Consider the following 113054-nt stretch of genomic DNA (forward strand, 5'->3'; position numbering starts at 1 on the left):
GCGATGCTGCCCAGGATGCTGGTCAGCACGATCGAGCCGGCCACCAGGCGCACCTGACGCTCGAGGTCCCAGCGCTGCGTCCCGCGGTTGACGGCGAAGCCCTTGGCCTCCCACGCGGTGATGCCGCCGTCGAGGATGTGCACGTTGCACAGCCCGGCCTCGCGCAGCGTGGCCTCGGCCTGGCCGGCGCGCTGACCGGACCTGCAGACCAGGACGACCTGCTGGTCGAGGTGCTTGACGATCTCGTCGCGGTGCTCACGCAGCAGATCCAGCGGCACGTTATAGGAGCCGGCGATATGGGCGGTCTCGAACTCGCCGGGCGTCCGCACGTCGATCACGCGCAGCGCAGCGTCGGAGTTCAGCAATTGGTCGAGGTCGTGGCAGTTGACGGTGGTGGGGATCGAGGGGGCAGACGTCATGTTCGGGGTCCTTTCGGGGTGGGGAGGCGGTTGCCGGTAGATACCGCCGGGGGTATGTTGGCTGTCATGTTACACATACCCCAGGGGGTACCCGCAAGTTGGAATATGCATACCCCCTAGGGTACTTGACATACCCATAGGGGTATCGGCAGTCTGAGACGCAGACGGCTTAACCGATCTACCGAATGAGAGGGCCACCACCATGAAGTTCATCCAGTACTACCTGGACTGCCTGTCGCACGCGTCCTACCTGGTCGCCGACGAAACCACCGGCCGCGCAGTCGTTGTCGACCCGCAGCGCGACATCGCCGAGTACCTGGCCGATGCCGAAGCAAACGGTTACACCATCGAGTTGGTGATCGAGACGCACTTCCATGCCGACTTCTTGTCCGGCCATCTGGAGCTGGCCGAGGCCACCGGCGCCAAGATCGTGTACTCCTCGGTCGCCGAGACCGAGTTCGAGTCCATGGGCGTCGCCGATGGTGAGCGCTACTCGCTGGGTGACGTGACGCTGGAGTTCCGCCACACCCCCGGCCATACCCCGGAGTCGATGAGCATCGTGGTCTACGAGCACGTCGGCGACGAGGTGCCCTACGGGGTGCTGACCGGTGACGCGCTGTTCATCGGCGACGTCGGCCGCCCGGATCTGCTGGCCTCCATCGGATTCACCCGCGAGGAACTGGCCGAGAAGCTCTACGACTCGCTGCACGACAAGCTGATGACGCTGCCCGATGCGACCCGGGTGTTCCCAGCACACGGCGCGGGCTCGGCGTGCGGCAAGAACCTGTCGACCGAGCTGTCGTCGACCATGGGCGAGCAGAAGGCGACCAACTACGCCCTGCGCGCACCGGACAAGGCCACCTTCATGGCGCTGGTCACGGAGGGTCAGCCGCCCGCGCCCGCCTACTTCGTTTACAACGCGGTCCTCAACCGCAAGGGCCGCGAACTGCTGGACGAGACCAAGATGCCCGAGGCGATGACCTACGAGCAGGTGCGTGACGCGATGGCCGGCGGCGCGATCCTGGTCGACGGGCGTGGACCCGAGGAGTTCGCGCTGGGTCACCTGCGCGGCGCGATCAACATCGGGCTGGAGGGCCGCTACGCCGAGTTCGCCGGTTCGGTCGTGCCGACCGACGTCGACATCGTGCTGTTCACCGAGCCCGGAGCCGAGCTCGAAGCCAAGACCAGGCTGGCCCGGATCGGGTTCGACCGGGTGATCGGCTACCTGGAGAATCCGTTCGAGGCGATGTTCGACCACCGCGACGACGTCCAGATGGCGTCCCGGCTGACAGCCCAGGCCTTCGATGAGCGTGCCGCCGCGCTGTCCGACCTGCAGATCGTCGACGTGCGCAACCCCGGCGAGGTCGAGGCCGGTGCCATTCCGCATGCGGTGTCGATTCCGGTGGGGCAGTTGCCTTCCCGGCTGGACGAACTCGACCCGGCCAAGCCGACCGTCGTGTACTGCGCCGGCGGCTACCGGTCCTCGGTCGCGGCCAGTCTGTTGCGACACAACGGATTCGCCGACGTCAGCGACATCCTCGGCGGCTACGGCGCCTGGGACGACGCGCGCCAGAGCGCCTGAGCATCGGGAGGAACAACTGATATGACAACTGCGAAACACACGATCGTCATCGTCGGCGGTGGCACCGCCGGCATCTCGGTGGCCGCCCGGCTGCTGCGCAACGGGCATTCCGACGTCGCGGTCATCGAGCCGTCGGACGTGCACTTCTACCAACCGCTCTGGACATTGGTCGGGGGTGGTCAGGCCAAGGCCTCGACCACTGCCCGGCCGGAGTCCTCGGTGATGCCCAAGGGCGCGACCTGGATCAAGAAGGCCGCCGCATCGGTTGACCCGGATAACAATACGGTCACCTGCACCGACGGCGCGGTTTACGGGTACCACGTACTCGTGGTCTGCCCTGGAATCCAGCTGGACTGGGACCGCACCGAGGGCCTGGCAGAGGCCCTCGGCAAGGACGGGGTGTCGTCGAACTACCGGTTCGACCTGGCGCCGAAGACGTGGCAGTTCATCCGCGGGCTGCGTTCGGGCACAGCGGTCTTCGGGATGCCCTCGGGACCGATCAAATGTGCCGGGGCGCCGCAGAAGATCGCCTACCTGGCCGCCGACTACTGGCGCTCCCAGGGCGTGCTCGACGACATCGACGTTCACCTGGTGGTGCCCACACCACGGTTGTTCGGGATCCCGGCGATCGCCGACAGCCTCGATGAGATCGCGGCCGACTACGGCATCACCGTGCACACGAACTCCGAGGTGACCTCCGTCGACGCCGCTGCCCACAAGGTGGGAGTCACCTCCGGTGCGGACGGTGGATCAGAGGCCATGCTGCCCTACGACGTGCTCCATATGGCGCCGCGGCAATCGGCGCCGGACTGGATCAAGGCGAGCCCGCTGTCGACCGGTGACGCGAACGGCTATGTCGACATCGACAAGCACACGATGCAGCATGTGCGCTATCCCAACGTGTTCAGCCTCGGTGACGCCGGGTCCTCGCCGAACTCCAAGACCGGTGCCGCGATCCGCAAGCAGGCGCCGGTGGTGGTCGACAACATCGAGTCACACCTGGCCGGCCGGCCGCTGACCGCCCGCTACGACGGGTACGGGTCGTGCCCGATCGTCACGTCCTCACACGACATGCTGCTCGCGGAGTTCGACTACGACCTCAACATCACGCCGTCGTTCCCGCTGCTCGACCCTGTCAAGCCGCACCGCGCCTACTGGTATCTCAAGAAGCACGGGCTGCCGTTCATGTACTGGAATCTGATGCTGAAAGGACTGGCCTGACCATGGCCACACAGAACCTGGACTACGACACCTTCGAGTCCACCATCACCGCCAATTCGATTGTGCTGGTCGACTTCTGGGCGTCCTGGTGCGGGCCGTGCCGCGCTTTCGCCCCGGTGTACGAGCGGTCGTCGCAAGCGCATCCGGACGTCGTGCACGCCAAGGTCGACACACAGCACGAACGCGACCTTGCCGCCACGCTGGAGATCACGTCTATCCCGACGGTGATGGCGTTCCGAGACGGTGTGCTCGTCTACCGGCAGGCCGGTGCGATGCATCCGGCCGCGCTGGAGGACCTCATCGGCCGGGTCAAGGCGCTCGACATGGACGACGTGCGGCGGCGGACCGCCGCGCGGAAGGCGGGGTAGCGGCGGCGAGCGGGCACGATGGACCCATGGTTGAACGTGCCCGCGACGAGACCGGCCGGCCCCGCAACACGCGTCCCCGCGATGATCTGGGCCGGCCGCTCCCGCCGGGCAGCGAGGGTGTGCCCCGTATCCCGGACGACCTTTCCCTGACGCCGGCCGGTTTCTTGAACTACGCACAGCAACTGCTCGATGACGGGCGGGCCTTCCACGCCCACGAGGTGCTGGAGGCCGCGTGGAAGAACCGACCGGCCCAGGAGAGACCGCTCTGGCAGGGTCTGGCCCAGCTGGCCGTCGGCGTCACCCACGTTCAGCGCGGTAACCCGGCGGGGGCGGCCGCTCTGCTGCGCCGGGGCGCCGAGCGACTGCGCGAGGTCGACGACCCGGTGCCACACGGTGTGGACACCGCCGGGCTGATCGCCTGGGCGACGGAGCTGGTCGGCGGCCTCGGCGCAGGCGACGGTATCCCTCCGGAGCGGCTCCGGCCGGTCCTGGTCCGGCCGGGCGGCGGTGAAAGTGACTGGCCCGCTTGATCCCCGGCGATGCCACACCCGGTGTGGCAGTGTGGCGGTATGAAGAAGCGCACCGTCGCCGCGCTGGCACCGGCCGCCGCGCTGGCCGGAGTCGCACTGCAGGATCTGCTGCAGAAAGAGCACGCGCTGCGGCACAACTTTCCGGTCCTGGCGCGGGCGAGATACCTGCTGGAGGCCATCGGCCCGGAATTGCGCCAGTACATCATCACCAGCAACGACGCCGAGCGGCCGTTCAGCCGCGATCAGCGCCGCTGGGTGTACACGTCGGCGAAGAAGGAGAACAACTACTTCGCGTTCGGCACCGACAACGACATCGAGAACAACACCTACCCGATCATCAAGCACGCGACGTTCTCCGACGTCGCCGCCGCGTCGCCGATCCACGGCAGCGATATCGAGGTACCCGGCGCCAAGATCCTCGGTGGCCCGCGCGGCCGCAGGTACGCGTTTCGGCCGGCGTCGGTGGTCAACGTGTCGGCGATGTCGTTCGGCTCGTTGAGCCCGCAGGCGATCGAGGCGATGAACAAGGGCGCCAAAATCGGCGGCTTCTGGCACAACACCGGTGAGGGTGGGCTGTCCGATCACCACCGGCACGGCGGCGACCTGGTGTTCCAGATCGGCACCGGCTACTTCGGCTGCCGTGACGAGCACGGCCGATTCGACCTGGACCGGCTCGTCGACGTCGTCGGCTCGGCCCCGGTGCGCGCGATCGAGATCAAACTGAGCCAAGGCGCGAAACCTGGTCTCGGCGGCCATCTTCCGGGGGCGAAAGTGAACGCCGAGATTGCCCGGATCCGCGGGGTGCAGCAGGGCAGGGACGTGGTGAGCCCGTCGCGGCATACCGCGTTCCGCGACGTCGACGAGATGCTCGACGTCGTGGAGAAGATCGCGGACGCCACCGGGCTGCCGGTCGGGATCAAGTCCGCGGTGGGGGAGATGGGCTTCTGGGAGACCCTGGCCGACCGGATGGACGACGCGCAGCGCGGCGTCGACTTCGTCACGATCGACGGCGGCGAGGGTGGCACGGGTGCCGCGCCGCTGGTGTTCGAAGACAACGTGTCGTTCCCGTTCCGGACCGGCTTCGCGCAGGTGTACGGGTTGTTCGCCCAGCGTGAGCTGACCGACCGGATCACGTGGATCGGGGCGGGCAAGCTCGGTCTGCCCGCCAATGCGATCGTCGCGTTCGCACTCGGGGTCGACCTGATCAACGTCGCCCGGGAGGCGATGCTGGCCATCGGCTGCATCCAGGCGCAGAAATGCCACACCGACCACTGTCCGACCGGCGTCGCCACCCAGAATCCCTGGCTGGCACGAGGTCTGGATCCCGAACAGAAGTCGCACCGGATGGCCAACTATGTCCAGACGCTGCGGCGCGACCTGGTGAAGGTCTCGGAGGCGGCCGGCGTGCGCCACCCGGCACTGCTGGGGCCTCAGCACGTGGAGATCCTCGACGGCGATCGGGGGCACCGGCCGCTGGCCGAGGTCTACGGCTACCAGGCCGGCTGGGGTGTCCCCGGCGCGCACATCGTCGCCGACATCAACGAGTGCATGAGCTGTTACGACAACATGCCGGGCACTTTCGAGGTGGTCGAGCACACACCGGTGAAGGTCGCGACCGAGCCGAATCAGGCGACGGAGTAGCGCTCAGCCGGCACCGTGCGGGGCGCGCAGTCCGAGCGTGCGCCTGCCTGCGGCGATCAGCTGGTCACGCAGCGTCGCCTCGTCGATCTCGCCCGCGTAGTCGTCGTAGTCGACGCCGGCGGCCGATGCGATGCCGGACATGACGAGCGCCGCCTTCACCTGACCGCCCAGGCCGGGTTCGACGTCGGCGAAGATGTGCATCTGGCGCTGCACCACCGCGGCCCACTCCTGGCGGGTGCGCAGCAGCGCGACGACACCGGGATCGCCGGTGAGCAGCGCGACGATCTCCCGGTGGGACGCGGCCAACGTCGCGTACCCGACGAGCAGATGATCGGCGCGGGCGCGGGCGCCGCGGCGGGACTCCGCGGCCTCGACCAGTGCCGACACCTCGCCGATGAGCGGTTCCATCACCGCGCTCAACAGTTCGTCGCGAGTCCGGAAGTGGTGGTAGATGGCGGATTTCGTCAGGCCGAGCTCGTCGGAGATCATCTGCAGCGACGTTCCGGCGACGCTGTGGCGCTGGAACAACTCGACGGCCACCTCGATCAGACGTTGCCGGGTGGGTCCCTCCGGCTCCGGTGAGGTCCTGCTCACACGAACACCCTCCCTGTCGACTCGGTGACGTTGCCCACTTTAGCTGACCATTCGTACAGGACGCTGCTGTACGTTTGGTCAGTAAGTAACTGTACGATTGGTCAGCTGCCAGGCTAAAGGAGTGCGCGTGACGACCCTGGAAGCCCCCGACTTCTTCCACGGCGAGGAGATGATCGCGGATCCGTACCCGGTGCTGCGCCGGATGCGGGAGATCAGCCCCGTGCTGCGCGAGCCCGGCCACGACGTCCTGGTGGTCACCGGCTACGACGAGGTGCTGGCCGTCGTCGGGGATCCGGAGACGTTCTCGTCGTGCACCTCGACGACGGGATTCATGGCCGGCTTCCCGGTCCCGCTGCAGGGCCGGGACGACGCCGAGGTCCGCGCGCTGATCGAGGAGCACCGTGACTCGCTGCCGTTCAGTGACCAGCTGCCGTCGTTCGACCCGCCCAAGCACACCGCCCACCGGTCGCTGCTGTCGCGTCTGATCACGCCGAAGCGGCTGAAGGAGAACGAGGAGTTCATGTGGCGCCTGGCCGACCGGGTCCTCGACCCGTATCTGGCCGGTGGCGGTGGGGAATTCATCAGGGCCGTGGCCACGCCGTTCGCACTGCTGGTGATCGCCGATCTACTCGGTGTGCCCGAGGACGACCATGCCGAACTCGCCGCGGAACTGACAGGTGACGTCGCACTGGGCAGCGCCGACGGCCGGACCGCCATGGCGCACTCCCCGCTGGAGTATCTCTATGCGCGGTTCGCCGAGTACATCGGGCAGCGCCGTGAGTCGCCGTGCGGCGATGTGATGACCGAGATGGCGCTCGCCACGTTCCCGGACGGTTCCACGCCCGAGGTCATCGATGTGGTCCGGGTCGCGGCGAACCTCTTCTCCGCGGGTCAGGAGACGACCGTGCGGCTGCTGTCGTCGGGACTGAAGCTGCTGGCCGTGAACCCCGAACTGCAGGACCGGATGCGCCGCACTCCGGGCGACATTCCGAACTTCGTCGAAGAGGCGCTGCGGTTCGAGAGCCCGATCAAAGGCGACTTCCGGCTCGCACGAGCCACCACCACGGTCGGCGGAGTCGACGTTCCGGCCGGGGCGACCCTGATGGTGCACTTCGGTGCCGCAAATCGTGATCCCCGGATCTTCGATGACCCCGACATCTTCGATCCCGACAGGCCGAATGCTCGCCGCCACATCGCATTCGGGCGTGGTGTGCACAGCTGCATCGGTGCGCCGCTGGCCCGTGCCGAGGGCCGGGTCCTGATCCAACGGCTGCTCGAGCGCACCGCCGAGATCGCGATCGACGACGCGGCGCACGGACCCAGCCACGAGCGCCGCTTCGCCTACGTGCCCACCTACATCCTGCGCGGGCTCACCGAACTGCACGTGACGGTGCGCTGATGAGAGTCACCCTCGACGACGACATCTGCCGCGGCCACGGCGTGTGCGCCGCCATCTGCCCGGCGGCGTTCGCCATCACCGACGGCGGCTACGCCGAGGTGACGATCGCCGACGTACCGGCCGATCTGGCGACATCGGTCCGGGATGCGGCCGACAACTGCCCCGAACATGCCATCCACATCACCGACGCTCCGGAGGAGAACCATGTCCACTGACTTCGATCGCAAGGACCGCAGGGCATTCGACCTGACCGGCAAGGTCGTCGTGGTGGTCGGCGCAGGGCAGAGTCCCGGGCCGGGTATGGGTAACGGCCGCGCCATCTCCCTGCTCGCGGCACGACACGGCGCCGAAGTGGTTGCGGTGGACCTGAATCCGGCGGCGGTGAAGGAGACCGTCGAGATGATCCTCGCCGACGGCGGCAAGGCCTACGCCGTCGAGGCCGACGTCGCCGACAAGGACGACTGCCGACGCATCTTCGACACCGCGATGGAGAACAGCGGCCGGATCGACGGCATGGTCTACAGCGTCGCGACGAATCCGCCGTTCGACTTCGAGGCCAATTCGATGACCGTGGAGAACTTCAACCGCGGTATCAACGTCAACATGCTGGGGTGCTACCACTGCAATCTCTTTGCCGCCCAATGCATGGAACGCAACGACGGCGACACCACCGGCAGCATCGTCAACATCTCGTCGATCGCCAGCGTCAAGAACGAACTGGGTCTCAACATCGGCATCATGCCGTACGCGTTGGGCAAGTGTGGTGTCAACCAGATCACCGAACTGACCGCGGTGCAGTATGCCGAAGCCGGAATCCGGGCCAACACGCTGATGCTCGGGCCCATCAACTCCGTGCTGGCGAACCGGGATTCGCAGTCGCTGTTCGGCATGGACGCCGAGGAGGCGGCGGAGAAGCACAAGGACGTGGTCAAGCTCAAGATGGGCCGCGGCACCGTGTGGGAATCCGCCTATGCCGCGCTGTATCTGCTCTCCGACGAGTCCCGGTTCATGACCGGACAGCAGATCCGTCTCGACGGCGGCGCCACGCTGGTGCGCTGACCCTGTCAAGGAGCGGATCGGGCCCTGCCGTCACCGGGCCCGGCGGGCTCCCAGGTGTCCATCGCGCGTTCCAGCCCGTCGCTGTCGAGGGCTTCCACCGGCAACCGGTCCTGGTCGTCGCGGCGGCGGATGCCGTCGAGCAGCAGTGCGACGTAACGGCGCCACAGCGTGGGGTCCACATTCCTGGTGAACTCGCTGACGGTTCCGGACAGCAGCCCGAACAGCGGCATATCGGTGGGTGACAGATCACCGCGTACGTGACCGTCGGCCTGTGCGCGTTCGACCAGTTGCCCGAGCAGAGGTTTCAGCCGGTCGCGCGCCGCGCACACCCGTTCGCCGCCGTAGGCCTTGCTGAACGCGATCTCACGCATCCCGCGGTCGGTCGCCGTCAGCTCGCACATCCGCTCCATGAACCACGCGAACCCTTCCCAGGAATCGGGAAAGCGCAGCGCCTCCTCGGCGTAGTCGGCGAGTTGGTGCATGGCGTCGTCGAACAGCGCCTCGAGGAGTTCCTCCTTGCTGGCGAACCTACGGTAGATGGTGCCGACGCCGACGCCGGCGTGGTGGGCGATGTCGTTGAGATGGGGTTCGAGTCCGCGGGTCGCGAACAGATCGCGGGCCGCGGCCAGGATCCGTTGCCGGTTGCGCTCGGCGTCCTTGCGCAACGGGCGCTCGAACGCGGCCGGGGATTCCACGTGGCCAAGTCTAGCCATGCTCTTCTCGATAAGCGGATCAGGCGTATCCATTCGGATTGAATGTATCCACTTAATTGGTTAGGTTGTCTGACGAGAATTTTTCGGCCGCGCCTGGGGGCCGTTCCCGACGCCGAAAGGCACGTTCATGACCAAGGTGTTGCGGCGCTTCTGGCTGCCCGTCGTGATTGTCTGCGCGATCGCCGCGGGGGCCTTCACGGTCAGCAACCTGCGCCTGGTGTTCGGCTCCAACCCCGTGGTCGTCACCCCGGTCGGGGCGGGTATCGCCGAGGACACCGACCCGAAGGTGGTGGTCTACGAGGTCTTCGGTACCGGCGGCTCCGCCGTCGTCAACTACCTGGACCTCGACGGCAAACCGCAGCGCGCCGTCGACACCGCACTGCCCTGGTCGATCACGCTGACCACCACGGCGGCCGCCGCCAACGTCAACATGCTCGCGCAGGGCGACGGAGACAGCATCACCTGCCGGATCACGGTCGACGGCGAGGTCAAGGACGAAAGGACCGCAACCGGTATGAATGCCGAGACCTACTGCCTGGTGAAGTCCGCATGAGCACCACCGTCGACGAGGACTCCGACTCCCCGGTGGACGAGCCCGCCACCAACCCGATCCCGAAAGCACGGCACCGCGCCGACGGGCGCAGACCGCTGGTGCCGCGGTTCCTGCGGGCCTTCGCGATCCCGATCATCCTGGCCTGGGTCGCCATCATCGCCGTGCTCAACACCGTGGTGCCGCAGCTCGACGAGGTCGGCAAGATGCGCGCGGTCTCGATGAGCCCCGCGGATGCGCCGTCGAAGATCGCGACCAAACGCGTCGGCGAGGTGTTCGGCGAGTACACCACGTCGAGTTCGGTGATGATCGTGCTGGAGGGCGACGAGCCGCTGGGCACCGCGGCGCACGCGTTCTACGACGACATGGTCGCCCGGCTGGCGGCCGACACCGAACACATCGAGCACGTCCAGGACTTCTGGGGTGACTCGCTGACCACCACCGGTGCGCAGAGCGTCGACAACAAGGCCGCCTACGTGCAGGTCTACATCGCCGGCGAGCAAGGCGAGGCGCTGGCCAACGAGTCCGTGCAAAGAGTGCGCGAAATAGCCTCGGACGCCTACGCTCCCGCCGGGTTGCACGTGTACGTGACGGGTCCGTCGGCGCTGAGCGCCGATCAGACCGCCGTCGGCGACGCCAGCATGAAGACCATCGAGGCGGTCACATTCGCGGTGATCATCATCATGCTGCTGATCGTCTACCGGTCGGTGGTGACGACGGGCATCGTGATGGTGCTGGTGGTCGCCGGGCTGCTGTCCTCCCGCGGCATCGTCGCCGTGCTGGGGTACCACCACGTCTTCGGCCTGACCACCTTCGCGATCAACATGCTGGTCACGCTCGCCATCGCCGCGGCAACCGACTACGCGATCTTCCTGATCGGGCGATATCACGAAGCCCGGCGTAAGGGTAAGGACCGCGAAAGCGCCTACTACGACATGTTTCACGGCACCGCGCATGTGGTGCTGGCATCGGGTCTGACCATCGCAGGCGCCGCCTGTTGCCTGTACTTCACCCGATTGCCGTACTTCCAGACCATGGGACTGCCGCTGGCCGTCGGCATGGTGATGGTGATCGCGTCGGCGTTGACGCTCGGCCCGGCGCTGATCTCGGTGTGCACGCGGTTCGGCAACGTGCTGGAGCCGAAACGGACGGGCCGGTCCCGGCTGTGGCACAAGGTCGGTACCACCACCGTGCGCTGGCCGGGTGCGATCCTGGTGTGCGCCACGGTCGCCGCGCTGGTCGGCCTGCTGGCGCTGCCCGGCTACCACACCACCTACAACGACCGGATCTACCTGCCCGACAGTGTCCCGGCCAACGTCGGATACGCCGCGTCAGACCGGCATTTCACGCAGGCCAAGATGAACCCGGACCTGCTGCTGATCGAGACCGATCACGACCTGCGCAATCCGGCCGACTTCCTGGTGATCGACAAGATCGCCAAAGCCCTTGTCCGCGTGCACGGTATCGCCCAGGTACAGACCATCACCCGCCCGGACGGCAAGCCGATCGAGCATTCGACGATCCCGTACACGATCGGCCAGAGCGGCACGCTGCAGATCATGAGCAACGACTACACCCAGAACAATCTGGAGAACATGCTCGCCCAGGCCGACGATCTTCAGGTCAGCATCGACGCGATGACCGAGATGATGAGCATCCAGCAGGATCTGGCCGCGGTGTCGGCGTCGATGGCCGACAAGATGGCCAACACGTCCGACGACATGTCCGAGGTGCGTGATCATCTGGCGGACTTCGACGACATGATGCGCCCGATCCGCAACTACCTGTACTGGGAACCGCACTGCTTCAACATCCCGATCTGCTGGTCGCTGCGGTCGGTGTTCGACGCCCTCGACGGCCTGAACACCATGTCCGACGACTTCCAGGAACTGGTGCCGGAGATGCGCCGGATGGCCGAGTTGATGCCGAAGATGGTGGCGGTGATGCCGGCCCAGATCGACTCGATGAAGCACCAGAAGCAGATCCTGTTGAACCAGTACGCTTCTCAGAAGGCGCAGCAGGACCTCGCGATGTCGCTACAGGAGGACATGACCGCGATGGGCGATGCGTTCGACGCGGCGCTCAACGACGACTCGTTCTACCTGCCGCCGGAGGCGTTCACCAACGCCGACTTCCTCGACGGCATGGACAACTTCATCTCCCCGGACGGTAAGGCGGTCCGTTTCACGATCACCCATCAGGGCGATCCGCTGACCCCCGAAGGTATCGCACGGATCGAGCCGCTCAAGGTCGCCGCCGCCGACGCCATCAAGGGCACCCCGTGGGAGGGCTCGGCGATCTATCTGGGCGGCAGCGCGGCGACCTACGCCGACCTGCAGCAGGGTGCGGACTACGACCTGCTGATCGTCGCGGTCGCAGCGCTGATCCTGATCTTCATCATCATGATGGTGCTCACCCGGGCCGTTGCCGCGGCCGCCGTGATCGTCGGCACCGTGGTGCTGAGCCTGGCCGCGTCGTTCGGTCTGTCAGTTCTGTTGTGGCAGCACATCGTCGGCATCCCGTTGCACTGGATGGTGCTGCCGATGTCGGTGATCGTGTTGCTCGCCGTCGGTGCGGACTACAACCTGCTGCTGGTCTCCCGGATGAAGGAGGAGGTGCATGCCGGTATCAACACCGGCATCCTGCGCTCGATGGTCGGTACCGGCTCGGTGGTGACCGCCGCGGGCCTGGTGTTCGCGTTCACGATGATGTCGATGGCGGTGAGCAAGCTCGTCATCATCGGTCAGGTGGGCACGACGATCGGGCTGGGTCTGTTGTTCGACACGCTGGTGGTGCGCTCGCTGATGACCCCGTCGATCGCCTCGCTGCTGGGCCGCTGGTTCTGGTGGCCGCAACGCGTCCGGCCGCGTCCGGTGCCAAGCCCGTGGCCCACGCCGATCGAGCGCGAGCCGCAGCAGGCTGTGGACTAGCGGCGATGGTCAGGTTCGGCGCGCCGAATCTGCAGTTGTGCGCGACGAATCGCCGAATTCTGGCTACCTTCTTCAGATTCGGCTAGCTTTCGCGGAGTTCGGCCAGTGCCTCGGTGCGCTGGTCGATCCAGCTGTGCATCGCGGCGACCTTGTCCGCGAGCTCGGTTGCGCTGAGCCCGTCGGTGACCGGCACGGTGGCCGCGATCTCGTCGAGCAGCGCGTGCGCGCGCCCGTCCGCGTACATCTGGTCGTAGAGCTGCCAGTACGCGTCGTGATAGAGCTGGGTGAACTGCTCCGACGCCAGGAACCGGTCCTTGAGCGGATTGCCGAATTGGGGCCCCTTGCTGCCGAACATGCCAGACGGCGGTGCCGGCATCCCGGGCGGGGGCGGAGGCAGCCGCACGGCGTCATCGGGCCCGATGGTGGCCTCGCCGGTCATCGCCAGGTTCAGATCCCACGAGATCACGGACAGTTTCCGGGTTTTCAGGTCGAACCAGAGGTAGTAGTTCTGGCCGGGGCCCGCCATATCGTCGGCGTTGACCAGGAGATTCTGGGTGGCCACGTACCGTGCGAACGATTCGACGTCCACCCAGTCGGCCAGATGTGCGTCGAACTCCTCGGTGTCGGCGCGGTCGAGCCACTGCAGAAAGCTGATCACCGGCGCGAGGCTGCCGTTGTCAGACGAGTTGAGCTGCTTGAACTTTTCGGCGTATGCGGACTGGTCGGTGCCGGCGAACTCCATAGCCGAACTGGCGTCGGCCTTGTACAGGTAGCCGTCCGAGTCGAACAGGCTCTGCGCGTATCCCTCGTCGGGATGCTCGAGAAGAAGCCGTGTGGTGGTCTGCCCGTTGATCGTGTACGTCGCATACCCGTATCGCTGGGTGGGCTGGTCCGTGGCCGCCGTCAGCGACAGCGCCAGCGCTTCGTTGAGCACCGGGGTGCCCGGCCGCACCGACAGTTCCGTCATGCCCTGATAGCCGCGCCCGTCGACGTTCTCGTCGAAACTGATCAACAACGGCAGGGTGGTGGGGTTGTCGGCGTCGGCGGCGCCGACCCCGCCCATGAACTGACTGAACGACGGAGCGCCGGGGCCGGGCGCACCGGGCTTGCCGGGCGGGAAGTCCCCGCGCAGCGCCATCAGGGTGGAATTGCCCTTCAGTCGTACCGCCGCGTTGGGGATGGCCGTACCGTCGATGACGAGGTCGGCGTTCACCCACTTCTTGGCGCCGTCCTTCTCGTACGCCGAGATCATGTCCGCGTACTCGGCGGGCGAGATGCCGACCGAGACCGTGTGCGCGACAGTCGAATCGAACAGATCGACGGTGCCGGCGATGTTGTCGGTGATCGCGGAGGTCACCACCGCGATGTCGCCGGTGATGTACGGCCGGATCATGGTCTGCCCGAACGCTGCCGTCAAGCCCACCGCGCCGGCCACCAGCACCGCGAGCAGCTTCCAGTGCTGCCGGAGCCGGACCGGAACACGGTGTGCCAGGCGTCGTCTCGGCGGCGGCGGTGCTGCCGGGCCCGGCATCAGATGTCGGTCTGGTCGTATCCGGTCAGCACGGTGACCCGCTGCCCGGAGTTCACCGCGCTGAGCGCCGAGATCAGCTCGCCGGCCTTTCGGCCCTTCTTCAACCGCGCGGTGTAGTACAGCTCGGTCAGTGCGCCGGATCGGGCGGATTCGGTGGAGACCAGCTCGAACTCGCTGCAATGTGCGATCAGGACGTCCTCGACACGGGCGGTGTACTCCGGCTCCGGCGGCACCTGCACCTTGACCACCTGGCGCTGCACGTCGAGCTTGAACCAGTTGAAGCGGTACATGATCACCAGCACCAGGCAGATCACCACGGTCGCTGCGACGGCCAGCACGTAGAAGCGGGTGCCGGTCGTCATCCCGATCGCCATGGCCAGGAAGATGAAGCCGACGTCGCGCGTCTCCTTGATGGCGTTGCGGAAGCGGATCACCGACAGGGCGCCGACGAGGGCGAACGCACGCGCGATGTTCGAGCCGACGACGAGCATGATCACCGAGATCACCATGCAGACCATCACGAGGGTCTGGACGTAGGACTGGCTGTAGGAGACGTTCTTGTGGGTGTAGCGGTAGACCCAGCCGATGATCGTGGCCAGCACGAATGACAGTGCCAGCGAGGCGATCACGTCGAACACCGTGAAGGTACCGCTGAGGTCTTGCAGGTTGATGGTCATTCTCGATCTTTCGGGGATATCGCGTGAGCGGGCTGAATCAGGAAGGAACTCAGGGGAGAACGGCGACGGGCTCGTGGTCGGCGAGTTCGGGGGCGCCGTAGCGGGAGCGCGGCGCGAGCTCGAACGCCTGAACCGACTGGCAGTACTTGGAGATCCGGACCACCGACATATCGCTGCGCGCCGTGAGATCGGTGACCCAGTAGGGCACCCGCTCGTTGGCCTTGATCTCCACGATCGCCAGGTGCGGCGGGATGATGAACCGGTTCTGGGCGCCGGAGACGAATCCGAAGTCGCGGTCGCGGCCGTGCACCTTGTGGTCGATCGTCACGCGCAGGCCGAGGTCGGCGTCGCGGCCGACGAACGCCTCCCGGAGGTAGCCGGTGGTGACGATCGGGCGCAGATCCAGGTTGCCTACCAACGTGGTGACCTCGTCGACGAACGGGCGTTCGGCCGGTGCGTGGGTGACCGGCTCTCGGTGGTCGAGCCACCGGCGAGCGGGGCCGTACGGCATGGCCAGGCGGCGTTTCTGGGTGACCCGGTTCACCCGCTGCTTGATCTCGACCTGGACCGGCGTGTCGTCGGTGCACTCGGAAGGGTTGCCGTACAGACGCATCCGCAGTTTGCGGCGGAAGCGCAGGCCCTCGATCTTCTCCCAGTAGAAGCGCAGATCGGGGGTGTCGTAGTACAGCGAGGTCACCGGGTAGCCGCCGTGCGGCGAGTACGGATCCGAGTCCATGTGGCCAGTGAGTTCGTCGCGCAGCGCCGGTACCTTGGCCTCGTCGAGCAGGTATTTGATCTCGTAGCGGTTGAACGCGTGGAGCCGGCTCGCAGTCTGCTGGTATCCCGTGGGCCGGGTCGGAACATCTTCGGGTGCGTCGTGCGCGGTATCCGCGGGTCCCCGCCTGAACCTGTCGAATACGCCCATGTGGAGACCCGTCCCCCTTTCGTCGCCGCCGCTGATCGTTACCCAAGCTAAGCATCCGAAGCTATGTGCCGGCTGTGAGGGGGGTGTGCGTGTGAGCGGTTTCTTGTGCAGGGACAAGCTATGGCGGAGGACACATTTCGCGGTCAGGTCACGGGGTGACGGTGATTTTGAAGATCAGTGTGCTGAGCGCGCCGAAGGCGCCGTGCCCACCGAGGTAGAGGCGTTTGGTGTCGTAGCCGGCGACGTCTTTCATGGTCTCGGCGCCGAAGCGGGCCGTGGTGGCGGTCCCGGTGACGGTGACGTCGGCGCCCAGCAGCGCGTGGCGGATCCCGGCCCGCTCGTCCCCGGCGGCGGTGGCGACGACTTCCCCGATGGTGCGGTGATGCCCGGTGGCAGGCACCGCCGCGCAGGCGACGCCGTACTCAGCGAGATACCGGTGCAGGTCGGCGATGGTGGTGTCGGCGCCGACGGCCAGGCTGAGGTTGCCGAGGTTGACCGTGATGTCGGTGTTGTGGCCGGTGGTCAACGCCGCGTCGGGATCCGGGTGCAGGCCGCCGGTCAGTGCGGCGTGTACGGCGGCCCCGAACACCGACGTGTCCGGTTCTTCGGGGCCGGGGTCGGGCAGCATCACGCCGGGGTTGAGGATCCCGGCCGGGTCGAACGCTGTCTTGATGGCGCGTTGCGCGGCGATCTCGACCGGGGTGAAACGCTGGGTCATGAACGCGATCTTCTCGGTCCCGACACCGTGTTCACCGGTGATGGTGCCGCCCAAGGCCAGCGCGGCGGCGATGATCTCGTTGTTCGCCGCTTCCAGCGCCGAGGCGGCCAACGGGTTGTCCTTGTCGTAGAACGTCGTCGGGTGCAGATCGCCGTCGCCGGCGTGCCCGCACACCGCGATGAACAACAGCCCGTCGGCGTGCCGCGCCGCGGTGGCCTGGATCGCTTCCTGCATCTCGGGGATCCGGTCGCGGGGCACGGTGACGTCACCGATGAAGAAACCCTTGCCGCTGGCCACCACCGAGTCCGGGGCGTGCAGGCGCCCGTACCACAGCGCGGCGCGGTCGGTCTCGTCCTCGGCGATGCGCACCTCGGTGGCCCGGGCCCGCAACACCTGTTCCACGATCGCCTGATCGCGAGCCACCTCCTCGGCGTTGCCGTCGACATCGATGAGCACGATGGAGTCGGCGTCGAGCGGATAGCCGGTGTCGTAGAACTGCTGCAACCCGGCGATACCGGCACGGTCGAGCCACTCCACCGCCGAGGGCACCACCCCGGTGGCGATGATCTCGGCGATCGTGTCGGCCGCGCATCGCGCGGTCGCGAACGCCCCCATCAGGCTGTGGGTGACCGGCGCGATCGGGCGCAACGCGACCGTGGCCGCGGTGACGACGCCCAGGGTGCCCTCGGAGCCGATGATCACCCCGAGCAGGTCCGGGCCGTCATCCTCAGCGCCCACGGTGACGGTCTGGCCGCTGGGCAGGGCGACCTCGACGGACAGGATGTGGTTGTAGGTCACGCCGTACTTCAACGCGTGCGGACCGCCGGCGTTTTCGATGATGTTGCCGCCCACGGTGGCCAGATGCGCCGACACCGGATCAGGGGAGAAACACAACCCGTACGGCGCCAACGCCTCTTGTAAATCGGAGTTCACCACCCCCGGCTCGACCCGGGCACACCGGTGTTCGGGATCGATGTCGAGAATGTGGTCCAGCCCCGACAAATCCAGCAACACCCGGCTCGCCGACGGCATCATCCCACCACTGCAGTTAGACGCCCCACCCCGGGGAACCACCGCCACCCCGAACCGCGACGCCAATCCCAGAATCGGTGCCACCTCGTCGCGCGAGTGCGGCCGCACCATCAACTCCGCCACCCCACCCACACCCCAGAAATCATGCCCACGGTCGGTGAGAACTGCGCTGTCGGTGACGATCTCGGCGTATTCGGCGACCGCCGACGCGAACCGCTCGGTGACGGGGGCGGTTTCGGTGACGGGGGCAGTGTGGGAAGTCATGTCGACCACTCCTTCGGGCTGGCGAGGTATCTTGCGGGACATCTGTTGTGAAGTACCTTCGCCGTGCGAGGGGGCGATGTCTGCGATGCTGCCCGCCAACATGGGGGACAGCTACCTGGCGAGCGGCATGGGTGCCAGCCGGAACTCTCTACTGTGGAAAGGGTGTTGCTCTTCTTCGGGTACGGCACCAAGCACAAACATCTCGGCGCGGGCCAGGTGAGAACCTGCCCTCGATGTCACAACACCACGCAGTGGAACCGGATGCGGGAGTTCAAGCAACTGAGCGTGTTCTTCGTCCCGGTCGCACGGTGGGGTCGCCGGCAGTTCGAGGTGTGCGGAATCTGCGGCACCGCGGTCGCTTAGCTAGGCTTGCGCCATGCGACCCAGCACCGCCGAGGCTCTGCGGCCGCTGTCCGTCGCGATCCGGGAAGGCTCCGCGGCCGAGCACGAAGCCGCCGAGCAATCGCCGTTCGTGACCGAGTTGCTCGCCGGCCGCGTCGATGCGCGCGGCTACACCGCATACCTGCTTCGACTGCGGGTGGTCTACCAGGCTCTCGGAGACGCGATCCGGACACATCGCGACGATCCGCTGGTCGCCGCCGTCTACGACCCGCGGCTGGAGCGCGTGCCGGCGATCGACGCGGATCTACGCCACTGGGCGTCCGGTGCCGATCACCACGTCGATTCGCCCGCCGCACAGCGGTATCGGGGGAGGATCGATGGATCCTGTTGGGGCGGCGCGCTACTCGCGCACCACTACACCCGCTACCTCGGTGACCTGTCCGGCGGCCAGGCGATGGGCCGAATCCTGGACCGCGAGTTCGAGCTCGGCGGTGAGGGTCTGGCGTTCTACCGCTTCCCGGTGCGCGTCAAGCCGTACAAGGACGACTACCGCGACCGGCTGGACCGGCTCGGTCTGGACGCCGGCGAGACCGACCGCGTGGTCGCCGAGGTGAAGACGGCCTTCGCCTTGAACCAGGCGGTGTTCGACGAGCTGGGCGCGGCGCTGCCGGATTACCGGCGCTGATCCCTGCTGCCCGGAGGTTCGGGGGCGTTGAGGTTGAAGTGCACGCCGACCATCCGGATCACGAAGCAGGCCGAAGCGGCCAGCAGTGCGGCGGACAGGCCGTAGACGCCGATCCCCATCGCCGCGACGGTCAGCGTCGCCGCCACCAGCGCGGGTATCGCATAAAGCTCACTGCGCAGGACGGTCGGAACCTGGCCGATCATCAGGTCGCGGATGGTGCCGCCGCCGACCGCAGTGATCACCCCGAGCAGCACCGCCGGCCCGACCCCGAGGCCGTACTCGACCGCCTTTCCTGCGCCCATCACCGCGAACACGCTGAGCCCGACCGCGTCGAGCACCGTGATCGGCATCTCCAGACGGTGCAGCTTGCGGCTCAACGCGAACGCGATCAACCCGCCGGCGAGGGCCAGCGCGAAGTAGTACCAGAGCTGGAAGGTCGCGGGCGGCACCGCACCGATCAGGATGTCGCGGATCACGCCGCCGCCGAGTGCCGTCATCATGCCGAGGGTGACCACCCCGACCACGTCCAACCGGGTGGCGCGCACGGCCGTCAGAGCGCCGTTCAGCCCGAACACGAACGTGCCGATCAGATCGAGCGCGAGCAGCAGTGGCGGTTGGGCACTCACCCGTCGTGCCTATCACGTCTGTGCCGCGGGCCGGGACCGTGCTACCAGAACCGCCGTCAGTGCGAGTGCGGTGGCGCCTCCGAGCGCCGCGACCAGGACCGGGGTGGTGTCGTGCAGGCGGACCGCGATGCCGATCAGTGCCCAGATGAGCACCAGAAGATAGGCGATGTCGCCGTGCCGCAGCCCCATCGCCACACCCAGACCGGCGGCCACCAGCACCATGATCACCCCCCAGGTCGGTTCGCTCAGGCCGAAGCCCGACCAGCCCGCGTCGTCGAGGGTGATCGTCGCGTTGGCGATGGTGGCCAACGAGATCCAGCCCAGATACACCCGGAACGGGATGTGCACCGACCACCGTTCCAGCGCCGAGGTCGCCGGCCGGACGGCCTGTATCCGGTAGATGACGATCAGCGCACCCAGTAGCACAGCCATCAGCGCCATGCTCAGCGGGAACAGGTTGTGGTGCCAGGCCAGCAGCCACGTGCAGTTCGCCGCCGCGGTGAGCAGATACCAGGGTGCGACCGCGCGGGCGGCACCGCTGTCGGGCCGGTGCCGGGCCAGGGTCAGGCCCATGTACACGGTGTAGGCGAACAGTCCGAGGTAGATGACGCTCCAGATCGAGAACACGTATCCGGCCGGGACGAAGAACACCTCGAAGCGCCGGGTCACCTCGCCGGTGGTCTGCCCGTTGATCGGCAGGCCGTTGGCCAGATAGTTGACCACCAGCGTGGCCGCGGTGGCGAGGCTGACGGCAGCCGACAGCAGGAACGTCGACGTCGGACGGCTCTGGAGGGTGGATTCGGCCATGTCCTGCTACATGCCCGATCTGGGCGCGGGGGAACCGCGGCACCCTGATTGCTATACGAATGTATAGCGGTTCGGCTATGCTGCCGACACCGAGCCGGAGGTGAAGGTGAGCGAGCTGTACTACGACCCCTGGGATATCGAGATCGACCTCGACCCGTACCCGACGTATCGGCGGCTACGCGACGAAGCGCCGGTGTATTTCAATGAGCGGCACAACTTCTGGGGCATCAGCCGCTACGCCGACGTCGACGCGGCGCTCAAGGACACCGCGCGGCTGAGCTCGGCCAAGGGCGACATCCTCGAGGTGGTGCTGACCGATCCGGTGATCCCGCCGGGTGTTTTCATCAACGAGGACCCGCCGGTACACACCATCCACCGGGCCATCGTCGCGCGGGCCTTCACACCGAAGCGGATGCGCGCGATCGAGGACAAGGTGCGGGCCTTCTGCGTGGCCTGCCTGGATCCGCTGGTCGGCGCGGACCGGTTCGACTTCGTGCGGGACCTCGGCGCCGAACTGCCGATGAAGACCATCGGGATGTTGGCCGGCATCCCGGACTCGGAACAGCCGGCGGTCCGCGCGCATGCCAACGAGGTGCTGCGCAACGAGGCGGGCAAGCCGATGGAGATCGACAAGGACCGCTACTTCACCGGCGAGATGTTCGGCGAGTACATCGCCTGGCGCGCGAAGAACCCGTCCGACGACCTGATCACCGAACTGCTTGCGGTGGAATTCGAGGACGAGACCGGAACCACCCGCAAGCTGACCAAACAGGAGCTGACCATCTTCCTGGCGGTGGTCGCAGGCGCAGGCGTCGAGACCACCGGGCGGCTGTTCGGCTGGATGGGCAAGGTGCTGGCCGAACATCCCGACCAACGCGCCGAACTCGTCGCCGACCGGTCGTTGATCCCCGGTGCGATCGAGGAACTGCTGCGCTTCGAGCCGCCCGGTCCGCACGTCGCACGCTACGTCGCGACCGACGACGTGACGTTCCAGGACCGCGTCATTCCCGCGGGCAGCGCGCTGCTGATGATGCTGGCCTCAGCGAACCGGGACGAACGGCACTTCGACAACCCGGACGAGTTCGACATCCGGCGCAAGCCCGGCGGCCACCTGACCTTCGGGCGCGGCGCGCACTTCTGTGTCGGCGCGCCGCTGGCCCGGTTGGAGGGCCGTATCGCACTGGACGAGGTGCTGACCCGATTCCCGAAGTGGGACATCGACATCGCCGGGATGGTGCGGTCGCGGACCGCGACGGTCCGCGGCTGGGATGCGATGCCGGCCGTGCTGGGTTGACGCCGGCCGGGGTCAGCGGAAGCGCATGTTCACGGTGGCGAGGCCGAAAATCTTCCTGCCCGCCGACTTCGCGCCCACCAGCACGACGCCACTGCGCGTCTCGGGATCGAGCGACTTCACCTTGCCGGTGTACTCGATGTCGGCACCCTCTTTGGCCGACACGATCGCCGGCTGGGACAGCCGGATGGTGTAGCGGGTCACCGCACCCGGGTCGCCCGACCATGAGGAGACGAATCCGGCGCCGAGGCCCATCGTCAGCATTCCGTGCGCGATCACATCGGGCAGTCCGGCGAGTTTCGCAATCTCCTCGTCCCAGTGGATCGGGTTCGCGTCGCCCGCGACGCCCGCGTAGTTGACCAGGTCACCGCGCGAGAGCCGGGTGTGATGGGTGGGCAGCGGGTCGCCGACCGCGACGTCCTCGAACGACGCCGTCCCGGGGGTGCGGGTCAGCCCGCCGTCGGAGATGCGGATCTCACCCTCGGGGCGCTCCTCCCTGCGGTAGGCCGCATCGGATCCGCCGATGTCGAGGATGTTCATGTCGTGCATCATCGCGTTCTGCACGGCGACCTTGACCCCGGCGTCGATGTCCTCGGCGGTCACGCCGACCACGGTGGTGTGCAGGGTGTGCACCCGCTCACCCGTGGAGATGTCGGTGAACGTGTTGGTCACGGTGATGAAGTCACGCCCCGCCGTGCGGCGAACCGAGGTGAGCTCGACGTCGATCACCAGCTCGTCACCGGCCACGATCGGCCGGTGCTGCTCGAAGACCTCCTCGGTCTGCAGGTACGTGTCGTAGCCGACGACGATCTCCTCGAACATCCGCCGGTTGCACTGCATGCCGGGGGCGGAAGTGAAGGTCAGCGGCGCGATCACATCCTGATAGCCCAGCGCGTCGGCCGCGGCGACATCCCAGTGCGCCGGGTGGTAGTCCTGCACCGCGCGGGCGTATTCCCGCAGCTTCTCGCGGCCGACGAGGTAGGTACCGGCCATCTGGTAGTAGTGGCCGACGCGGGCCTCGAGCGGCGACGATTCTGCTGGTGCGGTCACCAAAGCACACTAACGCGCTCGTCGGAGGCCGGACACCACGGTGCGACGATGGGGTCATGACAGCAACGCTCGTCGCGAAGGACGTGGCAGGCGGGTACGCCCACCGCACCCTGTTCGCCGGGGTCGACCTGACGGTCGCGCCCGGTGATGTCGTCGGCGTCGTCGGGGCGAACGGCGCGGGCAAGAGCACGCTGCTGCGCATACTGGCCGGCGACCTCGAGCCGCTTGAGGGCACGGTCAGCGTGGCCCCCGCCGACGCGTTCGTCGGGTGGTTGCCACAGGAACACGAGCGGGTGACCGGCGAGACGGTCGCCGCGTACATCGCGCGTCGCACCGGATGCGCGGCGGCCACCCGGGCGATGGACGCTGCGGCGGCGGCGCTCGCCGAATCCGAACAGGGCGCGGACGACTATTCGGTGGCCCTCGATCACTGGCTGGCCACCGGCGCGGCCGATCTCGACGACCGGATGCCCGCGGTCCTGGCCGACCTCGGGCTCGACCCGGACACGGTGCGGCCGGAGTCGACGATGATGACCGCCCTGTCCGGTGGGCAGGCCGCACGGGTCGGGCTGGCCGCGCTGATGCTGTCGCGCTTCGACGTGGTGCTTCTCGACGAACCCACCAACGACCTCGATCTCGACGGGCTGGACCGGCTCGAGCGACTCATCGGCGAGCTGCGCGGCGGCGTGGTGCTGGTCAGCCATGATCGAGAGTTCTTGGCGCGCACCGTGACCCGGGTGCTGGAACTGGACCTGGCCCAGCACACCACGACGGTCTACGGCGGCGGGTACGAAAGCTACCTGGAAGAGCGCGCCGTCAACCGCCGGCACCGGCGCGAGCAGTACGAGGAATTCGCCGAGAAGAAGGCAGATCTGGTGAACCGGGCGCGGGTTCAGCGTGAATGGTCCACGCACGGTGTACGCAACGCGATCCGCAAGGCGCCCGACAACGACAAGATCCGCCGCCGCGCCGCCACCGAGTCCAGTGAGAAGCAGGCGCAGAAGGTGCGCCAGATGGAGAGCCGGATCGCGCGATTGGAGGAAGTCGAGGAGCCGCGCAAGGAATGGCAGCTGCAGTTCACCATCGGCGCCGCGCCGAGGTCGAGCTCGGTGGTCGCGACGCTGGACCACGCGGTGGTCCGCCGGCACGGCTTCGTCCTCGGCCCGGTCACGCTGCAGGTCGAGGCCGGCGAGCGGATCGGCATCACCGGCCCCAACGGCGCGGGGAAGTCGACGTTGCTGCGGCTGCTGCTGGGTCGGCAGGCGCCGGATGACGGACGGGCGAGTCTGGGTGCCAGCGTCGAGATCGGCGAGATCGACCAGGCCCGAGCGGAATTCGCCGGGCCGCAGCGGCTCGTCGATGCGTTCGAACAGCGGGTTCCGTCCTGGAGCACCGCCGAGGTGCGCACCCTGCTGGCCAAGTTCGGGCTCGGCGCCGATCACGTCGAACGCGCCGTCGACGACCTCTCACCCGGCGAGCGCACCCGCGCCGGGATGGCGCTGCTTCAGGCGCGGGGCACCAATGTGCTGGTCCTCGACGAGCCCACCAACCATCTCGATCTGCCGGCCATCGAGCAACTCGAGCAGGCGCTGGAAAGCTACGACGGCGCCCTGCTGCTGGTGACCCACGACCGGCGGATGCTGCAGAACGTCCGGCTGGACCGCCGCTGGCGGGTGGACGGCGGTCGGGTCAGCGAAACAACGCCGTGATCTCGGCGACCCTGGGGTCGGCTTTGAGCTCTTCGAGGCTCGACGGCAGCGGGAGCCGCCAGTTCGGGTATTCGTCCACGGTGCCGGGAAGGTTCGGCTGCCGCGGCTCGGCGAGGACGTCGTAGGGCGAGATCAACTTGAGCCGGCTGGCGGTCGCAGCCAGCAACCGGTGCATCGCGGTGATGACCGCTGCGTCGTCCACCGGGGTGCCGTCGTCGGGCAGCAGGCCCTCGGACCGCAACAGGGCCAGCCACTCGCCGTGCTCCTTGTCGGCGTTGGCCTGCTCGGCAGCGACATCGTCGAGCAGTCCGAGATCGGCGCGCACCCGGACGTGCTCGCTGCGCAGAAACCCTGCCGCCGTGGGCAGGTCATGGGTGGACAGGCTCGCCGCGGCCCGCTCCGGCCAGCGCCGGGGCGTGAGCAACGGTTCGCCGGGCACGTCCAGATCGCGGGTGAACCAGGCCACCGCGCACCCGAGCATCTCGTTGTCGGCCAGCGCCTGGGTGACCTCCGGTTCGACGGTGCCCAGATCCTCGCCGACGACGGTCGCACCGGCCCGGTGGGCCTCCAAAGCCAGTACGGCGAGCATGGTTTCGGCGTCGTAGTGCACGTAGGTGCCGCGGTCCGGTCCGTCGCCGGGCGGAATCCACCACAGCCGCCACAGCCCGGCGACGTGGTCGATGCGCAGCCCGTCGGCGTGGGCCAGCACGGCCTGCAGCATGTCCCGCAGCGCGGCGTATCCGGTGGCGGCCAACCGGTCCGGGCGCCATGGCGGCAGCCCCCAGTCCTGACCGCGCGGGGTGAAGTTGTCCGGCGGCGCGCCCACGCTCACCCCGGCGGCGAGCACATCGGCCAGCGCCCAGGCGTCCGCGCCGTCGGCGTCGACCCCGACGGCGAGGTCGTGCAGTACGCCCAGCGACATCCCCGCGTCGCGCGCCGCGGTGCGCACCGCGGCGAGCTGGTCGGCGCACTGTGTCTGCACCCATGCGTGAAATGCCGTGCGCGGCACCAACTCTCGGCGTGCATTGGCGACGGCGGGGCCGCCGGCATCACGCAGGGCCTCGGGCCAGCGCGACCATCGGCCGCCGTGCCGCTCGGCGAGTGCGCAGTAGGTGGCCCAATCGCGCAGCGCCGCGGGTGCGCCGGGGTCGTGCAACGGGTCGGGTCTGCCCTCGGAGCGCCAGAGTAGCTCCAGCGCATCCCGTTTGGCGGCCCAGACCAGGTCGTGGTCGATGCGCGGGGTGCTCGCCGACACCCGCAGCGCGTCCACCTCGGCGCGGATGTCCGGGTCGGCGCGACGGTAGGCGTCGATGTCCTCGATGCGCAGCGCCAGCGGGTTGGCGAACCGCCGGCTGGACGGGGTGTAGGGCGACGGCTGCACAGGGTGCGTCGGTCCAGGTGCGTGCAGCGGGTTGAGCAGCACCGCCCCCGCCCCGTGCTCGGTGGCGGTCCACTCGACGAAATCGCGCAGATCGCGCAGGTCGCCGGTGCCCCACGAGTCCGACGAGCGCAGTGCGTAGAGCTGCAACATCCACCCCCACGTCGCGGGGGCGGCGGGCACCGCCGGCGGCGCGGCGACGAGCGTGACCTCCTGCCCGCCGCGGGTGTGCATCCGATACCAGCCCGGGACCAGATCGGCGGGGAGTTCGTCGCGCACCTCGATGCGGCTGCCGTCCTCGCCGACCAGCAGCGCGGCGCCGGGCAGTGGCTGCGGGCGGCCGGTCACCCGGCGCGCGACCGTCGGCGGGAGGACCCCGGCCCGGTCCCGCTCGGCCAGCCGGGCCAGTTCGGCGCGGCGGTCGGCCGCGGTGGCGGCCTCGACCTCCAGCAGTCCGAGCACCTTGATCACCACGTCGGCGTCGACGTCGACGGGTTCGCGGCGTTCGTTGCGGTACGCGGTGGCCACCCCGTGGGCGGCGGCCAGCGTGCGGAGGTCCTCGGGGACCGGTTTCGGAGTCGGGGTCACCGCGCGGCTATACCCGCGCGGAGACGCGTCAACCCGCGGGCTCGACGATGAAGACGGGGATCTGGCGCGACGTCTTGGTCTGGTACTCGGCATAGGGCGGATACGCCGCGACGGCGAGGTCCCACCAGTGCGCGCGCTCGTCGCCCTCGATCTCGCGGGCGGTGCCCTCGAAGACGCGGGTGCCGTCCTGAACCGTCACCGACGGGTTGGCCTTCACATTGTGATACCAGCTCGGATGCTTCGGGTCGCCGCCCTTGGAGGCCACCATCGCGTAGCTTCCGTTCTCCTCGACCCGCATCAACGGCACGTAGCGCTTCTTGCCGGACTTCGCGCCGAGGGTGGTGAACAGCACGACCGGGCGGTCGAGGATCTCGACACCGTCGGTCGTGCCCTGCTCAAGGATTCGCTGGGTCTGCTCGCGTACCCAGTCGGTGGGGCTCAGCTCTGCGTTCTCGCTCATTTCGTCTCCAACTCTGCGCGCCGGTCGCGGTATTCCACTGCTGTGCCCGCTGTGCGGATATTCAACCGCGCCAGTAGCGGGTCGAGCACGGTCAGCTCGGTTCGGCTGACCCAGGACGGGTTGGCCTGCTGCGGCGAGCGGAAGACCTCCATCGCGCGCAATCCGTCCACGGCGGACAACTCCGGGACCGACAGCCGGCCGTCGCCTGCCGACGGGCGACCCGTGATCTGCCCGGCACCCCAGAATCCGCGCTGCGGATGCGCCGCGACCCACAACAGCACGCGCTGGCCCGGGCGGATCAGTTGGGCGCGGTAGTTGCCCGCGATGCACCACCGCGACGTGGCCGTCCCAGCGGTCAGCATCGGGTCGACGGCCGTGCGTCGGGCATTGCACTTGATCACCCAGGCGCCGAGCGTCTCGGGGGTCACCGCGCGTCCGGGAGTTACCTGCGGCGCGTTCCCCGGTGCCGCCACGCGGAAACAGGGCCATCCGAAAACACGAGCGTTTCCGAATCCCGGGGCATCGCGGCGAACTATCTTCAGTTGCCCGACCAATATCCGGCATGCGCTCTATGCTTCGTGGGTCGGATACCGCCACGGCGTTTTGCGGCGCAGAACAGGCACGAGTGGGCTCTCGTAGGGGACGGCGGGTTGCAAGTCGAGATGCGTGTCCCCGGAGGGGCGCCGGGACGGATGACCAGCGCTGCGCCGACCGACGACGAATCCAGCACCGGTGACCGGCAGACGGTGCTGGTCGTCGACGACGACACCCGGCTTCGCGAACTGCTGTGCACTGTCCTCACGCCGCTGGACTGCGAGATCGCCCAGGCGGGGTCCGGCGAAGAGGCGCTCACGATGCTGCTGGAGCGCCAGGTCGCCGTGATCGTGCTCGACATCAACATGCCGGGTATGGACGGTTTCGAGACCGCCCAGCTGATCCGGGACGTCGAGGAGATGGCCTCGACGCCGATCATCTTCCTGACCGGCCAGGCCGAGGCCGGTGACCTGCACCGGGGCTACGATCTGGGCGCGGTCGACTTCCTGGTCAAACCGGTGTCGAGGCAGGTGTTCTACGCCAAGGTGAAGGCGTTGCTCGAGCTCGACCGGTCGTTCGCCCGGCTACGCAGCGAGGCCGCCAGACTGCACGAGCAGCAGCTGCAGACGGCCCGCGCCGCCGAGGTCCGGCAGCGCGACGAACTGGCCATCACACGGCGCCGGGAGCGGCTGACCAACATCTTCGCGGAGGCCAGCATCGATCTGGCGTCGCTCGAGCGCACCATCGTCACCGAACTCAGCCAGATGTTCGACGCCGAATGCGTGCTGCGGCTGCCGACACCGGACCACGGATGGCACGAGTCGTTGTCGCACACCGAATCTCCGAAGGCGGCGGAACTGCTGCGCGCGTTGATGGTGGGATCCGACGCAGCCCGGATCCGGGAGGCGACGGCGTATCAGGCGGTGATGATCGAGGAGTTGACCGCCCGGAGCCAGCGGTTCGGGGTGGTCTGTGTCGGCAGGGCCGACGGGCCGGCCTTCACCGAGACGGAATCCGTGCTGTTCCGCGGCGCTTCCGCCGCCGCGGCGCTGGCGATCTCCAACGCCACCCTGTACCGGGTGCAGGCCGAGTACGCCGCGGTCATGCAGGCCACCGGCGACGCGATCCTGGCCGTCGACGTCGCCGGTGTGATCCGTAGCTGTAACAAGGCCGCCGTCGCGCTGTTCACGGCGGGCACCGACGGCGCCGCCGGCGGCGGCGCGTTGCTCGGCAGGTCCATCTGCGACCTCGCCGTCCCCGCCGAGCGGCAACGCATGCAGGAGCACCTCGACGACGCGTTGACGACGCGGCAGGAGGTCTCGCTGGAGATGACGCTGGCCGCCCACGACGGGCGCCACGTCGAGGTGATGATCACGATGTCGCCGATCGGCGACTCGGTCGATCTGCTGGTGGCCGTCGTGGTCCACGACCTGACGGAGATCAAGCACGCCCAGACCGAGATCCGGCATCTGGCCAGCCACGACCCGCTCACCGACCTGGCGAACCGCCGTCAGCTCAACGATCGCCTGGCCGCGCTCGCGCGCCAGCGCAACGCGACCTCGGACCTGGTCGCGCTGCTGTACCTGGACGTCAACCACTTCAAGGCGGTCAACGACACCTATGGCCATGACACCGGGGACGAGCTGCTGCTCGAGGTGGCGACCCGGCTGCGTTCGGCGGTCAGCGAGGACACCCTGGTGTGCCGCATCGGCGGCGACGAGTTCGTCGTGGTCTTCGAGGAGGTGCGGTCGGCGGCCGCCGCCGTCGCCGCGGGGGACCGGATCCTCGAGCTCGTGCAGTCCCAACCGGTGCACTGTGGCAACGCGGTGCTGCGCCCGTCGATCAGCATGGGCATCGCATGTCTGGGGGCGACCGCACACACCCCCGAGGAGCTGCTGACCCAGGCCGATATGGCGATGTTCGAGGCGAAGAAGAGCCGGTCCCGGGTCTGTGTGCTCTACACCGACGCGATCGGCTCGCGCCAGCAGGGCAAGGTCAACCTGCGCGCGGAGGTGATCGACGCGATCGCCCGGTCGGATCTGCGCATGGTCTACCAGCCGATCGTCAATGCCGCGACCGGTGCGCTGTTCGGGGTCGAGGCGCTGGTGCGCTGGCGGCTGGCGGGTGACGAGATCCCGGCGACCGAGATCGTCTCGCTGGCAGAGGATTCGGGCCAGGCGGCACCGCTGGGCCGCTGGGTGCTGGCCCGCAGCTTCGCGGACTACGCGGCGCTCGGCAGGGACGATCTGAAGCTGCACGTCAACGTGTCCCCGGACCAGGTGCTCGACAGCACCTTCCTGGACCATCTGATCACCGTGCACCGCAGCCACGCGATCGCACCGCAGCGGGTCTGCCTGGAACTGACGGAGCGGGCGTTCAACCGGGATCCGGCGCCCGCACACCTCGCGCTGCGCGGGGCCCGCGAGTACGGATTCAGCCTGGCGATGGACGATTTCGGTGTCGAGCACGCCAGCATGACCAATCTGATGCACGTCCCGGTCGACTGGCTCAAGATCGACCGGTCGTTCATCGCCGAGGTCCACCACAACGAACTGGTGCAGCGGCTGGTGCGCAGCCAGATCGCGGTCGCACAGTGCATGCAGGTCGACGTCATCGCCGAGGGTGTGGAGCGGCAGCAGCAGGCCGACTGGCTGCGCGACGCGGGATGCGTTCTGCAGCAGGGCTTCCTGTACTCACCACCGATCGAGGCGGCCGAACTGGGCGACTATCTGACGAGACTGGGGTGACATGAGGCTCGCGACCCGACTGGCGATCCTGTGCGGCGCGGCGCTGGTGGCGATCATCGCCGCCAATACGCTGTACACGGTTCAGACCAACCGCATCTCGGCGCTGTACGAACAGCGTCAGCTGGTGCGGGAGGCGCAGGTCACCGCGCTCGACGCGGACCGGGACCTGCAGAGCCTGCTCGCCGCCTACAGCCAGCTGCTGGCCACCCCTGACCCCGGGCAGCGGGCCCGGCTGCAGGCCCGGCTGGACGGGCTGGACAGCTCCATCGATACCGATCTGCGCTCGGCCGCGCAGAACACCACCGACGACGGTATCCGCAGGCAGTACCAGCAGGCGGTGACCAGCTGGGAGACGTTCCGGCGCAACTACCGCGACGAGCTGGACGACATCAGGAGCACCGGGGACGCCGCGGCGTCGGCCGCCGACATCGACGCCCAGACCGCGCAGTTGGCAAGCCAACTCGACCAGATCGAACAGGAGACCGCCCGCACCGTCGACGAGGTCAACCAGCGCGCGGCGGCGTCGATCAGCGCCTCCCGGGCCTTCCTGTGGACGTTCGTCAGCGTGATCGTCGTCGCGCTCGGGGTGATGATGGCGGTGACCAGCCGCAACATCCATCGCACGGTCACCGCGTCGGCCGCAGCGAACGAGAAGGCCCGCCGCTCCAAGGAGATTCAGGCCGAGCTGATGACCGAGGTGCAGGGTGTCGAAGACCTCGCCGCGGCCAGCGGGATCATCCTGACCGGCAGCGCGAAGGCCGTCGACGCCAAGCACGCCGCGCTGTATCTGCAGCAGCCCGACGAGCCGGGCCGCTTCGCGCTGACCGCGTCGTATGCGTTCCAGCGCCGCAAGGGCCTGCCCAACTCGTACGGGTTCGGTGAGGGGCTGGTCGGCCAGTGTGCGCTGGAGGGCAACAGGATCGAGGTGACCGGCGCCCCGGCGGACTACGTCGAGATCGTGTCCGGGCTGGGCAAGACCGAGCCGATGTCGCTGATCCTGGTGCCGATCAAATTCGAGCACGAGGTGCTCGGCGTCATCGAGCTCGCGGGCCTGCGGCTGTTCTCCGCCGACGACGTCGAGCTGTTGGAGAGCATCGCGCTGGGCGCGGGCGTCGCGCTCAGCGCGATCGAGTCGGCGCAGAAAACCCGTGACCTGCTGCGCATCTCGCAAGCCCAGACCGAGGAACTGCAGACCCAGGAAGAGGAGTTGCGCGCCGCCAACGAACAACTCACCCAGCGCGAGGATCTGCTCTCGGCGCAGAACGCCGAACTGGAGGAGACCACCGAGGAGTTGCGCACCCAGAAAGAAGAACTGCGCGCGAGCTCGGAACGCCTTGAGGCCCAGGCGCGGGCGCTGGAGGAGAAGAACGAGGAGTTGCAGCACCTCAGTGCGTCACTGGAGGCCAAGGCCGAGGAACTGGCGGTGTCCTCGCGGTACAAATCGGAATTCCTCGCCAACATGTCCCACGAGCTGCGCACCCCGCTGAACAGCATCCTGATCCTGGCCGGTCTGCTGACCGACTCCGACGAACCGCTGCGCCCCAAGCAGCACGAGTTCGCCGAGACGATCCAGCAGTCCGGCAAGGATCTGCTCAACCTGATCGACGAGGTTCTCGACCTGGCGAAGGTCGAATCCGGATCGCTGCACGTGGAGAAGGAGCCGATCGAGGTCGCCGGGCTGGTCACGTTCCTGGAGCGCACCTTCCGGCACATGGCGCAGGACAAGAACATCGAATTCGGTGTCAGCGTGGACCCGGCCGCGCCACCGCGACTCACCAGTGACTACACCAGGGTCAAGCAGATCGCGAAGAACCTGGTCGCCAACGCGATCAAGTTCACCGACGAGGGCTCGGTCACCGTGCGGATCTCCGGTGCCGACGACACCGACGGCCGCCCCGGCGGACGGTATCTGTCGCTCGCGGTCGTCGACACCGGGATCGGTATCGACGAGAAGGACCACCACCTGATCTTCGAGTCCTTCCAGCAGGCGGGCCGCGGCTCGGCGAAACAGTACGGCGGCACCGGGCTCGGTCTGGCGATCAGCCGCGAGCTGGCCCGCCACCTGGGTGGTGACATCGCGCTGCGCAGCACGCTGGGGCAGGGCTCGACGTTCACCTGCTACCTGCCCGTCGAGGCCCCCGACGCACCGGCACCGGAACCGCGCACGACGTCGCCGCGCGGATCCCGGCCGGCCGCCGTGGCCGCCCGGCCCGCCGTCGAGACCGACGGTGAAGCCGATATCGACACCGACTCGGCCGATCGCTTCGGCACCGTCGACATCTCCGATGTGCAGTGGCCGCGGGGCGGCAAGCCCGTGCTGCTGATCGTCGAGGACGATGCCACCTTCGCCCGCATGCTCGCCGAACTCGCGGCCGAGGCCGGGTTCGCGTCCGTGGTGACCGCCAGCGGGCGAAAAGCGTTGGCGCTGGCCAAAGAACACCAACCGGCGGCGATCACCCTCGACATCGGGCTGCCCGACATGGCCGGGTGGGTGGTGCTCGACGTGCTCAAACACGACCTGGCCACCAGGCACATCCCGGTCAACGTGGTGTCCGGCACCGACGACGACGGCCGCGGCCGCCGGATGGGTGCGATCCACACGCTGAACAAGCCCGCCGAGATCGCCGATCTGCGGTCGATGTTCACCTCGACCGCGGATTTCCTGAAGCCGGGCCCGCGGCACGTGCTGGTCGCCGAGGACGACGCCAACCAGCGTCAGGTGGTCAAGCACATGATCGAGAGCGACGACATCGCGATCACCTGTGTCGGCACCGGCGAGCAGGTGCTGGCCGAACTTTCCGGTCCCACCCACTACGACTGTGTGGTACTGGATCTCGGGCTCCCCGACATCGACGGGATCGACCTGATCGAACGGATCAAGGACCAGCTGGAGGCCAAACACCTGCCGGTGATCGTGCACACCGGGCGTGAGTTGACCCCCGCGGAGACCGAACGGCTGGAGGATCTGGCCGCGGCGATCGTGCTGAAGAACGCGCGCTCCCCGGAACGCCTGTTGGACGAGACGGCGTTGTTCCTGCACCGTGTCGCCGACGACATGCCCAACTCGGCGCGCGAGATCCTGGCCAATCCCCGCCGCATCGACGAATCGCTGGAAGGCAACACCGTGCTGCTCGTCGACGACGACGTCCGCAACGTGTTCTCCCTCGGCAGTGCGCTCAAGCGCTACGGGATCACGGTGCTGCCGGCGCGCAACGGGCAGGCGGGCATCGACACCCTCGACGAGCACCCTGAGGTGGGGCTGGTGTTGATGGACATCATGATGCCGGTGATGGACGGTTACGAGGCGATGCGCCGCATCCGTGCCGACCAGCGCTGGCGCAATCTGCCGATCGTCGCGCTGACCGCCAAGGCGATGAAGGGCGATCGCCAGAAGTGCCTGGAGGCAGGCGCTTCCGACTACGTCACCAAGCCGGTCGACATGGACCAGCTGACGTCTGTGCTGCGGGTCTGGCTGGCCAACCGTCCGCGCGGTCAGCGCAAGGCGACGGACTCCTGACCCCGATGGCCGCGCAGATCCCGGAGCCGGCGCGAGCACGTGACCTTGAGGCCATCGAGGCCGACGCGTTCTTCTTCACGGTGTTCGAGCATCTCGGCTACGACTTCCGGCACTACAGCGACGCGTCCCGCAACCGGCGGCTCGCGGCCTTCGTCGGTCGGCACAAGTTCGCCAGCATCTCCGAAGCGCAGGGCAGGGTGCTGCGGGATCCGGCACTGTTGGCCGACCTGCTTTCCACGATGACGGTGAACGTCACCGAGATGTTCCGGGATCCGTTGGTGTTCGCCAAGATTCGCAGTGAGATCGTGCCCAGGCTGGCCACCTATCCGCGGATCAGGGTCTGGGTCGCGGGCTGTGCGACGGGGGAGGAGGCGTACTCGGTGGCGATCCTGCTCGACGAGGCGGGGCTGCTCGAGCGCACCACGATCTACGCCACCGACATCGACAACGAATCGCTGCGGGCGGCCACCTCGGCGATCTACCCGGCCGACGCGATGGTGCGCGCCACCCGCAACTACCAGGCCAGCGGCGGTGAGCGGCCGTTCTCGCAGTGGTACATCGCGAAGTACGACCGGTGCATCCTGAGCCCCGACCTGCGCTCGCGGATCGAGTTCTTCTCGCACAATCTCGCGACCGACAGCGCGTTCGGCGAGTTCAACCTGATCATGTGCCGCAACGTGTTCATCTACTTCGAGCAGATGCTCCAATACCGCGTCGAGAAGATCTTCAGCGACAGTCTCTCGCCCTTCGGCAATCTCGCGATCGGTCCGCGCGAGAGCCTCACCGAGGCCGGGAAGAGGTTGTTCGCCCCGGTGGACCGCAGACTGGGGCTGTTCGTGAAGAGCCAGCATGGCCGCCCCTGACGTGATCGTCCTCGGCGGCAGCGCCGGCGGTATGAACGCGGTGCGCGAGGTGCTCACCACGCTCACCGGCCTGCGCACCAGCGTGCTCTGCGTGGTGTTGCACCGACCGCCCGAGTACTCGCCGCTGGCCGAGGTGCTGCAGACCTACACGCCGCTGCCGGTGCACGAACCGCCCGACAGCCCGTGGCACTGCCCGCTCGGGGCGGTCACCGTCGCACCCGCCGGATACCACCTCCTGCTGGGCCGCGGCCGCGCGCGTTCGACCGACGGGAAGGAGGCCATCGGGCCGTACACCACCGCGCCCGGGGTGCGAGCTCATCTGACCCTGGACGAGCCGGTCGCGTACTCCCGGCCGTCTCTGGACGTGACGTTCACCAGTGCCGCCGAGTTCGGCGCGTCCGTGGTCGCGGTGCTGCTGTCGTGCGCCAACGACGACGGCGCCGCCGGGTGCGCGGCGGTGCAGGCCGCGGGCGGGCGCGTGGTGCTGCAGGCTCCCGCGACGTGTGAGGCGCCGATCGCGGTGAACGCGGCGCTGCGCCGGATCGAACCGGACCACGTCGCCGATCCGGCGGGCATCGGCACGTGGCTCGCGCAGCAACTGGCGCTGGGTGCGAAGCCGCACTAAGTTACCGATTCGTGATGTTCTCCGCTGCCCGGGCAGCCGCACGCTGGATCACCCCGTTCCTGGCCGCCGCGGCCGTCGCCGGCGCCGGCGCCGTCGCAGCACCGCTGGAGGGCACGCCCGCACCGTCGGTGCGTCTGGTCAGCGATGCCAACCCGCTGGCCGGGCTGCCGTTCTACGTCAATCCCCAGTCGAAGGGGATGCGTGCGCTGGCGAGCAACCCCGATCCGCTGCTGGCCGAGGTCGTCAACACCCCGACCGCGTACTGGATGGATCACATCTCCACCCCGGCGGTCGACGCGAAGTACATCCAGACCGCGCAGGCCGCGGGCACCATGCCGGTGCTGGCGCTCTACGGCATCCCGAACCGCGACTGCGGCAGCTACGCCGCCGGCGGCTTCGGCTCGGCCGGCGCCTACCGGGCCTGGATCGACGGTGTGGCCGGCGCGATCGGCGGCGGACCGGCCGCGGTGATCCTGGAACCGGACGCGCTCGCGATGATCGACTGCCTGTCCCCGGCGCAGCAGCAGGAACGGCTGGAGCTGATCGGGTACGCCGTCGACACGCTGACCCGGAACCCGGCCACCGCGGTGTACGTCGACGCCGGACACTCGCGCTGGGTGCCCGCCGACCTGATGGCCAGCCGGCTCAACCAGGTCGGCATCGCGAAGGCACGCGGCTTCAGCCTGAACACCGCGAACTTCTTCACCACCGAGGAATCGATGGGCTACGGCGGTGCGATCTCCGGGATGACCGGCGGCAAGCCCTACGTCATCGACACCTCCCGCAACGGAGTCGGGCCTGTCGAGGGCGACGACCTGTACTGGTGCAATCCGAGTGGCCGGGCCCTGGGTGCCCGCCCCACCACGAACACCGGAAACCCGCAGGTGGATGCGTTCCTGTGGGTGAAGCGGCCCGGTGAGTCGGACGGGGCGTGCCGCGGCGCGCCGAGCGCGGGCACCTTCGTCGCGCAGAACGCGATCGATCTGGCCCGCAACGCGGGTTGGTGAGACCGGTAGTCGGGTAGCTGACAGCGGTGTCGGACGAACCGCTTCTGGTACCCGGTCGGACCTGCTGGCAGGTCGCGACCGCGCAGCGGTTCGCGCCGATCATCGACGGCGCCGACTATCTGGCGCACGTCAAGGCCGCGATGCTGCGCGCCGAACGCCGGATCATGCTGATCGGCTGGGACTTCGACTACCGCACCGCGTTCGAGCCGACCGGCGCCACGCTGTCGGGTCCGGACCACCTCGGCCCGTTCCTGCAGTGGCTGCTGCTGGCCCGCCGGGACCTGAAGGTGTACCTGCTCAAGTCCAACCTGAACCTGCTGCCCGCGCTCGACGGATTCTGGTTCGGCGTCACGCCGGTCGCGCTGCTCAACCAGATCACTTCCCGCCGAATCCATTTCGCGGTGGACGGGGTGCGCCCGACCGGTGCGGTGCACCATCAGAAGATCGTGGTCATCGACGACTCGGTGGCGTTCTGCGGTGGGATCGACCTGACCATCGGGCGCTGGGACACCCGCGAGCACGCGCCTGAGGAGCCCGGCAGGCACACCTCCGGTGAGCCGTACGGCCCCCGTCACGAGGTCGCCGCGGTGATGGACGGTGACGCCGCACGGGTGCTCGGTGAGCAGGCCCGCCTGCGGTGGCGCGATGCGACGGGGCAGAAGCTGCCGCCGGTGACCGCGGAGGAGTCTGCGTGGCCGCACCGGCTGGCGCCGGCGCTGCGCGACGTCGAGGTCGGGGTGGCCCGCACGATGCCCGCACTGCCGGACCGCGACGAGGTGCGCGAGGTCGAGGCGCTGGACCTGGCCGCGATCGCGGCGGCCCGCTCGGTGATCTACCTGGAGAACCAGTACCTCGCGTCGCGGGGGCTGGTGGAGGCACTCGCCGAACGGTTACGCGAGCCCGACGGGCCGCAGGTCGTGATCGTGCTGCCGCGATCCTCGGAGAGCCGGCTGGAGCGCGAGTCGATGGACAGTGCCCGCGAGCGCCTGCTGCGGGTGCTGTGGGACGCCGACGAACACGACAGGCTGGGCGTGTACTGGCCCGCCGTGGCGGGCGGGATCTCGGTGTACGTGCACGCCAAGGTCATGGTCATCGACGACCGGCTGCTGCGGATCGGCTCGTCGAACCTGAACAACCGCTCGCTGGGCTTCGACAGCGAGTGCGACGTCGCGCTGGAGTCGACGGACGGCGGGCGCGACGACGTGCGCCGGCTGATCCTGGCCACCCGTGACGGCCTGGTCGCCGAGCACCTCGGGGTGTCCCGGGAGGCGTTCGAACAGGAGTTGGCGGAACAGGATTCGTTCGTCGCCACCGTCGACGCACTGCGCGGCGCGGGCCGCTCACTGCGCAAGTTCACCGAGTTCATGGTCGAGGCCGATGTCAGCCCGCTCGCGGAGAACGAGCTGATGGACCCCGACCACGTGCCGCCGTCGCTGGCCGAGAGCGCGTGGAAACTCGTCACGGGCGTCACGGCGCGGGTTTTGGGAAAGTGGATACCGGCGGCGGTCACACACGGTATTCGTGCAGGGTGAGCAACCGCACGCTGATCGACATCTCCGTACCGCTGCGCGGCGGGATCGCCTCCGACCCGCCGGGACTGCGTCCGGAGATCGAATACCTGACCCACCGCGACACCGTCGCCGACGTGTTGTCGTTCTTCCCCGGCGCCACCGAGGACGACCTGCCCGACGGGGAGGGCTGGGCGATCGAACGGGTGTCGATGACCACCCATTGCGGCACCCACCTCGACGCGCCGTACCATTTCGCGTCCACGATGAACATGGCCACGAAGAAGGACGGCGAGCGCGCCATCACCATCGACGAGGTCCCGCTGGAATGGTGTTTCCAGCCAGGCGTGAAGCTCGACTTCCGGCATTTCGGCGACGGCTACGTCGTCACCCCGGACGACATCGACGCCGAACTCGACCGCATCGGCCACACGCTGTCCCCACTGGAGATCGTCGTCGTGAACACAAGCGCCGGAACCCGGTACGGCCACGATGATTACGTGCAGCGCGGGTGCGGCATCGGCCGGGACGCGACGCTGCACATGCTCGAACAGGGGGTCAGGCTCACCGGGACCGACGCGTGGAGCTGGGACGCGCCGTTCTCCTACACCGCGCGGCGCTACGCCGAATCCCATGACGCGTCGATCATCTGGGAAGGCCACCGGGCCGGACGCGATATCGGTTACTGCCATCTGGAGAAGCTGCACAACCTGGAGCAGTTGCCCGCCACCGGATTCCAGGTGTCGTGCTTCCCGGTCAAGGTGCACGAGGCGTCGGCGGGGTGGACCCGCGCGGTGGCGATCCTCGACGCTCCCTAGCCTCGGGGCCGACTGCCGAGAACCCCTGTCACGTAGCGTGACGGGGGTGAGTGGCGACGTGGTGTCGAACGTGTCGGACACCGCCCGGTGGGTGGCGGTGTACCGGGCGATCGAGTCGGAGCGGCCGGACGCGGTGTTCCGCGATCCGCACGCCGGCCGGTTGGCCGGTGAGCGGGGCCGCCAGATCGTGGCGACCGTCCCGCGGATGATGCGGTCCGGGTGGTGGATGGTGGCCCGCACGAAGACGATCGACGACCTCGTGCTGGCGGCGATCGCCGACGGCTGCGACCGGGTGCTCAACCTGGCCGCGGGCCTGGACACCCGGCCCTACCGGCTGGACCTGCCCGCCGACTTCGCGTGGGTGGAAGCCGATCTGCCGGGACTGATCGCCGAGAAACAGCAGCTGCTCGCCGGGGAGACGCCGCGGTGCCGGGTGACGCGATTCCCCGTCGACCTGTCCGATCCGGCCGCACGGGACCGGTTCCTCACCGACGCGCTGGCCGGGGCGACGAAGGCGCTGGTGCTGACCGAGGGCCTGCTGATGTACCTCGACCCCTCCGCCGTCGACGACCTCGCGCGGGCGCTGGACCGGCCCGACGTGGCCTGGTGGATGCTCGACCTCGCCGGGCCCGGCCTGAAGAAGTGGATGAACGAGAAGTCCGGCGGGCTGCTCAAGAACGCGCCGTTCAAGTTCGCGCCCGAGCAGGGCGTCGGCTACTTCGAGGAGCGCGGCTGGCGCGTACTCGACATCGAGTCGGTGGTCGTCGTCGCGGCACGGCTGCGCCGGCTGCCATGGTTCATGCGTCTGGTCGCGCGGCTACCCCAGCCCGATCCCCGACGCCCACCGAGGGACCGGCCCTGGAGCGCGGTCGTCCGGCTGACCCGATGACGGCTCACATCCGGTAACGGGCGACCTTCTCCGGGCGCAGGACGACACGCACCCACGTCTCGGCGAGCAGATCGTCGAGATCGCGCACCCGCACCGGATCGTCGAGATCCCAATAGCGTCGCGCGAGCCGCGTCACCAGTTCGGCGGCGCCGTCGGTGTGCACGGTCGTGGACCCGGACACCGACACCCACCGCTCGCGCTCGCCGACCGGGGCGGCGACGACCAGCGATGCGCGCGGATCCTGGCGCAGCCGACGCACCCGCACCGAGTCGGGCAGGGTGAACGACTCGATCGTCCGGTCGGCGGTGACCTCGTACCAGATCGGCCGCGGCTGGGGCGGCGCCGCTGCGGCGGCCGGGGAGAAGAACCCGTACAGCGGGCGGCGGAGCAGGTCGAGGTCATCCCGGGTCAGCGGATTGTCGGTCAGGGGATCGGCGTCAGCGCTCATGGGTAGCGCAACCACGGACGCCGTGCCCGTCTTCCCGGCGGGTCAGGCGGGTACGGCCGACTCATCGGCGGTCGCCACCGCGACCGCCTCGTGCAGCAGCCCGGTGACCGCCGAAACCAGATTGTTGGCCTGCTTGCCGCGCGAATAGCTGCGCAGCACGATGCGGCGGGTGCCGAGGCCGGGCACGTCGAGGGTCTCCACCCCGTCCTGCTGGGCACCCTGCAGCGCCAGCATCGGGATAAGCGCCATCCCCTCGCCGGCGGCGACCAGGGCCAGCGCGGTCTGCGTCGCGAAGTAGCGGTGCACGGTCGGCTGGTTCATACCGCTGGCCCGGCGCAGCCGCGCCACCGCGCGCGCACTCGCACCGGAGAAGCCCATCCCGAGCCACGGCAACGTCAGCCTGCCCAGCTCGGCGACGTCGGAGGCCAGCGTGCCCGCCGGGACCACCAGCTTCCACGGCTCGTCGAGCAGCGGCACCTCGACCATCCCCGACGGCAGCCGCTTCGGGGAATCCTCGGCGTCGAGTTCGACGATGCCGGCATCCAAGTCGCCGTCCTTGAGGGCGCGCATCATCGGATCGGGCTCCAGTTCGGACACCTGGAAGTGCACCCCGGGCAGCTGGCGCTTCCACTGCGTCAGCGCGGGCGCGACCACCACGGACAGGAAACTCTGGAAACCGCCGAGGCGCATGGTGCCGTGGATCTCGGCATCCCCGCGTTCCAGCCGCACCTGCACCGAGGCGAGCGTCTGCTCGATCTGCAGCGCCGCCTCCGCCAGCGCCTGGCCCTCCGGGGTCAGCGCCGAACCGTGCGTGGTGCGCGTCATCAACACCCGGTCGGTCTCCCGCTCCAGCCGCGCGATCTGCTGCGACACCGCCGACGGGGTCATCTGCAGTTCGTCCGCCGCGGCGAGCACCCCGCCCGCCCGCGCCACGGCGAGCAGATAACGGAGCCGTCGCGGGTCGATATCCATTCACGAAGACTAAACTGCCAGTGCATTCTTATTCAATTGTGTTTAACCCATCTGATCCTGATACTCGTACCGGCTACGAGACACGGAGGCGGAACGCGATGATTGCGGCAATCCTGGGGTGGGTGGGGACAGTGGGGACACTGCTTGCCTATCTGATGGTGAGTCGTGGTCGACTACAAGCGAATTCACGACGCTACGCCGCGCTGAACATTCTCGGCGGGGTGCTCGGCGGCACCGCGAGCGCCCTGTACGGCGCATGGCCGAGTGCCGTGTCGAACTTCATCTGGGCCGCGGTGGGGTTGATGACCGTGGTGAGCCGCGTCACCGCGAAGACCGCGCAGCTACATTGACGGGATGTGTGACGACGGGGTGTGTGACGGCCGCGCATCGGTGACACCACCGCACGAGCCGGAGAAGCTGCACCGGGTACGCGACGCGCTGGGTCTGCCGTCGATCGTCGACGTGCATACCCACTTCATGCCCAAACGGGTGATGGACAAGGTGTGGGCGTACTTCGACTCGGCGGGTCCGCTCACCGGCCGGCCGTGGCCGATCACGTATCGCCTCGACGAACAGACCCGGGTCGCGGGGCTGCGTGACTTCGGGGTCAGCGCGTTCACCTCACTGGTGTATCCGCACAAACCGGATATGGCGGCGTGGCTGAACGAGTGGGCCACCGAGTTCGCGCGCGCGACACCGGACTGCCTGCACACCGCGACGTTCTACCCCGAACCCGGCGCCGCCGACTACGTGCGGCGCGCGATCGGCGCAGGCGCCCGGGTGTTCAAGGCCCACATCCAGGTCGGGGACTACTCGCCGGCCGACCCGCTGCTCGGTGAGGTCTGGGACGTCCTCGAACACCACCGCATCCCGACGGTCATCCACGCCGGATCCGGGCCCGCCCCAGGACGTTTCACCGGACCTGGGCCGGTGGCCGAAATCCTGCGGAGCCGTCCGGCGCTGCCGTTGATCGTCGCGCACATGGGGATGCCCGAGTACCGCGACTTCCTCGAGCTGGCCCACCGCTACGACGGCGTGCACCTGGACACGACGATGGCCTTCACCGACTTCAGCGAGCAGATGCATCCGTTCCCGGCATCCGCGCGCGCCGATCTGCTCGCGCTCGGGGACAAAGTGCTGTTCGGCAGTGACTATCCGAACATCCCGTACCCGTACCACCATGCGGTGGATGCGGTACTGCGGCTCGGTCTGGGCGAGCAGTGGTGCCGGAAGGTACTGCACGACAACGCCGCCCGGCTGTTCTCACTGTCTGGCTGAAATCAGTCCCAGCCAATCAGGCCCATTTGCGGATCGCCCACTTCTCGAACAGGCTCAGGATCGAGTCGGTGAGCTTGCCCAGCAGTGCCAGCGAGATGATCGCGAGGAAGATGCGGTCGATGCGGCCGTTCTGGCCCGAATCCAGCAGCAGGAAGCCCAGCCCCATCGAGCTCGCGATGAGTTCGGCGGCGACCAGGAACAGCCACGATTGCGCCAACGCGAGCCGCAGCGCCGAGACCGTCGACGGCACCACAGCGGGAAGCTGCACGGTCGCAAACAATTTCACACCCCGCAGGCCGAATGCCCGGCCCGCCTCCAGCAGGTGCGCGTCGACGTGGCGCAGTGCGCCGCCGACGATCGTGTAGACGGGGAAGAACGCCCCGATCGCGATCAGGATGATCTTGGACTCCTCGCCGATGCCGAACCACAGGATCAGCAGCGGCACCCACGCCAGCGACGGCACCGCGCGGATCCCGCCGAATGTCGGCGCGAGCAGCACGTTGGCCAGCCGCGACAACCCGACGATCGCGCCGAGCGCCAGGCCGATCGCGGCGCCGAACGCGAAGCCGACCAGGACCCGCTGCGTCGAGATCGCGATGTAGTGCCCGTAGAGGCCGCGCTCGGCGAGGTCGACCGCGGCCAGCCACACCATGGCCGGCGACGGCAGCACCGACACCGGCATCAGGCCGGCGGACGAAACCCAATGCCACACCGCGAGAATGACGGCAGGCAGCAGCGAGCCACCGACTGTCCGCACCCAGCGGCGATTCAGCCACCCGCCGCTGCGGGTGCCCTGCGGAGCCGCTGCGACGGCGGTGTCGGTTACCACTGTCGGTCACCACCTCATCCGAGGCGGGTCGCGTCGGCCTGCTCGGCGAAGCTGTCGTTGATGAGCGAGGCCAGCGCGTCGTCGACCTGCTGCTGGTTCGGCACGTCCCCGAGGTCGACGAAGATCGGCCCGATCTTCTCCAGCACCGCGAGCTGGGTGGCGCCCGGGACCTGATCGACGTCGAGGTTGCTGCGCTCCCGGATCACCCTCTCCGCGACCGCCGGCTCCAGGCCCGCGGCGTCGGCGAGGATCTTCGCCGTCTCATCGGGGTTGTCCGCGGCCCATTCTGCCGCCGCGGCATAGGCGTCGACGACGAGCTGGGCGAGCTCGGGCTTGTCCTGCAGGAAGTCCTCGCGAGCGTTGAGGAAGCCGAAGCTGTTGAAATCGATGTTGCGGTAGAAAAGCGTCGCCCCGGTCTGTTCGGCGCCGGCCATGATCGGGTCGAGGCCGGCCCATGCGTCGACCGAACCGTTCTGCAGCGCGGCCCAGCCGTCGGCGTGCTGGAGGTTCTGCACCGTGACGTCCTCGACGCTCAACCCGTTGGCCTCCAGTGCCTGCAGCAGGAAGAAGTACGGGTCGGTGCCCTTGGTGGCTGCCACGTTCTTGCCGCGCAGCTGTTCGACGCTGGTGATGTCGCTGCCCGCGGGAGCCACCAGGGCGGCCCATTCGGGCTGGGAGTAGATCCCGATGACCTGGATCGGCGAGCCGTTCGCGCGAGCGAGCAGCGCCGCCGACCCGGCGGTGGAGCCGACGTCGATCGCGCCGGCACGAAGCGCCTCGTTGGCCTTGTTCGATCCGGCCGACTGGACCCAGTTGACCTGCAGGCCTTCATCTTCCAGCCAACGCTGGTTCCTGATGACCAGGCTCAGCGGGTTGTAGGTCGCGAAATCGATGTTCAGAGTCTGGCCAGCGAGTTCGCCGTCGGCGGTCTCGCTGCTCTGGGAAGCCTGGTTCTCGCCCGAGACGCACCCGGTGAGCAGTAATGCCAGTGCCGCGATCAGCGCCGTGGTGTACGCCTTGAGTCTCATACTCTGCTTTCCTGATAGGTGGTGCGGTGGGCTTCGACGCCGAGGCCGTCGAGGAGCTGGACGCGGAGTTCGGCGAGTTCGGCTGAACCGCGGTCGCGCGGGCGATCCCCCGGCACGGTCAGCGTCTGGCGGATCGACGCGCCGGGCACTCCGTCTTCGGTGCCGAGCAGGATCACCCGGTCGGCGAGCTGTAGCGCCTCGTCGACATCGTGGGTGACCAGCAGCACCGTGGTCGGGGCGGCAGCGTGGACATCGAGCAGCAGATCCTGCATCTTGAGTCGGGTCAGCGCGTCGAGCGCGCCGAACGGCTCGTCGAGCAGCAGCACGCCGGGGTTGCGTGCCAGGGCGCGCGCCAGCGACGCGCGCTGGGCCATCCCGCCGGAGATCTGCCGCGGACGGTGGCCGCCGAACTCGGTGAGCCCGACGAGATCCAGTAGTGTCGCGACGGTTTCGCGTCCCCGCGCGGATGGGGTCTTCGGGGGCAGCCCCAGTGCGACGTTCTGGGCGATGGTGCGCCACGGCAACAGGCGAGGCTCCTGGAAGCCGACGGCACAGCGCGGGTCGTACTCACGCGCCGGTGTCCCGTCGATCCCGACGGTGCCCACGGTGGGGGAGTCGAGGCCCGCGACGATCCGCAACAGGGTGGACTTGCCGCATCCGCTCGTCCCCAGGATCGCGAGGATCTCCCGGCGCTCGACCTCAAGTGAGATGTTGCGAAGCACCGGCCGCACGGCGCCGCCCGCGCCGAACGCGCGGCCGAGGCCGTGGAACGACACCGCGAACGCGTGATCGGCGACGCGGTCGAGCGTGGCCAGGGAGTTCGCGGACATTCGGGGGATGATGACGCCCCGCGCGCGGGGTCGTCACGGGTTTTCGCCACCGCGGTTTGAACGCTTGCCGACCGCGGCGGCCGTCCACTAAGAGGCGTCGTCCTCGGGTTCGGAGGGGAGGGCTTCGGCCCCCGGGGTGGCGGGCGTGGTCAAGACTTCTTCGGTCACGCTGTCGGCGTCCTTGCCCGGCTCGGGAGTCGTCATCGTAGGCCTTTCGGTTGGGGACCGTCGCGGTATGCCGTGACACAACAGCGATGATGTGTAACGGTGCGTGTCACTTCTTCCCCGTGCCGCGACCCCCGAAACGCGGATGGAAACGGCGGGTTTCGGGCCCGGATCGGAATTTGAATCTCATCGAACATGCTTCCCGGTCTTCCGCGCCCGCCGTGTCCGCGTAAAGAGCTGGTTAACTGCGATATGTCGACCTGGGGAACCGCGTTTCGGGAGCTTCCCGACCATTGACAGACATTCAGCCAGAGCATAATGATTGCGGTGTGTCTGAATTCACCGCCGATCGAGAGGCGGTGCTGGACGTCGGTATCCAGGACCGTCTGCCGCTGCCCAAGACGGGCCTGTTCGGGTTGCAGCACCTTCTGGCGCTGACCGGTATCTGGATCTTTCCTGTCCTCATCGGCGCGACGCTGGAACTCAGCCAAGAGGACGTCAGCCATATCGTCCAGGCCTGCTTCCTGCTGACCGGGCTGGTCACCATTCTGCAGTCCAGCCGCATCGTGCGGCTGCCGATCGTGCAGGGCCCCACCGCCGCGTTCTTCGTCGCGATCCTCGCCGCGGCGGCGAGCTACGACCTCGGTACGGCGTTCGGATCCATGGTGGTGGCGGGCCTGATCTTCATGGCGTTGTCGATCCCGATCGGCAACCTCGGGCTGTTCGGCCACCTCCGCAGGTTCGCCGCCGACCCGATCGTGTTCGGCACCCTGTTCGTGATCATCGGGGCGCAGCTCGCCAACATCGGCCTGCCCGGCTGGTTCGGCACCGCGGGCACCGAATCCTACGGATGGTCCAGCTTCTGGGTCGGCGCCGTGGTGGTCGTGGTGATCCTCGGCTGCATGATCTTCGGCGGTTCAACCATGTTCAAACGCGCCGCGATACTGGTCGGAATCGCGGTGGGCTCCATCGTCGCGCTGCTGGCCGGGATATGGTCGCCGCCGTCGCTCGGTGAGGCCTCGGTGATCGGCGTGCCGACGATGTTCCCGTTCGGGTTCGGCGTCGCGTGGCCGGTCGTGATCCTGATGTTGCTCGCGTTCTTCCAGGCCGGGGCCGAGGCGATGGGGATGTACACCCTGGTCTCCGGCTGGGGTGGAGAGAAGCTGAGCGTCAACCGCATCAACCGCGGTCTGTTCACCGAGTTTCTCGGGTCCACCGTGGGTGCGGCGTTCGGCGGGATCGGCACCACGTCCTATCCGGAGAACGTCGGCATCATCCGGATCACCCGCATCGGCAGCCGGTTCGTCACGATGGCGGCGGGCATCTTCGCGTTCGCGCTGGCGTTCCTGCCACAGATCAGTATGTTCATCGCCGGACTGTCCGGGGTGGTGCTGTCCGCCGCGTCGACGATCCTGTTCGGCATCATCGCGATCAGCGGCATCCAGATGCTGCAGAAGGTGCACTGGGACGATCTGAACATCGCCGTCGCGGCAACGTCGTTCATCGTCTCGCTGGGCACGCAGTGGATTCCCGAGGACATCCTGGCCGCGCTGCCGCCACAGGTCGCCGGGTTGATCAACACCCCGATGATGCTCGGCGTCATCATGCTGATCACGCTGAACATCCTGGTCAACTTCATCATCAGGCCACGGCTGGCGAGCCGGGTCGCCGTGGCGGCGGACGCGTGACGAGATCGGCGGCCTGATGAGATTGGCTGCCGTCCAGGACCATCCGGTGTTCTTGGATCTCGACGCCAGCGTCGCGAAGGCCGTCGAGCTGATCGGCCGCGCCGCCGCCGACGGCGCCGACGTGATCGGTTTCCCGGAGGGGTTCATCCCGGGCCATCCCGGGTGGGGCGAGTTGCACGCGTTCGACGACCGTTTCCTCGAGCTCAACGCCCGGCTGTTCGGCAACGCGATCGAGGTGCCGTCGCGAGCGGTCGACGCGCTGCGCGGCGCCTGCCGCGACGGCGGTATCGCGGCCGTGATCGGGGCGTGCGAACGAATCCCGGGAACCACCGGCACGCTGTTCAACACCCAACTGCACATCACCGACCACGGCGAGCTGGCCGCACGGCACCAGAAGTACGTGCCGACCATCGGCGAACGCCTGGTACACGCCCCGGGACAGACCGGCAGTGTCAACAGTTCTGCGGCACAGGGCATCACGGTCAGCGGCCTGATCTGCGGTGAGAACTCCAACCCGCTCGCCCAGTACGCAGCGGCGCGCGCCTACCCGACGGTGCACGTCGCGTCGTGGCCGCAGCATTTCAGCCCGTCGCTGGCGATGGGTCCCGTCGTCGACCTGGTGCCCAGGTCGCTGGCGTACTCACTGAAGTGTTATGTGATCAGCGCGGTGACCACGGTGTCGCAGGAGATGATCGACGCGTACGGGTACGGCGGTGCCGACGCCTATCTGCGCCGGGCGGACATCGGGGCGCGGGCGGCGATCCTCGGTCCCGCCGGGCAGATCCTGGCCCGCGCCGAAAGCGATGCGCCGCAACTGGTCTGCGCCGACGTCGATCCCGGCGGCGTCATCGGTCCGAAGTTCGTCCACGACGTCGCCGGCCACTACAACCGGCCCGAGTTGTTCGCGCATCTGTTCGCGCAGCATCCCATCGAAAGCGAGGCACCATGAGCAGCCATCTGGTCTACGGGCGTGAGCACGGACTCGATCCGGCAGGCGACTTCGCGGCCTGGCTGGATCCCCGGCGCACCGCCGTCGTATCGATCGACATGCACGAGGGTCACCTGTCCGAGGATCCCGCGTGCCCGTGCCCGGCCCCGCGCGGACGCGAGATCGTCGGTGCGGTCGACGCGTTCCACCGGGCGGCCCGTGCGCACGGGGTGCCCGTCATCCACGTCCGCTCCGAAGTGCGCGCGTCGGGCGCCGACGATGTGTTGGGCACCAGCAGCAGTGCGTGGCGCGTGACGTTCCCCCACCACGTCGGACCGATCCCCGGTGCCGACGGGCACGCGTTGGCCGGCAGCAGGTGGACCGAGTTCGTCACCGAGGTCGCCCCGGCCGACGAGGTGGTGACCGGTAAGAAGCGACTGTCGGCGTTCTATCCGACCGACCTCGATTTCCTGCTGCGGCAGATGGGGATGACCGCGGTGGTGCTCGACGGCATCATGGCCGACTGCTGTGTGCTCAACACGGCGTTCGACGCATCGAACCTCGGCTACCGGGTCACCGTGCTGCAGGACCTGGTGCGCGGGACGGACGAGGCGCTGGAGGCAGCCGCGCTGGCGATGATGTCGCTACACCTCGGGTTGGTCACGACATCGCAGTCGCTGCTCGAGTGCTGGGACGGCACCGTCGGCGGATGAGGCCCAGTGACGTGACGATGTGTCGCAGGCAATGTGGCGGTAACAGACCGCCGTTACATTGACCGACACAATCGGCACGCCGGGGAGGGTCCCCGACGGGCGGAAACGGACACGTGGCAGACGAATTCAGACATGGCACGCCGGCGGGCGGCGGGGTGGACGGCGGCGCCGGCACCAAGACCATCGTCTTCGCGCTCTACGACAAAGTCACGCTGCAGGACGTCGCGGCACCGCTGGAGATCTTCGCCCGCGCCAACGACTTCGGCGCGCGGTACACGGTGCTGACCGCCTCGCCCACCGGCCGACCGGTCGGGACCACGGCGTTCGCGACCCTGAACGTCGATGTCGCGGTGGCCGACCTACCTCACACCTTCGATACGTTGGTGGTACCCGGAGGTGTCCCGGCGGACTTCACCTTCACCCCGGGCCTGCACGACATCCCGGAGGAACCGACGCCGGACTCGGTCGCGGATGCCATGGACATGGTGCGTCGGCTCGCGCCGAGGGCGCACAGGATCGCCTCCGTGTGTACCGGCTCCTTCGTGCTGGCTGCTCTCGGCCTCCTCGACGGGCGACGGGCGACGACCCACTGGGCGCACTGCCAGACCCTGGCGCGCGATTACCCGGCGGTGATCGTCGATCCGGACTCCCTCTTCGTCCAGGACGGGCCATTCATCACCGGCGCGGGCATCACCGCGGGCATCGATCTCGCGCTCGCGATGGTCGAGAGTGATTTCGGCCCGGCGGTGGCCCGCCGGGTGGCGCGGTGGATGGTGGTGTTCCTGCAAAGGCCGGGCGGGCAGGCCCAGTTCAGCGTCTGGGCCGAATCGGCGCTGCCGGTGACCGGTGGACTGCGTGAGGTGGTGGATTCGGTCATCTCGGATCCGGCCGGAGACCATTCGCTCGCCTCGATGGCAGCCCGCGCCGCTGTCAGCGAGCGGCACCTGGTTCGGGTGTTCCGGGATCAGGTCGGCATGACGCCGGCGCGCTTCGTCGAGCACGCGCGCCTGGAGGCCGCCAAAGTCCTGCTCGCGACCGGTGACCACAGTCAGGAATCCGTCGCCCGGCGCAGCGGTTTCGGCACGCCGGACACGATGCGGCGCACGTTCCGCCGCAACCTCGGCATCTCACCCGGTGTGTACCGGAGTCGCTTCCGCACCACGGGTGTCGACGTGTGACCGACTGACCAGGTGGTCACGCACCCGGGCGCCCGCATGCAGGCCACTGCGACGTGCCGCGGCATGAAACGATTCGCCGGCCATGACCAGTCCGACGGCGTTCTCCAGCCGGACATCGTGCACGTACTTTCGTAGCGTCACGCCCACCTGAGACTTGAACAGTCTTGCGAGGTGTCGCGCGCTGAGGCCGAGTTGCCCTGCCACCGTGTCGAGTTCGTAGTTTCCCGCGGGGTCGACCGCGATGGTCACCAGTAGCCGTTCGATCCCGGGGTGCTTGGGTCGCGGTGTTCGGGCAGCGACGGAGATCTGTGGATGCCCTTCCAATCGCCGTCCCAGCACCACCATTTCTATCGAGATCTCCTGTGCGACAGCGTGTCCGTAGTCGTCGCCGACCAGCGCGAGGGCCAGATCGATGCCCGCGGATGCACCCGCGGACGTCCATACCGCACCGTCGCGCACGTACACCGAGTCCAGATCGACGATGGTCGCGGGGTGGCGGGCGGCGAAGGTGTCCAGATGTCGCCAGTGCGTCGTCGCGCGCCGGCCGTCGAGCACGCCTGCGGCGGCCAGGGCGAAGGATCCTGTGCAGACCGCTGCGATCCGGCGCGACGTTCTCACCTGCGAACGGATGACTCTCGACAGATGGTGGGGTATCCCGCCGGTCACGAGGGGGGCGCCGCCGGGCACGAGCAGGGTGTCCACCGTCGCGAGCGTCGAGGCCGGGGCGGCATGCAACGTCACCCCGGATGCGCACCGGACCGTCGGCGACTCGGTCGTGGAGTACAGCCCGACCGTGTACGCGCAGCCCATCTCCCGGGCGATGTCGAAGACCTCGAGCGGACCGGCCACATCGAAAGCCCGCACGTCGTCGAACACCAGCATCGCGATGTGGCGCGGGTGGGGGTGGACGGCCGAACTCATGGCCACAGCGTGACCCTTGGTCACCTCGCGTGTGCGCCGATGTCCGGAATTGCATCCGACGTGTCTGTGTCGGTCGGTCGTGGATCGACCGATGTCCCGTTTGGGCGCAAGTTTGTCCTTCGTGGAGAACGCCCGAAAGCCCGGGGTTACATCTCCGAAACATCACGAGCCCAACGTGGTTCACGGGTCTGATGCCACGGGCCCGGTCCTGTTGGTCGAAACGAGAGTGGGGGCGGTATGGATTCGCGGTCTGCGCTCACCCTGAGCATCGGTGTGCTCGGTGGGGTTGCGGTGGCGTTCACGGCCACATTGGTCACTGTCCCGATCTGGGTGGTGTTCCTGGCATGGGCGTCGTTCTTCTTCGTCGGTGGCGGGCCGTCGGGCTGGGTCCGCTCCGTGTGCTCGAACCTGGTCGGCGTCGCGATCGCCAGCGCGAGCCTGTACGCGGCGCACGTGCTCGGCGGAAGCCTGACCGCGACCGCGATCGCGGTCGGTGTCGGCAGTGCGGTGATGGTTCAGGCCTCGTGGGTCGGGCTGCTGTCGACCACGCCTGCTGTCGTCGTCGGGTTCGCCTCCACGGTCTCGACCGTCGCCGGGACGGGCCAGCTGGTCACAGCCACGAGCATCTCCCATCCGGGGCTGGTGGCCGCGTGCGCCTGCGTGCTCGGCGCGACGTTCGGCATCGCCTCCGAGTACCTGGCCACCTTGATGACGCGACCGGCGCCCGCCGGCCGTCCCGATCCGGAAGGGGTGACGGCGTGAAACTGCAGCATTATCTCGGCGGGCTTGAGGGCCTGCCAGAACCACTGAATCTCGAGAAGAAGGTCTTCGTCGAAGACTGGGAGAAACGGATCTTCGGCATCCACGTGGCGATGATGGGCCTGAGCAACCACCTCGGCACTGCCCTGCCGCAGTATCCGGTCGAGGAGGTCCCGACGACCTTCCGGGACGAGTGGACATGGGCGTCGCTGCGTACCGGCGCCGAGGGTATGAACCCGTTCGACTATTTCAAGTTCCGCTATTACGAGAAGTGGCTCGGCGGGATCAGCCAGTTCTTCATCGACAACGGTTACGTCTCCGAGGAGGAGATCAGCGCGCTCATCGAGGCGCCTGAATCGGCGGTCGTCGAAGGCGGTGACCCGGCGATCGACGATCAGGTGATCGACTACCTGCGGCGGGGAGACAGCCCGCGCCGCGACGTCGCGCATCCGAAGTTCGCGGTGGGCGAGAGGGTGGTGATCGCCAACGCGCCGGCCGGTGCGCACACCCGTCTGCCCGGCTACCTTCGCGCCAAAGTCGGTACGGTGCAACGCATCTTCGAGGGTGACTACGGATACTTCGTCCACACCGGCGACGGCATCGGCGACCCGATGCCGATCTACATCGTCGAGTTCACCCCGGAGGAGCTGTGGGGCCCCAGGGCAGAACCGGGCGCCAATGCCCTTTACGCCGAGCTTTTCGAGGCGTATCTCCAACCCATCGAGGAGGTCAAGTGACAGAGCAGTTCGCCTATCCGTCAGAGCGTGAGAAACTCAGCGCGGACAGGGTTTCCGCGCTCGAACGGCTCCTGATCGAAAAGGGCGTGATCACCAGCCAAACCGTCGACAAGGTGTTGTCCTACTTCGAATCCGAGATGACCCCGCTCAACGGCAAGAAGATCGTGGTCAAAGCGTGGACGGATCCCGACTTCGCGGCGCGGGTCGTCGTCGACACCCCGGCAGCCATCGCGGAACTGGAGTTGCCGGAGGGGATGGCCGGCGCGGAGGGCGAGCACCTGCAGGCGGTCGCCAACACTCCCGGCGTGCACAATCTGGTGATCTGCACGCTGTGCTCGTGTTTCCCGTGGCCGGTCCTCGGACTACCGCCGTACTGGTACAAGGATCCCGTGTTCCGCGCGCGGGCCGCGCGGGAGCCCCGGACTGTCCTCGCCGAAGTCGGTGTCGAGCTCGCCGAGGACACCGAGATCAAGGTCTGGGATTCCAGCGGCCATTCACGATGGTTCGTCATCCCGGAACGGCCCGCCGGCACCGAGGAACTGACCGATGACGAGTTGATGGACCTGGTCACCACGGAGTCGATGATGGGCGTCGCACTGGCAGGACGTGCGTCGTGAAACTGCACAGCACCTGCACCACCGACCAGGCGGCCCCGTCGTTCGATCACGACTGGCAGCGCAGGGCATTCGGGCTCGCGTTGGCACTCTCGGAGTTCGGCCACTACCCGTGGAGTGAGTTCCAGCAGAGCCTCATCGAGACGATCGGCGCCTGGGAGGCCACCCCGGAAACCGACCGGGCCGAATGGGAGTACTACGACCACTGGGTTGCCGCGTTGGAGAACGTGGTCGCGCAGCGCCAGATTCTGATCAATCCGGTGGTCACCGATGACGGTGACCACGCCATCCACGACGATCACTGACCCAGCAAGAGAACGGAATTGGAATGCACATCGAGCCAGGGATAGTCGACGGCGCGAAGATCGCGCTGAGTTACGCCAGTGCGACGGGTGCCGGCGTCTACGCGGTGAGCGCGGCGTGGAAGCACGTCAAGCATCGCGGTGGCGCGTCGCTGATTCTCGGAAGTGCCGCCACGACGGTGCTGACCCTCGTGTTCTTCGAACTGTTCCCGCACTTTCCGGTCGGCGTCTCCGAAGTCCACCTCATCCTCGGGTCGACGCTTTTCCTGATCTTCGGAGCCGCGCCGGCGGCCTTCGGTCTGGCGGCGGGCCTGCTGATTCAGGGCCTGCTGTTCGCTCCGTTCGACCTACCGCAATACGGGATGAACGTCACGACACTCGTCGTGCCGCTGTTGGCACTGCAGTACGTCGCCGGGAGGACCATCGCGCCGCAAACCCGCTATGTCGACTTGAAATACCGCCAGGCGCTGACCCTGTCAGCGACCTACCAGGCCGGCATCGTGTCCTGGGTGGCGTTCTGGGCGGTCTACGGGCAGGGCGTCACTGCCGAGACATTGGCCGGCGTGGCCACTTTCGGTGCCGCCTATCTGCTGGTGATCGTGGTGGAACCGGTGGCCGATCTGGCCGTGCTCGCGGCGGCGAAGGCCGCTCAGCGGTTCAAAGACGGGGCGTGGCTGGAACCACGCCTCTTCAACCCGGCCTGAGGCCGGGCGCAGGTGACGCCCGCCGGCGCGGGAACCGCGGGAGCGATCTCGCGGGTGCGCCGGCGCTCGTCGCCGGCGATCCGTCGGGACAGCACGCGGTCGTCGCGCTTGGACAGTGTGGCTGCCTTCTCGGACAGCAGGGCGAGCTGCTGCCAGCTCAGGCCGTCGAGGTCGCCATCGGAATCGTGGGTGGCCACCACCACGCAGCCGCGCAGCAGCGGGACCGACTTGGCGGTGAAATCGGTTGTGGCCAAGAGTACTTCGGTGGCCAGCCGGTTGACGCGGCGCTGGCAGCCCTGGGTGGCCGGGCTGAACCAGAAGTCGAACTGCCGGTCGGTGCTGCTCAGGGAGTACAGGCCCTGGTCTTGGATCAGACGGTTGATGTCGGCCTCGGTATAGGCACGGGTCTCATATACGGCGCCGCTGGGGCTGAAGTACAAAACAGTGTTCATTCGTATGTTCCATTCGACTCTTTCTCGGGATCTGGGTCGGCGCCGGCGTCCCAGCGCTGTGACAAGAGTTACCCGTGTGGCAAATGGGACAAACCTCGATATCGATATGGAAACATCGGGTTTAGCTGTCCCGGCCTACCAGCGGTGGTGCCACCGGTCCCGGTAGGACCGCCCGTCGGGGTCGTAGACGGCCCGGTAGACGGGTTCGGCCCACAACCGCGTCCACCGGTTGAGTCGTTCCGGCCGGTGCGGCCGCAACCGTCCCGACGGGCGCGGCCCGCGCCGTCCGTCGTCATACCAGTCCTGCAGGGCCTGCGCCGAGGCGAGCACCGCCTCGACGGCCGACGCCGGATCGGCCAGATCGCCGTCCTGGCTGCCGTCCGGCGCGAGGTCGAGATGCTCGCGCATCAACTGCAGCCGCAGATCACGAGCGAACACCCCGGTCTCGTCGAGGACTGCGCAGGACAACTCGCTGTCGTGCGTCCACGACCGGCGGTTGAAGTTGTCACTGCCGACACATGCCCAGACGTCGTCGACGACACATACCTTCGCGTGCACGTAAACCGGTGTGCCCGAATGGTTCTCCACGTCGAAGACATGCATTCGGTGCGGGTCGACCTGATGGCACCGTTCGATGGCCAAGCGGCGGCCGACCTGATTGGGCGGCAACGCGAGTCTGCCGTCGACGTCGGGGTGGCGCGGCACCACCGCGACGACATGCAGATCCGGGTTCTCAGCCAGGGCCTGCGCGAGCAGATGCGCCACCTGCGCCGACCACAAGTACTGGTCCTCAAGGTAGATCAGCCGACGCGCCCGTCTGACGGCCTTCGTGTAGCCGCGCGCGACGCTGCGCTCGCCGTTGGGGGCGAACGCGTACTCGAAATGCGCGTCCGGGTAGGTGCGCAACACCTGCACCGAATGCGGGCCGAGCGGTTCGGGATCCGGCGGCTGCGGGGGCAGTTCACCAGGAGTCAGGTCCGCGCGACGGAGCTTGTCGGCGACCCAGGCGATCGGCGACAGCATGTCCAGCGGCGCCGGGTCGGTCCAACGCTCCCGGAACGTGGTGTCCAGGGCCCCGACCGCCGGTCCGCGAATCTCGAGCTGCACGTCGTGCCACGGGGGACGGTCCCCGTAGGCCTTGGCCATCCGGATCGGCTGCGGATCACCCCGATGCTCGGCGTCGTCGCGGCGGGAGTGACACAGGTCGATCCCGCCGGCGAACGCGACATCTCGCTCCGGGCTGCCGGGATGCCGCAGGACGACCAGCTTCTGGTGATGGGACCCGCCGAACCGGACCCTCTGGTCGAGTAACACCTCACCGCCTGCGGCCTCGATGGCCTCACCGAGATGCTGGTTCTCCTCCTCGCTGTAGGACAGCGCGTCCAGATGCGAGCGCCACACCAGGCCTTTGACGGTGACACCGCGCAGCGCGGCACGGCAGAACACCTCGGCGATCGTCGGACCCTCGGCGCGCAGGCGTTCGTCCGGGTCGCCGCGCCAGTCGGTGAAGAACACGTAGTCGCCCGGACCGAGGCTGTCGACCTCGGTGGCCAGCCGCTGGAAATAGGTCGAGCCGTGAATCAGCGGGCGCACGAAGCTGCCGGTGCACCAGTCGGGTATCGCGGTATACGGATTGCCCCGCTCGGCGCGGGTGAGAAACCAGTCCGACAGTTCGGTCATTGCCACCCATCCCGTCGGGTCGTCGGAAATACTTCGCCGGACGATGTCGTGAATCTTTGGTCGGCTCCGTCTCCTGGGATAGACGACCAACAACGGTCGCAAACCGAAGGAGACCTCGATGGCGAAGTACCTGGTGCTCAAGCACTACCGGGGTGCCCCGGCCTCGGTGAACGATGTCCCGATGGACCGCTGGGCCCCCGAGGAGGTGCGAGCCCACATTCGGTACATGCAGGACTTCGCCGACCGGCTCAAGGACACCGGCGAGTACGTCGCCAGCCACGCCCTGGCACCCGACGGCGCATGGGTGCGTCATGACGGCGACGGACGCCCGCCGGTCACCGATGGGCCGTTCGCCGAGACCAAGGATCTGATCGCCGGCTTCATGATCATCGACGTCGACTCCTATGACCGGGCCGTGGAACTCGCCGGCGAGTTGTCCGCGGCGCCCGGCGCCGGTGGGAAACCGATCCACGAGTGGCTGGAGGTCCGGCCGTTCCTGACCGCGGTGCCGCACCTCGACGATTAGATGGACACGGCACGCCTGCGGGCGCTGATCCCCGAAGTCCTGGCGATCCTGATCAAGCGTGGTGCGGACTTCGCCACCGCCGAGGACGCGGCGCAGGACGCGTTGGTACGGGCGTGGCAGACGTGGCCGCAGTCTCCGCCCGACGATCCGAAGGCGTGGCTGGTCACGACGGCATGGCACCGCTTCGTCGACCTCGCCCGGGCCGACACCGCGCGCCGCCGCCGGGAATCGGCCTTCAGCGCACAACAGGGGGAGACGCCGCCGCCGGGCCGGACCGAGTCCGTCGACGACACCCTGGCGCTGTACTTCCTGTGCGCTCATCCCGAACTGAGCCCGGCGTCGGCCGTGGCGCTGACGCTACGGGCCGTCGGCGGCCTCACCACCCGCCAGATCGCGCAGGCCTACCTGGTCCCGGAATCGACGATGGCGCAACGCATCAGCCGGGCCAAACGCACCGTCGAGATGGCCCGCCTCGGCCGGGCGGGGAACCTGCGCACGGTGCTCAAAGTGCTCTATCTGGTCTTCAACGAGGGCTACAGCGGCGACCCGGACGCCGCCGACCTCGCGGTGGAGGCGATCCGGCTCGCGCGCCAACTCGCGGCGATGACCGACGACGAGGAGGTCTCCGGGCTGCTCGCGCTGTTCCTGCTGCACCACGCACGGCGGGCGGCACGCACCCGCGCCGACGGAAGCCTCGTCCCGCTCGCCGAACAGGACCGCAGCCTGTGGCGTCGCGACCTGATCACCGAGGGCATCACGCTGCTGCAGAGTGCGCTGGCGCGCGACCGGCTCGGCGAGTACCAGGCCCAGGCCGCGATCGCCGCGCTGCACGCCGACGCGACGAGCGCCGACGAAACCGACTGGGTGCAGATCGTCGAGTGGTACGACGAACTCATCGCGCTCACCGACAGTCCCGTCGCGCGACTCAACCGCGCCGTCGCAGTCGGTGAGGCCGACGGCCCGCAGGCGGGACTGGCCGCACTTGCCGAACTCGACCCGGGGCTGCCGCGCCACACCGCCGCCGCGGCCTACCTGTACGAGAAGAAAGGCGAGACGGAGACCGCTGCGGCCCTGTACACCGCCGCCGCGACGAAGGCCCGCAGCATCGCCGAGCGTGATCACCTGACACTGCAGGCGGCCCGGCTACGGGCCGAGCGCTAGCGGTCCTCGCCCGTCGGTGACTCCGCCTCCCGGCGCTCCTCCTTGATCCGGTCCTTGCTGCGGATCAGCCGCAGCAAGGTCACCAACGTCAGCCCGCCGACCATGTTGAGCACCAGGGTGTAGCCGAACCAGGACAGCCAATCGAGATACCCGAACGGGGCGTCACCGGCGGTCAGCGCGCCGAAGATCAGCAGCGAGTCGAGGATTGAGTGGAACATCTGCAGGCCGGCCAGCAGGAACGCGCCGGCGACCGCCGCGGCGATCTTGCCCGGTACCGAATCGGTGCCGTGCTGCATCCGCGTCATCAGCGTGATCACCATGCCGCCCAAAAGGGCCAGCGCCACCGTCTCGGCGTTCAGCGGTGCGTGCACGAAGTGTTCGGCCGATGTCGTGGTCTGTTCGCGCAGCTTCGGATACGCGGTCATCACCAGCCACATGATCAGCCAGCCGCCCGCCAGGTTCGCCGCGAGTGTGCCGGACCACAACTTCAGCAGCTGGGCGGCGTTGGCGCGTTTGGCCGCGACGGTGGTGACCGGGATCAGGAAGCCCTCGGTGAACAGCTCGCTGCGGCCGAGCAGCAGCGCGAGAAAACCGACCGAGAACGCGATCCCGGCGAGCAACTGGTTACCGGTGGCGTGCAGCACCGACAGATACGCGAGCACCCCCATCGCGACCTCGGTCCCGCCGAAGAAGCCGGTCACCAGCACCTCACGCCAGGTGCGGTGCAGTCGCTGGGTGCCCTCGTCGATCATCCGGTTGAACGCGTTCTCCAACGCGTCCTCGATCGGGCTGTCGGTATCGCCGAGCTCACGCTGGCTGGTCGAGCTCATGGCAGCGCGAGTACCCACGACCGGGGCGGACGATACCGTCGGTCGCATGGATGTCGACGAGTACCGGGCACAGGATGCGACGGGGCTGGCGAAGCTGGTCGCCGACGGCGAGGTCACCGCGGCCGAACTGCTGGCGCTGGCGCGCGAGCGGGCCGCCGAGGTGAACCCGAAGATCAACGCGATCGTGCGCGACGTGCCGGTGCCCGACGGCGAGCCCCGCACGGGCCCGTTCGCCGGGGTGCCGTTCCTGATCAAGGATCTGTCTCAGGATTACGCGGGGCTGCCGACGTCGGGTGGCTCACGGTCGCTGCGGTACCTGCCGGTCGCCGAGCACGGCGCCATCGTTGCGCGCTGGCTCGACGCGGGTCTGGTGATCTTCGGCAAGACCAACACCCCTGAGTTCGGCGCGAAGGGCATCACCGAACCCGAGGTCTGGGGCCCCGCGCGCAACCCGTGGGACCTGACCCGGTCACCGGGCGGCTCCTCCGGTGGTTCGGCGGCCGCGGTGGCGGCGGGCATCGTGCCGTGCGCCGGTGCCAACGACGGCGGCGGGTCCATCAGGATCCCGGCCGCCTGCTGCGGGCTGGTCGGACTGAAGCCGAGCCGCGGGCTGACCCCGACCGGCCCGGCGTACGGCGAATCGATGCACGGCGCGGCGGTGCAGGGCGTGGTGTCGCGAACCGTCCGCGACACCGCCGGCATGCTCGACGTGATCAGCGGCGGAGAACCGTATGGCCCGTTCACCCCGGCGCTGCCCGAGATGCCGTTCGCGGCGAGCGTCGCGACCGCCCCCCGCACGCTGCGCATCGGCGTGCGGGTGCCCTCGGCGATCACCCCGCAGCCGCATCGTGAGGCGTACGCCGCGGTCGAGGCGACCACCCGTCTGCTGACCGACCTGGGACACGAGGTCGTCGAACTGTCCGAAGCCCCGTACGACGACGCCGCGCTGGCCCGCGATTTCCTGCTGACCTGGTTCGTGACGCTGGCCTGGGAGGTCGCCGAGGCCAAGCGGCTCACCGGGGCCGGTGACGAGATGTTCGAGCGGGACACACTGATCATGGCCGCGCTGGGCCGGGCCACCAGCAGCGTCGACTACCTCGACGCGGTGGCGCGCCGCCACGACCACACCCGCAGGCTCACCACGTTCTTCGAGTCGCACGACCTGCTGCTGACCCCGACGCTGGCGACACCGCCACCGAAGATCGGCGAGTTCGATCTGCCCGTCGCACTGCAGCGCGCGGCCGACGTGCTGCTCAAGACGCGCACGGCCGCGCTGCTGCGGTTCACCAAGATCGTCGACGACATGGTGGACGAGAACCTCGGCTGGGTGCCCTACACCCAACTGGCGAACATCACCGGGCGCCCGGCGATCTCGCTGCCGCTGCACTGGACGGCCGACGGGGTGCCGTTGGGGGTGCAGTTCGTCGCGCCGCTGGCCGGCGAGACGCTGCTGCTGCAGCTCGGCGCACAATTGGAGCAGGCGGCGCCATGGGCGCACCGCACGCCGCAGGTGTGAGACAGGAGCACGGCATGAAGTTCGGGATCTCCACGTTCGTCAACGAAGACACCATCGACCCGGTGTCGCTGGCGCGTGCGATCGAGGAGCGCGGCTTCACGGCGCTGGCCGTCGCCGAGCACACGCACATCCCGGCCAGCCGGGAGTCGCCGTATCCGCTCGGCGGCGAGCTGCCGAAGATCTACTACCGGACCCTGGACCCGTTCGTGACGCTGGCCGCCGCGGCGGCGGTCACGTCGACGATCGAACTGATCACCGGTATCGCGCTGCTGATCCAGCGGGACCCGATCGTCACCGCCAAGGAAGCCGCCAGCATCGACGTGATCTCCGGCGGCCGTTTCACCTTCGGCGTCGGCGCCGGCTGGAACATCGAGGAACTCCGCCAGCACGGCACCGATCCGAAGACGCGCGGTGCACTGCTGGACGAGCGCATCGAGGCGATCAAGGCGTTGTGGACCGAGGAACCGGCCGAATACCACGGCAAGTACGTGGATTTCGCTCCGTCATATCAGCGGCCGAAGCCGGTGCAGAAGCCCCATCCGCCGATCCTGATCGGCGGCGACTCCGATGCGACGGTGAGGCGGATCATCCGTCACGAAGCCGGCTGGATCTCGAATCCACTTCCGATCGAGCATCTTTCGCGCCGCATCGACCAGATCCGGGCGAGCGCGACGTACGAGGTGCCGCTGGTGCAGTTCGGCACGCCGGCGAAACCGGACTACTGGCATGCCGCGCAGGAGATCGGTTTCGGGCAACTGAACCTGCTGCTGCCGACCAAGCCGCTGGACGTATCACTGCGCCTGCTCGACGACTACGCCGAGCAGGTGCAGCGATACGGCGGCTGAACGGAATCGGTCAGGTCAGCGCTCGGCGGATTCGTACCGCTGCGCGACGGCGACGAGTTCGTCGCGGATGGTGGAGTTCGGCATCTTCGCGATCCGTGCGTACAGGCGTCGCCGATCGCGAGAGATCTGACGGGCGGCACGGTACTGCGCGAACATTTTGCGTAACTCCTGTGTGTTGGATTGAGGTCCGGCGCGAATCGGGGATCGCCCATCGGCCGGACGCTGTCCATGCTCCGTGTTACAACGACGTTAATCAAGCCGCTGACGTGTGATTTTGCGGACAGAGACCGCCGTCACACGGTCACAGCCGGCCGAGCAGCTCGGCCTTCTTGGCGGCGAATTCGGCGTCGGTGAGGATGCCGCGCTCGTGCAGTCCGGCCAGCTTCTCGATCGCGGCGATGATCGCCGAGGAGTCGTCCGGGGCCGGGTTCTCTGCCGCGGGCGCGGGGGAACCCGCCGTCTCCGCGGTGCCGATCTCACGCAGCGCCGAGATACCGAACGTGCCCAGCTGACTGGTGAACGTCAGCGTCGCCGCGGGCCCGCCCTGCTGTTGCTGGACACCGCCGATCCGATGCTCGCCGGTGTCGAAAACCCTTGTCACCCCGCCGCTCTGCACGGCCAGCCGGCGTGTCGCGGGGAACACCGCGTACCTGGTGTCGTTCTGCCCGCCGGTCGAGCTGGGGGTGCCGAGGCCGGCCGGCCACCACTGTTGCGGGGCGGCGGCCGCACCGGTGGCGGGCAGCCCGGCGAGCTCAGTGCACAGCGCGTCGACGCGCGCCTTGAGCGCGTGGTCGAACATGTCGCCGACCATCGTCATGCCGCCGCGCATCCACTGTCCCGAGCCCCCGAGTTCCGGGACCGAGAACTGCGCCATCGTGCCGCCGCCGTTGCGCACCGCGACCCACATCGCCAGCACCGAATCACGGGAAAGCCCGTGGCGGCGGGCGATGTCGTCGATCTCATGCTCCAGGTCCGGGGGTACGGCGGCAGTCATGCGTCGGTAGTACCCCACGCGGTCTCAGTCAAAGCGGCGTTTCAGTCAAAGCGGCCCGCCGACAGCAGGCGTAGCACCGGGACGCCCTCCTCGTCGGAGGCGTCCAGGTCGACCTCGACCTCGAATCCCCAGTCGTGGTCCCCGGCCGGGTCGTCGAAGATCTGCCGCACCCGCCACGTGCGGGCCTGCCGGTCGATGATCAGCAGTGCGGGACCGCGGGCGTCCGCGCCGGTGCCGACGTCGTCGTGCTCGCCGAAGTAGTCGTCGCCGATATCGCGCCACTGCTGCGCCGACAGGCCGGCGCGGCCGTCGAGCGCGGCGAGTTCTTCCCATCGCTCGCGGGCGAACAACTCGACCCGGCGGAACAGCGCGTTGCGCACCATCGCGGTGAACGCCCGCTCATTGCCGGTCAGCGGTCGCGGGCGGGCCGGTACGGGCATCGGCTGATCGTGCGGCTGGTCCGGGCTGGTGAGCTGCTCCCACTCGTCGAGCAGGCTCGAATCGACCTGGCGGACAAGCTCGCCGAGCCATTCGACGATGTCGGTGAGCTCGTCGGTGCGGGCGGCGGTGGGGACACCGGAGCGCAGCGCCTTGAACGCGTCGGACAGATACCGCAGCACGGCGCCCTCGACACGGGTCAGGCCGTACTCACTGACGTACTCGCGGAACGTCATGCCCCGCTCCCACATCTCGCGCACCACCGACTTCGGCGACAGCTTGCCGTCCGCGGCCCACGGATTGCTCTGCAGATACACCGCGTAGGCGTGTCCCAGCAGTTCCTCCAGCGGCTTCGGGTAGGTGATGTCGTCGAGCAGTTCGATGCGTTCGTCATACTCGACGCCGTCCGCCTTCATCTGTGCGACGGCCTCTCCGCGGGCTCTCTTGAGCTGGGCGGCCAGGATCTGGCGCGGGTCCTCCAGCGTCGCCTCGATCACCGAGACCACGTCCAGCGCATAGCTTTCCGACCCCGCGTCGAGCAGGTCGATCGCGGCCAGCGCGAACGTCGACAGCGGCTGGTTCAGCGCGAAGTCCGGCGGCAGGTCGACGGTCAGCCGGTACCGCCGTCCGTCGGGCTCCGGTTCGGGGAGTCGCTCGACGACCCCGGCCTGCAGCAGCGAGCGCGCGATACCCACCGCCTCGCGGATCAGCTTCAGCTGGCGCTTGCGCGGCTCGTGGTTGTCGGTCAGCAGCCGCCGCATCGCCTCGAACGGATCGCCAGGGCGGTCCACGACGTCGAGGACCATCGACGTGGTCACCCGCATGTGACTCGTCAGAGGCTCGGGCGCAGCGTCGACCAGGCGGGTCATCGTCGCCTCACTCCACGGCACCATCCCCTCGGGCGCCTTGCGCCGCACCAGCTTCCGGCGCTTCTTCGGATCGTCGGCGACCTTCGCGAACTGTTTGAGGTTCTCCACCTCGTGGTCGGGTGCCTGGACCACGACGGTGCCCGCGGTGTCGAAACCGGCCCGACCGGCCCGTCCGGCGATCTGGTGGAACTCCCGGGCATTGAGCAACCGGGTGCGCACGCCGTCGTACTTCGACAGCGCGGAGAACACCACGGTGCGGATGGGCACGTTGATCCCGACACCGAGGGTGTCGGTGCCGCAGATGACCTTCAGCAGGCCTGCCTGGGCGAGTTGCTCGACCAGACGCCGGTACTTCGGCAACATGCCGGCGTGGTGCACGCCGATGCCGTGGCGCACCAGTCGCGACAGCGTCGCGCCGAACGCCGAGGAAAAACGGAACCCGCCGATGTGCTCGGCGATCGCGGCCTTCTCCTCCTTGGAGCTGACGTTGACGCTCATCAGCGCCTGCGCCCGCTCCAGCGCCGAGGCCTGGGTGAAGTGCACGACGTAGATCGGCGACTGTTTGGTGTCGACGAGTTCCTGGATCGTCTCGTGCATCGGGGTGGTCGCGTAGGAGAAGTACAGCGGCACCGGGCGTTCGGCGTTGGCGACCAGCGCGGTGGTCCGGCCGGTGCGCCGGGTCAGGTCCTCGCGCAGGAACGTGACGTCGCCGAGCGTCGCAGACATCAACAGGAACTGGGCCCTCGGCAGCTCCAGCAGCGGCACCTGCCACGCCCACCCGCGGTCGGGGTCGCCGTAGAAGTGGAACTCGTCCAACACGCACAGCCCGATATCGGCGTCGGCACCCTCCCGCAGCGCGACGTTGGCCAGGATCTCGGCGGTGCACGCGATGATCGGTGCGTCGGCGTTGACGGCCGCGTCCCCGGTCAGCATGCCGACGTTGGCCGCGCCGAACACCTCGCACAGCGCGAAGAACTTTTCGCTGACCAGCGCCTTGATCGGTGCGGTGTAGAAGCTCACGCCGCCGGCGGCGAGCTGAGCGTAGATCGCGCCCGTGGCGACCAGAGACTTCCCCGACCCGGTCGGCGTCGCGAGGATCACGTTGGACCCGCTGACCAGCTCGATCAGCGCCTCCTCCTGCGCCGGGTACAGCGTGGTGCCGTTGCTTTGCGCCCAGCCCGCGAACCGGGTGAACAGTTCGTCGGCGTCGCCGCGGACGGCGAAGAGCTCCGAAAGGTCACCGGGGTCTTCGAGAAGGGGAGTGGGCAGGGGAGTGGGCATTGCCAGACAGCCTGCCAGGTTTGCGCGACCGCGCCGCAGTCAATATCCCTCTCATGGCGGGGTTGGGTGATGTCCTCGAGTGGGTCAAGCACGAGGTGTCGGCGCGCGTGCCGGTCGCCGACCTCGATCAGCGCGACGCCGACTACATCCGCGAGCAACTGCCCGGGCTATGGCTGCTCGCGTCGCTATACTTCCGCGCCGACGTGCGCGGACTCGATCGCATCCCGGCCGACGGCCCGGTGCTGCTGGTCGGCAACCACAGCGGCGGCAACCTTCCGCCGGACACCTTCGTGTTCACGCTCGCGTTCTGTTCGTACTTCGGTGTCGAGCGGCCGTTCTTCCAGCTGGCCCACAACCTGGTGGTGTCGATGCCGGGCTTGGGGTCGCTGCGCAAGTTCGGCACCGTCGCGGCCAACCACGACAATGCGACGCTGGCGCTGAAGTCCGGTGGTGCGCTGCTGGTGTACCCGGGCGGTGACTACGAGGTGTTCCGGCCGTCGTGGAAGCGGCACGAGGTCGACTTCGGTGGCCGTAAGGGCTACGTGAAGCTGGCCCGTGAAGCGGGTGTGCCGATCGTGCCGATCGCATCGGTCGGCGGGCAGGAGGCGGCGCTGTTCCTCGACCGCGGCCAGTGGCTGGCGAAGCTGCTGCGTGTCGACAAGATCGCCCGACTCAAGAGCGTGCCGATCCTGCTCGCGCCGCCGTGGGGGATCGCGGTCAGCGACATGATCCCGCGAGTGCCGTTGCCGACGAAGATCGTCATCGAGGTGCAGGAACCGATCGCCGCGGACGACATCGCGAGCAGCGACGACGACGACGTCAACGACAGGGTGCTGGCCAGCCTGCAGTCCGCGGTCGACCGGCTGGCCGCCGAACGACGTCTCCCGGTGATCGGATGAGGCTCTCGCGCAGCGTCGTCATCGACGCCGAACCACACGAGGTGTGGAAGCACGTCAGCGATCCCGGCTGCTATCCGGAGTTCATGGCCAGCCTGGAGCGCTGGGAAACCGTGACCGAGGGCCCCGTCGGCGTCGGCTCGCGCTACACCGTGCACTGGAAGGTCGGCTCGGTGCCGATCGGCGGCGTGATAGAGGTCGTCGAGTTCGACGAGAACCGCGACCTGGCCTGGATCGGCATCACCGGGGTCACCCTGCGGGGCCGGTTCCGCATGCGCGAGGCAGGCGAGGGCCGCACCAAGGTCACCTTCCGATTGTCCTATGAGGCGCCCGGCGGTCTGCTCGGTCTGATCGCCGACCGCGTCGCGTCGGGACAGGTGTCCCGGTTGATGGGCCAGACCGTGAAGCGCCTGAAAGCACTCGTCGAGAGCTGACGGGCGGCGTCAACCCCGCGGCGGCGGGAAGTACATCTCCTGGCGCACCGAGCACACCAGCTCGCCGCTACGGTTGAACATCGTGCCGCGCGCCAGCGCCAGCGTGTCGGCGCTGCTCGGTGACGACATGTCGTAGAGCATCCAGTCGGACAGATCCGCCGCGGCGTGGAACCACACCGAATGGTCACGCTGCGCGGCCATCGCGGGACCGCTGCGGGCGGCGTACGCGGGTTCGGTCAGCGTCACCGCCGACAGGTACGCGACCAGCGACGCGGTCAGCACCGGGTCGTCGGGCACCTCGCCGTCCGGTCGCCACCAGATCCGGGCCGGCGCCGGCGGGCCGGTCTCGGCGACGACGACGCGCCGCTCGAACCAGCGCAGGCTGGCCCACATCCCCGCGGCGGCGTCGGCTTCGGCGAAGTGCGGTGGGACGACCGGCAACGACTCCGGTGCGGGGACGTCGGGACACGGCGGCTGATACGTCACGCCGGCGGCGGTCTCGGTGGGCAGCTTGAACGACGACATCGCCTCCAGCAGGATCTCCTCGCCTTGGCGTGCGGTGACCCGGCGCGCCGTGAACGTGCGGCCCTCCTGCAGCGTCACCACCTCGAACGTGACCGGATCCCGGGAGTCGCCGGGCCGCAGGAAGTACGTGTGCACGCTGTGCGGCGCGCGGCCGGGGGAGGTCAGGCTCGCGGCGAGCAGGGCCTGCGCCGAGATGTGCCCGCCGAGGATGTGATTGGCGGGTGCGGGCAACTGCTTGCCGACGAACGTTCCCGCGTCGACCCGCTCAAGCTGCATGGAGGCGAGCACGTCGCCCAGCGAAGAAGACACGCCGGTATCTTGCCTGACTCCAGATCAGGCCCCGCTGCGCAGCGTCAGCACCGTGATCTCGCTCGGTGCGAACACCCGGAACGGCGGGCCCCAGAATCCGGTGCCGCGGCTGGTGTAGAGCTGCGTGCGCTCACCATGCCGGCTCAACCCCTGGACCACCGGCTGCTCCAGGCGCACCAGGAAGTTGAACGGCCAGATCTGCCCGCCGTGGGTGTGGCCGGACAGCTGCAGATCCACCCCGGCGCGCACCGCGTGCTCGACCTGCTTGGGCTGGTGTGCCAGCAGCAGCACCGGCAGAGCGGGATCGGTGCCCGCCAGCGCGGTGTCCAGGTCCGCGCCGTGCCCGCGCACGCCGGACCCGGCTGCCGTCTCGTCGTCGATGCCGGCGACCACGAGACGGTCCCCGCCGCGCTCGACGGTGATGTGCCGATTGTGCAGCGCATCCCAGCCGATGCGGTCCATGTAGTCCAGCCAGCCCTGCGCCTCGCTGAAATACTCGTGGTTGCCGGTCACGTACACGCGCGCCTTGGCGGCGCGCACCGACGCCAGCGGTGCCGCCTGGGCGTCACGGATGTCGGTGGTGCCGTCGGCGATGTCGCCGACGTGGCAGACGATGTCGGCGTCGAGCCCGTTGACGCGCTCGACGACCGCGGCCGACCAGCGGCTGCGCTCGATCGGGCCGTAATGGGTGTCGGTGATGACGGCGACGCGCAGCCCGTCGAGCCCACGGCCCAGGCGCGGCAGCGTGACCTCGAGGCGCCGGATGCGCGGTACCCGCATCGCCTCGAAATGCCCCCACGCCAGCACCACGACCCCGACGACGAGCGTGGTCACGGCGACGATGCGGGATCGCGCCGGGTCCGCGACGCCCGCCGCCCACAGCACCACACCGAGCAGCTGGCCGAACACCGACCACACGAACAGCACCCACGCGACTCCGAGCAGCACGTCCCCGACCACCGCCGCCCAATCGCGCTGCCTGCCGTGGCCGATCAGCATCGACGCGGGCAGCGCGACGAACCCGGCGGCGAACAGCACGGTGCCGGCGACGACCACAGCCGCCGGCCACGCCGAGCCGCCCATCACGAGCGTCCACCACGGCACACCGAACAGCAGCGCCATCACCGTGAGCACGATCAGCGTGCGCAACCACCGGCGCCGGCGCCGGGGTGCGACCTGCTGCTCGACCACCTGAGCCGGGTTCTCGGTCATCTCTCGAAAGTACCGACGGGATTCCACAACCCCGGCCCGCAGTGTTGAATGGCCCCGGGAGGTTTACAGATGACCGCAGTTTCGTTAATCACCGGTGGCGCGGGCGGTATGGGTGTGGCCAGTGCGAAGGTCGTCGGACGCGACCGCGCCGTGGTGCTGGCCGACGTCCGGAAGGAGCGGCTCGACGCCGCGGCCGCCGAACTCGCCGAGCAGGGAATTGCCGCGACCGCCGTGTACTGCGATGTCACCGACCGGGACGCGGTCGGCCGGCTGTTCGAGGCGGTCGCGCAGGTGGGGCCGCTGCACTCAGTGATCCACACCGCCGGGGTCAGCCCGAGCATGGGTGACGCCGAGTACGTGATGCGCACCAACGCGATCGGCACGCTGAACGTCAACGAGGAGTTCTTCGCCCGCGCAGGCGAGGGTGCGGCGATCGTCAACGTCGCGTCGATGGCCGCCCACCTGATGCCCGGCGAGATGATCCCTAGCGCGGCGTTCCCGCTCGCGTTGTCCGACATCGACGCGTTCATGGCGGCGACTCTGCAGGCCTGCGACATCGCCGGACCGGAGGCCCGCTCAGGTCTCGCGTACGCGGTCAGCAAGAGTTTCGTGCGGTGGTTCAGCAGCGCCCACGCCGAACGGTTCAACGGCAAGGGGCTGCGGATCGTGTCGGTGTCCCCGGGATCGGTGGACACCGAGATGGGCCGGCTCGAGGAACAAGCCGGTGCGGGCGCGCTGGTCGCCGACGCCGCGGTGCCCCGGTGGGGTAAACCTGAGGAGATGGCCGAACTACTCGCGTTCTGTGTGTCCGACAAGGCCGGCTACCTCACCGGCACCGACATCCTCAACGACGGCGGCGTGGTCGCGTCGATGACCGAGCGGGCCCGGGTCGCACAATCCGGTTGACCCCGTACGTCGCCGGGTTCTTCATCGCCGGCGCCGTCTCGCAGTACCTGGGGGCCGCGGTCGGGGTGTTCCTGTTCGACACCACGGATCCCGCGACGGTCGCCTGGCTGCGCGCCGCGGGCGCCGGGGTGATCCTGCTGGCCTGGCGACGGCCGTGGCGACGGCCCTGGACGCCGCGAATGATGTTCGCGGCGGCCGCTTTCGGGTTCGTGACGCTGGCGATGAACGTGGCGTTCTACGAGGCGATCGCCCGCATCCCGCTCGGCACCGCCGTGGCGATCGAGTTCGCCGGCCCGGTCGCGGTTGCCGCCGCCGGGTCGCGGCGGGCCCGCGACGTGCTCGCCGTGGTGCTGGTCGCGGTGGGGGTGTACCTGGTCGCCGGGGTGTCGACGGACGTGGATCCGGTCGGTGCGGGGTTCGCGGCGATCGCCGCGGCACTGTGGGCGGGCTACATCCTGCTCGGTAAGCGGGTCGCCGACGCCGGAGCCGGGGTCGACTCACTGGCGGTCGGGATGGCGCTGGCGGCGACGGTCTCGGCGCCGGTACTGCTAGGGATCCAGGTGGCCGCTGCCCCTGCGGTTTTCACCGATCCCCGCACCTGGGTGCTCGGAATCGGGGTCGGGGTGCTCTCCAGCGCGATCCCGTACGCGCTCGACCAGCATGTGCTGACCCGCATCGGGCGGGAACGCTTCGCGTTGCTGCTCGCGCTGCTACCCGCCACCGCGGCCGTGATCGGCGCCGTGGTGTTGGCCCAGCGCCCGACAGTCAGCGAGGTGGCGGGTATCGCGTGCGTGATGCTCGCGCTCGCGGTCACCGCGAGAGCCGCCGGCGAGCCGATAGGATGACCGGGTGAGCTGTTGCCACACCGACGGAACCGAGGGTGCGTTCACCGTCGACGCGTCCAGGATCACCTTCGGTCGCGGCTGCCTCACCGAGCTCGGTGACCGCGCCGCGGCGCTCGGCATCACCAGGGCCGCACTGTTCTCCGACCCGACCATCGCCGCGCTGGAGGTCTTCGACACCGCCGCGCGCTCGCTGCGCGCCGCCGGGATCGACGTGGTGGCCTACACCGACGTGCGCGTCGAGCCGACCGACGAATCCTTCAAGCAGGCAGCGGCTTTCGCGTCCGAGACCGCCGCCGACGGCTACATCTCGGTCGGCGGCGGCTCGGTCATCGACACCGCCAAGGCCGCGAACCTCTACGCTACCCATCCCGCGGACTTCCTCGACTACGTCAATGCGCCCGTCGGGGCCGGCGCCCCCGTACCCGGGCCATTGCGGCCGCACATCGCATGCCCGACGACGTCGGGCACCGGCAGCGAGGTGACCGGCATCGCGATCTTCGACCTGCTGTCGATGGCGGCCAAGACGGGTATCGCGTCACCGGCGCTGCGCCCCACCGAGGCCCTCGTCGACCCCGACTGCACCGACACGCTGCCGCCGAATGTGGTGGCGTGCAGCGGTCTTGACGTGCTCTCGCACGCGCTGGAGTCCTACACGGCGCGTCCCTACACGCGCCGCCCGGCGCCGCCGCGGCCGACCCAGCGTCCGATGAGCCAGGGCGCGAACCCGTGGAGCGACCTGGGCTGCGGCGAGGCGTTGCGCCTGCTCGGCAGGTACCTGGGGCGCGCGGTCGACGACGCGTCCGACCGGGAGGCCCGCGAACAGGTGATGTGGGCCGCGACGCTGGCGGGCATCGCGTTCGGCAACGCCGGGGTGCATCTGCCGCACGCGATGGCATATGCGGTGGCCGGGCAGGTCCGTGACTTCCGGCCCACGGGCTATCCCGACGCCGAACCGATGGTGCCGCACGGGATGTCGGTGATCCTCAACGCCCCGGCAGCGTTCCGGCGCACCGCGCACACCGATCCGGGCCGGCACCTGTTCGCCGCCGAACAACTGGGCGCCGACGTGCGCGGCGCCGGAGCCGATGACGCCGGTGCGGTACTGGCCGAGCATCTGATCGCGATCATGCGCCGCGTCGGCATGCCCAACGGGCTGGAGGGCGTCGGCTACACCGGCGCCGACAGCCCGGCACTGGCCGACGGTGCCTGGCCGCAGCAGCGGCTGCTGGCCAACGCGCCCATCGAGATCGACAGGACGGTGCTGGCCGGTACCTTCGACGAATCGATGCGGTACTGGTGAGAGCGCCGCGCCGGTGAACGACACCGACTACGGGTACTTCGTGCCGATCACCACCCGGTGGATGGACAACGACGTGTACGGCCACGTCAACAACGTCACGTACTACAGCTACTTCGACACGGCCGCGAACCACTTCCTGATCCACGAGGGCGGCCTCGACATCCACAACGCCCCCGTGATCGGGCTGGTGGTGGAGTCGAAGTGCTCCTATCTGGCGCCGGTCGCCTACCCCGACGACCTGCGGGCCGGGCTGCGCGTCGACAATCTGTCGACCCGATCGGTGACCTACGGGGTCGGGATCTTCACCGCGGGCGGGGACGCCGCGAATACCGCCGTCGCGCACGGGTACTTCGTGCACGTGTTCGTCGACCGGGCCACCCGCCGGGCCGTCCCGATCCCGGACCGGATCCGGGAGGCGCTGGAGCGGCTACACCGGGTGTGAGATCGCCGCGGCGAGGGGGCCGCACGCGGCGCACAGGCTGGAGTCGAAGGTCGGGTAACCGCATGCCGGGCAATTGGTCACCAGGCGTGCGTCGGGGGTGGCAGGCATGCGGCTCCTCTCACGATTCTCGGGCTGCTGAAGCGATGTGGTCGGCCACCTCGGCCGTGACGGAGCGGGTGGCCTCGTCATCGGCGGGGGCGTAGCGATCGTGGGCCGAATCATACCTCGCACCAGCGATGTTCCCGTGGTCGGCGGCGAGCTCGACCAGCCGTACCGGCCAGTCGCGGGCCCGCAACTGAGCGGCGAACGCGCGGCTGACCGCCGGAGCCACCACGTCGTCGGCGCTGCCGTGCAGCAGCGTGAACGGTGGCCGCCGCCCGGCTCCGGTCAGCGCGTCACCGACATCGAGGCCAAATATGGGGTCGCGCACCATGAATGCGCCCGCCAGGCACACGGTGAAGGCCAACTCCAGACCGATGTCGGCGGCCCGTGCCGCCAGCCCGGCCGCCGCGACCCCGCCCAGCGACCACCCGATCACCCCGAGCCCGGTTTCGGCGCGGGACCACTGGCGCGCGAAATCGGCGGATGCCAGCAGGTCGGACCGTCCGCTGTCGGTGCTATGTGAATCCCAGTCCGGGACAACCACACTCAGCCCGCGATCGACGAGCATTCCGGCCAGGGTGCGTACCGTCGCCCGCGCGTCGGTCTGTGTTCCGTGCCATAGCAGCACCGTGCGGTCGATCGGGTCACCGTAGAGGTCCACCGGCCGGCCCGGGGCGTACTCCTGTGTCCTCACCCGCCGCGCCTGACGGCGGCGGCCAGTGCGGAAAGCGTCTCCTCCGCGGTGAATTTCGGGTGCCACCCGAGTAGTTGCCTGGCCCGGCTGGTGTCCATCACCACCGACGTGCGTCCCGCGTGCAGCCATTCCAGGCTGGACGGTACGAACGGCAGCCGGGCCAGCACCTCCGACGTCGCGGTGGCGGCCGCGTGCGGGACCCGCACCGGTCGCGCGCCGAGCGCTTCGCCGACCGCCGACATCGACAGCACGCCGTCACCGGCGATGTTGTAGGCCCCCGCGGGGGCGTCGGTCGTGGTCACCGCGAGCACGATCGCGTTCGCGACGTCGTCGTGGTGCACCAGCTGCAGCGGCGTGCCCGGGTCCGGGAACGGCGGCTTCAGCAACGGCAGCGCCTGGCTGACCCTGCGCACCGGCATCGGCAGCTGGTTCCACGGCATCGCGTTGGCGAGCGCGGTCGCGTGGGGTCCGGCGACGATGCACGGCCGCAACACGTAGACCTCCAACCCGCTGCCGTCGGTGATCTCGTGCAGCGCGGCCTCGCACGCGGCTTTCTGTTCGGAGTAGTAGTGCTCGGCCGACCCGCGCACCGGCACGTCCTCGGTGATCGGCACCGGGTTGTCGGAGTGGTAGCCGTAGGCGGCCACCGAGGAGGTGTAGACCAGGCGGCGGGTCCGGGGAGAAGCCGCATCCCGGCAACCCACCGCCGCCTCGAACACGTTGCGGGTGCCTTCCAGGTTGACGCGCGCGCTCTCCTCCCGCGACCCCATGATGATGAACGCGAGATGCACCAGCACGTCGGCGTCGGCGACGAGGTCTGCGACGGCATCGCGGTCGAGGATGTCGCCTTGGCGGTACACGGTTTTCGTCCACCCCCGCGCGGCGGGGTCGAACGGGCGCCGGGCCATCCCGACGATCTCTGCGACAGCGGGCGACGCCTCCAGCGCCGTGATCGTCGAGATCCCGATCTCCCCCGTCGGCCCGGTGACCGCGACCCGCAGCGACATGACGTTCGGATAGCCCGCCCGGCGGCGGGCGAAACCGGCCGGGGTCGGACTAGCCGATGTCGGATTCGTCGTCGGCGGTGAGTGCCGCGGCGGTGAAGAAGTCCAGCAGACCGGTGATGGTGAGCACCCGTTCGAGCTGCGCAGGTCGTTCGTCGAGGTGCAGGCGAAGCCCGGCCGCCGACGTGCGCCGGTGGATCATCACCAGGCCGGACAGCCCGGCCGAATCGCAGAACGCCAGCTCGGTGAAGTCCAGGTGCAGATCCTGCAGTCCGGAGTGTTGCGCCAGCAGCTCGCCGACCGTGTCGACGAGCAAGCCGGTGCTTCCGTAGTCGAGGTCGCCCGAGACACGGATGCGGCTGGAGTGGGCTGTGTTGTGAACAGCGAGTGTGAGTTTCATGCAGGCAGTGGGGGGTTGGCGGATACGGACAGGGGGAGCGCGGCGTGGGCCGCGCCGAGAAGACGTCGGGCGCGAGGGAAGTCGCGCAATTGGCCGGCCAACGAGTCCAGGGCCGGGCTCAGTGAGTCCGCGGGCACCCCGCGGGCGACGAGGATCTCGGCGGTCCAGCCGATGAACTGGGTGAACAGCTCGTCGTCGTCGACGTACAGCGCGGTCGCGAGGAACTCGACGATGTGGGCGATGTCCTCGACGGTGCGGTCACGCTGGGCTTCGGTGTACCCGCGCATCGCGGGGTATCTGTCCTCGAGGTCGGTGACCGTCGTCTTGATCAGCGTCGCGCTGTCACCGCGCACCATCGTGTACTCGCCGTCGGCGAGGTGCGGCAGATCGTCGATCGGTTGGTGGGTGCTCGCGGCCGAGGCGGGGCGGACACCGCGGCTGAGGATCTCGGCGGCGGTGCGCGCGTCCGCACCCCACGCGTCGGCGCCCAGTTGCCGCGCGTAGCGGCCGTCCACGCCGAACGCGGCACCACCGGCCAGCACCGGCACGCCGGCGGCCTGGCACGCGGTGATCGCGGCGTGCGCGGTGGGCAGCCGGGTCGGGATCGAGCAGGACAACGCCACCGCGACCGGGCCGTGCTGGTGGATGTGGGCGATCAGGTGCGGCGTCGGGACCTGGGCGCCGAGGAAGTCGACCTGCCAGCCCCGCAGCCGCAGTACCTCGCCGAGAAGGCGGGCGGGCAGGGCGTGCCATTCCCCGTCCACGCACGCGACGGTGACCCGGCCGGCGAGCGGGTCGCGCCTGCACCGCGGGTGGTGGGCCAGCGCGGCGATGACACGGTCGTTGATCGCCGTCGCCGCGTGCTCCTGCGCGACGGTGATCCGGTTGGCCGCCCACTCGGCGCCGACGCGGCGCTGCACCTCCGCGATGACCGAGAGCAGCACGTCCTCCGGATCGACCCCGGCGTCGAGTGCCGCGAAGACCGCTGCCGACGCCGCGTATTCGTCGGCGTCGAGCACCGCGTGCCACAGCCGGTCACGCAACACCCGGAAGTCGGGGTGATCAGCACTCACGCGGTGAACCTCCCCGCGGTGTGCCCGTCGACCGCACTCAGATGGTTGCGCCGCGGCGCGGTGATGGCGACCACCGCGATGTCGTCGTGGCAGCGGTCGTCGACCCATCCTGAGGTCAGCATCATGATCCGCTCGACGACCGCCTCGGCGGGCAGGCCGGCGCACTGCGCCAGTGCCGCCGAGAGCCGGCTCTCGCCGAACATGTCCCCGCCGAGGGGACCGCCGCGCGCCTCGGTGACACCGTCGGTGAACAGCAGGCACGTCTCGCCCGGCGCCAGCGACGCCTCGACGGTGACGGCCCTGATCTCGGGCATCACCCCGACCAGTGTGCCGTTGGTCTCGACCTCCTCGACCCGGCCGTCGTCGCGCACGATCAGCGGTGCCAGGTGTCCGGCGCTGGTCAGGCGTAACCGCACGTGGCCCTCCCGGCGACTGACCGACGCCAGCACCAGCGTCGCGAACCGGGTGTGCTCGACGGACAGCAGCGCGCTGTTGAGCAGCCGGAGTACACCGCCGTGGTCGTGGGCCAGCGGTGCCAGCGCCTGCAGGGTGTTACGGATCTTGCCGGTGAGCACGGCGGCCTCCAGGCCCTTGCCGCACACGTCGCCGAGCACCACCAGTGTCTCGCCGTCGGGGGTGACCGCCGGGTGCACGTCGTAGAAGTCGCCGCCGACGGTTTCGTGGTCCTCGGAGGCGCGGTATCCGCCGGCGAGTTCGATGCCGTCGAGGCGGTGCAGCTGCGGTGGGAGCAGTTCCCGCATCAGCGTGCGGGTGAGCGCGGACTGTTCGGCATAGAGCCGCGCCGCCGACAGCGCGGCACCGGCACGCGCGGCGAACAGCCTGGCGAACACCTCCTCGCCGTCGTCGAACGCGGTGTGGGACGTGTGCCGCAGCAGCACCAACGCGCCGGCGGGGACTCCGTGGCCGGGCAGCGGGGTGATCACGACAGATCCGACGGCTCTGGAGAAGTCTTGCGGGACAAGCCAATCGGGTAGCAGCGCGGGGTCGATCCAGCGTGACGGCACGGGCGGGAAGCCGCGCAGGGCCTCGCTGAGACCCGCCACCTCGGCCGGGTCGGCGTCGAGGGTCTGGTGGTGGGTGCCGCCGTCGCGCGTACCGCTGACCACCGGGATGCGCCCCGCGGTGCGCGGGGCCACCAGTACTGCGCCGTCGGCGAGGTGGCGCGCCGCCATCTGCACCGTCGCCTCCATGCACCGGTCGATGTTCAGCGACGCCATCAGCACCGCGGACGCCTCGTCGAGGAATGCGGCGCGTTGGCGTTCCACGGTCAGCGAGCGCAGTGCCGCACCGCCTGCGTCCTCGATCAGCCACCAGGCCTTGTCGCCACCGGGCAGATCGGTCGTGTGCGCGGTGCGCTCGCCCGCCTCGGACAGCCACGGCGTCACGGAATCCTCGACCACGCTGCCGGGGCCGACCTCGGGCAGCACCGACCGGGCGGACGCGCTGAGCGTGCGGACTCGACCGGTTTGATCGGCGATCAGCACCGGATGGGGCACCGGCCCCCACACGGTATCGATTTCAGGGGTGTCGATCTCGGTGGCGTCGATCCCGGCGGGCACGTCGAGGCGAGTGATCTCACTCATGGTTGCCTCCTCGCAGCCGGACGTCACGCCGTCGTGCGGCGTCCAGCCGTTTCCCCGACTGTAGGCAGGAAGCACGACATATGTCGACCACACGGTCTTTCGGGTCCGTCAATCGACGGTTCACCTGTGTCGTTGGGGATACCCGAAGATGTTGTGAAGGCAACATGCATAACGGGCAGGCGTCAGTGGGTAACTCCCCAGACATGCATTTCGACGACCGACACGCGCTGCCCGATCCCGACGAGGACGCCTCCGGAACCGACGTGCCTCCTGCCAGCCCCGCGTATTCGACGCCGCCGCCCGACGGCATCCCGGACGCCGACGACGAGTGAGGGCCTGGTCCGCGGGCGCGCCGTAAGGTGTCACCGCGTGACAGGGTTGAAGAGCGATCCGTTCTGGCAGGACGCCGATCGGCATCTGGTGCGATACGGCGCCGCGTTCGTGCCGCGGATCATCGAACGGGCCGCCGGCAGCTATGTGTACGACAGCGCCGGGTCGGCGATCCTGGACTTCACCTCCGGGCAGATGAGTGCGGTCCTCGGCCATGCGCACCCGGACATCGTCGCCACGGTGTCGACGGCGATGACCTCCCTGGATCACCTCTACAGCGGAATGCTGAGCCGCCCGGTCGTCACGCTCGCCACGAAGCTGGCGGCGACACTGCCGCCGTCGCTGAGCCGAATGTTGTTGCTCACCACCGGCGCCGAATCCAACGAGGCCGCGATCAAGATGGCCAAGCTCTACACCGGGCGATACGAGATCGTGTCGTTCGACCGGTCCTGGCATGGTATGACGACCGGCGCGTCGTCGGTCACGTTCAGCGCCGGACGGCGCGGATACGGTCCGGCGATGCCGGGCAGCCTGACGCTGCCGACCCCGAACGCGTACCGCTCGCCGTTCCGGCGTCCCGACGGATCCCACGACTGGGAGGCCGAGCTGGAGTACGGGTTCGCGATGGTCGACGCGCAGTCCTCGGGAAGTCTGGCCGCGTGCGTGGTGGAGCCGATCCTGTCCTCGGGCGGGATCATCGAACTGCCCGACGGGTACCTGCGCCGGCTCAAGGAGCTGTGCGTTCAGCGCGGGATGCTGTTGATCCTCGACGAGGCCCAGACCGGGATCGGCCGGACCGGGACGATGTATGCGTTCGAACGCGACGGCGTGGCGCCGGATCTGCTGACGTTGTCCAAGACGCTGGGTGCGGGGTTGCCGGTGGCCGCGGTGCTCACCAGCGACGAGATCGAAAGCGTCTGCCACGACAGGGGTTTCCTGTTCTTCACCACCCATGTGTCGGACCCGCTGGCCGCGTCGGTGGCCTGCACCGTGCTCGACGTCGTCGCCCGTGACGGGCTCGTCGAGCGGGCCGCCGCGCTGGGCGCACAGCTGCGCGACCGGCTGACCGGCATGGCGCAGCGTCATCGGCAGATCGGTGACGTGCGCGGGCGGGGTCTCCTGCAGGGCATCGAATTGGTCGCCGACAAACAGAGCAAGGAACCCGCCGATGCGCTGGGCGCCGAGGTCACCGCGGCCTGCCTGCAGCGCGGACTGCACATGAACATCGTGCAGCTGCCGGGGATGGGCGGGATCTTCCGGATCGCGCCGCCGCTGACCATCTCGGAGACCGAACTGCACGCCGGGCTCGACATCCTCGACGACGCGCTGGGGGCGGTTCTTCGCTCACCGGCTTGACAACCAAATCGATTCTGCCCCAGGGTCAATCGCTCAGCGAGTCGGTAACGTCAGAGCGCGCCGCGCCGATAGACTGTCGGCGCCCACCGCGTACGGGTTTCTTTCGGGGATCGGTATTGCCGGCCGGACGGGGCGACCGATCTTCAGACCGAAGGATTGCACGTTGTCACCCACTGCTCGCGTCGATCGCCGCGCCGTGCTCAAAGCCCCGGTGGTCCTCGCGGGGGCGATGGCGGCCGGACTCGCGCTGACCCCGACCCCGCGGGCGTCGGCGGAACTGGCCCGGTGGTCGCCCGAACGCGCCCAGCGCTGGCACCGTGCCCAGGGTTGGCTGGTCGGGGCGAACTTCATTCCGGCGAACGCGATCAACCAGCTGGAGATGTTCCAGCCCGGGACGTTCGACCCACGGCGCATCGACAGCGAGCTGCGGATGGCAAAACACATCGGGTTCAACACCGTTCGCGTGTTCCTGCACGATCTGCTGTGGGTGCAGGACCGGGCCGGATTCCAGCGGCGGCTGGCCCGCTTCGTCGACATCGCCGCCCACCACGGGATCAAACCGCTGTTCGTACTGTTCGACTCCTGCTGGGATCCGCACCCGCGGCTCGGTAAGCAGCGTGACCCGGTGCCGGGCGTGCACAACTCGGGCTGGGTGCAGAGCCCGGGCGCCGAGCATCTCGGTGATCCGCGGTACCGCCGGGTGATGCGCGACTACGTCGTCGGTGTGCTCAGTCAGTTCCGCCACGACAAACGCGTGCTGGGCTGGGACCTGTGGAACGAACCGGACAACCCGTCGGACGTGTACAAGGCCGTGGAACGTAAGGACAAGATCGAGCGCGTCGCCGAACTGCTGCCGCAGGTGTTCGGCTGGGCCCGATCGGTCGATCCGGTCCAGCCGCTGACCAGCGGTGTATGGGACGGCGTCTGGGGAGATCCCGCGCGGCGCAACGAGATCAACCGGATCCAGCTCGACCTGTCCGACGTGATCTCGTTCCACAGCTACGCCGATCCGTTGGGGTTCGAGGACCGGCTCGCGGAGCTGACCCCGATGAACCGGCCGATGCTGTGCACCGAGTACATGGCGCGCACGCTCGGCAGCACCGTCGAGACCATCCTGCCTATCATGAAGGGCCGCAACATCGGCGCCTACACCTGGGGATTCGTCGCAGGGAAGACGCAGACGTTCCTGCCGTGGGACTCGTGGGAGCGCCCGGTGGTGGATCCGCCGCTGTGGTTCCACGATCTGCTCCACGGCGACGGCACGCCGTACCGAGCCGGCGAGGTCAACGTGATCCGGGAGCTGACCGGCCGCAACCGTCCCAGCTAACGCACCGCTGCCGCGGTGCCGGCGAGCTTCGAGGGCCGGCACAACAGCGTCACGACCAGCGCCAGCCCGGCCGCGACGCCGAACGCCACATAGACGTTGACCAGGTCGGCGGTGCCGCCGAGCACCGCCGCGGCGATCGGGCGCGAGCCCAGGAAACCGACCAGCCACAGCGCCATGATGCGTCCGCGCAGCTCTTCGGGCGCGCGTTCCTGCACCACGGTGGACAGCCCGGTCATCGCGCAGCCGAATCCCAGACCGGCCAGCAGGAAGCCGGTGTAGGCCAGCCACGGTTGCAGCCCGAACGCCAGGACCGTACTGCCCGCGGTCAGCGCGGCCATGCCGATCGACGACACGTACGCCGACGCGATCCGGCCCCGCAGCACCGCCAGCGACCCCATCCCGATCGCGGCGCCGACCCCGAACACCGCCGACAGGGATCCGACCATCGCGGCGTCGCCGCCGAGGGCGTCGGCGATCGACGGGGCCAGGGTGATCGACGGATCCGACACGATGCCGACGGTGGTGACCGCGGCCAGGGCCAGCAGCAGCGGCCGGTCGGCCAGCACGTAGCGGATCGCCGCCCGCACCCGGTAGTCGGCGCCGGGCTGGCGTGGTGGCGGACTCGGGAACGTCACGAGGATCAGGAACAGCGCGAACACGAAGTGCAGGACCGCGCTGACGGTGAACGCCGAGGCCGGTCCGAGGTGGGCGGCGAGGTACGCGCCCGCCGCCGGGCCGATGATGCGCCCGACCGTCATCGGCAGGCTGTTCAGCGCCATCGCGGTCGCGAGCTCGCCGGGACGGATCAGGTTCGGCACGATCGACTGCATCGCCGGGCCGCCGACGACGAAGCCGATCCCGACCAGGGTGGTCCCGAGCAGGATCGGGATCGCGACCGCCATGCCCTCCAGCGTCGGCACGGCGTACATCCAGACCGCGATCGAGCCGGAACCGAACACACAGAACACCCGGCCGAGCAGGATCTGCCGCGCCGGGTTACCGGTGTCGGCCCACTTGCCGCTGGTCGGGGCCAGGATCAGCTGCGGCGCGAACTGCACCACGCCGACCAGCCCGACCATCAGCGCCGACCGGGTCGCGTCGTACATCACGACGGCGGCCACCAGTCCGTGCGTCCACACCGCGACGACGGCGAACATCTTGCCCCAGAACAGGGTGCCGAAGACGCGGTCGAACATGAGTCCGAGGGCACCGCGCGACGGCAGCGGCATGGTCGCCCCGGAGGTCCCTACCGGGTCGAGCGGTTCGGAACGGGACAACGGCACCAAAAATACATAGCACATCAATGCTGTTGCCCGGAAACCGTCAGCGGTGCGGCAACCGCGAGCGTGCGGGCGTCATCGGCGGTGCCGGTTCCCGGTCCTCGACCGGCGTCGCGCCGTTGAGCAGCCGCAGCGCGGCCAGCCCGGCTCCGACCAGGATCAGGGCCGGGACCGCGAAGACGGCGACGGTCAGGATCAGACCTGTCCCTGATCCGGCGAGGGCGCTGGTCACCGCGAAGAGGGCCAGTACCCACGTCACGACCGTGACCACCAGCGTCAGCGCGGCCGCGACCACGCCGGCGCGGAGGCCGCCGTAGAACGGCACCCCGGTCGCGCCCAGCACGACGAACACCGGCAGAGCGAACAGTGCCAGACCCGCCACCAGCCCGCCGTCGGAGCCCAGCAGCCGGGCCGCGGGCATCACCAGGGCGATCGCGACCACTGCGGCGGCTAAGACGCCGGCGACGGCGATTGCGCGTGCGTTGCGGTATTGCATACCCGTCGGGTGCCCGGCCCCGCAGGGGCAAAACCCCCGCGGCGGGTGCCGGGTCAGGTATGGGCGGGGGTGGCCGCGAAGCGGTCGGTGATGGCCTGGCAGAACGCGTCGAGATCCTTCGGTGAGCGACTCGTGATCAGGTTGCCGTCGATGCACACCTGCTGGTCGACGACGGTCGCGCCCGCGTTGCGCAGATCGGTGCGCAGGCTCGGGTACGACGTCAGCGTCCGGTCCTTCACGACATCGGCCTCGACCAGCGCCCACGGGCCGTGACAGATCGCCGCGACCGGTTTGCCCGAGCGGACGAAGTCGCGCACGAACGCGACCGCATCCCCGTCGAGGCGAAGCTTGTCGCCGTTGACCGTGCCGCCCGGCAGCACGAGCGCGTCGTACTCGTCGATCGTGGCGTCACCGACGAGCCGGTCCACCGGGAACGTGCCCGCGGGTTCGAGGTCGTGGTTGCGCGCGTCGATCTCACCGTCGGTGATGGACAACAGCTCGGTGTGCCCGCCGGCCTCGCGGATCGTGTCCCGCGGCCGCTCGAGTTCGACCTTCTCGACGCCGTCGGCGGCGAGAAAGGCGATACGCCGGCCGTCCAGTTCGTTCGGCATGGGGTCTCCCTTCCGTGCGTCTTCGTCCGCCGACCCGGTTACCCGCTCGGCTACGGTCGAACCCATGAGTGCTCAGTCCGACAGCGACCGTCTCGGCGACGTCGCACCAGGAGACCTGATCGAGTTGACGCTGCCCGGAGCGTCGGGTGACGAGGCCCGCCAGTTCAAGGTGGTGCACAAGGAGGCGCGGGACGGGACCGTCGTCGCGACACTGGAAGGCGACAACGGCGAGACCCGCGACATCGAACTGCCCGCCGACACCGTCGTGGTGCGCACCCTGGAGTCGAAATGGGAGTCCCCGCAGAGCCCGACCGAGCACCAGGGATGACGCGCGCGCTGCGCTGACCACCCCTGCTCCGCTCGGCCCGCCGTTTGGCCGCCGCATGCCGGTGGTACTGAGCGGGTGGCGCATGGATGCGCCGCAGGAAGGGGACTGTCCATGAAGCTCAAGCGGATCGCCGGGCTTGCCGGCGCTGCGGTGGTCGGTGCGACGACCGCGGTCACGGCAGCCGGTGCCGTTCCGACGGCCGCCGCGCAGCAGCCGTGCCCGGATGTCGAGGTCGTCTTCGCGCGCGGCACCAGCGAGGCGCCAGGCGTCGGAGGCGTCGGTCAGGCGTTCGTCGACGCGGTGCGCGCACAGGCCGCACCCCGCACCGTCGATGCGTACGCGGTGAACTATCCGGCGGGCAGCAACTTCGCCGAGCGCGAGGCATTCGCGGCCACGGTGATCGACGGGGTTCGCGATGCGGGCAATCGGGTGCTGACCATGTCACGGGACTGTCCCGACACCCGCATCGTGCTCGGCGGCTTCTCGCAGGGCGCGGTGGTGTCCGGGTTCGCCACCTCCGACACCGTCCCGAGCTCGGTGCCCGCGGCCATCGCCCCGACGCCGCTACCCGACGACGTGGCCGACCATGTCGCGGCCGTCGTGCTGTTCGGCACCCCGTCGGATGCCTTCCTGGCCGGGCTCGGCGCCCCGGCGATCACCATCGGCCCGCGGTATGCGGACAAGACGCTGAAACTGTGTGCTCAGGGCGACAGCATCTGCGACGGGGCACCCGGCGGGGGCCCGAACATCGCCCACGCGTTCTATCCGGTGAACGGGATGGTCAACGAGGGGGCGTCGTACGCGGTGGCCCGCCTGTAGGTTTCGCCCTCAGCCGCCCGCCGGGACGGGATAGCGGTCGTTGACGTCGGCGTTGGAGTCTTTTCGTGCGCAGTGCGCGCAGCAGAAGATTCCTTCGTCGGTCTCGATGCCGTGTCCGAGGATGCGGCAGCCGCAATGCCCACACTCCGGGGCGAGTTGAGAGGCGGCACATTCGACGCTGTCGAACGTCGCCGTGCGCCCGTCGTGGAACGTGACGGTGAAGGCTTTGTCGTAGTCGTTTCCGCAGGTGTCGCAAATACTCATGTGCGTCCCATTCCCCGGGCTCGGCGGGACAAACGCGTTTGGATGGTGATGGAGTGGGCATCAAGCATCCGTGACGAGCGCATACACCACAATCGACGCCCTTGAAGCTCCTGCCGAGGTCTATCCCCCGCAAGAGGATTCATCACTGCTCATCGACGCGATGGTCACCGCGGGCGTCGTCCCGGGTGCGCGGGTCGCCGATTTGTGCACCGGCAGTGGCGTTGTCGCGATTGCTGCGGCTACCGCTGGTGCGGCGTCGGTGACGGCCTTCGACATCTGCCCCAAAGCCGTGTCCCGGACCCGGCAGGAGGCGCTGGCTGCCGGCGTCGAAATCGACGTTCACCGCGGATCATGGGCCCGGGCAATCGAATTCGGCCCCTTTGATGTGGTCCTCGCCAATCCGCCGTACGTGCCGGAGGCGCCGGTCGACGATTCCGGCCTGATCTCGCCGGCCGCGGGCCCGTCCCGGGCCTGGGATGCCGGCCCCGACGGCCGCATGGTGCTCGACCCGCTGTGCGCGGCCGCGCCGCTTCTGCTGGACGAGGGCGGCACGATGCTGATCGTGCATTCGGAGTGCTCGGGGGTCACCCGAACACTGAGTGCGCTTCGCGCCCAAGGTATGCGGGCCGAAGTGGTGGCTCAGCAGCTGATCCCGTTCGGCCCGGTGATGACGGCTCGGGCGCCGTGGCTCAAGCGCGCGGGCCTGCTCGGCCGCAACGCCACCCAGGAACGCATCGTCGTGGTGCGTGCGGACGCGCCATGAGCGACGGGGATCACCGGCAGGTCCGGGTCGTGCCCGGCGGTCCGGTGATGGTGGAAGGCCCTGTGTGCATTGAGCTTCCGGACGGAAGCACGGTCGAATCCGACCGATTCATGGTCGCGATCTGCGCGTGCAGGCGGTCCAAGACGTATCCGCTGTGCGATACCAGCCACCGCCGCAGGCAGCGTGCCGGCGGCGGTGGCCAAGAGTCAGATCTCTCGTCGCAGTGACGATTCTCCCGCGCGCCAGCTCCTCATGAGGTGATCGGCCAGCCGGTTCTCGACGAGGTCGAACGCGCGGATCCCGAACACCACGTCGGCGTCCAGGTCCGGTTCCCGGCTCACCAGGTCACCGACCACATCGGTGCGCACCACCTGCTCGTGCACGGCATCGGCCTCGACGTGCTCGGCATAGAACGCGCGGCACGCGATCGGGGCGCCCATGCGTTCCAGCGCCTGCACCATCCGGCGGGACCCGGGAGGTGAGGTCACCTCCGTGGCGGCGAAATGCCCGACGGCACAACCCCGCAACCGGCGGTGCAGGCCGAACATCGACATCAGGTTCACCACCGCCAGGGCCTCTGCGGGGACATGGTTGAGGTAGCCGAGGTACGTGGTGTCCAGGCCGGCGGCCTCCATCAGATCGGCGAACAGCTGTTGGTGCAGCCGGGTGCCCTTGCCCGCGCCGAACTCGTCGAACTCGACGGCGACGAACGACGCCTTGGCCTGGCCGGTCAGCCGGGGGATGGCCCACGCGTGCGGATCACCCTCCTTGAGGTGGTAGAGCGAGCGGTGCGTGAAGTACTCGCGCATCTGCTCCCAGGTGCCCTCGTCGCGCAGGTAGTAGGACGGGCCGTCACCGTTGACCGGTTCGACGCAGAGCTTCTCCAACTCCTCCAGCGCGCTCACCTCGCCGATCTCTCCCACGTGCTTGCGCACATCGGAAAGGAACAGATCCTCGAGCTGGCTGCGCAGATAGATCAGACCCGGATTCCATTCCCATCCGGAATCCACGCCGCGGAATCCCCGGTAGTGCAGCTCGTAGCAGACGTACAGCGCCAGGTGCAGGTCGATACCGGCGGGATCCGCGTCGGCCAGCGACGTCTCGACCTTGGCGAGGTACCGCAGCGGGGCCCGCTCGGAGAGAAGGTCGACGACCGACATGGAGATCGGGCCACGAGGTTCCGGCAGGGTGGGGGGTTCAACGAGGGTGGGCATCACGAGCCCGTACGTACCCGGCGGCGGTGCTGATAAACCGCCGAGCGAGGGGCCGGTTCCAGGTACCCACTGACCCTCTGACGTACACCGGCGAGCCGGGTATCTCACAACATTGCGCTGCGGTCATGTCTGCGCCGGGCTGCGGGTACCCGACGAGGGAGCGTGCAGAACGACGCGCCGAGAACACCGAGAAACGTTGAAGTCACACAAGAGAGGGGTGAACGAGACCTATGGCTACTACGCCGATCACGAAGGCCGCTTCCAACGAGGCCACGACCGCGACGCTGATCGCCCAGCTGCGCACCGTCCTCGACCTGACGCACACCGAGATCCAGGTCGCCGAGACCCGGGTCGCGCAGGCCCGCACCGACGCCGTACGCCGCGAACTGACCGAGAACGCCGAGAACGCCCGGATCCGTGCCGAGGCCATCGAGAAGGCCATCCGCGAACTGGGCGGCTTCCCCGACGTGATCGGCCCGTTCCTGGGCCGTGCCGCGGCGGCGGTCAAGGCGCTCACCGAGCAGGCCGAGCCGTTCGACGAGGCGCTTCTGGGCGACCTGGCGCTTGAGGGTCAGCTGCTCGACCGCTCGCGCTATGTCAAGGCGTTGGCCGTCTCGGCCGGACACAAGGACGTCGAGGACCTGGCCTCACGGCTGATCACCGCGCACACCGCGACGGTCGAATGGCTGACCACCGTGCTGGCCGAGGACGCTCTCGGCGGCCCGGCGGCGTTGCGCCGCACGCCCGTGCAGGCCGCTGCCGGTTTGGCCGTGAAGCTGGCCAACCTGCCGTTCACGTGGTCCACGCGCGGCGCCGAGCGCATTGCCGAAGCGGTCCGCTCCGTACGCCCGACCGTCGCCGGTCTGGTCGACCGCGGCGCCCGCACGGGCGATATCGCCGGCAAGGCGCTCTCCGGTGCGCGTGACGGCGCCCTCGAAGCCGCCGAGCGGGTGACCCGCGAGCAGGGCGCCGAGGACGCCGCGGACGCGATCCACGCCGCCCGCGGGGCCAGCGGACTGCTCGATGCCGGTGAACTGCCGATTGCGGACTACGACGAGCTGACCGTCACCGATGCGGCGAACGCGGTCAAGGAGCTCACCGAGCCGTCCGACATCCGCGTGATCATCGCCTACGAGGAGGCCCACAAGAACCGTCAGCGCGTCATCTCGGCCGCGCAGGCGCGGGTGGCCGCCATCGCGCAGGAAGTCGTCGGCATCAGCCGCTGACACATCGACAGGACGGGCCGGCACGGATACTCCGTGCCGGCCCGCTTCTGTCCGCGCTCAGGTGTGGGTCTCGGGGCGCTCACCGCGGGTCAGCGGCGGCAGGTGTTCCACCCGCCCGGCCACCGCGGCCAGCGCCGCTGACGCGTGTCGCGCCGCGCCGCTCGGGGCGCCGTGGGCGCGCCGGGCGACCTGGTCGAGCCGGTCACGGAGCCGGTCGGTGACGGTCAGCGGCGCGGCCGCGACGACGTTGCCGGGCGGACGGCGCGCCACCACCGGGTGGGGACGCGTGGGTGCGGTCCGGCGCACCATCTCCCAGGCGACGCCGAGCGCGATCCATCGGTTGCGCGGCATTGCATCCTGCAGTTTGGGCAGCAGATCGTCCTCCTCGTCGCGGACGTCCTGGCGCAGCAGCCCCGCGATGCGGTCGAACAGCTGCCGGTGCTCCGAGGAGTCGGGGTCGAGGCGCTCCAATTCGGTGAACAGTTCGTTGATCTCCTGGTGTTCGCGTTCGATCCGCAGCGTGAGCTCCTCCCCGTCGGGCAGGACGCGCCGGACCAACGGCCAAAGCACCGATTCTTCGGCGAACGCGTGCGGAAACACCAGCCGGCACAGCCGGGTGAGCAGTTCTGGCGAGCGCGACCGTGTGCGCCGTCGATCTGCCGGAGCAGCTCGTCGAGGGCGATGTGGTCGCGCTTCTGACGGACCAGCACGCTGCGGGAGCCGCCGAGCCGGTCTTCTGACTGTGTTGCGAGCGATTCCATGCTGCCGCGATACCCGCGCAGCCGGGCATGAACCAGCGCCTTACGCTGCACGTCTTACGCTCCAGTGGTGACCATCAGCTACGACGACGGGCTGCGCGACGTGATCGCCGAGCGCCTCACCCGCCACGACCGCCGTACCGTGACGGATCCGTCCAAGCGACACGCTGCCGTGGCGGTGGTACTCGTCGATTCCCTGGCCGGGGAGGACCGGGTGGACCCGGCCCCGGTCGACGACTGGATCGCCGGCCGGCCGATGCCCGGGGACCTCGACGGCCGGATGGTCGACGTCTCCGGTGGGGCGGCGTTCTTTCTGTGCCGCAGGGCTTCTCGGTTGTCGTCTCACTCGGCGCAGTGGGCGCTGCCCGGGGGCCGGCTCGATCCGGGGGAGTCGGTGGTCGATGCCGCGCTGCGGGAGCTCGACGAGGAGGTCGGTGTGCGGCTACCGGATTCGGCGGTGCTCGGCCTGCTCGACGACTACCCGACGCGGTCGGGGTACGTGATCACGCCGGTGGTGGTCTGGGGCGGGGGACGGCTGGACCCGCGACCGTCCCCCGACGAGGTGGTCGCGGTCTATCGGGTGGGTCTGCACCAGCTTCTGCGCGAAGATTCACCGCGCTTCATCACCATCCCCGAGAGCCCGCGCCCGGTGGTGCAGATCCCGTTGGGCAACGACCTGATCCACGCTCCGACCGGCGCGGTCCTGTTACAGCTGAGGTGGCTGTGCCTTGAGGGGCGCGATGACCCGGTTGACGGCCTGGAACAGCCGGTATTCGCCTGGAAGTAGCGGAGGCTCGTTTGCTGAGGCGGCCGTTCGGGTAGCCCCACGGGCATGATGAGCCATCCGTTAGCACGACACCTGACGACGGTGTCGATGATGGCAGCCGCAGGCGCCGCCGGATGGCTGGTCACCGCCGAGATCCTCGAACCGCCGGCGCAGCCGCCGCAGCAGTTCCAAGCCGCCGCCGCCGCCTCCGTGCCGGAGCAGCCGCGGCAGCCGCAGCAGATCCAGCTCGCCGGGCAGGTGACGTCATCGTCACCGCAGTCGATGACGATGGTCGGTGCCGACGGTCAGAGCACGACGTTCCGGATCACCCCGGAGACCGCTCAGATCGGTCTGCCGGGTGTCATGCCGCGCAATGTCGTCGTCCACGGTGTGATTCGCGACGGTGTCGCGGTCGCCACCGCGATCGCCGACCGGGCGGCGATCGGCCCCGACGGCCCGCCGATGGATTACGGCCTGCCGGTCTGAGATTCAGCCGAACTCCGGTGTGGCGCGCCAGTCGTCGAGCGCCTCGGTCAGGGGTGCGGCCAGGATGGGTAGCTGGGGGATCAGCGTGAAGCACCCCACGAATTGCAGGCGCCGTGCGGACTCCATGGCCCGCAACACCTCGGGGTCGGTCCGCCGAAGACCCCGCTCGTGCGCGGCCCTATCGTATGCGGTGATGGCCTCCTCGCCGAGCATCGCCAGATCCCATTCCACCGGCCCACAGGTGATGTCCTCGAAATCCGAGAACAGGATGCCAGCGCGTGTCCGGATCACGTTGTGCGACGGGGCATCTCCCTGAACCGGCTGCACCGGCACGCCCGCGAACGCGCGGTGGAATGATTCGCGGTCGGCCAGCACCGCCCGAAGCCGGTCGAATTCCGCACGGGCGCGCTCGATGTCGGAGGTGGTCAGTCCGCGCTGCGGGCGCAGTTCGGCGATCATCTCCGGCAGCCCGTCGTTGAACGGGGACAGGAACGGCAGTTCGGCCGGATAGTCCCGCAGCGCCTCATGCAGAGTGACGCTGTAGGACAGGTCGACACCGCGGTAGGGCTCGTGATCCTCGGCAACGTCGGCGAGTTCCCAGAACGTCATCGCGAAGCCGTCTCGGCGGACCGGGCGCCGCGGCACCCGCGCGGACGGCGGGACCACCGGGACACCATGCGCGTCCAGCCAGGCGGCGACGTCGAGTTCCCTCTGTTGCCTTGCGTTCTGACGGTCAGGCTGCAGATTCGCCGTCGACACCACCGGGATCCGCGCCACCACCGGCTGGGGCCGCAGGTGCACGACCACGGAGAACACGTCGTGCAGCACCGTTGGCTGCTCGATCCGCAGCCCGAGCTCGCGACCGGCCGCCACCGCGGCGTCGGTGGCGCGGCGGGTGCGCTCGGCGAGCTCTTCGGGCGTCACCCGGCCAGCCTAGAGACCCGGCCCCGGTCACCTCGAACCATTTTCTCCGAGGCCCAGGTGTTCGCGCAGTGTGCTGCCGGTGTAGTCGGCGCGGAACACGCCGCGCTCCTGCAGCAGTGGCACCACCGAGTCGACGAACGGGTCCAGGCCGGCCGGCGTGACGTGCGGGACCAGGATGAAGCCATCGCTGGCGTCGGCCTGGACGAGCTCGTTGATCTGTTCGGCGACCGTGGACGCGGATCCGATGAAGTTCTGCCGCCCGGTGATCTCGATGATGAGCTCACGCGTCGTCAGGTTCTCGGCTTCGGCCTTGGCCCGCCATTCGTTCGCCGTCGCGACCGGGTCCCGGTACATCCGCACGCTGGCGCGTCCGCGGGCGATGGTGTTCTCGCCGACGACCGGATCGACCGACGGCAGCGGCCCGTCGGGATCGTGATCGGACAGGTCCCGGTTCCACAGCTGTTCCAGGAACTTGATCGCGGTCTGCGGTGACACCTGCGCCAGCCGCACCTCGTGAGCGATCTCGGCTGCGTCGGCGTCGGTGTCGCCGAGCACGAAGGTCGCCGCGGGCAGGATGAGCAGGTCGTCGCGGTGTCGGCCGAACTTGTGCAGCCTGCCTTTCACGTCGTCGTAGAACTGCCGGCCGGCCTCAAGCGTGCCGTGCCGGGAGAAGATCGCATCGGCGGCGGCCGCGGCGAAGTCGCGTCCGCGGTCGGAGTCGCCGGCCTGGAAGATCACCGGTCTGCCCTGCGGGCTGCGGGGCACGTTGAACCGTCCGCTGATGTCGAAATGCTGGTCGGTGTAGGTGAACTCGCCGGCGTGCGGATCGGCCAGGAAACGTCCCTCGTCCTTGTCGGCGACGATCGCGTGCTCCGGCCACGAGTCGAACAGCGTGTGTGCCGCGGCCAGGAAGCTCTCGGCGCGGGTGTAGCGCTCGGACTCCGGCAGAAACCCTCCCCGGCGAAAGTTCTCACCGGTGAACGCATCCCAGGACGTCACGACGTTCCACGCCGCCCGGCCCTCGGAAAGGTGGTCCAGGGACGCGAACTGGCGGGCGACCTCGTAGGGTTCGTTGAAGGTCGAGTTGATCGTGCCGGTCAGCCCCAGCCGGTCGGTGACGGCGGCGAGCGCGGCCAGTACGGTGAACGTGTCCGGTCTGCCGACGACGTCGAGGTCGTAGATCTGGCCGTTCTGCTCGCGCAGCCGCAGGCCCTCGGCCAGGAACATGAAGTCGAACTTCCCGCGTTCGGCCGTCTGCGCGAAGTGCACGAACGAGGCGAAGTCGATGTGGCTGCCCGACGCCGGATCACTCCACACCGTCGTGTTGTTGACGCCCGGGAAGTGTGCGGCGAGGTGAATCTGCTTGAGCGGCCTGGTCATCGCGCATCCTCTCCGGCGGTGGCGTACCGGTTCACGGGCCGGGGCAGGCCGAGGACGTCACGCAGCGTGCCCGTCCGCTGGTTGGCCAGGCCGCGGCGGCTCAGCTCGCCGGTCAGGTGCGCCGAGATCTGCATCAGATCGTGGGGAAGGGCGCCGGGATGCAGCCGGACCCCGGTGACGCCGGCCCGCTGCCAGTCTTCCAATCGGTCGGCGAGCTGGACTGCGGTACCGGTGAAAACCTCTGTCGGGAAGCCGACTTCGGATCCGTGCAGGCCGTCGAGCCGTCGGCGGCGTGCGACCGCGCGCTCGGCGGAGTCGTCGAGGAAGACCACCAGGTCGACGAACGTCCGAGCGTCCACCGGCGGCACGGTGCCTGCCGGGACGAAGGCGATGTCGGCCCCTGCGACGAAGTCGCCGCTGTCGTCATCGGTGTACGTCGCGGCGACTGGCGGCCGGCCCTGTGGCGGTCGCGGTGTGATCGAGGGCCCCTTGACCGAGAACCAGCGGCCCTCGAAGTCGATGTAGTGCAGCTTGTTCCGATCGACGAACCGTCCAGTGGTTGCATCGCGGATCTCGGCGCCGTCCTCCCAGCTGTCCCACAGCCGCCGAAGCACCTCGACGTAATCGGCGGCCTCGTCGTACAGCTCGCGGCCAGAGGTGGGAACCTCGCGCCTGCCGAAGTGTCGTGCCGCGTCGGCACTCGCGGTCACCTCGACGAGGATCCCGGCGCGTCCGGTGCTGACGTGATCGAGTGTCGCGACGGCCTTGGACAGGTGAAACGGTTCGGTATGGGTCGCGACTGCGGTCGGCACCAGCCCGACGCGGCGGGTCAGCGGTGCGACCCGGGCCGCGGTCAGTACCGCGTCGAGCCGGCCTCGCACCCCCTCGGGTTGCAGCACGAGTTCGTCATCGAAGGTGACGAGATCGATTCCGCCGCGGTCGGCCTCGGTGACCAAGTCGACCCAGTACCGGGGTGTCAGCAGTTCGGTGGGTCGGGCGTCGGGTTCGCGCCACGCGGCCGGATGCCGGCCGGCGGCCGAGAGCGCGACGGCGAGCAGCAGCGGGTCGGGCCCTGTCATGGCTCTCACTTTCGGGGTCAACGGTGGACCTCGCCGAAAGCATTCCCCGGGCCGGCCCGCCGGCCGAGGGTTGTGCTCAGGGACAGCCGAAAGGGCCTAGCTGAACACGCGTCCGCGGCGTTCTGCCGTGGCGCTGCCGCTGAAAAGCCCGGAGTCCGCCTGCGGCTCATCGCGTGCTGCGGGCTGACCCTGCATCTCCCGGTCCGCGGAGCTCGCGTGCTCGATACGCCGGCGCGGCAGCGCGCCCGGATTGGTGCGTTGCAGCCAGGACACCATGCCCTCCCGGATATCGCAGCGCAGGTCGAACAACTGTCCCGCGTCCTTGGCGCTGACCAGCATCCGCACCCGGACCAGCCCGTCGACCGCATCGGTGACCTGCAGGACGCCCGCGCGGCCGTCCCACTTCGGGTTGGCTCTCAGCAGCCGGTCCATCTCGGCGCGCATCGCGTCGAACGGCACGGTGAAATCCACGTCGAGTTCGGCCGTGCCGAGCAGTTCGGTCGCGTTGCGCGTCCAGTTCTGGAACGGGGTGTTGGTGAAGTACGTGCACGGCAGGACCAATCGGCGTTCGTCCCACAGCCGGACCACGACGTAGGTCAGCGTGATCTCCTCGATGCGGCCCCACTCATCTTCGAGCACGACCACGTCGCCGACACGGATCGCGTCGGAGAACGCGATCTGGACGCCGGCGAACACCGAGCCGAGCGAGGTCTGCGCCGCCAGGCCGGCGACGACGGTCAGCACACCGGCGGACGCGAACAGCGTCTTGCCGATGTCGCTGAACGACGGGAACGTCATCAACGCGGCCGCGCCGCCGAGAAGGACGACGATCGCGACCGCGATACGGCGCAGTGTCAGCACCTGAGTCTTGATCTTTCGCCGGTGCCGGTCGGCGTCGGTCAGCCCTTCGTCACCGCCGGCGAACCGGGTGATCACCTGACGTTCGGCCACGCGCACCAGGCGGGCGAGCATCCAGGTGAAGCACGCGATCAGCGCGATCACCAGGGCATGGTCCACCCAGCCGCGCCAGCTGGCGCCGATGTCGACGGTGCGGCGCACCGCCGTCGACGCGGCGATCAGCACGAGGGTTGCGCGCAGTGGCATCCGGGTCAGCACGGCCGTGTCGTGGATCAGCAGGCTGCGCCTGCCGAGGCGTTGCAGCAGCCAGGTCACCGCGAGACCGATGGCATAGGCGATGGCGACGGCACCCGCGATCCAGGCGGCGTCCGTGGCGAGATGGGTGGCGGATTCGAGGCTGGTGGTGTCCTCCATGCCGGTTGCGTTCCCGGCTCACCGGCCTCGGACACCTCTCGGACGCCGATTCGCTCAGATGGGACTCAGGTCACACCGCAATGGGCGATCAGCACCTCCGCCGCCGACCGGGCGTGCGCCAGAGGTGCGGGATCGTCGAGCGAGGTCGCCAGTGCGGTGCCGCCCTCGAACAGCACGAGCAGTTGCTGAGCCAGTTGCGCCGGGTGTTCGGCGCCGGCCTCGGCCGCGACGGCGGTCAGCCGCTGCGCGAAGCGGTGTTTGTGGGCGCGCACGATCTCGTCGACGCCGGCGAGTTCGCCGGCAGACTCCACCGCCGCGTTGTGGAACGGGCAGCCCCGGAACCGGGGCGCCGCCCCCGCGTCGAGGGCCACCGAGTCGAAGGCGACCGAGTCGAAGATCGCCAGCAACCGGTCCCCGGGGCTGGTGTCCTTGGCGTCGAGGCGCCGTTCCAGGGGTGTGCCGCCGCGTTCGTCGATTCCGTGAAGGTAGTCCTCGACGAGGGCGGTCTTGCTCGGAAAATGTTGGTAGAACGTCCGCTTGGAAACCTCAGCGGCCTGGGACAGCTTCTCCACCCCGGTGGCGTGGATGCCCTCCCGGTAGAACAGGTCGGTGGCCGCGCGCAGGATCCGGTCGCGGGCGCCACGACCGCCGCGCCGGGGCTTGACCTCGGAGTTCGGCACCGGGTCAGCATACAACTACACCGATCGGTTTACTTTCGGTTCGATCGGCGGTACCGTCGCCGATCGTGACCGTCCTCGTCTTCGGCGCCACCGGCCGACACGGAAGCACCGGGCAGTACCTCGTTCGACGCCTGCTGGAGGACGGCAGACCCGTGCGGGCGCTGGTCCGTGGCCGCGACGAACGAGCGCAGCGCCTCGTCGAGATGGGGGCCGAGATCGCCGTCGGCGACCTCACCGACCGGCGCACCCTGGTGCCGGCCCTGACCGGAGTCGACACCGTGTACTTCACGTATCCGATCGCCGCGGGCGTCGTGCCCGCAGCGGCGCACTACGCGTCGGCGGTCCTGGAGGCCGGTACATCACCCCGGACCGTGGTGATGTCGATGGGGCCGGCCCATCGCGACCATCCGAGCCGGCTCGGGCAGGCCCAGTGGCTGGCCGAGCAGGTACTGGAGTGGGCGGGCCTGGACCTGCTGATCCTGCGGGTCGCCGCGTTGTTCCACGAGAACGTCCCGGTGTTGCACGCCGACACGGTCCGCAGGGACGGCACGATGCGGAACTCGTTCGGCCGAGGACCGGTTCCGTGGATCAGCGGCCGCGACGCCGCCGAGATCGCGGTCGCGGCGATCCTGCATCCCGAGCGCTTCGCCGGGCCGGTCGTCTACCCGGGCGGCACCGAGATGCTCAGCCACGACCAGATCGCCGGTCTGCTCACCGAAGTTCTGGGGCATCCGGTCCTCTACGAACCGGTCAGCGCGCAGCAGTGGCGCCGGGAGCTGGAGGACACCGCCGCCGCCCGCCCTGGGGAAGTGGTGAACGCGGCGATGGCGCAACATATCTCGTCGGTCGCACAGGTGGTCGCCGGTGGCGGTCCCGCGATGGCCGCCGATCCGGCGACGATCGCCGGATGGATCGGCAGACAACCCGTGGGACTGCGAGAGTTCCTGCGGGACAACGCCGCGAGCTTCCGGTGAGCATCGTCGAACACATCATGCGCCGGCTGGTGGCCGCGATTCCTAGCTGCGCTTGGCGACCTGCGCCTTGATCTTGTCGGGCAGCGCGTCGGCGGGGGCGAGCGCGGGGTACAGCGCGGACTCGCCCATCAACGCGCGGAACACCATGCTGATCGTGACGTCGTGGTCCGGCCGCGAGATCACCTCGATGCGGTCGCCGGCGCGCATCGTCCCCGGCTCGATGACCCGGAAGTACGCGCCGGGATGGCCCATCGCGGTGAACGTCTTGATCCAGCCAGGGATCCCGAGCCACTTCACGAACGTCTGGCACGGCGTGCGCGGACTGGTCACCTCGAGCACCAGGCCTTCCTCGCCGACGGTCCACCGCTCGCCGATGAGCAGATTCGTCAGATCCACCCCCGACGTCGTGATGTTCTCGCCGAACATGCCGTTGGTCAGCTCGCGGTCAAGCTCGCCCTCCCAGCGGTCGAGGTCCTCACGGGCGTACGCGTACACCGCCTGGTCGTCGCCGCCGTGGTGCTTGCTGTCACAGACCGAATCGCCGACGACGCCGCTGCCCAGACCACCCTTGCGCGGGCCGGGGGCGCGCACCTCGAGCGGGCCGGTGCTGGGCCGCTTGTCGATCCCGGAGCGGCGCCGTCCCAGATCGACCGGGGTGGGCGCCGAGTTGACGGTCAGTACCGATGCCATACCCGAAGCTAACCGCATCGCAGGCCGGCTTCTTCCTTCCGGCTAGCAGGTAACCGCATTGGCGGCCAGCGCCGCAGACATCGCGCGCGTCCGGGGCCAGGCTGAAGCGATGACCGACGGTGCACATCTCGTCGTCGACGCGCTGGGACTCAACGGCGTATCGACGATCTACGGCGTGGTCGGGATCCCGATCACCGACGTGGCTCGGCTGGCCCAGGCGAGCGGCATCCGGTTCCTCGGCTTCCGGCACGAGAGCGCGGCCGGGCACGCCGCTGCGGCCGCGGGCTTCCTGACCGGCAGGCCTGGGGTGTGTATGACGGTGTCGGGCCCGGGATTCCTCAACGGGCTGGTGGCGCTGGCCAACGCGACCACCAACTGCTTCCCGATGATCCAGATCGCCGGTTCCGGTGACCGCGCGGTGGTGGACCTGGGCCGCGGCGATTACGAGGAACTGGACCAGTACGCGGTCGCCCGGTCCCTGGCGAAAGCGGCGTACCGGGTCGACCGCGCCGCCGACATCGGGCTGGCGGTCGCCCGGGCGATCCGCACCGCGACATCGGGCCGACCCGGCGGCGTCTACCTCGACATCCCCGCCGCCGTGCTCGCCGAGGTCGTCGACGACGACATCGGCGCGGCGTCGCTGCGACGCGTCGTGGATCCGGCGCCGCTCCAGCTCCCGGCGCCCGACGCCGTCGCGCGTGCCGTCACGCTCCTCGCCGGCGCCCGCCGCCCGCTGATCGTGCTCGGCAAGGGGGCCGCCTACGCCCGCGCGGACGACGCGATCCGGCGCTTCGTCGAGACCGTCGGGATCCCGTTCCTGCCGATGTCGATGGCCAAAGGACTGCTGCCCGACGACCATCCCCAGTCGGTGGCGGCGGCCCGATCGCTGGCGATGCGGCAGGCCGACGTGGTGATGCTCGTCGGCGCGCGACTGAACTGGCTGCTCGGCCACGGCGAGGCGCCGCAATGGAATCCGGACGCGCAGTTCATCCAGGTCGAGATCGACCCGGCGGAGCTGGACAGCAACCAGCCCATCGCGGCGCCGCTGCTCGGCGACATCGGTTCGGTGATGGACGCGCTCAACCGCCACCCCGCCACGCCGGGGATCACCACACCGCACCCGTGGCGCGGCGCGCTGCACGCGAAAGTCGTCGAGAACAAGCTGAAGATGGCAGCACGGCTGGTCGCCGACACCGGAACCGGGCCGATGGGCTTCCACCCGGCGCTGCGCGCGGTGCGGGACGTGCTGTCGCAACACCGGGACGTCTACCTGGTCAACGAGGGCGCGAACACCCTGGACCTGACCCGCAACGTCGTCGACATGCACGTCCCGCGGCACCGGCTCGACTCCGGCACCTGGGGGGTGATGGGGGTGGGCCTGGGCTACGCGATCGCCGCGGCGGTCGAGACCGGGTCGCCGGTCGTCGCGATCGAAGGGGACAGTGCCTTCGGCTTCTCCGGGATGGAGATGGAGACCATCTGCCGGTACCGGCTTCCCGTCACCGTGGTGGTGTTCAACAACGGCGGCATCTACCGCGGCAACGACGCGAACCCGCTGTCCGACGATCCCGCGCCGACCCGGCTGCTGCAGTCGACCCGATATCACCGCCTCGCCGAATCCTTCGGCGCGGAAGGCTATTCGGTGACGACACCCGGAGAGCTCGAGTCCGCGCTGCAGACCGCGATCACCTCGGGCAGGCCCGCGCTCCTCGACTGCCTGATCGACCCGGCCGACGGGACCGAGAGCGGACATCTGACCAACCTGAACCCGACCGTCGTGAAGGAGCCGGCATGACCGTCGACCTGAGCGTCCACCCGCCCCGATCCACCGCACTGATCGTCGGCTCCGCCCGCGAAACGATCAGCTACGGACAACTCGACGCCGCGGTGTCCGGAGCCGCCCGCGCCCACACCGACCACGGGTTCCGTCGCGGCGACGTCATCGCGCTGACCGCCGCCAACACCGCCGAGTTCGTCGTCGACCTGCTCGGTGCGATCCGCGCCGGTCTGATCGTTGCGCCGATGGACCCCGCGCTACCGCAGTCGGGCACCCGGCAGCGGCTCGACCTGCTCGGCAGCCTGCGGCACGGCGGACCCGGAGGTCTCACCGACGACGACGCGATGGTCATGTTCACTTCGGGCACCACGGGAATCCCGAAGATGGTGCCGTGGACCCGGCAGGCGATCACCGCATCGACGGCGTCGGTCGCGCGCACCTACGGACTCACCGAGGCCGATTCGACGGTCGCGGCGATGCCGCTGTTCCACGGCCACGGCCTGATCGCGACGCTGCTGACCAGCCTGACCGTCGGAGGCACCGTGCTGCTGCCCGCCGCAGGCCGGTTCAGCGCCCACACCTTCCGCGACGACCTGGCCGCCGCGAGGGCCACCTGGTACACCGCGGTCCCGACGGTTCATCGGATCGCCTTGACTACCAGAGAAACTCGGCCCGGTGACACCACCAGGGCCGCCGCGGCGCTACGTTTCGTGCGCAGCTGCAGCGCACCGCTGGCACCCGAGACCGCAGCCGGTCTGGAGTCGGAGTTCGGGGTGCCGGTGCTCCCCGCCTACGGCATGACCGAGGCGACCCACCACGTCAGCGGCTGCACGCTCGGCGACACCACCGATGTGCGCCGCCGGAGCGTCGGCACACCCGCCGCGGCGACGGCGAGGATCGTCGACGGCGAGGTCTGGGTCACCGGTGCGGCCATCGCCCGCGGCTACCTCGGCGACCGGGCGCTCAGCAGCGGCACCTTCGTCGAAGGATGGTTGCGCACAGGCGATCTCGGCGCCATCGACGCCAGTGGAAACCTGTCCGTCACGGGCCGGATCAAGAACATCATCAACCGCGGCGGCGAGAAGATCTCGCCGGAACGGGTGGAACAGATACTCGCCGGATGCCCCGGCGTCGCGCAGGCGGCCGTCTTCCCGCTGCCTGACCCTGTGTACGGCGAGCGGGTCGGCGCCGCCGTCGTCGCGACACCGGGCATCCGGCCGACCACCGGTGAGCTCATCGCGGGCTGCCGCGGACGGCTCGCGAAGTACGAAGTGCCCGAGCACATCGCGATCGTCGACGCGTTACCGCTGACCGCCAAGGGCGACATCGACCGCGCCGCGCTGGCTCACTCCTCGAGCAACTCCCAGCTGTCGCTTTCGCCGACCGGCGCCGCCGTGACCTGAAGTGTGCGGGTCTCGCCCTCCGGATCGGCGGCCACACAGTCGAACGTCGCGCCCACCTCGACGGCCTTCAACCCGTCGCCGCAGTCCACCGTGACCTCGAAGCCCAGTTTGTCGGACACCTCGCCGGCGAGCGTCTGCGCGACCGACGGCAGATCGTAGAGCGTGTCCTTGGTCTCGAAGTCGACGTTGTAGTCGTCGTCCTTGATGGTCGCCGCGACACGCACCGTCTGGCCGCCGACGTCGGCGGTGCACTCCAGCGTGTCACCCTTCTTCGGGCTCGGCGACTGTTCGGGGCACTCCAGGCTGGAGACCTGCCGGCCGATCGAGGAGTAGCTGGTGTCGAGCTCCTTGGTGATCTCGTCCTCGAGCTTCTGGTAGTCCAGACCCCCGCCGATCGAGAACGAGCACGCGGTCATCGTCAGCGCGGCGCCGCAGGAGATCAGCAGGTTCTTCACCATGAATCAGGATCGTAAAGAGGCGCGGGGGCCGCGTCTACTGGAGATCTGCCAGGTCATCGGGGACATCCACGGCGTATCGGCGAAGGATCTCCAATGGCACGGTGTCGAGGGTGCGCTCGTGGGTCGAGGCGAGTACGACCGGGCAGGCGTGCCCGTCCTGATGTGCGCGCAGCCAGTTCCGTGCGGTGACGCACCAACGGTCACCCGGCACCAGTCCGGGGAACCGGTAGGCCGGCATCGGGGTGGACAGATCGTTGCCGATGGAGCGCTGATGCGCCAGGAACTCCGCGGTGACGACGCCGCAGATGGTGTGCAGGCCCAGGTCCTCGTCGCCGGTGCTGCAACACCCGTCACGGTAGAAACCGGTCAAAGGTTCGGTGCCGCAAGGCTCCAACGGTCCGCCCAGGACGTTTCGCTCCTCCATCAGCCCAGTATCGCGTAGCGTCGCCCGGCATGGGGTCGACACGGTATGCGGCTTTCCTGCGCGGGATCAACGTCGGCGGCCGCAACATGATCTCGATGGCCGATCTGCGTGCGCTGTTCACCGACGCCGGGTTCGCCGGCGTCACCACCTACATCCAGTCCGGCAACGTCGCGTTCGAGTTCGGCGGGCCGCGAAAGACCTTGGAGCCCGCCATCGAAGGGCTGCTGGCCGACCGGCTGGAGAGCCTTCCGGTGGTGGTCGTGCGGTCCCGGCGCGAGATGCGCGCGATCGTCGGGGACGCCCCGTCGGAGTTCGTCGCGCGCGCCGAGGACCACCACCGCGACGTGGTCTTCCTCAAGGCGCCGCTGACCGCCGAGGAGGCGATGGAGGTGGTCCAGCTGCGTGACGGTGTCGACCAGGCCTGGCCGGGGCCCGGCGTCGTGTACTTCACCCGGCTCAGCGCGGAGCGGACCAAGAGCAAGATGAACCGGATCGTCGGAACCCCGCAGTACCGGCTGATGACGATCCGGAACTGGGCCACGACGTCGAAGATGGCGGCGATCCTGGACGGCTCGGGCTGACTCAGATACTGAGCTTGCGGTACCGCTGTAGTCGCCGGATTCCTTGGGCGGCAGTAGTTCCGGTGACGGGCGTCAGCGCGGCCCGCAGGCGGTCCCGCACCGCGGCGGTGTCCAGGCCCATCCCGATTGCGACGAGACTGTTGGCCTCGGCGCGGGCCGGTGCGTCGGCGACGTGCACGGTCGGGCCGACCACGTTGACGGTGTAGCGGCGTGTGGTCGAGCGGTAGCGCACCGCGATCGTGCCCTTCATCCGGTAGGCCCCGGGCGGTGGGTCGTCGAGCACGTCGAGCACCGCCGCAGGATCGACGCAGCCGTCGCTGCGCACGGTCACCGAGTCCGCGTGCACGTGGTCGTGGTCGTGCTCGTGTGGCTCCGCGTCGAAGAACAGCTCACGAAACGACAGCTGCCCGCTCTCCGGTTCGGCCGCCGCGATGTCGTAGAGCAGGGCCGGATCGATCCGTCCGGCCGTCGCGCCGACGACGTGGGCGTGCGGGTTCACCTCGTGCACCCGGCTCTCGATCCTGCCGAGCGCCTCGGCGCGCCCGGCGGCGGGGACCTGGTCGAGCTTGTTCACGACGACGAGCGTCGCGGCGCCGTAGCGGGCGGGCGGGGTCGCGTCCCGGTCGACGGTGTCGAAGTGGGTGGCGGCGTCGAGCACGTCGACGACACCCCCGGGCCGGACACCGTCGACCCCGCTGAACCGGATGATGCGTGACACCGCGACCGGATCGGCGAGCCCGCTCGACTCGACGATGATCGCGTCGAGTCGCAGCTTCGGGTCGGCCAGGCGCTCCAGCGCGACGTCCAACCCGCCCTCGTCGGGCAGGCAGCAGATGCAGCCGCCCGCGATCGAGGCCGGCTCGTCCACCTGCCCGGTCACCAGTCCGGCGTCCACATTGAGTTCGCCGAAGTCGTTGATGACCACGCCGATCCTGGCATTGGGGCTGCGCAGCACGTGATTGAGCAACGTGGTCTTGCCCGCGCCGAGATAGCCGGTCAGCGCGATGACGGGTATCGGCTGCACAGCAGGGCAGGTTACCGGGACCGGATGTGCGCATACCGCCCGGCGTGCCAGTCAGATCGGTAATATGACGCATTGCGCCACATTCGTCGGCGTATGGGGGGCAAGGCGCGTGCAGGGTGCTACCGCGGGGGACTTCGACCACGCTCCAGACCGCGACGCCGCCACCGAGATCCCCGCCCTGCACGCTCTGCTGCGCATCTCGGATGCGGTGCTGCGGGCGCACTACTTCGACGAGGTGCTCGAGGTCATTGCCGAGCAGGCCCGCGCGGCGCTGGACGCCGCCACGTTGTCGATCTGTCGGCTGGAGCAGGATCTGGCCGCGTTGCGGATCCTGCACAATTCCGGTGCGCTCGCCGCGGACGAGCAACGCTGGCCGCAGGACGACCTCTACGAGATCACACCCGATTCGAGCATCAACACCAAGCTCGCGAAGGGCATCTCCTACGCGAATGCGGTCGAGGACGACGGCTGCCCGGAGGAGTCGCGGCAGTTGCTGACCCAGCTCGGAAAGGAGAGTGAGCTGGCGGTACCCGTCATGATCGGGGAGTCGATGTGGGGCACGTTGTGGGCCACCGGCACCAACGGGCGCCGCTTCGGTGACAGCGACATTCTGCTGCTGCAGGCGATCGCCGCGCAGACCGCGGTGGCGATCGGTCGCTCCGAGCTACTGACCACGGTTTGGCGCTATGCGTTCGAGGATCCGCTGACCGGCATCGCGAACCGGCGGGCACTGGATCGGCATCTGGACCAGATCAACTGGGGCACAGAATATCCGGTGGCTCTGGTGTGTGACCTGGACGGCTTCAAGCGGATCAACGACCGGGACGGGCACCCGGCGGGGGACCAGATCCTGCGCAGCGTCGCGTCAGGGCTGAGCCGCTTGACGAACACCATCGACGGCGCGGTCGCGGCGCGGCTGGGCGGCGACGAGTTCTGTGTGGTGCTGCCGGACGCCACCCTGGCGGCGGCACAGGTGTTCGCGATGGACGCCACCAAGGCCATCCGCGCCACACTCGACAGTGACGTCACGATGTCGTGGGGCGCCGCTGCGGTTGGCCGCGACATCCGCAGCGGCGACCAGTTGATCGCGGCCGCGGACGCCGCGCTGCGCGAGGCCAAACGCCAGGGCCCGGCGCGCTTCAGCACCGGGGTGACCACCTCGGTCGTCCAGGGCGGCATCGACAGCCGCGATCGCAACGCGATCAAACCACCTGGTGCCGAGGACCTTCCGGGAATCATGGTACGAATCCTGGACCATCAGAAAGGGCTGGCGATTCCGGCGGCGCTGGAGATCCTAGCGCTGCAGGTGCAGCAGGTCATCGGCACCGCGGCCTGGTCGATCTCCGAATGCGGTGAGAACCATGATTCGCTGCGGTCGGTGCGCAGCGTCGACGCCGTGTTCCGGCCGGATTCGGGGCTGTCGGTGCTGACCGAACTCGGCCCGCCGGTGTACTCGCTGAAGGACTATCCGGCCACGGCGCGCGCGGTGCGGGAGGGCACGTGGTTCGTCGCCGCGACCGGACTGGAGGGGTCGGACCCCGCGGAGACCGCGCTGCTCGGCCGGCTCGGCTACAAGGCGGTCCTCGGTGTCGGCGTCCCGGCGGGACAGACCTGCTACCTGATCGAGTTCTTCTCCCACGACGGGTATCAGCAGCTCTTCGACATCGCGCCGATGGCGCAGGTGCTCGCGACCTACTGTGTTTCGCGGCTCAGCGAAAGCCGGCCGCACCACCGTCGAGCATGATGGTCTGGGCGGTCACGAATCTCGCCTCGTCACTCAGCAGGAAGGCCACCGCGGGCCCGATGTCGAAGGTGACATCGCCCAAGCGTCCCAACGGAACCGAGCGGACGGTGCGCTCGTAGGTCTTCGGATCCCATTCGCGCCAGACGCTGATGCTCTCGGTCTCTGCGTACGGGCACACCACGTTGACCCGGATGCCGGTCTTGCCCCATTCCAGTGCGGCGACCTTCGACATCCCGCGGATCGCCTCCTTCGCGGCTGCGTAGGCTCCGAACTTCGGTAGACCGATTGTGCCCGAACCGGATCCGAGGTTGACGATGCTGCCCTCGCCGTTGTCGGCGAAGACCGGGTAGACCGCCTGCATCAGCTCGAACGTCGCTCGCGGGCCGACGTCGAAGACGAGGTCGTAATCCTCCCTGGTGATCTCATGGAACGGCTTCGGCTCGTTGGTCGCGATCGCGTTGTTCACCAGACCGTGCACCGAGCCGAATGTGTCGACGGCCGTGCGGACAATACCTTGGGCGCAGTCGTTTTCACGTAAGTCGGCGGTGAGCGTCGCGACGGGGTGTCCCGCGTCGCGCAGCGCGTGGGCGGTCTCGTCCAACAGGTCTCCGTCGCGGTCGACGAGCAGCACCGACGCGCCCCGCAGCGCCACGGCGGTGGCGATGCCCTTGCCCACTCCTCGCGCGGCGCCGGTGATGATGACCGTCCGACCGGCCAGCAGCTGTGTGTCCATGCCGGCAACCGTATCCGGGGACGCCGAAAGGCCGGACCGTATGGTCCGGCCTTTCACGCGGTGAAGGGTTAGTTGGTCAGATTGTCAGGGGTCAGCCGACCGGGATGGTGGCGCAGCCGACGTTCGGGATACAGCCCGAGACGCCGTCAGGTCCGGCGGCGCCGCTGACGCCGCCCGGATTGGTGCTGCCCGCAACGCCACCCGGTCCGGCGGTGCCCGCCGGGCCGCCCGGAATGGCGCCGGTCGCGCCTTCGGGTCCTGCGGCACCGCTGACGCCGCCGGGGTTGGTGCTGCCGCTGACGCCACCGGGGCCGGCCTCGCCGGCGGGGCCGCCGGGGATCACGCCCGCGGCGCCATCAGGTCCGGCAACGCCACCCGGGCCGCCGGGGACGGCACCGGCCGCACCGCCGGGGCCGACGGTTCCGATGTCGGCGCACGGGGTGCCGTCAGCGTTGAAGCACGGTGGCGGAGCCGGCTGCGCGAAGGTCAGGGGCGCGGTTGCGATGGCAGTCGCCGCGGCGCCCGCGAAGAGCATAGGTCCGAAAATTCCTAGAGCAGATGTCTTGTATCGCATGACAGAGAGGTTGCCGCGTGGCGCGCCGTTGAAACCACTTGAGTTATGAAGGTTTTCTAAATGAGCGCTGAGGCATGCTTGCGGTGTGGGACTGGTCATACGGCTCGTGGAACTGTTGCTCATCCTGCTGCCACTGATCGGTGCGGGCTACGCGACCTACCGCGCGATCACGTCCGCGAGATCGAAAACTCCGCGGCAGTTACCGACGCAGCAAACAGACGCGACCCAGCGGCGCATCGTCGGCCGCGCGGTCGAGGAACACGACAGAACGGATACCCGCTGGCTCGAATACGAACTCGACGTCGCGAAACTGCTGGATTTCCCGCTGATGACGGACATGCGGGATCCGCTGACCCAGCGGTTCCACCGCGCCAAGCTGCGCGCCGATTTCCTTCGTCCGGGCGACATCGCCGACCTGGTGGACGACCGCGATGCGGCCCGTGAGTACATGGATGCGGTGCAGGAGTACGCGGCGGCGTTCGACATCGCCGAGACCGAGGCCATCCGGCGGCGTCGCACCGATTTCTCGGCGGGCGAACAGGAGCGGCTCGCGCGGGCGCAACGGCTGCTGTTGGTGGCATCTGACGACGCGGCGACCCAGCAGGAGCGCGAGCGGGCCTACGGACTCGCACGGCGCGAGCTCGACGGGCTGATCGTGCTGCCCGAGCGAGCCCGCGCCGAGTTGGAGCGAGGTATCAGCGGAGAGCTGGGCTAGCTTTCGCGTTGGGTGGCCGCGTCGGCGACGTCGAGGGCCCGGTCCAGGATGGCCAGACCGTCGCGTGCCTGCTCCGCGGTGATGGTGCACGGCGGCACCACGTGGATGCGGTTGTAATTCGCGAACGGCAGAAGACCCAGCTTCTTGCATTCCGCGATCACGGAATTCATTGCCGCGCTGGAACTTCCGTACGGTGCCAGCGGCTCGCGGGTCTGCTGGTCGGCGACCAGTTCGACCGCCCAGAACACGCCGGCCCCGCGAACCTCACCGACACTGCGGTGCTTGGCGGCGAGCTCGGCCAGGCCGGGCCCGATGACCTCGGCACCGATCTTCGCGGCGTTCTCGACGATGCCCTCCTCGGCCATCGTGTTGATCGTCGCGACCGCGGCGGCACAGGCCAGCGGGTGGCCGGAGTAGGTCAGTCCGCCCGGGTAGGCGCGGTGGGCGAAGGTCTCCGCGATCGCGGGGCTGATCGCCACCCCACCGAGCGGGACGTAGCCGGAGTTGACCCCCTTGGCGAACGTCAGCAGGTCCGGAACCACGTCGAAGTGGTTGATGGAGAACCACTTTCCGCTTCGGCCGAAGCCCGCCATCACCTCGTCGGCGATGAACACGATGCCGTACTCGTCGCAGATCTCACGCACGCCGGCGATGTATCCCGGCGGCGGCACCATGATGCCGGCCGTGCCGGGGATCGACTCCAGGATGATGGCCGCGATCGTGCTCGGCCCTTCCATCTTGATGATGTCGTGCAGGTGCTTGAGGGCACGCTCGGATTCCTCGGCCTCGGTGGTGGCGTGGAACTGCGAGCGGTACAGGAACGGGCCGAAGAAGTGCACGACGCCGGCGTTGCCGTGGTCGTTGGGCCAGCGGCGCGGGTCGCCGGTCAGGTTGATCGCGGTCTCGGTGCCGCCGTGATACGAGCGGTACCGCGACAGCACCTTGTAGCGGCCGGTGTGCAGCCGGGCCATCCGCACGGCGTGTTCGACGGCGTCGGCGCCGGCGTTGGTGAAGAAGATTCGGTTCAACTCGCCCGGGGTGCGCTCGGCGATCAGCCGGGCGGCTTCGGAGCGGGCGTCGTTGGCGTGCTGGGGTGCGACCGTGCACAGTTTGGCGGCCTGGTCGGCGATCGCGGCGACCACCTTGGGGTGCTGATGACCGATGTTCGTGTTGACCAGCATCGACGAAAAATCGAGCAGCTTGTTGCCGTTGCCGTCCCAGACGTAGCAGCCCTCCGACGCGGTGATCGTCATGGGCGTGATCTCGGCCTGCGCGGACCACGAGTGGAATACGTGGGCCCGGTCGAGCTCGTAGGTTCGAGCGGCTTCCGCGCGGGCCGCCTCGACGGTCAGGCCGTTGGGAAGGAGTTCTTCAAGCGTCTCGTTCAACACGCCTAAACCGTAGATCCCCGACGTCAGAAGCGGAAATGACGCCGGGGAACTCACAGATTCGCGGGAATCAGCGGACGTTGACGTAGTAGACGTGTCCGGTGATGGTGTTCTGGTAGAGCCGGTCGTTGAAGTTGTCCTGGACGGTGCCGCGGATGGCGGGTCCGCGGTTGACGCCGACGACGTTGGCGTCTGCCAGGGGCGTGGCGGAGAGCTTGTGGACGATGACCCGGTTGCCCTGGGCTTCGAGCTGGGCGATGGTCGCCTGGGCGTCTCCGGTGCCGGATGGGGCGGCCAGTGCGGGGGCGGCCAGGCCCAGGAATCCGGCGGACAGCGCGGCGGCGGCGGTGGTGGCGATGGTGAGCTTCTTCATGATCGTTCTTCTTCCCTGCGGTGGTGCTTCCTGGTGTTCTGATCGGTTGAACCAGCAGGTCAGCGCGTTCATTTCGGTTGGCAGAGATTGATCGGCCGTTGGCACGAATAGGTGCGTCGAGTAGTCGGTGGGCGCTGGTACCATCGAACACATGTTCGATGGTTGGTCTGATGGGCGGGTCGTCTCGGGGGTGGCTGATTCGTATCGGCAGGTCGCGATCGGAATGGCGGCGGCTTCGGCGGGGATCGCGGAGTTGCTGGGGCGGCGCACCGTCGAGGAGATCGACCGCGAGGCTGATGTGCGCTCGTTGATCACCGCGTTCGAGCGCACGGTGGTCGAGGTGGGGGCGGCGTTGCGGCTGCCGCCGGCACGGGCACGGGAGTTGGTCCACCACGCCGATGTGCTGCACACCCGGTTGCCGGCGGTGGCGGCACTGCTGGCCGCCGGGGAGGTCGACTATCCGACGGTGCTGTTGGTCATCGAGCGCACCGATCTGGTTGCCGAGCAGCACATGGCGCGCCTGGATGCGGCGCTGGCCGAGCGGATCCGCACCTGGGCGCGCTGGTCACGCAAGCTGGTGCGCGATGCCGTCGACGGGTTGGTCGCCGAAGTCGATGCCGCGGCGATCAAGCGGCGCCGCCAGGCCGCCTTCGATGAGCGCCGGGTCACGGTGGCCGCCGGGTTGGACGGGATGGCCGCGGTGCGCGCGCGGATGTCGGCGTCGCAGGGCGCGGCGATGGACGCCCGCTGGAGCATGCTGGCCAAACAGGTGTGCCCTGGTGATCCGCGCAGTCTGACTCAGCGCCGCGCTGATGTGTTCGATGCCCTCAACACCGGTGGCGCGTTCGGGTGTGGCTGTGGGGATCCGGGCTGCCCCTGTCTGGTCGTGGTCCCCCCGGCGGCCGCGCAGCACGACCCACCAGCCGCCGAACCCGAGCCCGAGGCGCTGGAGCCGCCCGAGGCCGAGCCGCCCGCCGAGGCGCCTGAGGCCGAGCCGCCCGCCGAGGCGCCCGCGGTCGAGCCGATCCCGGCACCGGCACCGGCACCACCGGGGCCGGGGCCGGGGCCGGTGTCGGTGTTGGGGCGGCAGGTGGTGCTCCACGTGATCGCCACCGCCGACACCGTCGCCGGGCACAGCAACACTGCGGGCTATCTGGCCGGCTACGGGATCATCGACGCCGAACTGGTGCGCGAACTGGCCCGCGAGGCCACCCGCCGGCTGGTCGAAGCCCCACCATTCGACGAACGCCAAGCCGTGACCTACCGGCCCAGCGCGGCGCTGGCACGGTTCATCCGCGCCCGCGACCTGACCTGTCGCTTCCCCGGCTGCGACGTGCCGGCCACCCGCTGCGACATCGACCACACCATCGCCTTCGACCACCACGACCCGACCGCCGGCGGGCAGACCGTGCCCTGGAACCTTGCCTGCTACTGCCGCACACACCACCGCCACAAAACCCACGACACCGGCTGGAACGACCGGCAACTGCCCGACGGCACCATCATCTGGACCTCCCCGAGCGGGCACCAATACCGCACCCGCCCCGCCGGAATCGGGCTGTTTCCCGGGCTGGGCCGCGCCCAGCACCGCAGCGAGCAGCAGCGCATCACCGCCGCACGGCGCCGACTCAACGCTCACCGCGACACCAGCGAACACAACAGCTACCGCAACCAGAAGGCCCGCAACGAAATCCGGGATCGGCGCTGGCGCAACGGATTCCGCTGCCGCTACCTACTGTTCACAGGCGACTTCGCCCACCACACACCCAGCAAAAGCCCGTTCGCCCGCTTCGTCAACGACCCCCTCGAACCCGAAACCCTCCCACCACACTGGCAACCCCCACCACCACGAAACAATGACCCCGACCAACCACCACCCTTCTGACAGGGCCGGGGAGCTATGCCTCGGAGGCGGCTTCGAGGTCGCGCAGGGCTTCGCCGGTGTACACCGCGAGGCGCTGCAGATGCGGCAGGCGATCACGGCAGCCGACGAACCCGAAGTTGATGGTGTCCGCGTAGCTCTGCAACGTGATGTTCAACGCCATCCCGTGGATCGGGATCGACACCGGATAGGTCGCCTCCAGCCGGGAACCGTTGAAGTACAGCGGTTCCCGTGGGCCCGGAACGTTCGACACACAGAGGTTGAACGTGTGCGGCCACGGCGGCTGAACCCCCGTCACCGCGCCGGCGATCTGCCCGCCGGCCGGGGCCAGCAGCGCCGCGCTGTAGGCGAGGATCGCCGTCGGCGACATCGACTGCAACTGCGCTTTGGCAGCGCGCGTCGCCGCGGTGATCACGTCGAGCCGTTCCACTGGATCTGCGATGTCGGTGCCCATCGGCGCGAGTATCGCGCCGACCGCGTTTCCGCCACCCTCATCGCCTTTCGGGCGCACATTCACCGGCAGGAACGCGACCAGCGAGCGCTCCGGCAGTTTGTCGAAGTCCAACAGGAACTTTCGCAGTCCGCCCCCGAGGATCGCCAGCGCCACGTCATTGATCGTCGAACCGTGCTGCGAGCTCAGCTTCTTCAGCCGGTCGAAATCGTATTGCTGCGTGGCGAATCGACGGTTGCGGCTGATCCGTGCGTTGAGGATGCTGTGCGGTGCCGACACCGAACCTGCGATGTTCACATTGTCGCCGTCACGCCGGATCTGGGTGTTCACCAACGCCGACGCGAGATCGACCGCCGAACTGACGCCCCCGGTCACCGCCGACCCCACATCGGCCAGCGCGCGCAGTGTCGCCGTCAAAGGATTCGACGACCCCGCGTCACCGGCCGCGTCGTCGCGGTGCTCCCGCGACGGTGGCGCGACGTTGAAGAACAGCCGCGGGTCCCGCGTCTGCGGGTCGGTCGACAGACTGCGTGCCAGCGTGCGTATCGCGCTGTACCCGTCCACCAGCGCGTGATGCACCTTCGCGTACAGCGCGAACCGGCCGCCCTCCAGCGCCTCGATCACATGCAGTTCCCACGGCGGCCGGGTCAGGTCCAACGGGTTACTGTGCAGCCGCGACACCAGGATGCCCAGCTCCCGTTCGTCGCCCGGCGACGGCAGCGCTGACCGGCGCACGTGATAGTCGAAGTCGAAGTCCTCGTCGACCACCCAGCTGTGCAACGGGCTGAACTGCAGCCTCGGGTACGCGAGCTTGCGGTTCCACGGCGACTGGATCTCCTGGCGCCGGGCGTCATCGATCATCCGGCGCAGATAGTCGCTCGGCGCATCGACGGGCGGGGTGAACGGCAACAGTCCGGCGACGTGCATCTTCGACTTCGACGTCTCGCCGTAGATGAACATCAGATCCTGGAGCCCAAGGCGGACACTTTTCGCGCTCACGGGTGCACGCTAACCGCAGTCGTCATGTTCCACAGAACGTTTGGAAGGAGGCGCTGAACTCCTTCGGGCCGGGCTCGGCGTACCGCTCGAAACCGGGCCGCGCATCGAACGGCGCCCGGATCGCCTCGATCAGCCGCGTCACCGGCGCCATATCGCCGGCGGTGGCCGCGGTCAGCGCTTCCTCCACCAGGTGGTTGCGTGCGATGTAGACAGGATTGACCCGGTCCATCGCCCCGGGATCCGGGATGAGCGCCTGCCACCGGTGCAACCACGCGTCGAACGCGGCGAGGTCGATGAACTCGCCCCGGACCGGTTCGGCGTCCCCACGCGCGGCCTGGGCCAGCCGACGGAAGAACGACGTGAAGTCGACCCGACTCTGGTGCAGCTGCGTCAGCAGATCCTGGATCAGTGGTGCCGCCACCTCGTCGGGTGCACCGCTCACCCCGAGCTTCGCCCGCATGCCGTCGGTCCACGCCGCCTCGTAGACAGCCTGGAAACCGCCCAGCGTCGCCTCGGCCGCCGCGATCGCCTGTTCGGTGTCCTCGCCCAGCAGCGGCAGCAGCGCTTCGGCGAAGCGGGCCAGGTTCCACAGCGCGATGGACGGCTGGTTGCCGTACGCGTAGCGGCCCCAGCTGTCGATCGAACTGAACTTCGTCTCCGGGTCGAAGCCCTCCATGAACGCGCACGGCCCGTAGTCGATCGTCTCGCCCGAGATCGTCATGTTGTCGGTGTTCATCACCCCGTGGATGAAGCCGGCCAGCATCCACTGCGCGATCAGCCGGGCCTGCGCCGCGCTGACGGCGTCGAGCAGCGCCAGATACGGCTGCTCGGCGTCGGCGGCCGCCGGGTGGTGCCGCGCGATCGCGTAGTCGGCCAGCCGCCGCAGAATATCCGTGTTGCCGGTGGCCTGCATCAGCAGCGGCGCGAACTGGAACGTCCCCACCCGCAGATGGCTTGAAGCGACCCGGGCCAGCACCGCCCCGGGCAGCTCGGTCTCCCGGTACACCGGGCGGCCCGTGGCCACCACGGCCAGCGCCCGCGTCGTCGGGATACCCAAGGCGTGCATCGCCTCGCTGATCACGTACTCGCGCAGCATCGGGCCGACCGCGGCCAGCCCGTCACCGCCGCGGGCGAACGGAGTGCGGCCCGACCCCTTCAGGTGTAGATCGCGCAGCGTGCCGTCGGCGCCCTCGAACTCGCCCAGCAGCAGCGCCCGGCCGTCACCGAGCCGCGGCTGGAACCCGCCGAACTGATGACCCGCGTACGCCTGCGCGACGGGCGCCGCATCCGCCGGGACCTGGTTGCCCGTCAGCAGGGCCACCCCGTCGGGGCCGCGCAGCCAGTCGACGTCGACCCCGAGCTCGGCCGCCAGCGCGTCGTTGACCACCAGCAACCTCGGCTGGGGCGCCTCCTCGGCTTTCCACCGGACCGTCAGCTCAGGCAACTCGGCGGCGAACCGGCTCTGCAGGGCGATACTCACCCCATCCAGACTACGGAGACGGGGGGATCACGGCGATCGCGTCGACAGGGCCCATTTCCGAGCCGTTTGCCGAGCCCTTCACCGCGATCCGGCGCGAGCTCTCCTCGAACACCAGCGTCCCCGCCGGATCCGCGGGTGAGGCCGTGCTCGGCAGGACCAGGGCGCGCTGGCCGGGGGCCACCTCTGCGGTCTGCAGCGCCGACGTCGGCGGGTCCGACTGGGCGATGTGCTCACCGGAGACCTGCCACACCAACGGCGGATAGGTCTGCGGCTGCCCGCACGTCCAGGTGGTCAGGCTCAGCTTCGGCGGGCCCGTGGAGGGCCACCACAGCTTGGTGACCCGGGAGCCGGCGTCGGCGTCGGGGCCCGCGACGTCGAACGTCTGCTGCGTCCCGTCGGCGTCCGACGTCACCACGGCCGCGGTGCCGCATGCACTGTCGGTGGCCCGGTACAGGGCGTAGGACAGTGTCGCGCCGTCCGGGCTCAGCCGGGCCACGGTGACCGGGCTGTTCGCGTCGACCTGACCGAGCGGTGTCGGCGGGCCCGGCCCGCGGATCGCGTACAGGGTGTCCGGGCCGCCGAACGGCGACGGCGGCGCCTCGACCCGCGCCAGCACCGTCGTCCCGCCGCGGGCCACCACCAGCCGCGGCTCCCCGGGCCGGATACCGGCCACGGGTGGCAGATCGACGATCTGGTGCAGTTCAGGCTGCGACTGCGGATCTGCCAGGTCGACGCGCATCAGCCGGTTCGGCTGCTCCCACCACACGACGGTGCTGCCGCCCGCGGTGCCCAGCGACGGTCCGACCGGGAACTCCCGCGTCGCACCCTCGCCGGTGGCGACCTCCAGCACCGTCAGCTGCCCGTCGACGGTCCGCGCGAACACGAACTTGCCGTCCTCGGTGACGATCAGGTCGTTCGACGGCGAGAACGCCCCCTCGGCGGTCGCGACCACCGAGGTGCCCTCGACGATGCCGATCTCGTCGGCCGCGCGGTAGGCCAGCAGCGGGACGGAGGTGTCAGGGACCGCGTTGGTCGGTGTCGGCTCGAACGGCGAACGCGACGTCGAGGTCGAGGTCGAGGTCGTCGTCGAACCGGGGGACGGCTCCACACCGGTGCACGCTGCGAGAACACACGACAGCAGTGCCAGCACGGCGACGAGGAACGGGGACGGTCGGGACACGGGGGATCGTCTTGTCATCAGTATCGAAGTCATGGGGATCTACCCCATGAAAGCTCACACGGCCCACAAACGTCGCCCAGGTATGGTGATTTTTCCCGACTCACGGGGGAATGCGTGGCCGCGACGGCGTAGTCGCAGGTCAGCCCGGGGGAAAAGTCGTCAGCAGATGTGGAGCGCCGCTGTGAGCCTGAACACCATCGCGTTGGAACTCGTGCCGCCGAATGTGGACCGCGGACGCGAGCAGGCCCTCGAGGACGCCGAGAAAGTGGTGCGCTGTTCGGCCGAGGCGGGCCTGGCCGGCCGCATCCGCCACGTGATGATCCCCGGGATGATCGAGGAGGACGGCGACCGTCCCATCGAGATGAAGCCCAAGCTCGACGTCCTCGACTTCTGGGAGATGATCAAGCCCGAGCTGCCCGGGATCAAAGGGCTGTGCACCCAGGTCACGGCGTTCATGGACGAGGACGCCCTGCGCGGCCGGCTGACCCGGCTCGGTGACAGCGGCTTCGAGGGCATCGCGTTCGTCGGCGTGCCCCGCACCCTCAGCGACGGTGAGGGCACCGGCGTCGCGCCGACCGATGCGCTGTCGATCTTCGACAACGTCGTGGACAACCGCGGCGTGATCCTGATCCCGACCCGCGAGGGCGAGTACGGGCGCTTCAACTTCAAATGCGACCGCGGCGCCACCTATGGCATGACGCAGCTGCTGTACTCGGACGCGATCGTCGGAATGCTCACCGAGTTCGCCGACAAGACCGATCACCGGCCCGAGATCCTGTTGTCGTTCGGGTTCGTCCCGAAGGTGGAGAGCCGCGT

At 68.9% G+C, this 113054-nt stretch carries 116 protein-coding genes (2 of these 116 cut by a window edge); 61 read left to right on the forward strand and 55 right to left on the reverse strand.

Translation table 11 applies throughout. From position 1 onward, the window contains the following. Positions 1-419: the 5' portion of a rhodanese-like domain-containing protein gene (locus tag NTM_RS07540; RefSeq protein ID WP_163765934.1), read on the reverse strand. Its footprint begins 163 nt before the window's first position; the window shows 419 of its 582 coding nt (coding positions 1-419); its start codon is at positions 417-419; its stop codon lies beyond the left edge, outside the window. Positions 420-621: 202 nt separating this feature from the next. On the opposite strand from NTM_RS07540, the gene NTM_RS07545 reads away from it, so the two are divergent. From NTM_RS07545 to NTM_RS07565, 5 genes are read left to right on the forward strand one after another with little or no spacing between them, the layout of a single operon-like run. Then, positions 622-2001 (forward strand): MBL fold metallo-hydrolase, encoded by a 1380-nt coding sequence (locus tag NTM_RS07545; protein WP_163765935.1) that lies wholly within the window; start codon positions 622-624, stop codon positions 1999-2001. A 21-nt stretch (positions 2002-2022) separates the two neighbouring features. Next, positions 2023-3222: an NAD(P)/FAD-dependent oxidoreductase gene (locus tag NTM_RS07550; RefSeq protein WP_163765936.1), complete on the forward strand. Its 1200-nt coding sequence runs from the start codon at positions 2023-2025 to the stop codon at positions 3220-3222. A gap of 2 nt (positions 3223-3224) precedes the next feature. Then, positions 3225-3590 carry a thioredoxin gene (trxA, locus tag NTM_RS07555; protein ID WP_104865380.1) on the forward strand — a complete coding sequence of 122 codons (366 nt, stop codon included), beginning with the start codon at positions 3225-3227 and terminating at the stop codon, positions 3588-3590. A gap of 26 nt (positions 3591-3616) precedes the next feature. After that, on the forward strand, positions 3617-4120 hold the full coding sequence (locus NTM_RS07560; protein WP_104865381.1) for a DUF309 domain-containing protein: 504 nt from the start codon (positions 3617-3619) through the stop codon (positions 4118-4120). Between the two features lie 39 nt (positions 4121-4159). Beyond that, a complete protein-coding gene (locus tag NTM_RS07565; protein ID WP_163765937.1) occupies positions 4160-5761 on the forward strand; it encodes an FMN-binding glutamate synthase family protein in 1602 nt (533 codons plus the stop codon). 3 nt (positions 5762-5764) lie between these two features. Here the strand turns inward: NTM_RS07565 and NTM_RS07570 are convergent, their stop codons facing one another. Next, positions 5765-6355: a TetR/AcrR family transcriptional regulator gene (locus NTM_RS07570; RefSeq protein WP_163765938.1), complete on the reverse strand. Its 591-nt coding sequence runs from the start codon at positions 6353-6355 to the stop codon at positions 5765-5767. Positions 6356-6524: 169 nt separating this feature from the next. Between NTM_RS07570 and NTM_RS07575 the strand changes: the two genes are divergently transcribed. From NTM_RS07575 to NTM_RS07585, 3 genes are read left to right on the forward strand one after another with little or no spacing between them, the layout of a single operon-like run. Further along, complete coding sequence (locus tag NTM_RS07575) at positions 6525-7754, forward strand: cytochrome P450 (RefSeq protein ID WP_197746376.1); 1230 nt, start codon at positions 6525-6527, stop codon at positions 7752-7754. Continuing rightward, positions 7754-7969, forward strand: a complete 216-nt coding sequence (locus NTM_RS07580) for a ferredoxin (protein ID WP_104865384.1) — start codon at positions 7754-7756, stop codon at positions 7967-7969. The genes NTM_RS07575 and NTM_RS07580 overlap by 1 nt, the downstream gene beginning before the upstream one ends. Then, positions 7959-8813 carry an SDR family NAD(P)-dependent oxidoreductase gene (locus NTM_RS07585; protein WP_163765940.1) on the forward strand — a complete coding sequence of 285 codons (855 nt, stop codon included), beginning with the start codon at positions 7959-7961 and terminating at the stop codon, positions 8811-8813. Before NTM_RS07580 ends, NTM_RS07585 begins: the two co-directional genes overlap by 11 nt. 5 nt (positions 8814-8818) lie before the next feature. On the opposite strand, the gene NTM_RS07590 is transcribed toward NTM_RS07585, so the two are convergent. Then, a complete protein-coding gene (locus tag NTM_RS07590) occupies positions 8819-9508 on the reverse strand; it encodes a TetR/AcrR family transcriptional regulator (RefSeq protein ID WP_494337774.1) in 690 nt (229 codons plus the stop codon). Positions 9509-9653: 145 nt separating this feature from the next. Here NTM_RS07590 and NTM_RS07595 point away from each other — a divergent pair, with 145 nt between their 5' ends. Both NTM_RS07595 and NTM_RS07600 read left to right on the forward strand, forming a co-directional pair. Then, positions 9654-10079 carry an MmpS family transport accessory protein gene (locus tag NTM_RS07595; RefSeq protein WP_104865387.1) on the forward strand — a complete coding sequence of 142 codons (426 nt, stop codon included), beginning with the start codon at positions 9654-9656 and terminating at the stop codon, positions 10077-10079. Next, positions 10076-13006, forward strand: a complete 2931-nt coding sequence (locus tag NTM_RS07600; protein WP_163765942.1) for an MMPL/RND family transporter — start codon at positions 10076-10078, stop codon at positions 13004-13006. The genes NTM_RS07595 and NTM_RS07600 overlap by 4 nt, the downstream gene beginning before the upstream one ends. 82 nt (positions 13007-13088) lie before the next feature. On the opposite strand, the gene NTM_RS07605 is transcribed toward NTM_RS07600, so the two are convergent. The 4 genes from NTM_RS07605 to NTM_RS07620 form a co-directional block, all read right to left on the reverse strand. Further along, complete coding sequence (locus NTM_RS07605) at positions 13089-14537, reverse strand: CotH kinase family protein (protein ID WP_163765943.1); 1449 nt, start codon at positions 14535-14537, stop codon at positions 13089-13091. Then, on the reverse strand, positions 14537-15214 hold the full coding sequence (locus tag NTM_RS07610) for a DUF4956 domain-containing protein (RefSeq protein ID WP_104865390.1): 678 nt from the start codon (positions 15212-15214) through the stop codon (positions 14537-14539). The genes NTM_RS07605 and NTM_RS07610 overlap by 1 nt, the downstream gene beginning before the upstream one ends. 49 nt (positions 15215-15263) lie before the next feature. Further along, positions 15264-16139 carry a polyphosphate polymerase domain-containing protein gene (locus tag NTM_RS07615; protein ID WP_163765944.1) on the reverse strand — a complete coding sequence of 292 codons (876 nt, stop codon included), beginning with the start codon at positions 16137-16139 and terminating at the stop codon, positions 15264-15266. A 148-nt stretch (positions 16140-16287) separates the two neighbouring features. Next, positions 16288-18153 carry an FAD-linked oxidase C-terminal domain-containing protein gene (locus NTM_RS07620; protein ID WP_163765945.1) on the reverse strand — a complete coding sequence of 622 codons (1866 nt, stop codon included), beginning with the start codon at positions 18151-18153 and terminating at the stop codon, positions 16288-16290. A gap of 162 nt (positions 18154-18315) precedes the next feature. Here NTM_RS07620 and NTM_RS07625 point away from each other — a divergent pair, with 162 nt between their 5' ends. After that, positions 18316-18516, forward strand: a complete 201-nt coding sequence (locus tag NTM_RS07625) for a zinc-ribbon domain-containing protein (protein ID WP_104865393.1) — start codon at positions 18316-18318, stop codon at positions 18514-18516. A 13-nt stretch (positions 18517-18529) separates the two neighbouring features. Next, on the forward strand, positions 18530-19180 hold the full coding sequence (locus NTM_RS07630; protein WP_163765946.1) for a biliverdin-producing heme oxygenase: 651 nt from the start codon (positions 18530-18532) through the stop codon (positions 19178-19180). Here the strand turns inward: NTM_RS07630 and NTM_RS07635 are convergent. Both NTM_RS07635 and NTM_RS07640 read right to left on the reverse strand, forming a co-directional pair. Beyond that, positions 19168-19806, reverse strand: a complete 639-nt coding sequence (locus tag NTM_RS07635; RefSeq protein WP_163765947.1) for a trimeric intracellular cation channel family protein — start codon at positions 19804-19806, stop codon at positions 19168-19170. The two genes, NTM_RS07630 and NTM_RS07635, sit on opposite strands and share 13 nt — an antisense overlap. A 12-nt stretch (positions 19807-19818) precedes the next feature. Continuing rightward, positions 19819-20613 (reverse strand): TspO-related membrane protein, encoded by a 795-nt coding sequence (locus NTM_RS07640; protein WP_163765948.1) that lies wholly within the window; start codon positions 20611-20613, stop codon positions 19819-19821. Between the two features lie 106 nt (positions 20614-20719). Here NTM_RS07640 and NTM_RS07645 point away from each other — a divergent pair, with 106 nt between their 5' ends. After that, positions 20720-21907: a cytochrome P450 gene (locus tag NTM_RS07645; RefSeq protein ID WP_104865476.1), complete on the forward strand. Its 1188-nt coding sequence runs from the start codon at positions 20720-20722 to the stop codon at positions 21905-21907. A gap of 12 nt (positions 21908-21919) precedes the next feature. Here NTM_RS07645 and NTM_RS07650 read toward each other — a convergent pair whose 3' ends face one another. Beyond that, positions 21920-22954 carry a fused (3R)-hydroxyacyl-ACP dehydratase subunits HadA/HadB gene (locus NTM_RS07650; RefSeq protein WP_104865397.1) on the reverse strand — a complete coding sequence of 345 codons (1035 nt, stop codon included), beginning with the start codon at positions 22952-22954 and terminating at the stop codon, positions 21920-21922. A 56-nt stretch (positions 22955-23010) separates the two neighbouring features. Between NTM_RS07650 and NTM_RS07655 the strand changes: the two genes are divergently transcribed. Beyond that, a complete protein-coding gene (locus NTM_RS07655; protein ID WP_104865398.1) occupies positions 23011-24663 on the forward strand; it encodes an ABC-F family ATP-binding cassette domain-containing protein in 1653 nt (550 codons plus the stop codon). Here NTM_RS07655 and malQ read toward each other — a convergent pair. The 3 genes from malQ to NTM_RS07670 are packed head-to-tail and all read right to left on the reverse strand — an operon-like array spanning position 24644 to position 27517. Next, positions 24644-26629, reverse strand: coding sequence for a 4-alpha-glucanotransferase (gene malQ / locus NTM_RS07660; protein ID WP_232079651.1), 1986 nt, complete (start codon positions 26627-26629; stop codon positions 24644-24646). The genes NTM_RS07655 and malQ overlap by 20 nt on opposite strands. 28 nt (positions 26630-26657) lie before the next feature. Further along, on the reverse strand, positions 26658-27089 hold the full coding sequence (locus tag NTM_RS07665; RefSeq protein ID WP_104865400.1) for a nitroreductase family deazaflavin-dependent oxidoreductase: 432 nt from the start codon (positions 27087-27089) through the stop codon (positions 26658-26660). After that, a complete protein-coding gene (locus tag NTM_RS07670) occupies positions 27086-27517 on the reverse strand; it encodes a hypothetical protein (protein ID WP_232079652.1) in 432 nt (143 codons plus the stop codon). Before NTM_RS07670 ends, NTM_RS07665 begins: the two co-directional genes overlap by 4 nt. 264 nt (positions 27518-27781) lie before the next feature. Between NTM_RS07670 and NTM_RS07675 the strand changes: the two genes are divergently transcribed. Genes NTM_RS07675 through NTM_RS07710 form a run of 8 tightly spaced genes read left to right on the forward strand, consistent with a single transcriptional unit; the run spans position 27782 to position 39597 of the window. Next, a complete protein-coding gene (locus tag NTM_RS07675; protein ID WP_232079653.1) occupies positions 27782-30370 on the forward strand; it encodes a two-component system response regulator in 2589 nt (862 codons plus the stop codon). Between the two features lies 1 nt (position 30371). Then, positions 30372-33887 carry a response regulator gene (locus NTM_RS07680; RefSeq protein ID WP_163765952.1) on the forward strand — a complete coding sequence of 1172 codons (3516 nt, stop codon included), beginning with the start codon at positions 30372-30374 and terminating at the stop codon, positions 33885-33887. Positions 33888-33892: 5 nt separating this feature from the next. Beyond that, positions 33893-34750 (forward strand): CheR family methyltransferase, encoded by an 858-nt coding sequence (locus NTM_RS07685; protein WP_163765953.1) that lies wholly within the window; start codon positions 33893-33895, stop codon positions 34748-34750. After that, on the forward strand, positions 34737-35375 hold the full coding sequence (locus NTM_RS07690; RefSeq protein ID WP_163765954.1) for a chemotaxis protein CheB: 639 nt from the start codon (positions 34737-34739) through the stop codon (positions 35373-35375). Before NTM_RS07685 ends, NTM_RS07690 begins: the two co-directional genes overlap by 14 nt. Before the next feature lie 14 nt (positions 35376-35389). Continuing rightward, positions 35390-36382: a glycoside hydrolase family 6 protein gene (locus NTM_RS07695; RefSeq protein WP_104865406.1), complete on the forward strand. Its 993-nt coding sequence runs from the start codon at positions 35390-35392 to the stop codon at positions 36380-36382. A 26-nt stretch (positions 36383-36408) separates the two neighbouring features. After that, positions 36409-37914, forward strand: coding sequence for a phospholipase D-like domain-containing protein (locus tag NTM_RS07700; protein WP_163765955.1), 1506 nt, complete (start codon positions 36409-36411; stop codon positions 37912-37914). Next, positions 37911-38708, forward strand: coding sequence for a cyclase family protein (locus tag NTM_RS07705; protein ID WP_163765956.1), 798 nt, complete (start codon positions 37911-37913; stop codon positions 38706-38708). Before NTM_RS07700 ends, NTM_RS07705 begins: the two co-directional genes overlap by 4 nt. A gap of 46 nt (positions 38709-38754) precedes the next feature. Beyond that, the gene (locus tag NTM_RS07710; protein ID WP_435405064.1) at positions 38755-39597 is read left to right on the forward strand and encodes a class I SAM-dependent methyltransferase; all 843 of its coding nucleotides are present in this window, start codon (positions 38755-38757) and stop codon (positions 39595-39597) included. Between the two features lie 4 nt (positions 39598-39601). On the opposite strand, the gene NTM_RS07715 is transcribed toward NTM_RS07710, so the two are convergent. Next, a complete protein-coding gene (locus NTM_RS07715; protein WP_163765958.1) occupies positions 39602-40045 on the reverse strand; it encodes a pyridoxamine 5'-phosphate oxidase family protein in 444 nt (147 codons plus the stop codon). A gap of 42 nt (positions 40046-40087) precedes the next feature. Beyond that, positions 40088-41017 carry a LysR family transcriptional regulator gene (locus NTM_RS07720; RefSeq protein WP_163765959.1) on the reverse strand — a complete coding sequence of 310 codons (930 nt, stop codon included), beginning with the start codon at positions 41015-41017 and terminating at the stop codon, positions 40088-40090. A gap of 98 nt (positions 41018-41115) precedes the next feature. Here NTM_RS07720 and NTM_RS07725 point away from each other — a divergent pair, with 98 nt between their 5' ends. Together NTM_RS07725 and NTM_RS07730 are read left to right on the forward strand one after the other, a co-directional pair. After that, the gene (locus NTM_RS07725; RefSeq protein WP_435405067.1) at positions 41116-41367 is read left to right on the forward strand and encodes a CBU_0592 family membrane protein; all 252 of its coding nucleotides are present in this window, start codon (positions 41116-41118) and stop codon (positions 41365-41367) included. A 4-nt stretch (positions 41368-41371) separates the two neighbouring features. Next, a complete protein-coding gene (locus tag NTM_RS07730) occupies positions 41372-42295 on the forward strand; it encodes an amidohydrolase family protein (protein WP_104865412.1) in 924 nt (307 codons plus the stop codon). A 16-nt stretch (positions 42296-42311) separates the two neighbouring features. Here NTM_RS07730 and NTM_RS07735 read toward each other — a convergent pair whose 3' ends face one another. The 3 genes from NTM_RS07735 to NTM_RS07745 all read right to left on the reverse strand — a co-directional run bounded on the left by NTM_RS07735 (position 42312) and on the right by NTM_RS07745 (position 44982). Further along, the gene (locus NTM_RS07735; protein WP_197746377.1) at positions 42312-42977 is read right to left on the reverse strand and encodes an ABC transporter permease; all 666 of its coding nucleotides are present in this window, start codon (positions 42975-42977) and stop codon (positions 42312-42314) included. A 161-nt stretch (positions 42978-43138) separates the two neighbouring features. Next, positions 43139-44152, reverse strand: a complete 1014-nt coding sequence (locus NTM_RS07740) for an aliphatic sulfonate ABC transporter substrate-binding protein (protein ID WP_163765962.1) — start codon at positions 44150-44152, stop codon at positions 43139-43141. Beyond that, on the reverse strand, positions 44149-44982 hold the full coding sequence (locus NTM_RS07745; RefSeq protein WP_163765963.1) for an ABC transporter ATP-binding protein: 834 nt from the start codon (positions 44980-44982) through the stop codon (positions 44149-44151). The genes NTM_RS07740 and NTM_RS07745 overlap by 4 nt, the downstream gene beginning before the upstream one ends. 494 nt (positions 44983-45476) lie before the next feature. Between NTM_RS07745 and NTM_RS07750 the strand changes: the two genes are divergently transcribed. The 4 genes from NTM_RS07750 to NTM_RS07765 all read left to right on the forward strand — a co-directional run bounded on the left by NTM_RS07750 (position 45477) and on the right by NTM_RS07765 (position 49654). After that, complete coding sequence (locus NTM_RS07750; protein ID WP_163765964.1) at positions 45477-46835, forward strand: uracil-xanthine permease family protein; 1359 nt, start codon at positions 45477-45479, stop codon at positions 46833-46835. Positions 46836-46851: 16 nt separating this feature from the next. Further along, positions 46852-47784: a nitrilase-related carbon-nitrogen hydrolase gene (locus tag NTM_RS07755; RefSeq protein WP_163765965.1), complete on the forward strand. Its 933-nt coding sequence runs from the start codon at positions 46852-46854 to the stop codon at positions 47782-47784. Continuing rightward, the gene (locus NTM_RS07760; RefSeq protein WP_163765966.1) at positions 47781-48476 is read left to right on the forward strand and encodes a cysteine hydrolase family protein; all 696 of its coding nucleotides are present in this window, start codon (positions 47781-47783) and stop codon (positions 48474-48476) included. The genes NTM_RS07755 and NTM_RS07760 overlap by 4 nt, the downstream gene beginning before the upstream one ends. Before the next feature lie 155 nt (positions 48477-48631). Then, a complete protein-coding gene (locus NTM_RS07765) occupies positions 48632-49654 on the forward strand; it encodes a GlxA family transcriptional regulator (protein WP_163769414.1) in 1023 nt (340 codons plus the stop codon). On the opposite strand, the gene NTM_RS07770 is transcribed toward NTM_RS07765, so the two are convergent. Beyond that, positions 49604-50575 carry a GlxA family transcriptional regulator gene (locus NTM_RS07770; RefSeq protein WP_163765967.1) on the reverse strand — a complete coding sequence of 324 codons (972 nt, stop codon included), beginning with the start codon at positions 50573-50575 and terminating at the stop codon, positions 49604-49606. The genes NTM_RS07765 and NTM_RS07770 overlap by 51 nt on opposite strands. Positions 50576-50812: 237 nt before the next feature. Between NTM_RS07770 and NTM_RS07775 the strand changes: the two genes are divergently transcribed. The 5 genes from NTM_RS07775 to NTM_RS07795 are packed head-to-tail and all read left to right on the forward strand — an operon-like array spanning position 50813 to position 53691. Continuing rightward, entirely contained in the window at positions 50813-51337 is a 525-nt protein-coding gene (locus tag NTM_RS07775; RefSeq protein ID WP_104865420.1) for a DUF1097 domain-containing protein, read from the forward strand. After that, a complete protein-coding gene (nthB, locus tag NTM_RS07780) occupies positions 51334-52071 on the forward strand; it encodes a nitrile hydratase subunit beta (protein ID WP_104865421.1) in 738 nt (245 codons plus the stop codon). Before NTM_RS07775 ends, nthB begins: the two co-directional genes overlap by 4 nt. Further along, positions 52068-52688, forward strand: coding sequence for a nitrile hydratase subunit alpha (gene nthA, locus NTM_RS07785; RefSeq protein WP_083142507.1), 621 nt, complete (start codon positions 52068-52070; stop codon positions 52686-52688). The genes nthB and nthA overlap by 4 nt, the downstream gene beginning before the upstream one ends. Further along, positions 52685-52990 (forward strand): nitrile hydratase accessory protein, encoded by a 306-nt coding sequence (locus tag NTM_RS07790; RefSeq protein WP_163765968.1) that lies wholly within the window; start codon positions 52685-52687, stop codon positions 52988-52990. Before nthA ends, NTM_RS07790 begins: the two co-directional genes overlap by 4 nt. A gap of 23 nt (positions 52991-53013) precedes the next feature. Continuing rightward, on the forward strand, positions 53014-53691 hold the full coding sequence (locus NTM_RS07795) for an energy-coupling factor ABC transporter permease (protein ID WP_163765969.1): 678 nt from the start codon (positions 53014-53016) through the stop codon (positions 53689-53691). Here NTM_RS07795 and NTM_RS07800 read toward each other — a convergent pair. Beyond that, on the reverse strand, positions 53637-54143 hold the full coding sequence (locus tag NTM_RS07800; protein ID WP_163765970.1) for a hypothetical protein: 507 nt from the start codon (positions 54141-54143) through the stop codon (positions 53637-53639). The two genes, NTM_RS07795 and NTM_RS07800, sit on opposite strands and share 55 nt — an antisense overlap. 135 nt (positions 54144-54278) lie before the next feature. Further along, the gene (locus NTM_RS07805) at positions 54279-55823 is read right to left on the reverse strand and encodes a phospholipase D family protein (protein WP_163765971.1); all 1545 of its coding nucleotides are present in this window, start codon (positions 55821-55823) and stop codon (positions 54279-54281) included. Between the two features lie 118 nt (positions 55824-55941). On the opposite strand from NTM_RS07805, the gene NTM_RS07810 reads away from it, so the two are divergent. Beyond that, positions 55942-56349 (forward strand): YciI family protein, encoded by a 408-nt coding sequence (locus tag NTM_RS07810; RefSeq protein ID WP_163765972.1) that lies wholly within the window; start codon positions 55942-55944, stop codon positions 56347-56349. Continuing rightward, the gene (locus NTM_RS07815; RefSeq protein ID WP_163765973.1) at positions 56350-57510 is read left to right on the forward strand and encodes an RNA polymerase sigma factor; all 1161 of its coding nucleotides are present in this window, start codon (positions 56350-56352) and stop codon (positions 57508-57510) included. It abuts the gene before it with no gap. Here the strand turns inward: NTM_RS07815 and NTM_RS07820 are convergent. Beyond that, positions 57507-58340 (reverse strand): formate/nitrite transporter family protein, encoded by an 834-nt coding sequence (locus tag NTM_RS07820; protein WP_104865426.1) that lies wholly within the window; start codon positions 58338-58340, stop codon positions 57507-57509. The genes NTM_RS07815 and NTM_RS07820 overlap by 4 nt on opposite strands. 46 nt (positions 58341-58386) lie before the next feature. Here NTM_RS07820 and NTM_RS07825 point away from each other — a divergent pair, with 46 nt between their 5' ends. Both NTM_RS07825 and NTM_RS07830 read left to right on the forward strand, forming a co-directional pair. Next, on the forward strand, positions 58387-59856 hold the full coding sequence (locus NTM_RS07825) for an amidase (RefSeq protein WP_104865427.1): 1470 nt from the start codon (positions 58387-58389) through the stop codon (positions 59854-59856). Positions 59857-59870: 14 nt separating this feature from the next. Beyond that, entirely contained in the window at positions 59871-60701 is an 831-nt protein-coding gene (locus NTM_RS07830; RefSeq protein ID WP_104865478.1) for an LLM class F420-dependent oxidoreductase, read from the forward strand. Positions 60702-60716: 15 nt separating this feature from the next. Here the strand turns inward: NTM_RS07830 and NTM_RS28510 are convergent, their stop codons facing one another. The 3 genes from NTM_RS28510 to NTM_RS07840 form a co-directional block, all read right to left on the reverse strand. Further along, positions 60717-60857 carry a hypothetical protein gene (locus NTM_RS28510; RefSeq protein WP_165761562.1) on the reverse strand — a complete coding sequence of 47 codons (141 nt, stop codon included), beginning with the start codon at positions 60855-60857 and terminating at the stop codon, positions 60717-60719. 145 nt (positions 60858-61002) lie between these two features. After that, complete coding sequence (locus NTM_RS07835; RefSeq protein ID WP_163765974.1) at positions 61003-61695, reverse strand: SHOCT domain-containing protein; 693 nt, start codon at positions 61693-61695, stop codon at positions 61003-61005. A 41-nt stretch (positions 61696-61736) separates the two neighbouring features. Then, positions 61737-64283, reverse strand: coding sequence for a DEAD/DEAH box helicase (locus NTM_RS07840; protein WP_163765975.1), 2547 nt, complete (start codon positions 64281-64283; stop codon positions 61737-61739). 53 nt (positions 64284-64336) lie between these two features. Here NTM_RS07840 and NTM_RS07845 point away from each other — a divergent pair, with 53 nt between their 5' ends. Both NTM_RS07845 and NTM_RS07850 read left to right on the forward strand, forming a co-directional pair. Continuing rightward, on the forward strand, positions 64337-65182 hold the full coding sequence (locus NTM_RS07845) for a 1-acyl-sn-glycerol-3-phosphate acyltransferase (RefSeq protein WP_104865430.1): 846 nt from the start codon (positions 64337-64339) through the stop codon (positions 65180-65182). After that, the gene (locus tag NTM_RS07850; protein WP_104865431.1) at positions 65179-65613 is read left to right on the forward strand and encodes an SRPBCC family protein; all 435 of its coding nucleotides are present in this window, start codon (positions 65179-65181) and stop codon (positions 65611-65613) included. Before NTM_RS07845 ends, NTM_RS07850 begins: the two co-directional genes overlap by 4 nt. Before the next feature lie 9 nt (positions 65614-65622). Here NTM_RS07850 and NTM_RS07855 read toward each other — a convergent pair whose 3' ends face one another. Then, the gene (locus tag NTM_RS07855; protein WP_104865432.1) at positions 65623-66447 is read right to left on the reverse strand and encodes an acyl-CoA thioesterase; all 825 of its coding nucleotides are present in this window, start codon (positions 66445-66447) and stop codon (positions 65623-65625) included. 24 nt (positions 66448-66471) lie between these two features. Continuing rightward, complete coding sequence (locus NTM_RS07860) at positions 66472-67659, reverse strand: metallophosphoesterase (RefSeq protein ID WP_163765976.1); 1188 nt, start codon at positions 67657-67659, stop codon at positions 66472-66474. A gap of 69 nt (positions 67660-67728) precedes the next feature. Between NTM_RS07860 and NTM_RS07865 the strand changes: the two genes are divergently transcribed. From NTM_RS07865 to NTM_RS07880, 4 genes are read left to right on the forward strand one after another with little or no spacing between them, the layout of a single operon-like run. Then, on the forward strand, positions 67729-68565 hold the full coding sequence (locus NTM_RS07865; protein WP_163765977.1) for an SDR family oxidoreductase: 837 nt from the start codon (positions 67729-67731) through the stop codon (positions 68563-68565). After that, complete coding sequence (locus NTM_RS07870) at positions 68562-69410, forward strand: EamA family transporter (protein ID WP_232079654.1); 849 nt, start codon at positions 68562-68564, stop codon at positions 69408-69410. The genes NTM_RS07865 and NTM_RS07870 overlap by 4 nt, the downstream gene beginning before the upstream one ends. Positions 69411-69414: 4 nt before the next feature. Continuing rightward, positions 69415-70710 (forward strand): hydroxyacid-oxoacid transhydrogenase, encoded by a 1296-nt coding sequence (locus NTM_RS07875; protein WP_104865436.1) that lies wholly within the window; start codon positions 69415-69417, stop codon positions 70708-70710. Positions 70711-70723: 13 nt separating this feature from the next. Continuing rightward, positions 70724-71152, forward strand: a complete 429-nt coding sequence (locus tag NTM_RS07880) for an acyl-CoA thioesterase (RefSeq protein ID WP_161499485.1) — start codon at positions 70724-70726, stop codon at positions 71150-71152. Here the strand turns inward: NTM_RS07880 and NTM_RS28985 are convergent. Genes NTM_RS28985 through NTM_RS07905 form a run of 6 tightly spaced genes read right to left on the reverse strand, consistent with a single transcriptional unit; the run spans position 71138 to position 76029 of the window. Next, on the reverse strand, positions 71138-71260 hold the full coding sequence (locus tag NTM_RS28985; RefSeq protein WP_272955225.1) for a hypothetical protein: 123 nt from the start codon (positions 71258-71260) through the stop codon (positions 71138-71140). The genes NTM_RS07880 and NTM_RS28985 overlap by 15 nt on opposite strands. A gap of 10 nt (positions 71261-71270) precedes the next feature. Then, entirely contained in the window at positions 71271-71948 is a 678-nt protein-coding gene (locus tag NTM_RS07885) for an alpha/beta hydrolase family protein (RefSeq protein WP_104865437.1), read from the reverse strand. After that, on the reverse strand, positions 71945-72955 hold the full coding sequence (locus tag NTM_RS07890) for an NAD-dependent epimerase/dehydratase family protein (protein WP_163765978.1): 1011 nt from the start codon (positions 72953-72955) through the stop codon (positions 71945-71947). The genes NTM_RS07885 and NTM_RS07890 overlap by 4 nt, the downstream gene beginning before the upstream one ends. Positions 72956-73004: 49 nt before the next feature. After that, positions 73005-73352, reverse strand: a complete 348-nt coding sequence (locus tag NTM_RS07895) for an STAS domain-containing protein (protein WP_104865439.1) — start codon at positions 73350-73352, stop codon at positions 73005-73007. Further along, entirely contained in the window at positions 73349-74425 is a 1077-nt protein-coding gene (locus NTM_RS07900; protein ID WP_163765979.1) for a cobalamin B12-binding domain-containing protein, read from the reverse strand. The genes NTM_RS07895 and NTM_RS07900 overlap by 4 nt, the downstream gene beginning before the upstream one ends. Beyond that, positions 74422-76029, reverse strand: a complete 1608-nt coding sequence (locus tag NTM_RS07905) for a PP2C family protein-serine/threonine phosphatase (protein WP_163765980.1) — start codon at positions 76027-76029, stop codon at positions 74422-74424. The genes NTM_RS07900 and NTM_RS07905 overlap by 4 nt, the downstream gene beginning before the upstream one ends. A 185-nt stretch (positions 76030-76214) precedes the next feature. On the opposite strand from NTM_RS07905, the gene NTM_RS07910 reads away from it, so the two are divergent. From NTM_RS07910 to NTM_RS07920, 3 genes are all read left to right on the forward strand, one after another. Beyond that, the gene (locus NTM_RS07910) at positions 76215-76361 is read left to right on the forward strand and encodes a hypothetical protein (protein ID WP_163764957.1); all 147 of its coding nucleotides are present in this window, start codon (positions 76215-76217) and stop codon (positions 76359-76361) included. A gap of 46 nt (positions 76362-76407) precedes the next feature. After that, positions 76408-77715 carry an aspartate aminotransferase family protein gene (locus tag NTM_RS07915; RefSeq protein WP_163769416.1) on the forward strand — a complete coding sequence of 436 codons (1308 nt, stop codon included), beginning with the start codon at positions 76408-76410 and terminating at the stop codon, positions 77713-77715. 163 nt (positions 77716-77878) lie between these two features. Continuing rightward, positions 77879-79042, forward strand: coding sequence for a glycoside hydrolase 5 family protein (locus NTM_RS07920; RefSeq protein ID WP_104865441.1), 1164 nt, complete (start codon positions 77879-77881; stop codon positions 79040-79042). On the opposite strand, the gene NTM_RS07925 is transcribed toward NTM_RS07920, so the two are convergent. From NTM_RS07925 to NTM_RS07935, 3 genes are all read right to left on the reverse strand, one after another. Then, positions 79039-80271 carry an MFS transporter gene (locus NTM_RS07925; RefSeq protein ID WP_163769417.1) on the reverse strand — a complete coding sequence of 411 codons (1233 nt, stop codon included), beginning with the start codon at positions 80269-80271 and terminating at the stop codon, positions 79039-79041. The two genes, NTM_RS07920 and NTM_RS07925, sit on opposite strands and share 4 nt — an antisense overlap. Before the next feature lie 94 nt (positions 80272-80365). After that, complete coding sequence (locus NTM_RS07930) at positions 80366-80818, reverse strand: hypothetical protein (RefSeq protein WP_163765981.1); 453 nt, start codon at positions 80816-80818, stop codon at positions 80366-80368. Positions 80819-80871: 53 nt separating this feature from the next. After that, on the reverse strand, positions 80872-81429 hold the full coding sequence (locus NTM_RS07935) for a type 1 glutamine amidotransferase domain-containing protein (protein ID WP_104865443.1): 558 nt from the start codon (positions 81427-81429) through the stop codon (positions 80872-80874). A 64-nt stretch (positions 81430-81493) separates the two neighbouring features. Here NTM_RS07935 and NTM_RS07940 point away from each other — a divergent pair, with 64 nt between their 5' ends. Beyond that, positions 81494-81757, forward strand: coding sequence for a hypothetical protein (locus tag NTM_RS07940; RefSeq protein WP_104865444.1), 264 nt, complete (start codon positions 81494-81496; stop codon positions 81755-81757). A gap of 111 nt (positions 81758-81868) precedes the next feature. Next, positions 81869-82576 (forward strand): cutinase family protein, encoded by a 708-nt coding sequence (locus NTM_RS07945; RefSeq protein WP_104865445.1) that lies wholly within the window; start codon positions 81869-81871, stop codon positions 82574-82576. Between the two features lie 9 nt (positions 82577-82585). On the opposite strand, the gene NTM_RS07950 is transcribed toward NTM_RS07945, so the two are convergent. Continuing rightward, positions 82586-82840 (reverse strand): metallothionein, encoded by a 255-nt coding sequence (locus NTM_RS07950; protein ID WP_104865446.1) that lies wholly within the window; start codon positions 82838-82840, stop codon positions 82586-82588. A 70-nt stretch (positions 82841-82910) separates the two neighbouring features. Between NTM_RS07950 and NTM_RS07955 the strand changes: the two genes are divergently transcribed. Both NTM_RS07955 and NTM_RS07960 read left to right on the forward strand, forming a co-directional pair. After that, positions 82911-83603 (forward strand): HemK2/MTQ2 family protein methyltransferase, encoded by a 693-nt coding sequence (locus NTM_RS07955; RefSeq protein WP_163765982.1) that lies wholly within the window; start codon positions 82911-82913, stop codon positions 83601-83603. Further along, the gene (locus NTM_RS07960) at positions 83600-83830 is read left to right on the forward strand and encodes a CDGSH iron-sulfur domain-containing protein (protein ID WP_104865448.1); all 231 of its coding nucleotides are present in this window, start codon (positions 83600-83602) and stop codon (positions 83828-83830) included. Before NTM_RS07955 ends, NTM_RS07960 begins: the two co-directional genes overlap by 4 nt. On the opposite strand, the gene NTM_RS07965 is transcribed toward NTM_RS07960, so the two are convergent. Beyond that, the gene (locus tag NTM_RS07965; protein ID WP_163765983.1) at positions 83810-84817 is read right to left on the reverse strand and encodes an iron-containing redox enzyme family protein; all 1008 of its coding nucleotides are present in this window, start codon (positions 84815-84817) and stop codon (positions 83810-83812) included. The two genes, NTM_RS07960 and NTM_RS07965, sit on opposite strands and share 21 nt — an antisense overlap. A gap of 230 nt (positions 84818-85047) precedes the next feature. Here NTM_RS07965 and NTM_RS07970 point away from each other — a divergent pair, with 230 nt between their 5' ends. Further along, the gene (locus NTM_RS07970) at positions 85048-86043 is read left to right on the forward strand and encodes a hypothetical protein (RefSeq protein WP_104865450.1); all 996 of its coding nucleotides are present in this window, start codon (positions 85048-85050) and stop codon (positions 86041-86043) included. Positions 86044-86100: 57 nt separating this feature from the next. Here the strand turns inward: NTM_RS07970 and NTM_RS07975 are convergent, their stop codons facing one another. Beyond that, positions 86101-86667 (reverse strand): hemerythrin domain-containing protein, encoded by a 567-nt coding sequence (locus NTM_RS07975; protein WP_337781406.1) that lies wholly within the window; start codon positions 86665-86667, stop codon positions 86101-86103. A gap of 204 nt (positions 86668-86871) precedes the next feature. On the opposite strand from NTM_RS07975, the gene NTM_RS07980 reads away from it, so the two are divergent. Together NTM_RS07980 and NTM_RS07985 are read left to right on the forward strand one after the other, a co-directional pair. Then, positions 86872-87588, forward strand: coding sequence for an NUDIX hydrolase (locus NTM_RS07980; protein ID WP_163765984.1), 717 nt, complete (start codon positions 86872-86874; stop codon positions 87586-87588). A 90-nt stretch (positions 87589-87678) separates the two neighbouring features. Continuing rightward, positions 87679-88053 (forward strand): hypothetical protein, encoded by a 375-nt coding sequence (locus NTM_RS07985; protein ID WP_179963904.1) that lies wholly within the window; start codon positions 87679-87681, stop codon positions 88051-88053. A 3-nt stretch (positions 88054-88056) separates the two neighbouring features. On the opposite strand, the gene NTM_RS07990 is transcribed toward NTM_RS07985, so the two are convergent. The 5 genes from NTM_RS07990 to NTM_RS08010 form a co-directional block, all read right to left on the reverse strand. Next, the gene (locus NTM_RS07990) at positions 88057-88977 is read right to left on the reverse strand and encodes a phosphotransferase (protein ID WP_163765986.1); all 921 of its coding nucleotides are present in this window, start codon (positions 88975-88977) and stop codon (positions 88057-88059) included. A 27-nt stretch (positions 88978-89004) separates the two neighbouring features. After that, the gene (locus NTM_RS07995) at positions 89005-90357 is read right to left on the reverse strand and encodes an NtaA/DmoA family FMN-dependent monooxygenase (RefSeq protein WP_163765987.1); all 1353 of its coding nucleotides are present in this window, start codon (positions 90355-90357) and stop codon (positions 89005-89007) included. Then, complete coding sequence (locus NTM_RS08000; protein WP_163765988.1) at positions 90354-91436, reverse strand: LLM class flavin-dependent oxidoreductase; 1083 nt, start codon at positions 91434-91436, stop codon at positions 90354-90356. The genes NTM_RS07995 and NTM_RS08000 overlap by 4 nt, the downstream gene beginning before the upstream one ends. Before the next feature lie 96 nt (positions 91437-91532). Beyond that, on the reverse strand, positions 91533-92708 hold the full coding sequence (locus NTM_RS08005; RefSeq protein WP_163765989.1) for a mechanosensitive ion channel family protein: 1176 nt from the start codon (positions 92706-92708) through the stop codon (positions 91533-91535). 65 nt (positions 92709-92773) lie between these two features. Beyond that, entirely contained in the window at positions 92774-93388 is a 615-nt protein-coding gene (locus NTM_RS08010) for a TetR/AcrR family transcriptional regulator (protein WP_163765990.1), read from the reverse strand. Between the two features lie 65 nt (positions 93389-93453). Here NTM_RS08010 and NTM_RS08015 point away from each other — a divergent pair, with 65 nt between their 5' ends. After that, positions 93454-94362 (forward strand): NmrA family NAD(P)-binding protein, encoded by a 909-nt coding sequence (locus tag NTM_RS08015; protein WP_232079655.1) that lies wholly within the window; start codon positions 93454-93456, stop codon positions 94360-94362. 42 nt (positions 94363-94404) lie between these two features. On the opposite strand, the gene NTM_RS08020 is transcribed toward NTM_RS08015, so the two are convergent. Next, the gene (locus tag NTM_RS08020) at positions 94405-95052 is read right to left on the reverse strand and encodes an MOSC domain-containing protein (RefSeq protein WP_104865458.1); all 648 of its coding nucleotides are present in this window, start codon (positions 95050-95052) and stop codon (positions 94405-94407) included. A gap of 109 nt (positions 95053-95161) precedes the next feature. Between NTM_RS08020 and oxc the strand changes: the two genes are divergently transcribed. Together oxc and NTM_RS08030 are read left to right on the forward strand one after the other, a co-directional pair. Next, on the forward strand, positions 95162-96847 hold the full coding sequence (gene oxc, locus NTM_RS08025) for an oxalyl-CoA decarboxylase (RefSeq protein ID WP_163765991.1): 1686 nt from the start codon (positions 95162-95164) through the stop codon (positions 96845-96847). Next, positions 96844-98232, forward strand: a complete 1389-nt coding sequence (locus NTM_RS08030; RefSeq protein WP_163765992.1) for an AMP-binding protein — start codon at positions 96844-96846, stop codon at positions 98230-98232. Before oxc ends, NTM_RS08030 begins: the two co-directional genes overlap by 4 nt. Here the strand turns inward: NTM_RS08030 and NTM_RS08035 are convergent. Next, positions 98175-98690, reverse strand: coding sequence for a DUF4333 domain-containing protein (locus tag NTM_RS08035; protein ID WP_163765993.1), 516 nt, complete (start codon positions 98688-98690; stop codon positions 98175-98177). The genes NTM_RS08030 and NTM_RS08035 overlap by 58 nt on opposite strands. A 34-nt stretch (positions 98691-98724) precedes the next feature. After that, positions 98725-99114, reverse strand: a complete 390-nt coding sequence (locus tag NTM_RS08040) for a DUF2237 family protein (protein WP_163765994.1) — start codon at positions 99112-99114, stop codon at positions 98725-98727. A 29-nt stretch (positions 99115-99143) separates the two neighbouring features. Between NTM_RS08040 and NTM_RS08045 the strand changes: the two genes are divergently transcribed. Next, a complete protein-coding gene (locus tag NTM_RS08045; protein WP_163765995.1) occupies positions 99144-99695 on the forward strand; it encodes a DUF1697 domain-containing protein in 552 nt (183 codons plus the stop codon). A gap of 1 nt (position 99696) precedes the next feature. Here NTM_RS08045 and NTM_RS08050 read toward each other — a convergent pair whose 3' ends face one another. After that, entirely contained in the window at positions 99697-100719 is a 1023-nt protein-coding gene (locus tag NTM_RS08050; RefSeq protein ID WP_104865464.1) for a CobW family GTP-binding protein, read from the reverse strand. Positions 100720-100828: 109 nt separating this feature from the next. On the opposite strand from NTM_RS08050, the gene NTM_RS08055 reads away from it, so the two are divergent. Then, the gene (locus tag NTM_RS08055) at positions 100829-102463 is read left to right on the forward strand and encodes a GGDEF domain-containing protein (RefSeq protein WP_232079656.1); all 1635 of its coding nucleotides are present in this window, start codon (positions 100829-100831) and stop codon (positions 102461-102463) included. Here NTM_RS08055 and NTM_RS08060 read toward each other — a convergent pair. Both NTM_RS08060 and NTM_RS08065 read right to left on the reverse strand, forming a co-directional pair. Beyond that, a complete protein-coding gene (locus NTM_RS08060) occupies positions 102429-103196 on the reverse strand; it encodes an SDR family NAD(P)-dependent oxidoreductase (RefSeq protein ID WP_163765997.1) in 768 nt (255 codons plus the stop codon). The genes NTM_RS08055 and NTM_RS08060 overlap by 35 nt on opposite strands. A 91-nt stretch (positions 103197-103287) precedes the next feature. Continuing rightward, the gene (locus tag NTM_RS08065) at positions 103288-103731 is read right to left on the reverse strand and encodes a hypothetical protein (RefSeq protein WP_179963905.1); all 444 of its coding nucleotides are present in this window, start codon (positions 103729-103731) and stop codon (positions 103288-103290) included. Between the two features lie 124 nt (positions 103732-103855). Between NTM_RS08065 and NTM_RS08070 the strand changes: the two genes are divergently transcribed. After that, positions 103856-104485, forward strand: a complete 630-nt coding sequence (locus tag NTM_RS08070; RefSeq protein WP_163765998.1) for a hypothetical protein — start codon at positions 103856-103858, stop codon at positions 104483-104485. On the opposite strand, the gene NTM_RS08075 is transcribed toward NTM_RS08070, so the two are convergent. Further along, positions 104482-105876, reverse strand: coding sequence for an aspartate aminotransferase family protein (locus NTM_RS08075; RefSeq protein ID WP_104865468.1), 1395 nt, complete (start codon positions 105874-105876; stop codon positions 104482-104484). The genes NTM_RS08070 and NTM_RS08075 overlap by 4 nt on opposite strands. Before the next feature lie 67 nt (positions 105877-105943). Continuing rightward, complete coding sequence (locus NTM_RS08080; RefSeq protein ID WP_104863992.1) at positions 105944-106246, reverse strand: hypothetical protein; 303 nt, start codon at positions 106244-106246, stop codon at positions 105944-105946. A gap of 151 nt (positions 106247-106397) precedes the next feature. Between NTM_RS08080 and NTM_RS08085 the strand changes: the two genes are divergently transcribed. Beyond that, positions 106398-108131 carry an HNH endonuclease signature motif containing protein gene (locus NTM_RS08085; protein ID WP_163765999.1) on the forward strand — a complete coding sequence of 578 codons (1734 nt, stop codon included), beginning with the start codon at positions 106398-106400 and terminating at the stop codon, positions 108129-108131. 13 nt (positions 108132-108144) lie between these two features. On the opposite strand, the gene NTM_RS08090 is transcribed toward NTM_RS08085, so the two are convergent. Genes NTM_RS08090 through NTM_RS08100 form a run of 3 tightly spaced genes read right to left on the reverse strand, consistent with a single transcriptional unit; the run spans position 108145 to position 112238 of the window. Continuing rightward, complete coding sequence (locus tag NTM_RS08090) at positions 108145-109578, reverse strand: WS/DGAT/MGAT family O-acyltransferase (RefSeq protein ID WP_170311969.1); 1434 nt, start codon at positions 109576-109578, stop codon at positions 108145-108147. Between the two features lie 22 nt (positions 109579-109600). Continuing rightward, entirely contained in the window at positions 109601-111058 is a 1458-nt protein-coding gene (locus tag NTM_RS08095; RefSeq protein ID WP_163766000.1) for a protein adenylyltransferase SelO, read from the reverse strand. Positions 111059-111068: 10 nt separating this feature from the next. After that, positions 111069-112238, reverse strand: a complete 1170-nt coding sequence (locus tag NTM_RS08100) for a hypothetical protein (protein ID WP_232079657.1) — start codon at positions 112236-112238, stop codon at positions 111069-111071. A 181-nt stretch (positions 112239-112419) separates the two neighbouring features. On the opposite strand from NTM_RS08100, the gene NTM_RS08105 reads away from it, so the two are divergent. Continuing rightward, positions 112420-113054 carry the 5' portion of a mycobacterial-type methylenetetrahydrofolate reductase gene (locus NTM_RS08105; protein ID WP_104865124.1) on the forward strand. Its footprint extends 262 nt past the window's final position, so the window shows 635 of its 897 coding nt (coding positions 1-635); it begins with the start codon at positions 112420-112422; its stop codon lies beyond the right edge, outside the window.

Source organism: Mycolicibacterium parafortuitum (assembly GCF_010725485.1).
GTDB lineage: Bacteria > Actinomycetota > Actinomycetes > Mycobacteriales > Mycobacteriaceae > Mycobacterium.

Coding starts and splice junctions, on each gene's coding strand:
- NTM_RS07545 (WP_163765935.1), top strand. CDS start 622: ATGAAGTTCATCCAGTACTACCTGGACTGCCTGTCGCACGCGTCCTAC.
- NTM_RS07550 (WP_163765936.1), top strand. CDS start 2,023: ATGACAACTGCGAAACACACGATCGTCATCGTCGGCGGTGGCACCGCC.
- trxA (WP_104865380.1), top strand. CDS start 3,225: ATGGCCACACAGAACCTGGACTACGACACCTTCGAGTCCACCATCACC.
- NTM_RS07560 (WP_104865381.1), top strand. CDS start 3,617: ATGGTTGAACGTGCCCGCGACGAGACCGGCCGGCCCCGCAACACGCGT.
- NTM_RS07565 (WP_163765937.1), top strand. CDS start 4,160: ATGAAGAAGCGCACCGTCGCCGCGCTGGCACCGGCCGCCGCGCTGGCC.
- NTM_RS07575 (WP_197746376.1), top strand. CDS start 6,525: ATGATCGCGGATCCGTACCCGGTGCTGCGCCGGATGCGGGAGATCAGC.
- NTM_RS07580 (WP_104865384.1), top strand. CDS start 7,754: ATGAGAGTCACCCTCGACGACGACATCTGCCGCGGCCACGGCGTGTGC.
- NTM_RS07585 (WP_163765940.1), top strand. CDS start 7,959: ATGTCCACTGACTTCGATCGCAAGGACCGCAGGGCATTCGACCTGACC.
- NTM_RS07595 (WP_104865387.1), top strand. CDS start 9,654: ATGACCAAGGTGTTGCGGCGCTTCTGGCTGCCCGTCGTGATTGTCTGC.
- NTM_RS07600 (WP_163765942.1), top strand. CDS start 10,076: ATGAGCACCACCGTCGACGAGGACTCCGACTCCCCGGTGGACGAGCCC.
- NTM_RS07605 (WP_163765943.1), bottom strand. CDS start 14,537: ATGCCGGGCCCGGCAGCACCGCCGCCGCCGAGACGACGCCTGGCACAC.
- NTM_RS07610 (WP_104865390.1), bottom strand. CDS start 15,214: ATGACCATCAACCTGCAAGACCTCAGCGGTACCTTCACGGTGTTCGAC.
- NTM_RS07615 (WP_163765944.1), bottom strand. CDS start 16,139: ATGGGCGTATTCGACAGGTTCAGGCGGGGACCCGCGGATACCGCGCAC.
- NTM_RS07620 (WP_163765945.1), bottom strand. CDS start 18,153: ATGACTTCCCACACTGCCCCCGTCACCGAAACCGCCCCCGTCACCGAG.
- NTM_RS07630 (WP_163765946.1), top strand. CDS start 18,530: ATGCGACCCAGCACCGCCGAGGCTCTGCGGCCGCTGTCCGTCGCGATC.
- NTM_RS07640 (WP_163765948.1), bottom strand. CDS start 20,613: ATGGCCGAATCCACCCTCCAGAGCCGTCCGACGTCGACGTTCCTGCTG.
- NTM_RS07655 (WP_104865398.1), top strand. CDS start 23,011: ATGACAGCAACGCTCGTCGCGAAGGACGTGGCAGGCGGGTACGCCCAC.
- NTM_RS07665 (WP_104865400.1), bottom strand. CDS start 27,089: ATGAGCGAGAACGCAGAGCTGAGCCCCACCGACTGGGTACGCGAGCAG.
- NTM_RS07675 (WP_232079653.1), top strand. CDS start 27,782: ATGACCAGCGCTGCGCCGACCGACGACGAATCCAGCACCGGTGACCGG.
- NTM_RS07680 (WP_163765952.1), top strand. CDS start 30,372: ATGAGGCTCGCGACCCGACTGGCGATCCTGTGCGGCGCGGCGCTGGTG.
- NTM_RS07685 (WP_163765953.1), top strand. CDS start 33,893: ATGGCCGCGCAGATCCCGGAGCCGGCGCGAGCACGTGACCTTGAGGCC.
- NTM_RS07690 (WP_163765954.1), top strand. CDS start 34,737: ATGGCCGCCCCTGACGTGATCGTCCTCGGCGGCAGCGCCGGCGGTATG.
- NTM_RS07695 (WP_104865406.1), top strand. CDS start 35,390: ATGTTCTCCGCTGCCCGGGCAGCCGCACGCTGGATCACCCCGTTCCTG.
- NTM_RS07715 (WP_163765958.1), bottom strand. CDS start 40,045: ATGAGCGCTGACGCCGATCCCCTGACCGACAATCCGCTGACCCGGGAT.
- NTM_RS07720 (WP_163765959.1), bottom strand. CDS start 41,017: ATGGATATCGACCCGCGACGGCTCCGTTATCTGCTCGCCGTGGCGCGG.
- NTM_RS07725 (WP_435405067.1), top strand. CDS start 41,116: ATGATTGCGGCAATCCTGGGGTGGGTGGGGACAGTGGGGACACTGCTT.
- NTM_RS07730 (WP_104865412.1), top strand. CDS start 41,372: ATGTGTGACGACGGGGTGTGTGACGGCCGCGCATCGGTGACACCACCG.
- NTM_RS07735 (WP_197746377.1), bottom strand. CDS start 42,977: ATGCCGGTGTCGGTGCTGCCGTCGCCGGCCATGGTGTGGCTGGCCGCG.
- NTM_RS07740 (WP_163765962.1), bottom strand. CDS start 44,152: ATGAGACTCAAGGCGTACACCACGGCGCTGATCGCGGCACTGGCATTA.
- NTM_RS07745 (WP_163765963.1), bottom strand. CDS start 44,982: ATGTCCGCGAACTCCCTGGCCACGCTCGACCGCGTCGCCGATCACGCG.
- NTM_RS07755 (WP_163765965.1), top strand. CDS start 46,852: ATGAGATTGGCTGCCGTCCAGGACCATCCGGTGTTCTTGGATCTCGAC.
- NTM_RS07760 (WP_163765966.1), top strand. CDS start 47,781: ATGAGCAGCCATCTGGTCTACGGGCGTGAGCACGGACTCGATCCGGCA.
- NTM_RS07770 (WP_163765967.1), bottom strand. CDS start 50,575: ATGAGTTCGGCCGTCCACCCCCACCCGCGCCACATCGCGATGCTGGTG.
- NTM_RS07775 (WP_104865420.1), top strand. CDS start 50,813: ATGGATTCGCGGTCTGCGCTCACCCTGAGCATCGGTGTGCTCGGTGGG.
- NTM_RS07795 (WP_163765969.1), top strand. CDS start 53,014: ATGCACATCGAGCCAGGGATAGTCGACGGCGCGAAGATCGCGCTGAGT.
- NTM_RS07800 (WP_163765970.1), bottom strand. CDS start 54,143: ATGAACACTGTTTTGTACTTCAGCCCCAGCGGCGCCGTATATGAGACC.
- NTM_RS07805 (WP_163765971.1), bottom strand. CDS start 55,823: ATGACCGAACTGTCGGACTGGTTTCTCACCCGCGCCGAGCGGGGCAAT.
- NTM_RS07810 (WP_163765972.1), top strand. CDS start 55,942: ATGGCGAAGTACCTGGTGCTCAAGCACTACCGGGGTGCCCCGGCCTCG.
- NTM_RS07815 (WP_163765973.1), top strand. CDS start 56,350: ATGGACACGGCACGCCTGCGGGCGCTGATCCCCGAAGTCCTGGCGATC.
- NTM_RS07820 (WP_104865426.1), bottom strand. CDS start 58,340: ATGAGCTCGACCAGCCAGCGTGAGCTCGGCGATACCGACAGCCCGATC.
- NTM_RS07825 (WP_104865427.1), top strand. CDS start 58,387: ATGGATGTCGACGAGTACCGGGCACAGGATGCGACGGGGCTGGCGAAG.
- NTM_RS07830 (WP_104865478.1), top strand. CDS start 59,871: ATGAAGTTCGGGATCTCCACGTTCGTCAACGAAGACACCATCGACCCG.
- NTM_RS28510 (WP_165761562.1), bottom strand. CDS start 60,857: ATGTTCGCGCAGTACCGTGCCGCCCGTCAGATCTCTCGCGATCGGCGA.
- NTM_RS07835 (WP_163765974.1), bottom strand. CDS start 61,695: ATGACTGCCGCCGTACCCCCGGACCTGGAGCATGAGATCGACGACATC.
- NTM_RS07840 (WP_163765975.1), bottom strand. CDS start 64,283: ATGCCCACTCCCCTGCCCACTCCCCTTCTCGAAGACCCCGGTGACCTT.
- NTM_RS07845 (WP_104865430.1), top strand. CDS start 64,337: ATGGCGGGGTTGGGTGATGTCCTCGAGTGGGTCAAGCACGAGGTGTCG.
- NTM_RS07850 (WP_104865431.1), top strand. CDS start 65,179: ATGAGGCTCTCGCGCAGCGTCGTCATCGACGCCGAACCACACGAGGTG.
- NTM_RS07860 (WP_163765976.1), bottom strand. CDS start 67,659: ATGACCGAGAACCCGGCTCAGGTGGTCGAGCAGCAGGTCGCACCCCGG.
- NTM_RS07865 (WP_163765977.1), top strand. CDS start 67,729: ATGACCGCAGTTTCGTTAATCACCGGTGGCGCGGGCGGTATGGGTGTG.
- NTM_RS28985 (WP_272955225.1), bottom strand. CDS start 71,260: ATGCCTGCCACCCCCGACGCACGCCTGGTGACCAATTGCCCGGCATGC.
- NTM_RS07890 (WP_163765978.1), bottom strand. CDS start 72,955: ATGTCGCTGCGGGTCGCGGTCACCGGGCCGACGGGGGAGATCGGGATC.
- NTM_RS07895 (WP_104865439.1), bottom strand. CDS start 73,352: ATGAAACTCACACTCGCTGTTCACAACACAGCCCACTCCAGCCGCATC.
- NTM_RS07905 (WP_163765980.1), bottom strand. CDS start 76,029: ATGAGTGAGATCACTCGCCTCGACGTGCCCGCCGGGATCGACGCCACC.
- NTM_RS07925 (WP_163769417.1), bottom strand. CDS start 80,271: ATGCCGCTGCCGTCGCGCGGTGCCCTCGGACTCATGTTCGACCGCGTC.
- NTM_RS07930 (WP_163765981.1), bottom strand. CDS start 80,818: ATGCAATACCGCAACGCACGCGCAATCGCCGTCGCCGGCGTCTTAGCC.
- NTM_RS07935 (WP_104865443.1), bottom strand. CDS start 81,429: ATGCCGAACGAACTGGACGGCCGGCGTATCGCCTTTCTCGCCGCCGAC.
- NTM_RS07940 (WP_104865444.1), top strand. CDS start 81,494: ATGAGTGCTCAGTCCGACAGCGACCGTCTCGGCGACGTCGCACCAGGA.
- NTM_RS07945 (WP_104865445.1), top strand. CDS start 81,869: ATGAAGCTCAAGCGGATCGCCGGGCTTGCCGGCGCTGCGGTGGTCGGT.
- NTM_RS07950 (WP_104865446.1), bottom strand. CDS start 82,840: ATGAGTATTTGCGACACCTGCGGAAACGACTACGACAAAGCCTTCACC.
- NTM_RS07960 (WP_104865448.1), top strand. CDS start 83,600: ATGAGCGACGGGGATCACCGGCAGGTCCGGGTCGTGCCCGGCGGTCCG.
- NTM_RS07965 (WP_163765983.1), bottom strand. CDS start 84,817: ATGCCCACCCTCGTTGAACCCCCCACCCTGCCGGAACCTCGTGGCCCG.
- NTM_RS07970 (WP_104865450.1), top strand. CDS start 85,048: ATGGCTACTACGCCGATCACGAAGGCCGCTTCCAACGAGGCCACGACC.
- NTM_RS07985 (WP_179963904.1), top strand. CDS start 87,679: ATGGCAGCCGCAGGCGCCGCCGGATGGCTGGTCACCGCCGAGATCCTC.
- NTM_RS07995 (WP_163765987.1), bottom strand. CDS start 90,357: ATGACCAGGCCGCTCAAGCAGATTCACCTCGCCGCACACTTCCCGGGC.
- NTM_RS08000 (WP_163765988.1), bottom strand. CDS start 91,436: ATGACAGGGCCCGACCCGCTGCTGCTCGCCGTCGCGCTCTCGGCCGCC.
- NTM_RS08005 (WP_163765989.1), bottom strand. CDS start 92,708: ATGGAGGACACCACCAGCCTCGAATCCGCCACCCATCTCGCCACGGAC.
- NTM_RS08020 (WP_104865458.1), bottom strand. CDS start 95,052: ATGGCATCGGTACTGACCGTCAACTCGGCGCCCACCCCGGTCGATCTG.
- oxc (WP_163765991.1), top strand. CDS start 95,162: ATGACCGACGGTGCACATCTCGTCGTCGACGCGCTGGGACTCAACGGC.
- NTM_RS08030 (WP_163765992.1), top strand. CDS start 96,844: ATGACCGTCGACCTGAGCGTCCACCCGCCCCGATCCACCGCACTGATC.
- NTM_RS08035 (WP_163765993.1), bottom strand. CDS start 98,690: ATGGTGAAGAACCTGCTGATCTCCTGCGGCGCCGCGCTGACGATGACC.
- NTM_RS08040 (WP_163765994.1), bottom strand. CDS start 99,114: ATGGAGGAGCGAAACGTCCTGGGCGGACCGTTGGAGCCTTGCGGCACC.
- NTM_RS08045 (WP_163765995.1), top strand. CDS start 99,144: ATGGGGTCGACACGGTATGCGGCTTTCCTGCGCGGGATCAACGTCGGC.
- NTM_RS08060 (WP_163765997.1), bottom strand. CDS start 103,196: ATGGACACACAGCTGCTGGCCGGTCGGACGGTCATCATCACCGGCGCC.
- NTM_RS08065 (WP_179963905.1), bottom strand. CDS start 103,731: ATGCTCTTCGCGGGCGCCGCGGCGACTGCCATCGCAACCGCGCCCCTG.
- NTM_RS08080 (WP_104863992.1), bottom strand. CDS start 106,246: ATGAAGAAGCTCACCATCGCCACCACCGCCGCCGCCGCGCTGTCCGCC.
- NTM_RS08085 (WP_163765999.1), top strand. CDS start 106,398: ATGTTCGATGGTTGGTCTGATGGGCGGGTCGTCTCGGGGGTGGCTGAT.